Source organism: Acinetobacter sp. YH12138, assembly GCF_015218525.1.
Taxonomy (GTDB): Bacteria; Pseudomonadota; Gammaproteobacteria; order Pseudomonadales; family Moraxellaceae; genus Acinetobacter; species Acinetobacter amyesii.
In genome coordinates, this window is sequence record NZ_CP048670.1 from 634,386 (window position 1) to 749,728 (window position 115,343).

Below are 115,343 nucleotides of genomic sequence, written 5' to 3' on the forward strand. Positions count from 1 at the left end.
TGCACAAAGCCGTTTGCTCAATAAATCTTTAGACGCAGTGGAATATGGTGAATTTGCTCAATCCCATTGGTACTTCTTAGGGGTGGCGGGTGCGAGTTATCAAGATGTCTTTAAACTGGAAATTGAACGGATTAAAGAACAGTTTGATACACGTTTTGGCACCTATGGGCGTTCGGTTGAACTTATCAATAACCCTGCAACACGCACTGAAATTCCGCTGGCATCTAAAACCAGTATGGAGTTGGCGCTGCGTCGTATCGGTCAGCAGATGAACCGAGAAAGTGATGTCTTATTTTTATATATGACCTCACATGGTTTACCAAATGTCTTTGAAATGGAAAATGCACCTTTGGATTTGGCGCAAGTCGATCCTAAATGGTTAAAAGAAGCCTTGGATGCGTCCGGAATTCGTTGGCGTGTGATCGTGATTTCTTCATGTTATTCAGGCAGTTTTATTCCAGCATTGCAAAATGATAATACTTTAATCATTACTGCATCGGCAGCTGATCGACAGTCTTTTGGCTGTTCGAATGAAGCTGAATACACCTATTTTGGCCGAGCGTTCTTTGATCAGGCGATGCGTGAGCAGACCAGTATTCAAGCGGCATTTAATGAAACCAAAGCGACTGTTGCGAAATGGGAAGCAGCGCAAGGTTTCGAACCTTCTGAACCGCAGTGGTCGATGGGGAAAAACATGGCATTAATGTTGCCTCAATTAGAACAACGATTGTTCCCGCCGACAACTACTGCACCGGCTACGACGGTTACGCCTTAAAAGATTAAAAAAGTTTAGGATAAAGATCATGGAATTAGTACAACGAAATACTTGTTTTGCTGGTGAGCAGCGCATTTATCAATTGGATTCTTCAAGTCTAAAGACCGCGACAAAGTTTGGTATTTTTCTGCCAGAAGTAGCCTTACAAGGCCAAGCGTGTCCTGCATTGTTTTATTTGGCGGGATTAACCTGTACTGAAGAAACCTTTGCCATTAAAGCGCATGCTCAGCGTTTAGCTGCGCAGCTTGGCCTGATTTTAATCAGCCCTGATACTTCTCCACGTGGGGAACAGGTAGCACAAGGTGATCATTGGGATATTGGGCAAGGCGCAGGCTTTTATATTAATGCAACGGAACAACCGTGGGCCGAGCATTATCAAATGGAACGTTTTCTTACTGAAGAATTGTATTCGCTGGTACAGGCTGAATTTCCGGTACAAAAAGGTGCGATTGGCATATTCGGACATAGTATGGGCGGTCATGGGGCATTAACTTTAGCGTTGAAGCATCCTGACCTGTTTAAATCGGTTTCTGCTTTTGCACCGATTTGTGCGCCAAGTCAGTGTCCATGGGGCGAAAAAGCCTTTAATCAATATCTAGGTTCAGACCGACAGCAGTGGCTTCAGCACGATGCTACAGCTTTAGTGAAATCTAAAGGGGCTTTGTTTAAAGCCATTTTGATTGACCAAGGTATTGATGATCAATTTTATAGCCAGTTAAATCCGATGTTGTTTAAGCAAGCGTGTGAGCAAGTTGGGCAGCCACTCGAAGTGCGTGAACATGCAGGCTATGATCATGGTTATTATTTTATTCAAAGTTTTATGGATGATCATTTGCAATTTCACGCTGTCCAATTGCAAACAGCGGTTCATTAATTCTAAAGCCAGTGTTTAAAAAATATTGAGGCACAGCTTGCTTTGATATACGTATAAATAAGGCATGGTGATGAGCATTGTCATGCAAATGAATAAATTCGACATACCAAAAAAAATAATTTAGGGTACTTATGCAAAATTCACAATTGGAAACGCCGCTTCCGCCAGAGCTGCCCGTGATGAATCCACCGAGTCTATTTGGTGAGACAGAACAGGCTGATGTTTTGGGGCGAAATTATCATTTTAGGTTTAAAGGTAATGCGTCTGAATATTTCGGTATTTGGATTGTGAATATCTTACTGACGATTGTCACGCTTGGACTTTATGCGCCTTGGGCAAAGGTCCGCCGTTTACGTTATTTTTACGGTAATACTTGGGTATTTCAGCGTCGTTTTGACTTTACCGGTTTGCCTACAAAAATTTTAGTTGGACGAATCATTGCGTTAGTGGTCTATGGTGGTTTCTCTTTTGCTATAAAGTATTCTTGGGAAGCTTTCTTAGCGGGCTTTGTCCTGATCTTCTTTGCGGTTCCTTGGCTCATTCGATCTACGATTCGTTTCCGTGCTCGCAACAGTAAGTTTAGTAATAGCCGATTCTTTTTTTCAGGGACAAATAAAAGCGCATATTGGTGCTTTGTTAAATGTCTTGCGGTGGTTGTCTTTACCCTTGGATTGTTTACACCAGTTGCGGTCTGGCTATATAAACGTGAATGTCTGAATCATTTGTATCTGGGGCAGTTGAAATTTAATCTGAATAATACGTGGGGCGATTATATGCGCGCCATGTATGTGCCTTTATTTCTGTTTATGGGCTTTGGTGCATTGCTGGCAGTAATCTTTGCAATACTGTTTGGTAGTTCAGATGGTTTAAATGACGCATCTTATGTCTTCATTATTTTTGGTATGTATTTGATTGGCTATATGTTTATTTGGCCACTCACAGCTGCACGTATTTTTATTACCACTTGGAATAACACCACGTTGAGCCGCAGTCAGTTTCATACGGACTGTAATCAATGGCGCTATGCATGGATTGTCTTGAGTAATTGGTTGGCTAAAGTGATTAGCCTCGGTTTACTGACACCATGGGCAGTTGTGCGACTATATAAATATCAGACGGAATCTTTGCATTTAATGTTGGTCGATGATCCAGACCAATTACAAAATCAAATGCAGCAAGATCACAATGCAATTGCTGAAGAATTATCCGATATTTTTGACCTAGATATTTCCTTATAACACAGGTGAATTACATGAAAACATCAGTAGTGAATGCAACCTATTATGATGGGAAAGTGTCAAAACCCTTTGTTGCTCAAATCAGCGCAGATGGGGAACATGCCGTGATTGTGCGTTATGGTCAAGACCTAGAACAAACGCAGCATTACACCTATCAAGATATGACGCTGATTGGAGCGTTAGGTGATATTCAGCCAGTGATCGAGTTAAAGGACGATGCTCGTTTAGAGTTTCATCAACCCTTGCCGGAGTGGTTTAATCTCGATGTGAAGTCGCGTTGGCATTCGATTTGGAAATTAGAGCGTTCACCTTCTCTAATCATTTTTAGTGTGATTTTTGTGGTGGCTTTTGCTTTTGTCTTGATTAAATGGGGCATACCTGCGGCGTCACATGTGGTGGCCAATCAACTGCCTGAGACCGCTTTAACGAGTTGGGGCGATCAGGCGGAAAAATATATTATCGATATGACTGAACCCACAAAATTGCCACAAGCACGGCAAGACAAACTGAAACAAGAATATCAACAATTGGTGGCTGAAAATCGTCCTGCGAAGTTGTTATTCCGTGGTGGTGGTAGCATCGGTGCAAATGCATTGGCGATACCCAATAACACCATTATCGTGACAGATGAGTTGGTTAAACTAGCGAAAAATGATTATGAGCTCATAGGTGTGCTTGCACATGAGCAGGGGCATTTAGTTCAACGCCATAGTTTGCAGCAAAGTTTGTCAGGTTTAGGCATCAGTATTATTTTGTTGATGATTACAGGAGATGGCTCTGACATTCTTACCAGTTTGCCAGTGGCTGCGGTAGGTGCAAGTTACTCACGAGACTTTGAATCTGAAGCCGATTTATATGCTTTAAAACAACTTTCAAAACATCAAATTCCAACGGCACATTTTGCAAACTTCTTACAACGTATGGAAGATGAAGCTGATGGTGAAACAGCAAAAGAGAAAGGTGCAAAGGATGAAACTGCCAAAGATCAGAGATCTTGGACAGACTTCTTTGAGTCACATCCAGCGACGAAAGCCCGTATTGATGCAGTCAGAAATTACCAATCACATCAGCATTGAGTGAAAGGCTTTGACAATATGGCGACGTAGACTATGGTTCACGTTGCCATGTTGCACTGAGTTCTTCTTGTCCCATGCGGATCAAATGATCTAATACCACATGTTCCAATTGATCTAGATTTGTGCTTGGATCTTGGGCTGAAATCACCACGTCTAAAAACGCAGCCTGTGGTAGAAGGCTAACCTCTGCAGACGGTAGTTGAATCTTGAATGCAGTATTTTCTCCAATGAGCTGTTCATTGACTTCAAATTTATGTTTCCAATGATTGACTAAGCGCTTAGCAACACGTGCTGCTTGAGCGGTGGTGATGTGTGTTGAACTTTTCATAGTTGCAATTTTATTGTTAAGTTGTCAGTCCTTTAACTTAGCAAAGTACATAGATGCCCGTTAAGTCTAAAAATGCAACGCTGTGTTTCTATTACTAAAATTTTTATCCATATTTATCCATAAACTTCTCCATCCCGGCTATCTCAATCATTGGCATCGAAAAAACGACTAAGGGTATGGGCAGCGAATAGGGGGACATTTTGCTATAATGCGTCAATCACTCCCTTTTCAAAGCTAGGTTTTTCATGTCCAAGCCATTCTTAATCGCACCTTCAATTTTGTCAGCAGACTTTGCGCGCTTAGGTGAAGAAGTTGAAAATGTTCTAGAAGCAGGTGCAGATGTTGTTCATTTTGATGTCATGGATAATCATTATGTGCCGAACTTAACTTTTGGTGCGGGCGTTTGTAAGGCATTGAAAAAATACGGCATTAAGGCGCCAATTGATGTGCATCTAATGGTTTCACCGGTAGACCGTATGATTGGTGATTTCTTGGAAGCTGGCGCAGATATCATCACTTTCCACCCAGAAGCGACTGACCACATTGACCGCTCTTTACAGTTAATCAAATCTGGCGGTGCGCAAGCGGGCTTGGTGTTTAACCCTGCGACACCTTTGCATTATTTAGACTATGTTTTAGATAAAGTTGACCAAGTCTTGTTGATGAGTGTGAACCCTGGTTTTGGCGGTCAAAAGTTCATTCCAATGACTTTGGAAAAGCTGCGTCAAGCACGAAAAATTATTGATGCTTCAGGCCGTGATATTCGCTTAGAAGTGGATGGTGGTGTTACTCCAGCCAATATCCGTGACATTGCTGAAGCTGGTGCAGATATGTTCGTTGCAGGTTCAGCGATTTTTGGTAAGCCTGATTATAAAGCTGTGATTGATGACATGCGTTCTGAGTTGGCAAAAGTGCATGCTCAAGAGGCTTAAGCCTTTGGGTATAAGTTACTCCTTGATTGTGGATAACTATATGGATAACCGTATGGATATCTGTGTAGATAACTATATGGATAACTTGGATAAATTATAAACGATTGTGCATCAATGGTTTAATAATTAGACGTATTAAGTATAAAAAGGACTCAATTGAGTCCTTTTTTTATGGGGAAAAGTGTTTGAAATACTGTATGTTTATTAATCTATGGTAAATAATTAATCAGTTTAAAAAATAACTTTTATGTTTTAACTGGACGATATGCACTGTTTTTTATGACAGCGCAATAAATTTAAAACTGTTGTGAATAACTGCACAATTAATTATGCTGTTAGCAACTATTGAGATACGCTGTGACTGGCAAAACACATCATAGATCGCACTAGATAGTGCTTTTAGATATTTCTGAATGTATCGTTCATGATGGATAAATCGGTCGAGTTGCATGTCATGTTGATACAAATGTCATGTGATTGCATTTGAATCGTAAATAATATCATCATGGTGTTTCATGCGGATTTCGGCTGAGCTGATCGCGTGATGTTTCTAAAGATGTGTTAATAGGGATATGATGTGTTAATAGGGATATGTTGTCACAGTGCATCATTGGGTTGAATTAGGATACTAAATTGTTCAATTTTTTGCGTAAGCATCTTGGCTTTGCTTGGCTCATGGCGTTTGTCATGGGGTGGAGCAGCGTGGTCAGTGCACAGCAAAATTTTCAACATCAACAAATGATGAACGCAAATGCCCATCAGGCATCAGTTCATGCAGCACATGCTGATCCTTCGCATTTAAATATGACAAATTGCCATCAAAATCAGCGGCAAGCTGCTCCTGAGCATGCAGTACATCATGGCAAGCAAGCAACACCTGAAGTCATTTTAACGATGGATTGTCATCAATCTTCAGATGCGACATCTGCACTGCAAGATGGTCAGGCGCATCATTCAACGACACAAAGTACAGACTGTCAGGACTGTACACTCGCACATTGCCAAATCAGTACTTCTTATGTCGATAGCGCCTTAGTCGCATTGCAGACCGTCCATGTGCATCACTATACAGAACCTCCTCGTTTCATTTTTGCTGGACAGCATTTAAAAGGCTTTTGGCAAGAAATTCTAAGACCTCCGCAAGCTTAACCTGAGTTTTAAATACGTTTTTTCGTTATTTTATAAAGGTTAAGTCATGTCTAATTTATCTAAATCATGCCTCGTGCTCGGGGTGTGTCTGCTGTCACCAACGTGGGCGTTTGCAGCCATTAAAGAATATCATCTGAATATTGATGAAAAGACCATCAATTTGACAGGTAAAGCGGTCAAAAAAATCAGTGTCAATGGTCAGTTTCCAGCACCTTTACTGGAGTTTGAAGAAGGCGATGATGCGGTCATCCATGTGCATAATCAGCTCAAAAAACAAAATACCTCGGTGCATTGGCATGGTCTATTGCTGCCCGGTTTAATGGATGGTGTACCCGGCTTTAATGGTTTCAATGAAATTCAGCCTGACGGTAGCTTTACTTACAAATTTAAAGTCCGTCAAAGCGGAACCTATTGGTATCACGCGCATTCCAAAGGTCAAGAACAAGACGGATTGTATGGCGCTTTGGTAATTTATCCGAAAGGTAAACAAGCACTTGCCGCACATGAACAATCGCAACGTGATTATGTGGTCATGCTGTCGGATTTTCATGAATCATCTAGCGCTGAGATTATGGCAAATCTGAAAAAGTCTGCCGAATACTATCAAAATCAGCGTGAAACAGTTTCAGATGTATGGGCGCAAATTCAACGAACAGGTTTAAAAAACACTTGGAAAGATCGTTCGATGTGGAATCAGATGCGAATGCTGAAAACGGATTTGTCTGATGTCACGGGTTATACGTTTTTAGTGAATGGCAAAACACCACAGCAGAACTGGACGGGGATGTTTAAGCCCAATGAAAAAGTCAGACTTCGTTTTGTAAATGCTGCGGCTATGTCGTTTTTTGATGTGCGTATTCCTCAGCTCAAAATGACGGTGGTCAGTGCAGACGGTCAAGCGGTCAAGCCGGTCGCTGTGGATGAATTTCGCATTGGTGCTGCGGAAACCTACGATGTGATCGTAGAGCCTAAATCTGCGCACTATCAGATAGAGGCTGAGTCGCTTGATCGGACTGGATTTGCGATTGGCACTTTACATGATGAAACGCAGCCTCAGCACTCAGGCATTCATATACCAAAAGCACGGCCACGCGCTTTGCTGACCATGGAAGATATGGGTCATGGTTCAATGTCAGGTATGGACCATAGCAACATGGGACATACTGCTACAGGTTCAACCCAAACTTCAGCAAGCCGACAAGCGAATGCTCATGAGCACAGCGCGCATACTGTCAATCCATCAAATATTCAGCCGAAACAAGTTCATGATCATGCAGCTATGGGACATGACATGGACCATTCTCCAGTGACTGCACATACTACTATGCAACATCCAGAGATGCATAAACAGAACATGTCTGATTCAGCGCATGCCAATATGGATCATAGCGTGATGGATCATTCATCGATGAACCACTCCTCAATAGATTCATCTATGAAACATGATATGCATACAGCGATGGAGCATGCACAGTCTAAAGAGGAGATGCGGGCAGTTGAAAATTCAGCAACGGTTATGGGTTGGGCCAATGCTTCAACACCTGTTGGTGATAAGGCACTGCAATATAGTGATCTAAAAGCGTTAACGCCACAGCCTGATACACGTGAAGCGACGCAAGACTTGGTCATTCATTTGGGTGGAACGATGGAACGCTATATGTGGACCATGAATGGCAAAAAATTCAGTGAAGCTGAACCACTACAAGTGAAATATGGTGAGCGAATTCGACTGAAATTTGTCAATGACAGCATGATGGCGCATCCGATGCATTTACATGGCATGTTCATGCAATTGGAAAATGGGCAAGTGTCTTCTGAAATGCCAAATAAACATACGGTGATTGTGCCGCCGGGGAAAACAGTCTCGGCTCTGTTAACGGCCAATGAATTAGGGGAATGGGCGATTCATTGTCACTTGCTGTATCACATGTCTGCAGGAATGATGAATAAACTCGTGGTCGCAAATGTCGCGGAGAATACTAAAACGGCATCTGTGCCGCAAAAGGAGTTGTCTCATGCGCATCATTAAACCATGCACGTATACGGTACTGAGTTTAGCTTTGGCATCGGTCACTCAAATGACCATGGCGCAAGATGCACATCACAGCACGCCGATGTCAGCTCAACATGAATCGCATTCCTCACATGATTCGTCTCATCAAGAAATGAAAACAGCGATTGAATCGAGCCAGATGGAGCATACTGCAGAACATGCAAATGCATCATCTATTGCGTCACGTGCTGCTTCTGCGCAGCATCCTGTTGATCATAAGCGTGAACATGGTGGACAGATTTATCAAGCGACCAAGATAGACAATCGATGGCTCAATAATGCCGATGGCCGTGGAAGTTTAAAGACCGAAATTGAGAGTCGAATCGGGACCGATGAAAATAAGCTCTTCATCAAATTACATGCGGATAAAGCAGAATCTCAAGATGCAGATTATGCGGCTCAATTGATGTATAGCCGTATGATCTCCGACTTTTGGGATGCGCAAATTGGCGCACGTTATCGTGTCGATGAACATCAAGTGACGGACAAAGAACAGTTAGATGCTGCGGTGGGTCTGCATGGTCTGGCACCGTATTTCTTTGAAACCGATGCTTATCTATATTTTGGTGTAGATAAACAGGTCAGTTTTTCTTTAGAAACCGAACGTGATTTGCTGCTGACGCAAAAACTGATTTTAAAACCGTATCTAAACCTAGATGTAGTGCTGAGTGATGACTCTGCCTATGCACAAAAAACAGGACTCAGTTCTGTATGGCTAGGGCTAGAAACACGCTATGAAATCAATAAAAAGTTAATGCCCTTTATCGATGTTGCTTACAGCTATGAAAAAGGAAATCAGCATTCGGCATGGCAAGCTGAAACTGGAAGTGAAAAGCAATGGTGGTATGGCGCAGGACTTCGTCTGAAGTTCTAATCGGCGAATAGACCAAATAAAGAGGGCATCATCAACAGGTTTTGTGATGCCTTTTTTTTATGTCTGAATCTATCCTTTGAACAGACATGCCATGTTTTGGCGCAATTCATCGGCACAAGTTTTTTCCTTAACTGAATAACGCCCTAGATTTGGTCAAAAAATGTAAAGACTGCACTAAAATTCAGCATATTTGCTATACTGAGACCATATTCGGAGGAACGACCTCCCTTACATCTTTGATCAAAGCCAGTAAGAAAAATCGTCAGGACGACCTGACTCTACTAATATGGAGGAAGGCATCATGGCCTGGGTTGTTCTGGTATTCGCTGGTATTTTTGAAATCGTTTGGGCCTATTCGATGAAGCTCTCAGAAGGCTTTACAAAACTTGGCCCAAGTCTAGTCACTTTATTTTTTATGATCCTGAGCTTTGGTTTATTGGCCTATGCCATGAAAACGTTACCTCTGGGAACGGCTTATACTATTTGGACAGGAATCGGCGCGATTGGTTCATTTCTCGTGGGTATTTTTATACTCGGTGAGCCTGCAACTGCCATGCGGATGTTAGCCGCAGTACTGATCATTTCGGGTCTAATCTTGATGAAATTATCTTCAAGTTAATATGTTCTAAAGCACAGAGGTAAAAGCCTTTTGTGCTTTTTTTATGGGTAAAAATATGGCTTGGGTTTTATTAATTGTAGCGGGATTGCTTGAGGTGGTCTGGGCATATTGTATGAAAGTCTCTGAAGGCTTTAGCAAACTGACGCCAAGTATTTTGACCATTGTTTTCATGATCGCAAGTTTCGCTTTGTTGTCTTATGCAATGAAATCCTTACCGCTGGGTACAGCCTATACAGTATGGACAGGCATTGGTGCAGTGGGTTCATTTATCCTCGGCATCGTTGTATTGGGTGAGCCTGCCAATGCCATGCGTATGCTAGCTGCGGTCCTGATTATTTCAGGACTAGTCTTGATGAAATTATCGTCCTCCTGAATAATGAAGTGCTGCGATTTTGAGCTTGGAGTATGTCATGCAACTTTCTTATCAGTTTTTAGATTCACCCGTTGGACAATTAAAACTTGTTGCACATGAAACCGCATTGGTGGCTGTTCTTTGGGAAAATGAAAACCCTAATCGTGTGCGATTGGCGGCTTTGGTTGAAGATCTGCAACACCCGATTTTGCTCAAAACCGCACAGCAATTAAATGAATATTTTGCAGGTAAAAGACAGCAATTTGACTTGCCGCTAGACTTTGAAGGCACCGCATTTCAGCAACAAGTTTGGCAAGCTTTACTGACAATTCCTTTTGGAGAAACTCGCAGCTATAAACAAATTGCAGAGCAGATCGGCAATGTCAAAGCCGTACGTGCTGTGGGTGCAGCCAACGGAAAAAATCCAATTTCAATTATTGCACCTTGTCATCGTGTCGTGGGCGCAAATGGAAAATTAGTGGGTTTTGCGGGTGGTCTAGAAAATAAAGAAATATTGTTAAAAATTGAGAAATTACAATAAAATAGAAAATATACTTATTTAAAATAATGAATCAAATTAATGAATATTTCTCAAATCTTTGCACCCTTCATTTCGACGTTGTGGTGGCTAATTCCATTGTTACTGATTGTGGGGGCAATCAAAGCATTTAAACCTTATTTAAAGGGGAAAATGGGGGAGTTTGCTGTCGCCGTTCATGTCAAACTTTATTTGAAAGACCATTATATATTGTTAAATGATTTGACCTTACCAGATGGCGAAGGAGCTACGACTCAGATTGATCATCTTCTTTTAAGCCCATTTGGTGTGTTTGTGATTGAAACTAAAAACTATAAGGGCTGGATTTTTGGGAGCGAGAGACAAAAACAATGGACGCAAAAGATTTATAAAAAAAGTTTTAAATTTCAAAATCCAATTCACCAAAATTATAAACATATGAAAGTGTTAGAACAGGTGTTGAGCGATATTGTGGATAAAGACAATATGCATTCTGTGATTGTTTTTATGCCTGAAGCAGTGTTTAAAACAGAGATGCCGTCGAATGTATTTCGGGGTACAGCTTGGGTGGACTATGTTCAAACCTTTCAGCAACCCGTGGTCTCTGAAATGAAACTTAAACGAATACAGTTGCGTTTAGAAAAAGAAATTTTAGAAAAATCGTGGAAAACAAATCGACAGCACGTTGAAGATTTAAATCAACGGCATAATTCATAAACTTCCTGTATGCTGTGGATTGTGAACAGTATCTGACTGATAAAAATAGACGGACAATAACAATGAACGACACGCTTCAACATCTTTATGAATCGACTTTAGATCATCCTGAGCAATACCAAGACTTTTATCAGCAACTTTTAGCCAGCCAAGTATATTGTTTGGGTGAGCGTGATACAGAGCAGCATTTACATTTTCAATTGATGGAAACGGAGCAAGGCGAGCAAGCCATTCCATTTTTTCTGAGTCTTGCGATGCTTCAACAGGATGTTGGTGCAGATGCAGAGTTTGTCATGATCAGTGCTGAAAAATTATTTGCGATTACCAAAGGCGCAAGCTTGGTGATGAACCCGACTTCGGAACATCCTAAAGAGTTCTTGGCAGATGAGATCGACGCAATTTTAGAGTTTGCCAAACAACAAAGCCTTTGAACACTGTAGGTATAATCAAAGGCTCTGCGGCTACGCTTAGATAGGTGTTTTCACACTTTTTCGTTTTAACATTGGGCGATGTGTTTTAAAACTTACATACCTGCTTTGAGTTTTTCCACGATTTCATCAAGTGGTTTGACACGTTTTACTTCATCCCAAAGGACTTTGGCTTCTGGGTAATGTTTCGACATCATACCGAGCCATTGTTTATAACGACCGACCATATTCATTTCTTTTTTATACGAGCCATTTAAGAAACGAATTTGTAATCCAAGTAGTTCATGCCATGTAATCAGCGGTTCATCGGTATTACGACGGATACACTGTGTAATGTCAGGAGTGGTCACCGCAGCACGACCAATCATTAGGTCTTCACAACCAGATTCGAGTTGGCACTGTTTGGCATCGGCATTGTTCCAAATTTCACCGTTGGCAATCACATTGATTTTCAATGCTTCACGAATGGGTTGCAACTGATCCCAAAAGGCAGGCGGGGTATAACCATCGGCTTTGGTTCGCGCATGGACTGTAACCCATGCAGCTCCGGCATCTTCGATGGCATGCGCATTTTCCATAGTGAAGTTACGGTCCATATAACCCAAACGCATTTTTGCTGATACAGGAATATGACTCGGAACAGCATCACGCACAGCTTTGACTAACTCATACACCACTTCAGGCTCATCTAGCAGAACTGAACCACCACGGTGGCGGTTGACGGTTTTTGCAGGGCAACCAAAGTTCATATCAATCGCAGGGGCACCAAGTTCTACCGCGCGTACAGCATTTGCCGCGAGCATAGTGGGATTGTTACCTAAGAACTGCACATGAACCGGTGTTCCTGCTGCAGTTTTGCCTTCATTGTTTAGTTCAGGACAATAGCTATGATAAATATGATCGGGCAGGACAGAGTCCGTGACACGGATAAACTCGGTTACACACCAGTCAAAACTCCCCACATGCGTCAACACATCTCGCATAATTGGGTCGGTTAAGCCTTCCATCGGCGCAAGAACAAGTTTCACGGTCATACAGCCAAAAATTGAAAAACGGAGTTATACGTGGTTTTGAAAGGGATGTCTAGGTTTTGTGCTTAAGGTGACGCGGAATACGAAATGACAAGATTTTATGTAACTATTTGGTGAAATTAGGACCAAAGTCTTAAAGTATTGACTGACATAAAACTTTAACAATAAAATGAGTAAATACATATGGATAGTAATAATAAGAAGATGGCTTGTACTGTTGTTTTTTAATGGAATCAACAACATATACTGTGCTTGAATCTTTTAAGATTTCATGTATGATGGCTGCAACTAGAAAAAAAGTATTGTTTCGTAAATTTTCTTTAAGTATCGCAGTGTTAGTCATAATCCTTCGTTTTTTACAGAAATGAAGTTCAATTCTTTATTATTTTCCAAGTTATAGTCAGTCATCATCCAATGGCTAAATCAACAAATTAATAGGTATTATTATGTCTAATACAGTTACTGGTACAGTTAAATGGTTCAACGAAACTAAAGGTTTCGGTTTTATTGCACAAGACAACGGTCCTGACGTTTTTGCTCACTTCAGCGAAATCACTGGTTCTGGCTTCAAAACTTTGCAAGAAGGCCAAAAGGTTTCTTTCAGCATCGCTCAAGGTCAAAAAGGCCCGAATGCTGTAAACATCGTTGCTCTATAATTTAGACGTAATGAAAAAAAGCGCTGTATAGCGCTTTTTTTATGCCTGTTATTTCTGTGTGAATAATCAAGCTATAAAAAAGAGAGCCGTAGCTCCCTTCGTAATAAAACTTACTTCTTTATAAAACTTAAAATCGTTTCATCGTCGACTTAGCGGCCTAAAACCATTTCTAAAATAAACTTAGATCCAATAAAGCCAACTGCCAATAGACAGAAACCAATAATGGTAAAGCGAATGGCTTTTTGACCACGCCAGCCGAATCGATAATGCCCAATGAGCAAGGCACCATAGACGAACCATGAAATGATACTAAATGCAGTTTTATGCGCCAAATGCTGTGCAAAGAAGTTATCGATGGTGAAGAAACCAAACCCAAGCGCCACGGTTAGTAGTGCAAATCCAGCAATCAATAAATCAAATAGTAAAGATTCCATGGCTTGGAAGGATGGAAGTAGGCTCACCCATACACGTTTTTTCTGTTTGTTTTTCAGTTCACGGTCTTGTAAACGCAAAATAACCGCTTGAATAGTTGCCATCAGCAGGACTGCATACGCGGAAAGTGACAAAATAATATGGATGTCTAAACCCAGTGAATGTTGTTCTATAAATTGATTTTGTCGACTAAATGCAAAGCCCAAAATCAACCCCGTCGCTGCCACAGGAATGCCCAGCAGATTCATCGCAAGCACAGGTCGATAGGTACTAAATAACACACTGAGCAATAGCATGAGACCTGAAGTAAATGACATCAGGTTGAACACGTCATAGTTGACACCCATAGGTGTCAACATATCGTTATATAAAACACCTGCATGCAATAACATGCCTAAACCAAGTACAACACCAATAAACCAATGGTTCGGCGCACGTTTAGACATTAAATGGCTGAATAAATACCAAAAAGACGTGGTATAAGCGATTAATGCTAGGATCGTGTAAACCAAGGGGAGACTGATCATGTCAAACCTTTTTCAGGATGTTGAATATTCATTTATATAAATTCTGCAAGAACTAAAGTATCCTATAGCATTCTATGCATAAATTTTCTATTTTAAGAAACAATTTTTTGCTCATGGCTATTTTAAGCGGATTTTGCAATGTTTGATACCTTAACAGAACGACTCACGCAGAGTTTAAGAAATGTTACTGGCTCAGGGCAGCTAACCGAAGACAATATTAAAGATACGTTACGCGAAGTACGTATGGCACTTCTTGAAGCCGATGTTGCGTTACCTGTAACTCGTGAATTCATCGCGAAAGTTAAGGAAGAAGCATTGGGCCAAGAAGTGATGACTCAGTTATCACCGGGGCAGGCTTTCGTCAAAATCGTTCATGACGAATTGACCAAAATGATGGGTGAGGCGAATGAAAGCCTAGACCTAGCGGCAAAACCACCAGTTGTTGTGCTTCTTGCAGGTTTGCAAGGTGCGGGTAAAACTACTACTGCGGCAAAACTTGCACGTTTCTTACAAGAACGTCAAAAGAAAAAAGTAGCAATGGTGTCTGCCGACGTTTATCGTCCAGCAGCGATTAAACAGCTACAAACAGTTGCAGGTGAAGTTGGCGCGATTTTCTTTGAATCAAGCGCAGACGAAAAACCGATTACCATCGCAAATCGTGCGATTGAGCAAGCAAAAATTCAATTTGCTGATGTCTTGATTGTCGATACAGCAGGTCGTTTACATGTAGACGACGAAATGATGGATGAAATTAAAGAGCTACATGCAGCAATTAAGCCAACTGAAACATTGTTCGTGGTTGATGCCATGACGGGTCAGGATGCGGCGAATACTGCAAAAGCCTTTAACGATGCTTTGCCTTTGACGGGTGTGATCCTGACAAAAACAGATGGCGATGCACGTGGTGGTGCGGCACTTTCTGTTCGTGCTATTACTGGCAAGCCAATTAAATTCTTGGGTATGGGTGAAAAACTCGATGCCCTAGAGCCATTCCATCCTGAACGTATCGCACAGCGTATTTTGGGTATGGGTGACGTACTTTCTTTGGTCGAAGAAGTTGAACGTAAAATCGACAAAGAAAAAGCCGAAAAAATGGCGAAAAAATTGCAAAAAGGCGGTAGCTTCAACTTTGAAGATATGCTGATGCAGTTTGAACAAATGAACAAAATGGGCGGCATGATGGGCTTCTTGGATAAACTTCCAGGCATGAGCAACTCAGGGATTCAAGATGCAATTGCACAAGCAAATCCTGAAAAGCAAGTGAAGAAAATGGAAGCGATTATTCAATCGATGACCATTAAAGAACGTCGTAACCCAGACTTGATGAATCCAAGCCGTAAAAAACGTATTGCAGCAGGCTGTGGTATGGATGTTGCGGAAGTGAACAAACTCATCAAACAACATGCGCAAATGGCGAAAATGATGAAGAAATTTGCCAACCCAACGGGTATGGCAAAAATGATGAAATCATTGGGCAATATGCAAAAACAATTTGGCGGCGGTGGCATGGGTCCATTGTTCGGCAGTAAAGATCCGAAGTAATTTGGACTTAAAAAAGGCGCATTTAGCGCCTTTTTTTATGGCTGCAATTTGACGAGACTGTGCGCTTAAGCAAAGTGATTGAGTGCATTTGATAGCAAGTGATGAAATAAAGGATTTGTTGACCACTACAAAAAAAGCTCCTACTCTATTTTAGTAAAGGGCTACATATAAAACACTTAGGTAGTTAGATGGAAAGTTATGATTGCTGGATTACAGTATATTCTTGTATTTATTCAATTTTAATAATTTCTTTAAGCTTGAATTCTATCTTTTTTATTAAGGATAAGATTAATAAAGTTTTGGCTTTTTTTGCCTTTACTGGTCTTTACTCTTTTATTCTAAGTTACTTTTTTAGTTATGCTTATATTGGGTATATAGAGCAAGAGCCAATGGCCAGATTTATTTATGAAGGTTTTAGATCATATCTATTCTTTGGAAACATATATATAGTTTTTAGTGTCTTCATTTTTATTACATTGTTGATCAGACTTTTTATAAATAAAATAAAAAATCCCCTATATAAGTAGGGGCTTTGGTTCATTCGTAGTGATAGCGACAAGCAATTATCGTTATCTCTGCGTCTGTTACTGCATAAACTAGCCTATGCTGTTCATCTATCCTTCTGCTCCAGAATCCCGATAAATCACCGAGTAAAGCTTCGGGTTTTCCAATACCTTCAAAGGGTGTACGTTGACATTCCTTTATAAGGTTATTGATTCGCTTGAGAGTCTTTTTATCTTGGCTTTGCCAATATACATAATCATCCCAAGCTGAAGGGGTAAAGCTAGTCTTCCTTTTCATCTAAAAGTTCTCTTTCGATTGCTTTAGATGCACGGAACTCTGCAATTGAGTTTGCAAGGTGTGCTGCATTCTTTGGAGAAGACATTAAGTGCAATGTCTCCATTACACTGTTGTAATAGTCTTGACCCATCACAACGGCATGTTGACCCTCTTTGCGAGTAATAATAGCTACATCTGCATCTTCAATTACAGTATCTAAAACGGATTTTAAATTCTGGCGTGCATCAGTGTATGTAAATACTTGCATGTCTTGCATTTCCTAATTAAATATTTAGCCTTAAACAATATATGGTCACTTCATTGATCTAGCATTAGTTGGTTGGCACATTGGCTCATAGATTTGCTATAGATACTTTATATGGACACTTAAATTTCAAATTGGCTGTTTTGGGTGATGTCTGCAAAAAAAACATGATTTTGTACAATATTTTGTACAACTTAAATGTACAGGATACTGTACATTATGTAAAGTAGAAATAAAAAAACGGCCATTTTTACGTTCTATAGAATAAGAATTCCTTTAATTTTTAGGTTCATACCTATGAAAAATATAGCCAAAACAAACTGAACAACAATTTTTAGAATTGGAGATTTATTTCTTAAAGACATTAATATCTTGTTACTTGTTAGAAGTTCAAATTTCACATATATACAAAATTACTAATTTAAGCGCCGATCAATGGTTTGATTTTGCAGAATCTCCTACTTAAATCTTAAGAGAAATTTTACATTTAGATCCTTTTATTTTGAGGGGGAGTATCTTGTCGAGCTAAATTACGTTCAGTTACACCAGCCGATATATACCGAACTGAGCTAAATCATTATAAAAACATGCCAAATTGACATTGAGACCGTGTAGATGACAGGTCTAAAACAGAGGTGAAAGTTTGCCGAACTGCAAATTGAAAGCTTTACCCAAAATAAGCATCAAATAATGAATACACCTCATACGCCAGAGAGCCAAAACATCTATCTGATTCATGCTCATCAGGCTTCCCTTAATGAGTATTAGTTTCCTTATTGAGACAAAAGCAGCAAGGGGTAGGACATTATTCTTGGCGCATTGATATGGCAAATGCAGTACAACCAGATTTTGACCATTGTTAGAAGTTTATTTCCCTGCAAATGCCTAAGCTTGATGAAAATAAAATTATTATTGCGCACAGTTTGGGTTGTCTGACAGCGCTGTATTGTTTGACAGCGCATTTCAGCCAGCGGTAAGGCAAGATTTAAGCGGGCATTTTTATTTCTGGATTTGTGTATTCCTTTAATTTTTTTCTGAATTAGGCAGCTTTATTTTAAAATGCTAATTGAACCGTCATATGCTGCATCAGCATTTGCCGTTGGCCGTGCGCATGCTGTCCAGCAATGATCCTTTTGTTCCGCCACCGTTCACGCTGAAGTTATCAATTGTGATCCAAGGGTGGAACACTGAAGGGAAAATACAGGACTTTTACGGCTTCATAATGTTTCCAGAATTGCTGGATATTTTGAATCAGCTCATGAAAGTGTTCTAGCAAATAGTCAAGTTTTGCAAAAATTCACAATTGTTTACCCTCAATCTCTAATTTTTATTTCAGACTGAATTCAAAAAGAGGAATGGAGCATGAAATGGCGCAAGTAATTGTGGTGCATGGCTATACCGCGAGCCCTGAAGAGAATTGGTTTCCGTGGATCGCGCAAAAGGCAAAAAAAGCGGGCGTCAGCCTCAAGGTGCTTCGGCTTGATCCATCCGAAACACCCGTCTTAAATGTGTGGATGAAGCAAATGGATGCGCAGATTGACGCATTAAATGAAAACTCTATATTAATTGCCCATAGTTTGGGATGTATCGCTGCACTGCATTATCTGTCGCAAAAACTGCAGCATCAGAACATAAAAGCTCTTGTGCTTGCGGCCGGTTTTAATGGCCGCTTGGGACGTCTAGAGCAGGTGAATCCTTTTATTGATGCGGCTAAAATAGATTTTGACTTGCTAAAACAGCAGGTTGAGCATCGGGTAGTGATCTATTCAAAAGGCGATGAGCGAGTGCAACCCGAATTCAGCTTGGCTCAGGCAAAAAGCCTAGATGCACAGGTGATTGAAGCGCGTCATCAGGGGCATTTTATTGACTCTGAAGGCTGTACCGAATTGCCCGAAGTCTGGGATGCTGTGGAGCCGTATTTGATCCGCGCTTAATCTACGGTTGTTGGCCAATATAGCTTTGCAGGCCTTTTAAAAGCAGATCATTATGGACTTCAGGCGTAAAGCGCTGTAGGTATTTGGCAAATAGCGCAGCATCGCCCCCAGTTAAAATTAAGCGACTGGGATATTTATCAAGCACCTTTTCAATGGTGCTGACCAAACTGAGCAATATGCCATGATGAACAGCGTCGATGGTATTTTTACCAGGAGACAGCTCGTCAAAGATGGCATCTGGAATTTTAATGCCTTTGGTGTTTTGGATGAGCGAATCACGTTGCAAATATAAATTTGGCAAAATATAGCCACCTAAATGTTGTAATCCATCCGTTAAGTCAATGGTGAGTGCTGTTCCACAGCTAATCACACAGTATTTTTGTTTAGGGTCTGTAACTACAGCAAGCATTTGCAGCCAACGGTCGATCCCGAACTTTGTGGTGTCTTCGTAAGCACAGCGCAAGCCCGCATATTCGGCATGAACTTTGGCAATGGTGACAGGAACAGCTAAAAATTTAAGAATTTTTTGAATCCGATCATTATTTTTTTTGTCGAGTACCGAGGAAATCCCGACCTGATCTAAGTCCAAACTTTTAAAGTGCTGGATTAAACCAAGTAGGAGTTCGGCAGGCGACTGTAAATGCAGTTCCGCAGCATGTTCTATGATTTGATCGTCTTCAGTAATCCAGTATTTCAGCCGAGTATTACCGACATCGAGCCATAATTTTTTCATCAGTAGGCCTTTGCAATCCTGTTTATGATTGATCTGCTAAACGTAAGCGACCTTGGAAATGATTTTCTAAGCGCTGCGAAGTTTGGATGTTGATCGAACCATCATTTTCAATACCGAGAAAGAGACCTTGGCTTTTGCCTTGCAGGTGTTCAAGCTCAACGGGCTGTTGCATAAATGCAGCATAATGGTTGAATCGTGCAGCGAGGTTGTAGCAGTTATGATTGAACCATTCACCTGCAAGTTGAATCGCGGCATAGAGTTCAGCGATTAACTGTAAACGGTTTGGCGAGGGAAGTCCGAGTTCAGATAACGACGTTGCACGTTGCTCAATTCCTGTGGATGGAATCGGAAATAAGTTCATCCCAACGCCGACAATTGCTTGATGTGACGAAATTGGTTCAATCAAAATCCCGCCCCATTTGCCTTGTGGGCTATATAGGTCGTTGGGCCATTTCACTTGTAATGCGAGATTCTGCAAACTAGGCATTTGCAAGATATTTAAGGCAATTTCAAGTGCAAGCCGTCCATCTATCGCTGTCTGTAAATTCAGCAATGTGCTTAAATAGATATTACCAACGGGTGAGACCCATTGATGATCGCGTTGCCCACGGCCTTGAGTTTGCTCTTCACTGCATACCAAAACATGTTGAATGCCTTTTTTGGCAATCTCACGGACATCGTCATTGGTCGATGTAGTAATGGGCTTCAGTAATAAAACTTCAGGCGGTTGAGGTACTGTGCTCAGCAATTGCTGTAAGTGTCTAGTCTCTAAATCCATTTGAATCTGAGAGTTGTGGAATAATATTGATGGAGTTAATCATATATTTACTGATTGGTGCAATCGCTGGTTTTGCTGCGGGGCTATTTGGTGTTGGCGGTGGCCTGATTATTGTGCCGATTTTATTCATCGTCTTTACCCAACTTCAGTATGACCCCAGTGTGATTATGCACATGGCGGTGGGCACCTCTTTGGCCACGATTATTGTGACCTCACTCAGTTCGGTTTCGGCTCATCATAAAAAAGGTGCAGTACTGTGGAATGTCTTTCGGAATTTGGCACCGGGTTTGGTGATTGGTTCATTTCTCGGTGCAGGCATTGCAGATTATTTATCAGGGCAGGGTTTGCAACTGTTAATTGGCTTTTTTGCGGTCTGGGTGGCCTTTAAAATGTTTCGCGGTGCAGCGACACCAGTCGATCCGAATAAACATTTACCCTCACAAGCCATGCAAATGGCAGCAGGCGGTGGTATTGGGATTGCTTCTGCGATCTTCGGTATTGGTGGAGGTAGCTTAACCGTCCCGTATTTGAATAAAAACGGCGTCATTATGCAAAAAGCGGTCGCGACATCTGCTGCATGTGGTTTACCGATTGCGATTGCAGGGGCCCTTGGCTTTATGTGGTTTGGTCATCATGCCGATATCGAGGTTCCCAATACCATTGGTTATATCCATATTTATGCATTTATCGGGATTAGTGTAATGAGCTTCATCACTGCGAAATTGGGTGCGAAAGTGGCTCATATGTTGTCGCCATTTATGCTAAAGCGTTGTTTTGCATGTTTATTAACAACAGTCGGCTGCTATTTTATTTACCAAGGTGTGCAAGCCTTTGGCGCTTGATTGTCCGTTTTGACTGACAAAATTGGCTTTATTGACACAAGATTGTCAGACAATGTCATGTTCAATTAGGTTGCTTATCGTTTCTAATGCAAATAGATTGAGTGTAAATCTGAACATTGCATCTTATAAAAAAAAGATAGGAACAGTATGCAACAACAAGAAGCGGACAGTTTGTCAGAACAAATTGCCAAACACATCGGTGAACAAATCATTCGCGGTGAGTTGGTCGAAGGCGAGCGTATTCAGGAACTTAGAATTGCGGCCGAATTGGATGTGAGCCGTGGCTCTGTTCGTGAAGCTTTATTGATTTTAGAACGGACCCAGCTCATTGAAATCTACCCGCGACGTGGCGCCTTAGTCTCTGAAATGTCGGCTTTACAAGTGCGCTCATTATTTGATATTGCAGCATTATTGTTGGGCCAAATTGTGCATCGTATGGCGGAAACGTGGCGCAGCCATGAAGCTGAGCGTATTCAGTTATTACTTGAACAATTAGACGTGGAAACTCGCCAAGGCAATACCGAAAAGTTTTATGATCTGATTTTTCAGGGCATGGCTCGTCAGCATGAAATGGTGGGAAATACCTACCTGATGCGTTATTACCAAGAATTGTTGCCATCACTCAGACGCAGTTATTTTCTGACACTGAATATTTCACGACGTGAACTCCAAGAATCTTTTGATTTGTTTAAATTGGTGACTGATGCAGTTTTAATCAGAAAATCACATCAAGCCACTTTATTTATGGAAGATTTTTGTCGACACTTACGCAACCTTGTGTTGGAATCACTAACACGGATGAAACAAATCGAATTAGCGTGGGCGAGACGTTCACGCCGCTGATCAGGACATTATGCGTTTAAGCAGTTTAAAACTTTCCGGCTTCAAATCTTTTGCCGATAGCACAACTCTAAAATTTGAAGGCAACCGTAGTGCGGTTGTTGGACCGAACGGCTGTGGTAAATCCAATGTGATTGATGCCATTCGCTGGGTTATGGGGGAGTCCAGTGCCCGTCAATTGCGTGGTGGCACCATGCAAGATGTTATTTTTACCGGAACGGCAAAGCGTAAACCAGTCGGGATGGCGAGTGTTGAACTGCGTTTTGATAATACCTATGGCAAGCTAGGTGGCGCTTATAATGCCTATACTGAGCTTGCAGTTCGTCGTCAGGTCAATCGTGATGGTAAATCCGAATATTTCCTCAATGGCACTAAATGCCGCCGTCGTGATATTACCGATATTTTCTTAGGCACCGGTTTAGGTCCACGTTCGTATGCGATTATTGAACAGGGCATGATCAACCGTTTGGTCGATGCCAAACCTGAAGAAATGCGTGTGTATATTGAAGAAGCCGCAGGGGTTTCTCGCTATCAAGCTCGTCGTCGTGAAACTTTACAGCATCTAGAACACACCACTCAAAATTTAGAACGTCTCGAAGACATTGCATCAGAACTGAAGTCTCAGCTGAAAACCTTAAAACGTCAGTCTGAAACGGCGGTGCAATACAAAGAATTAGAAACCCAAATTCGTACTTTTAAGATCGAAGTGTTGTCTTTCCAATGTGAGCAAAGTACGCGTTTACAGCAAGAATACACGCTTCAGATGAATGAGCTCGGGGAAACCTTCAAACTGGTGCGTTCTGAGCTAAATACTCTAGAGCATGACTTATCTTCCACTAATGCTTTATTTCAACGGCTTATTCAGCAGTCCACGCCATTACAAAGTGAATGGCAACAGGCGGAAAAGAAACTGTCTGAGTTGAAAATGACGCTGGAGCAAAAGCAGGGTTTATTTGCACAAAATTCGGCAAGTTTGGTGGAGCTTGAAAAGCAAAAAGCTCAAACCAAAGAACGTTTACAGCTATTAGAGTTACAACTGGAAACGCTGCAAGAACAGCAAGATGGATTTGTTGAGCAATTACAGCGCCAAGAAAGCAGTAGTCAAGATCAGACTCAACAATTAGCTGATTTGAAAGCTCAGCATCAACAAGCGGTTCAACAATTTGAACAATGCCGTGGGCAAGTCGAAAAGCAGCAACAGCAAAAGCTACAGATGTTGGCGCAGAGTGAACAATTGACCAAAAATATTGGTCGAATTGAGCAACAACGTGAGACCCTGCAACAGCAAAGAGGTCAAATTCAGCATCAGGCGCAGCAAGATGAGTTGGAGCAGTATCAGCAAGATAAGCAACAGCTCGAACAACAAATTACGCAACAAGAGCAGGTGATTGCCGAAACTCAAGCACAGCTTACAGCTGCACAAGAACAGCAGGCACAGCACAAAAATACGGTGTTGCAGCTAAAGTCAGAAATACAGGTGCTGTTGTCAGAGCAGAAAAACCTAAATCAATTAATGATTAAAGCTAGTCCAAAGCAGCAAAGCCAGCGTCAACATTTAATGCAGCGGTTGCAGTTGAACACACAAGGTAAACAGCATGCACAACTGGTCGAGAAATTTTTGTCTAAATGGCTGAGTGCCCAAGTCTTGGGACACAGTGATAATTTTCAAGACAGTGTTGCACGTCAGGTCAAAGGCAGTCACCACACCGCAGCACAAATCGTTGGATTAGATGCTTTGGCGACGTGGATTGAAGCACCACAGCTTTCAATCTGGCAGCAGGTCGCAATTGCCGAAACATTGCCGATGGCATTGAGCCATCAGGCTAAACTGGCTGCTGGTCAGTCGATACTCACGCTCGATGGTTATCATGTCGGTGCAGATTGGGTGATTGGTCTAGATTATGATGAGGACAGCCAAGCAGGGCAAGGTGCATTGAGTCACCGTATTCGCTTAGATGAATTGACTGAATTACTTGCAGAGCAGCAGCCAAAGCTAACGCAACTAGAAGGCCAATTGCCTGAGTTGCAAAATGCCGTACAAGCTTTACAGCAAAATCTGCAACAGCAACATAGCCAATTAAAAAATTGGCAAAAAGACATTCAAAATGCTGATGTTGCCATTGCGAAGGTACAAAGTTCCAATCAGGCTTTTGCATTACAAAAGCAGCAGTTAGAAGATCAATTACAGCAACTTGAAGCACAGCTTGAAGAAGATGCCATGCAAAAAGACGATTTGGAAATAGATCTGCATGCGCTGACGATGAAGCTTGAGCAAGCTTTGCCCAATTATAAGACCTTGCAATTCCAAGTTGAGGAATTGAGTCTAGCGCTGGAAAGTGCTCAGCAAGTGGCATTACACAGTCAGCAAGAATTGGAAATCGTGCGTCGTCAGTCTGTACAGACGAAACAACAGATTGAATTATTAGAAAAAGACACGGTCTTTTTAAAAGCGCAAACTCAGCAAATTATTGGACAGATGGAACAGGCGAAGAAATTTGTCGATCCAGTACAGTTAGAATTGCCTGCGCTTGAGTCACAGTATTCTGAACAGGCCCAAGTCACTGAACGTTTACAAAAAACCTGGAATGACTGGCAGCTTGAACTGAATAACGTACAGAGCAAACAACAGACATTGACGGAACAACGCCATTCACATCAACAGCAAGATGAAAAATTGCGTACGCAATTGGAAGAAAAGCGTCTGGCTTGGCAATCCGCGCAGTCTGATTTACAGCATTATTCTGAACAGCTGAAAGAAATGAACAGCGAAATGCTGACAGGTTTAAGCATTGATGTGGTATCCCATCAGCAAAAACTAGAAAAAGCACAGCAGCAGTTTGATAAATTGGGTGCAGTCAACTTGGCTGCGGCAGAAGAATATACTGAAGTTTCTAAACGCTTTGATGATTTAAGCCACCAAATTGATGACTTGCAAAAGACCGTTGAACAACTGCAAGCTGCGATGAAAAGCATTGATCAGGAAACGCGAAAGCTGTTTATGACCACTTTTGATAAGGTCAATGCAGAACTTCAAGCGTTGTTTCCGAAAGTATTTAATGGTGGTGAAGCAAGTTTAAGCCTTGAAGATGGTTGGCAATCAGGTGTAAAACTGATGGCACGACCACCGGGTAAACGAAATAGCTCTTTGGCATTATTGTCAGGTGGTGAAAAGGCACTGACCGCATTGGCTTTGGTTTTTGCGATTTTCCGCCTAAATCCTGCACCATTTTGCGTTTTAGACGAAGTCGATGCACCTTTAGACGATGCAAATGTAGGAAGATTTTGTAATCTTGTAAAAGAGCTTTCAGAACAAGTGCAATTTATCTACATTACACACAATAAACTGGCTATGACAATGGCAACTGACTTACTTGGTGTGACCATGCCAGAACCAGGAACTTCAAAATTAGTGACTGTGAATATAGAGCAAGCCAAAGAATACGGTTTAGCTGCGGAGGCATAACATGGAAATCACCACTATAGCTGGGATTGTAATCGCTGTAATTATCATGGTTGTGGGCATTCGAATGATGTTTCGTAAACCTGCAGATGCAGCGCCATCACTTGACACCGAATTACATATTAATCCTGATAGTCAGCAACCTGTTATTCCGCGCCATGTACGCAATCAGTTAAATACACCTGAAACCACGCAACGTGTAGAGCCGACTTTGGCTGAGGAAAAAGTCACAGCGGTTGAAACGACTGAAGCTGTTCAAGCAAATGTAACGCCAGAAGCAACGGCAACGGAACAAGCAGAGCAGAGCGTTGAGGCTACGGCAAAGACTGAGACGACAACGACGGATCCTGTTTCAGTTGAAAACGCTCAAACTGCAACAGAAGACAGTACATTGTCTACAGAAGCAACTGAATCTACAACTGTTGCATCTGTAGCCGCCGATGCCAATCACGCAGCGACTGCTGCGACACACGTTCAGGCTGACGCTGTTCCTGCGGAAAAAGCGCCAGAATTTAGTGTAAATAGCGCAATTGAAAAAGCTGAAATCAGCGATTTTGATGAAGAAAGCAGTATTTTGGATGCTCATTTACATGAACAAAAAATTGTTGATGAAGAAAGTGCTTTAGCAACTGCGGAAACTTATATCGCCTTAAATGTGTTCCCGGATAGCCGTGCCTTGTCGGGGGAAAAAGCATTAAAAGTTTTACTCAAATACGGCCTGCGTTTTGGCGAAATGGCCTGTTTCCATCGCTATGATGAAGAAGGTACAAAGTTATTATTCTCTGTATTGCAAATGAATAATGATGGCGCTGCGCAAGGTTTTGATCTTGAAACTTTATCGACTGAAGAAGTAAAAGGTTTGGCTTTCTTCTTAGCGCTGCCACACAGCGATGTACAAAATGCCTTTGATACCATGGATAGCATTTCACGTCTAATTGCCCGTGAAATTGACGGTACTGTGTATGATCAAAATAACCAAGAATTTACACCGCAGATGCGTGAACATTGGCGTCATCAAGCGATTGATTATCGTCAAGGTCAAGCTATCGAAGTCTAAGCGTCTTTGATTGAAACTCACCGAGTGGGTTTCTATAATAGCAACAGATAATGAAATTTGAGGGCGGAGTATGAACCGCCCTTTTTTATGGTGAATGTATGACACAACAATCCACTGTCGTTGCACAGATGCGACAACTGATTCAACTCTTGGCGAAGCATAACCATGCCTACTATGTCATGGACACGCCAGAAATTGAGGACAGTGAATATGATCAACTTTTTCACCAATTAAAAGCATTAGAAGAGCAATACCCTGATTTAGTACAACCTGATACACCAACTACAAAAGTGGGTGGAAAGGCCTTATCTAAGTTTGAATCTGTAACCCATGCAGTGCCTATGTTGTCATTAGGTAATGTGTTTAATGCAGAAGATTTATTTGCCTTTGCCCGCCGCGTAGAAGAGCGCTTACCGAATCAAAAAATTGAATATGATGTCGAATTAAAATTTGATGGACTGGCGATTTCTCTCTGGTATGAAAATGGCATTTTAGTCCGTGGTGTGACACGGGGTGATGGTGAAACTGGGGAAGACATTACCCAAAATGTAAAAACCATTCGTAATTTACCTAAAGTACTGACTTCTACACAGACTGAAATTCCAAGTCTGCTTGAAGTCCGTGGTGAAGTCCTGATGCCAAAGTCAGGCTTTGAAAAGCTTAATGCTGAAAATGAAGCCAAAGGTGAAAAAACCTTTGCCAATCCACGAAATGCAGCAGCAGGAAGCTTACGTCAACTCGATCCTGCAATTGCGGCTTCGCGTCCTTTGGCTTTTTATGCCTATGGCATTGCACAGTGTGAACCACATCATGGGCAAACCACCATGTCTGCAAGTCTTGAGTGGCTGACACAGTTTGGTTTTGCTGTCGGTGAACGTCACTTTATATGTGACAGCATTCAGGACGTACAAGCTGCATATGAGCAAATGATCATTGATCGACCAAGCCTGAGTGTTGAAATTGATGGCATGGTGATTAAAGTGAATAGTTTGAAACAGCAGCAAACTTTAGGTTTTTTAAGCCGTGAACCGCGCTGGGCAACGGCATATAAATTCCCTGCAGTTGCAGCGCTGACGACGATTGAAAATATTGATTGGCAAGTGGGGCGTACAGGGACTTTAACTCCAGTCGCACGTTTAAATCCTGTTGCAGTCGGTGGCGTAACGGTTTCCAATGTCACTCTACATAATATTGGTGAAATTCACCGTTTAGATGTCCGTGTGGGTGATACAGTCAGTGTCTACCGTAGTGGCGATGTGATTCCAAAAGTGGAAAAAGTATGGCCTGAATTCCGTCCTGTAGATACGGTAGAAGTTCAGTTACCTGCATATTGCCCAGTCTGCTCATCTCCAGTGGTGATGCCCGAAGGTGAAGCCTTGGCACGTTGTTCAGGTGGTTTGTACTGTGCTGCACAGCGTATTGAGGCGATTCGTCACTTTGTATCGCGTAAAGCTATGGACATTGAGGGCTTAGGCGACCGTTGGGCGGAATCACTTTTACATTTGGATCTGCTCAAAGATGTTGCTGATATTTATAGCTTGCATGCGCATCGTGAAAAATTACTGACTATTGAAAAAATGGGCGAGAAGTCGGTTCAAAACCTCATCGATTCTATTGAAAATAGTAAGAAAACGACACTAGGTGCATTTATTTATGCACTCGGCATTCGAGGCGTGGGTGAAACCACGGCACGCATGCTCGCCAATACCTTCCAAACCTTTGATGCGATTCGTCATGCAGATCTCGAATCCTTGAAAAAAACGCCAGACGTTGGTGATATTACCGCTGAATGGATTGTCGATTTTTTCCAAGCGCCGCATAACCTCGAAGTGGTTGATCGTTTGTTGGCAGCTGGGATTCATTGGGATGCACCCGTTGCACCAAGTCGTCAGCCGCTGAATGGCGAGAGTTGGGTGATTACAGGGACATTGAATACCATGGGGCGTGATGAAGCGACGCAAATGCTTCAAGCCTTAGGCGCACGTGTCAGTGGTAGTGTTTCGGGTAAAACCAAATGTGTAGTTGCAGGTGAAAAGGCAGGTTCTAAATTAGAAAAGGCTGAAAAGTTAGGTGTACCTGTGATGAGTGAAGAGGAGTTTATTTCCTTTGTACAACAGCAAAATGCTTCTTAAGTATTGAAAAATTTAACCTGAAAACATAGTTACTTTTGAACAAACGCCTGATGCATTGCATTGGGCGTTTTTATTTTGCTGCTTAACATGATTGCGTCAGCCTATCAGTTGTTGATGATAGATCAGACATCATTTCTCAACATCACTCACGAAATATTTTGTTAAAGCGTGAATGTATTGAGATACAATCTTAGCCATAAAAAAGCAGCCCTTAGGCTGCTTATTTTTATTCAGTGATCACATTATTCTTGATCAACTTTCATTGGTTTTACATCCATTTCTTGATATGAAACCAACTTAGTTTTGTGTTTCCACTTATAACCGAACCAAATGGCAAGGAATAAGAAAATACCAATATAGGTAGAAACAACGGCTAACCACTCACCATCTAAAACGGCTTGATAGTTCTGACCAAGGACCACGATGGCACACAAAATAAAGGCAAACCAAGGTGCAAATGGGAAGAATTTTGCACGGTAAGCAAGATCTTCCAATTTATTGCCTTGAGCCAAGTAGCCTTTACGGAAGCGATAATGTGAAACTGCAATACCGAGCCACACAATAAAGCCACACATACCTGACATGTTCAGTAACCAATTAAAGACCGCTTGTTCACCGATAAAAGTGGTTAAGAAGCACAGTGCCGCAATCGCCGTTGTTGCATAAAGCGCATTCATCGGTACGCCACGTGCATCTAAGCGACCAAAGACTTTCGGCGCACTGCCTTTACGTGCCATATCAAAGAGCATACGAGTAGAGGAGTACATACCAGAGTTACCTGCTGATAAAATCGCAGTCAAGATCACTGCATTCATCACCGATGCAGCAAAAGCAAAACCTGCTTTTTCATACAGTAAGGTAAATGGTGATAGTGCAATATTTTCAGTAGATGCCGCTTGTAATAAACGTGGGTCATCATAGGCAATGAGAGTGCCGATAATGAAAATACACACGATATAAAACAACAAGATACGCCAGAAAATTTGCTTGATGGCAATAGGAATGGTCTTTTCAGGATCTTTCGATTCACCTGCAGCCACACCAACCATTTCAGTCCCTTGGAAAGAGAAACCGGCAATCATGGCCACACCAATCAAGGCAGATAAACCGCCGACAAATGGGGCTTCACCCTTGGTCCAATTGGCAAATGTTTCTACGCCCGGTGTCAGCATGATTTTGCCAATCATAAACAGGCCGATAATGATAAAGGCAACAATTGCGAGCACTTTAACAAGCGAGAAGAAGAATTCGGATTCACCGAAGCCTTTTACGGTCAGTGCATTAATGGCAAAGACGATTGCGAGGAAAATCGCACTCCAGTAGAAGCCCGGAATATCTGGAAACCAGAATTTCATAATGAATTGGACTGCAACCAATTCAAATGCAACGGTAATTGCCCAGTTATACCAATAGTTCCAACCCAAAGCGAAGCCGAAACCACCCTCGACATACTTTGTGCCGTAGGTAAAGAATGCACCCGAAGTTGGGTTATGTGTTGCAAGCTCACCTAAACTGGTCATCAAGAAGTAAATCATGATACCAATTAAGCAGTATGCGAGCAGGGCGCCACCCGGGCCTGCATTGGCAATGGTTGCACCAGAGGCAAGGAATAAACCTGTACCAATTGATCCACCAATTGCAATCATGTTGAGATGGCGAGCACCCAACTTACGCTGAAGCTGAGCTGGTTTTTGAATTTCGCTCATCATTGTTCCTTAAGATTTTTTTGCGTGCTCGCAAACAAGACTTTAAACCCTTGTTGGTCGGCTTTGATTGTACATTGACCATAATGTTGCTCAATTAAAGTCGGATAATTGAGGAATCGGTTGGCAACAATCCAAAGCTCACCCCCAGACTTCAAATGTCTGCGCGAAGTTTTGCATAGATTTTCACTGGCATTGTAGTCGGTTTGAATCCCTTGATGGAAGGGTGGATTGCTGACTATGGCATGTAAAAATAAGGGAGCATCCTCGATTCCTGTGACCGCTTTAATCTCAAGTTGTTCAGGTTCAAGCAAATTTTGTTCAAATGTCATTTGTGTAGACGCTAGTGCAAAGGCATCTACATCCATGGCAAAGATACGATTTTTAGGATTCAGTTTGGCTAAATAAGCACTGATGACACCCGCACCACAGCCAAAATCAGCAATTTTGCCCGAAGTGACTTGTGATAAATAAGGCAATAAGGTAGCCGTACCCACATCTAAACGGTTCTGGCTAAATACGCCAGGCAGTGCGCAAATCGTAAGCTCACCATTTGGGGTCTCAACTGGATATTTTTGCACCCAATCTTGCAGTGGCTTCAGTGTGACAGTTTTTTCCAATAGGGTTTGCCACATTTGACAGTGACGCGCGCTATCAATTTTTAGGGTTTTACCAAAGGGCTGTAATTGTTTTGCAGCGCGTTCAACACCGCCTTTTTTCTCACCCACGAGGAAAATAGACGCACCTTGAGCAAGATGACTTGCGACATTGTGTAATAAATAATTTAGCAGTTCTTTTGATTTCGGAACAAAAATAACCGCTTGATCAAACTGACCTTCAGGAAAATCGACACCAAAATGGACGTTTGACTGTTGATTTTGAAAGTACTGAAAATCATTAAAATTCCAGCACCAAATTGATGGCTTAATATTGTCATTCAATTGACTGAGTAAGTCATCTGTCGGTGCATTTACGAAAAGCACGCGATCTTGTAATAAATCGATCTGTCGTATAACGACTTCACTTGTGAGATCCATAGATTTCTCCATCATAAAAAACACTGCCTAGGGCGGAACCTAGGCAGTGTTCTTTGACAAATGAACTTACTTCTTCACTTCAGGAAGAACAATATTCAAAATAAGGGCAGCGATACCACCAGTGGCAACGCCTGAACTGAAGATATTACGGAACAATTCAGGAAGATGTTCAAGGATTTGTGGTACTTGTGCAACACCTAGACCCAATGCCAATGAAATCGCAATGATTAATAGTGCGCGGCGGTCTAAATGAATGCCTGACAAGATATTAATACCCGAGGCAGCAACAGCACCAAACATGACCATTACAGCACCACCAAGCACGGCTTGTGGAACTGCCTGAATGACACCTGCTACAGCAGGAAGTAAGCCTAAAATAACCAATAGGGCAGCAATCCAAATGCCTACATAGCGGCTTGCAACACCTGTTAACTGAATAACACCGTTGTTTTGCGCAAATACAGAACTTGGGAATGTGTTAAAGATACCGGCAAGGAATGAGTTTGCACCATTCACCAATACACCACCTTTGATACGCTTCATCCATTCAGGACCATCTACAGCTTGATTTGAAAGTTTAGAAGTCGCGGTAATATCGCCAATCGCTTCTAAAGATGTCACAAGGTAGATAAATGCCATTGGAATAAACAAGCTCCACGAGAAGCTTAAGCCAAAGTGCATCGGTGTTGGAATTTGAACCAGTGGCGCATCTTTTAAACCATCAAAGTTTAAATGACCCATAAAGCCTGCAAGGATGTAACCCACGACTAAGGCAATTAGGATGGCAGAACTTTTTACCCATGTAATACGCACACGGTTCAATAAAATGATCAGTGCCAAAACGGTACATGACATGATGAGGTTGTCTGCATTGGCAAAGGTTTTATCGCCCATCGCCTGATAACCACCACCCATTGAAATTAAACCTTCTTTGATTAAGGTTAAGCCAATAAGTAGTACCACAATACCTGTAACCAGTGGTGTAATCAGTTTTTTCACCCACGGTAAGATTCGTGATACACCCATTTCAATGAATGAACCCGCGATCACCACACCAAAGATAGATGCCATAACTGCTTCTACAGGTGTGCCTGCCGCAACCATTGCAGAACCAATACCGATAATAGGACCAATAAAGTTAAAGCTGGTTCCTTGTACAATCAGGAGACCTGCACCAAATGGACCGACTTTTTTACATTGTAAAAAGGTTGCGATACCAGAGATCACCAATGACATCGACAGAATCATATTGGTGTCTTCTTTTGACACACCAAGTGCCAAACAGATCAGCAGACCCGGCGTCACAATTGGGACAATAATGGCCAATAAATGTTGGAACGCAGCGAGAAAAGCAATAAAAGGTTTTGGTCGATCATTCAATCCATAGACTAAATCGAGTTGATCTTTTGCTTCGGGAGATTGGTTTAAATCAGACATGCGGCACTGAAAATTAAGGCTAGGTGGCGCTATTCTAATCTGTTTACACAGCTTTACAAAACCAAAAGCGTACCAGTCGTCAAAAAAAATGCGATTGTCAATAAACTGTCACTACTAAAATCTATATTTTTTCTGTATAATTTGCCCTCAAACTTTAGGCGTATCGAATTCACATGTCAGATATTAAAACTCTCCGTAACATTGCCATCATCGCGCACGTCGACCATGGTAAAACTACTCTTGTAGACAAACTTTTACAGCAATCAGGTGCTCTTGGCGATCGCGCAGGCGAGATCGAACGTGTAATGGATTCTGGCGCTATTGAAAGTGAACGTGGTATTACCATTCTTGCAAAAAACACTGCAATCAAATGGTTAGACAAGCGTACTAACACTGAATACCGTATCAATATCGTGGATACCCCGGGACACGCCGACTTCGGTGGTGAAGTAGAACGTGTAATGTCAATGGTTGACTGCGTACTTCTTCTTGTTGATTCTCAAGAAGGCCCAATGCCACAAACTCGTTTCGTAACGCAAAAAGCGTTCGCACGTGGTTTGAAACCAATCGTAATTATTAACAAAGTCGACAAGCCAAACGCTCGTCCAGACTGGGTAATTGACCAAGTATTCGATTTGTTCGACAACCTTGGTGGTTCTGACGAACAGTTAGACTTCCCAGTTGTATATGCTTCAGGCCTTCGTGGTGTGGCTGGTCCATCTCCAGAAGAACTTGCTGAAGACATGACTCCATTGTTCGAAACAATTGTAGACATCGTTGAACCACCAGCGGTTGACGTTGACGGTCCATTCCAAATGCAAGTGTCTTCACTTGACTATAACAGCTTCGTAGGTGTTATCGGTGTTGGTCGTATTCAACGTGGTTCAGTGAAATTAAACACTCCTGTAACTGTAATCGACAAAGACGGTAAAACACGTAACGGTCGTATCTTAAAAATCATGGGTTACCATGGTTTAGAGCGTATCGATGTTGAATCAGCTTCTGCTGGTGACATCGTTTGTGTAACGGGTATTGATGAACTTCATATCTCTGACACAATCTGTGATCCAAAAGCAGTTGAAGCTTTACCTGCACTTTCTGTAGACGAACCTACAGTATCGATGACTTTCCAAGTAAACAACTCACCGTTTGCTGGTAAAGAAGGTAAATTCGTAACTTCACGTAATATCCGTGAACGTCTAGATCGCGAATTGATTCACAACGTAGCATTACGTGTTGAAGATACTGACAGTCCTGACCGTTTCAAAGTATCTGGTCGTGGTGAGCTTCACCTTTCAGTTCTTATTGAAAACATGCGTCGTGAAGGCTTCGAAATGGGCGTATCACGTCCACAAGTAATCATCAAAGAAATTGATGGTGAAAAACAAGAGCCATACGAAAACGTAACGTTTGACGTTGAAGAGCAGCACCAAGGCGCTGTAATGGAACAAATGGGTCACCGTAAAGGTGAAATGACCAATATGGAAGTTGACGGTAAAGGTCGTATCCGTATTGAAGCAACTGTTCCTTCACGTGGTTTGATTGGTTTCCGTTCTGAATTCTTAACAATGACTTCAGGTACAGGTATCATGACTTCAAGCTTCTCGCACTACGGTCCAATGAAACAAGGTACTGTTGCGAAACGTCAAAACGGTGTGTTGATTTCTATGGTTCAAGGTACTTGCTTGGGCTATGCATTGTTCAGCTTACAAGACCGTGGCCGTCTATTTGCTAAACCTCAGTTAGAAGTTTATGAAGGTATGATCGTTGGTATTAACTCACGTTCAGACGACATGACTGTTAACCCAACTAAAGCGAAACAGCTAACTAACGTACGTGCTTCTGGTACTGATGATGCGTTGACTCTTGTTCCGCACATTGAATTTACGCTTGAACAAGCGCTTGAATTCATTGAAGACGACGAATTAGTTGAAGTAACACCTAAGTCAATCCGTATCCGTAAACGCTGGTTGACTGAAAACGAACGTAAACGTAACCGTAACGGTTAATTTTACAGTTTAAAAAAAACCGCTGACTTAGGTTAGCGGTTTTTTTATGCATGGGTGTTTTTGAATAAAAATGCAAAAATTGAATGACTTTATTCATTTAATTCGACATGCATAATTTTGATAAATCCTTTTTAATAGAATGTATTACCAAAATCAAAAATGTTTTGTGTGAATTTTTATACATGGTATTTAGAATCTAATATAAACCAAGTAAATTAGGTGGAAATAGTTATACAGATATAATGTATACTTCGTCACAAAATTAAAGCTGAAAAAATTTCTGGAGATCACATGAGTATTATTCAAGAATTTAGAGAATTTGCCGTAAAAGGCAACGTGATGGACTTGGCTGTCGGTGTCATCATTGGTGGTGCTTTCGGTAAAATCATCGATTCCATGGTAAAAGACATTATCATGCCTTTTATTTCTTGGATCCTTGGTGGTGACGTTGATTATTCAAATTGGTTCTTAGTATTGGGCGATAACCCAAACAATTTAACCACGCTAAAAGCAGCACAGGATGCAGGCCTTAATGTTTTGGCTTACGGTAACTTCTTAACTATCTTAATCAACTTCTTGCTTTTGGCATGGGTCGTATTCTGGTTAGTGAAATTGATGAACAAATTGCGCCGTCAAAAAGTTGAAGAGCCAGCTCCAGAGGCGACTCCAGAAGATATCGAATTACTTCGTGAAATTCGTGATGAATTAAAACGTAAAGGTTAATCCTTTAGCATTCAAAACGGCACTTTGAAGTGCCGTTTTTTATTGAATCCCTTCCGCCCTTCCTTTTAAAAAGGGAGGGGAATTCCTTCTTTTCAAAGGAGGGATTTAGGAGATTAAAAATCCATCCGAAACTTAATTTCTAACAAATGCCAGCCAAACTGGCTTTTGATCGGGCCATGCAGTTCACGTTCGGGTAGGGTAAATACTGCTTTATCAATTGGGCCAACCAACTGGCCTTTTTTAATGTCGCCAAGCTCGCCGCCTTTTTTACCCGAAGGGCATGTCGAATGCTGCTTTGCAATTCTGGCAAAGTCCGCACCGCCTTTGATTTTCTTTTTTAGTTGCTCACATAGTTCTTTATCTTTGACTAAGATGTGGCGAACAATCGCAGACTTCATGCTTTATTTCCTTTTAGGGTTTTCTTAGTCAGCATTTTAACCTTTTTTAAAGGTTGGCACTCAGGGCAAAACACCGAAGCACGCTGTCCCAGTTTGATATTTTGCAATGTGGTTTCACAGTTGATGCACATTTCACCTGCGCGTCCGTAGGCGAGTAGGGTTTGTTGGAAATAACCATTTTCGCCCATCGCATTGCTGTAATCGCGTAAAGTTGAACCGCCTAAATCAATCGCCTGTTTTAAAATGCGTTTGATTTCGATGACCATTTTCTCAACTTGTTCAAAACTCAAACTTGATGCTGGCTGTGCAGGGTGTATGCCGAGGTTAAATAGGCTTTCCGTTGCATAAATATTGCCGACACCGACCACGATATGATTGTCCATGATCGACACTTTGATACCGGTCTGCTTATTTTTAAATTTTTGGAATAAGTATTCAGCATTAAACGCATCACTCAGCGGTTCAGGGCCAAGCGTGTCAATCAGTTTGCTTTGAGACCATGCATCTAACCACAAAATACAGCCAAAACGCCGTGGATCATGATAGCGTAATTGCATATCTTCAAAATGAATCACCAGATGATCATGCTTTCGTAATGCTTCATGACCTTCACAAATCCGAAAACTGCCAGACATGCCTAAATGCCATAGCATGCTGTCTTGTTCAAATTCAGCCAAAATGTATTTTGATCGACGGCTGAGCTGAAGCAGCTTTTGTCCGACGAGTTTTTGAATGTCGTCAGGAATAGGCCAACGCAGGCTCGACTGAAAAACCTCAACTTTGAGAACCTTTTCATTCAATAATGGCAATAAACTGGTTTTAGTGGTTTCTACTTCTGGTAATTCAGGCATAAAGGTCGAAGCAATGGGTCATTCAAGTTATGCATACTATTGGGTCTAGCCCAACAGAATGCAAGTTTCATCGCGGTCTGAGGGGATGTTTGAACAGGCTATTGATTATTAATTGTGAGAATAGTAAACCAATAAGTCACGATGGTGAGTTTGAATAAGCGATCAGAATTTTAAAATTTAATTTTCAAAAATATAAGATATTGAAAAATAATAACTAAAAATATTGCATAACAATAGATTTATTTAAAATCATTTATTGATAAATTAAAGTTTTGTGAATGATAAAAATAATGCTGAGATAGAACGTGAAAAATTATGTAATTTTTGTGACATTAGATTTCAAGCCTTGTGGCTTGTCTAGAGACTCTCTCCAGATTTAGGTTTTACCATGAAAAAATACAGTCTAGCTCTTCTACCTGCATTTGTTGCAGCAGCCATGACACATGTTCACGCCGCAGAAGCATTCGACACTAAAGGTCAGTACATGCTCGGGGATTGGGATGGTAAACGTACCGAACTTGCACAACAAGGTGTGAAGTTTGAGGCCAATATTGCTGCTGATGCTGCCTATCTTGCCGATGGCGGTCGTAATCCGGGACATTCAGCAACGGTAGCCAGCCAATTGTGGTTAGGTACACAGCTTGATATGGAAAAACTCGCAGGTTGGGATGGCGTGACTGTGCGTGCTGTAATGACTGCACGTCAAGGTCAAAGTACCTCAGTTCGTGATTTGCAAGGAGATGTTCCTCAATTGGCAAATGCACAAGCCAATTTTGGTCGTGGTAATCAGGACAGTCGCTTAACTGAATTATCGATTGAAAAGAATTTTAAAGAACAAGGTATTAGTGTTAAAGCCGGTCGTCTTGGTGTCGGTATGGACTTTAACGTGATGGCGTGTGATTTTGCCAGCAATGCCTTTTGTGCTGCACAAATGGGTAAATGGCAAGGTTCTATGTGGATGAATACCCCAGTTTCACAATGGGGTGGACGTGTGAAATACCAAGCGACACCAGAACTTGCGGCACAAGTCGGTGTTTATGAATTTAACCCTGACAATGGTAATGCCAAAGCAGAAGGTCAAGGTTGGAGTCTAGATACAGATCATGCTGATGGCGTAACCATTCCCGTAGAATTGGTTTGGACACCAAAATCATTGGTCAATGGCTTACCGGGCAGCTACCGCTTTGGTGCGATGTACAACACTGCAGATAATGTAAAAAATCAAAAAGACATTATTTCGGGTGAAGCTGAAGATCGTACCTTTGGTGGTTGGGTAGCGATTGAGCAACAGTTAACGTCTACAGGTGAAGGCAAACGTGGTTTGCATAGCTTTGCCAATTTTACTTGGCATGATCGTGTCACCACAAAAGTTGATAACTCACAGCAGTTGGGTTTGAAATACATTGGATTGGCCGATCGTTTACCTAACGATATGGTCGGCTTGGGCGTGAACCGTGTGCATGTCAATGATCGACTTTCTGCTGAGAAATTTGATGCAAGTGCAGAATATAATGTCGAGTTGAACTATAGCCATAACCCGACGAAATGGTTGATGATTCGCCCTAGTTTACAATATGTGATTAACCCAGGCTCAACAAATCGAGTTGATGATGCTTTCCTAATTGGTTTAAGCTCTAAGGTAATCTTCTAATGTCAAAATAGGTGCTCTATGCAAAGTAAATTTAACGTCACATCATTTAAGACACATTTACTTTGCCTGACGGCATGTATTAGCCAACAGCTGTATGCAGAAACAGGTTCTACGGAACCTGTTTTACTTCCTGAGATTACCATTGAAGCACCACGAACCAATACCACGTGGTTAAAAACACCTGCATCGGTATACCGTGTACAGCAGGCTGAAAATAATAACAATACGGGCGTCAATCTGTCTGAAACCTTAAAAGGTGTGCCCGGACTACAACTGAATAACCGTGAAAACTATGCACAAGACTTGCAACTGTCTATGCGAGGCTTTGGCGCACGTTCAACATTTGGTGTGCGTGGTATCCGTTTATATGTTGATGGAATCCCTGCGACTATGCCGGATGGGCAAGGACAGACGTCAAACATCGATATGAGTAGCTTAAATCATATCGAGGTATTGGGCGGGCCATTTTCTTCTTTATATGGCAACTCTTCGGGTGGGGCAATCTTAACAACAACCAAGCAAGGTACTGGAAAAGACTCGATCGAACTCGGCTATTCGGGCGGCAGTCATAATAAAAGCCGTGCTGATATTGTGCTGCAAGGTGGCTCAGAACAGGCCAATGAACCTAGCTATGTTGTCAGTTCTTCTTATTTTGAAACCGATGGGTACCGTGATCATAGTGCCGCAAATAAGGTACTTAGCAATGCAAAACTGACTTGGGATCTGGATGATGGTTCCAAGGTCAATTGGATTGTGAATCATGTGGATATCAATGCCGATGATCCACAAGGGTTGACTCGGGAGAAATTGCGTCAAAATCCGAAACAGCAAGTAGCATTTTTAAAGCAGTTTGATGTACGTAAAGAAATTAACCAAACTCAAACGGGCTTAACATGGAAAAAACCATTGAATGATCAGCATGAACTTAATGCAATGGTATATATGGGGCAACGTGATGTAACCCAGTATCAATCGATTCCTAAAGGTGAGTATTCAATCAATTTAGGCTTAGATGAAGATGGAAATCCAATATCATCAACAAGTCAAAGAAACCCTCGCCATGCAGGCGGTGTGATTGATTTTAGCCGTGACTATTATGGAGCAGATATTCGCTGGACAGGCAAAGACCTCTTGCCGAATACGCGTTTTACTGCAGGCCTAGCCTTTGACTATATGGATGAAGACCGTAAGGGTTATGAAAATTTTGATGCCAATGACAATTATGGCGTGAAAGGTGATCTACGCCGTGATGAAAATAATAGCTTGTGGAATTTAGATCCCTATGTACAAGCCTCATGGAATTTATTACCCAATTGGACTTTAGATACAGGGCTACGATATAGCAATGTACACTATGAGTCTAAAGATCATTATCAGCAGCAAGCAGTATATGCAGCAGATAAAGACAATGGTGACGACAGCGGTAAAACTGACTATGACAAAGTTTTACCTTCAGCAGCGTTAAGCTGGAATATTGCACCTCAACTGAATGCCTATGTCAGTTATGCCAAAGGTTTTGAAACACCGACCTTTACAGAAATGGCCTATTCTAAAGATGACGGCATGAATTTTGATTTAAAACCGGCCAGTAGCGATAACTACGAGCTTGGGCTTAAATCACAAAATGCATGGGGGAATTTCACTGCAGCAGTGTTCCAAAGTAAAACCCAAGATGACATCGTCTCTGCAGGAAGTATCAATGGTCGTGCAACCTATAAAAATGCCGATAAAACCTTACGTGAAGGTGTTGAGCTTTCGTGGAATAAACAGCTATGGCGAGATTTAAGCGCGCAAGCAAGCTACAGTTATATCGATGCCACTTTTGATGCCGCAATTCCTGACAGTGATGTCGTCAAAGGCACTTATATACCGGGTATCGCCAAAAACCAAGCGTTTGCCGCACTGAATTGGCAGCCAGATATTGGCTTTAATGCCGGCCTAGATGTTCGCTATATGGATAAAGTCTATGTCGATGATGCCAACAGTGATGCCGCGTCGAGCTATACCGTGGTTTCTGCCAACGCAGGTTATGTGTGGAAACAAGCAGATTGGAAAGTCAAAACCTATGTACGTGCAGATAATTTGTTTGATGAGAACTATGTCGGTTCAGTGATCGTCAATGATGGAAACGGACGCTTCTTTGAACCCGCAGATGGTTTGAATTGGAGTGCAGGATTAAGTGTGACCAAAGCCTTCTAAAAGGAGAGTAATGTGGCGTTGTTATTTCAACCAATTCAGTTTGGAACATTGGGGCTGACTAATCGAATCGTGATTGCACCCATGTGTCAATATTCTGCCAATGAGCAAGGGGAGTTAAGCTATTGGCATGAGCAACAATGGGCGAATTATGCCTTGTCAGGTGCCGGACTATGTATCATCGAGGCAACGGCCGTACAGGCAGAGGGGCGCATTAGCTATGCAGACCTCGGCCTTTGGAATGATATGCAACGTGCACAGATGAAGGCACTATTGGCCAAGGTGAAATCACTTTCACCTATGCCATTTGCTATCCAACTGGCACATGCGGGTCGTAAGGCATCGACAGATAAACCTTGGGCAGGACGTGGACAATTACCCCCAGATCACCCTCAAGGATGGCAAACTGTTTCAGCCAGTGAGTTGCCCTTTAATGTCACAGATCATGCACCCCATGCTTTAAGTCGAGATGAAATCCAGCAGATCATTCAAGACTTTGCCGATTCAGCAAAACGAGCGGTAGATGCAGGCTTTGACTTAATTGAACTACATGCCGCACATGGTTATTTGCTGCATCAATTTATGTCGCCATTGTCCAATCAGCGTAGCGATGAATATGGCGGCAGTCTGGAAAATCGCATTCGGCTGACGCTTGAAGTGTTCCAAGCCATGAAAAATGCCGTTCCTGAAGATTATCCAATTGGGGTACGTATTTCCGCAACCGACTGGATGGAATATACTGAAGCACCGAGTTGGGATCTAGACTCGGCTGTTGGCTTGTCAAAAGCGCTTGCACAACTAGGAACAGCCTATATTCATGTTTCTAGTGGCGGCTTAGATGTTGCGCAAAAAATTCAATTACAAGCCAGTTATCAAGTGCCTTTTGCTGAAGCCATTAAGCAAGCCGTTCAGGTTCCCGTAATTGCTGTGGGTTTAATTACCGAAGCAATGCAAGCCGAAGGCATCTTACAATATGGCATGGCAGATGCAATTGGTCTTGCTCGTGCAATTCAATATGACCCGCGTTGGCCATGGCATGCCGCTGCTGAACTCGGTGAAAACCTTAAAATTTCTCCGCAGTACTTACGCTGTCAGCCGCATGCACAAAGAAGTCAATTTACGGCTTTCTAATTTTCAAAATTTATAGAGGTCCGATCTACACTCTCAGGTTGAGGGTGTGGATGGAAGAGTCTATTACACAGGATATTTCGTATGGTCTTTGAGGTGATTGGTCCAATCTTTTTTCTTTTGGCCTTGGGATATCTGTCTGTAAAATGCAGTTTATTGAGCAAAGAACAAGTTGGAACCATTGGTGCATTTGTGATTAAGATTGCACTGCCGGCTTTGTTTTTTCAGTCATTAGCTTCTAAAGATTTGCATCAAATTTGGTATCCCGGCTATTTCTTTGTTTATACCGGAGTCACATTTTTATTGTATGGCATGGCCTATTGGCTATTGTCGACACATTTTAAAAATAATATGTCGCAAACAGCGGTACTGTCACTAGGCGCTGGCATGTCAAATACAGGCTTAATTGGCACTGCAGTGCTAAGCTTGTTGGTCGGTCAAAATGCGATGACCTATACCTCACTAATCGTCATTATTGAAAGTGTGCTACTGATTCCAACGGTGCTGATCCTTGCACAATTAGGAAGTTCACAGCAAAAAGCCAATATTGGCGACATCATCAAAAATACCTTAATGACCCTGTTAAAAAATCCACTCTTTGCAGGGGTAATGTTAGGAATTGGGTTTGCAATTTTCCAAATTCGTTTACCTCATCAAATCAATGATGTACTGGCGATGTTAGGTCAAACGGCTTCACCACTGGCGCTGTTTGCAATTGGTGGAGGGATTGTCGGTATGAGCTTAAAGTATGTGAATGCTCAGAGCTTCTATTTGGTGATTTCAAGCAACTTGGTGATGCCTTTACTGACTTATTTAGGCTTACGCTATTTGACTGATGTCAGCCAAGAGATGTTATATGCAGGGACGATTATTGCCGCATTACCGATGCCGACGATTTTTGCCATTCTTGGGCAAGTTTATGGCTTAAATGAAAAGACCTTAACGCCTTTGTTGATGAGTACCATCTTGGGCTTTGTCGTAACAGGTGTATTAATCAGTCTGTGGTGGGCGTGATTTTGATCAGCTCAAGATTTGCTTAAACCCATGAAAAAGCCCTGCATGTGCAGGGCTTTTTTTAATGCTTAATTAACTCTTTTTCGCATTGGCTTTAGGTGCTTTGGCTTGTTCAGCAATCATTTTATCCACGGTTGCCAAAGATTCTTTGGCTTGGGGAATATTTTCTTTGGCTAATGCGCTAAATATTTTTTTAGCTTCAGGCAAATTTTGCGGGATGATATTGCCATTTACAAACATATTGCCCACCGCCATCAATGCAGGGACATAGCCTTTTTTTGCTAATTCTTGAATGCTATTTAGACCTTGCTGAATAGGCTTTTCATTTTTAGCTTTAAAGCCTGCACTGATGTCATAAAGTGCTTTGGCATGAATCGCAGGGTAGTTGCCTTTTTTAATCAGCGGATCAAGTTTGCTGAGTGCCAATTTATCTGACTCAGGTTTATTTTCTGCAAAAAGTAAAATGGCATAGTCGATGGAGGCATCGTCAAACCCTGCCGAAGATGCGCGTTCTAAATATTGTTTGGCCTTGTTGGTGTCTTGTTTTAAGCCCAGTGTGCCCGTTGCATAATTTTTACCTAAAACATAGTTTGCAACAGGGTAGCCTTTGGCTGCAGCCTGTTCATAGAGTTGGATGGCTTTTTTCTCATCCTTCGCTACGCCTTGACCTGTTTGAGTAAGATAGCCCAAATTATAAATGGCCTGAGCATTACCTTTTGCTGCAAGCTTGCTTAGTGTTTGGTAGGCGCCATTCATATCTTTGGCCTTGACCATAGCTTCCACTTTAGCAAATTCAGGATCGACGGCATCTGTTTTGGTTTCAGCAAAAGCCAATTGAGTGCTCATTGCTAAAATGCTTGCGAGTAGGATTTTTTTCATCTTGAAACCTTTTGTAAATCATACACATAATTCCGTTTATGTGTTTTGGTGGTTATTTTTGTCGGTTTTTACATCATAGGTAGATTTACGTAAATGTAAAGTGAGGAATTGTGATTTAAAGCGTTTTTATAAAATAATGTTGATTGCCCTTAGCGCTTTAAATGCCATGACTTTATTGCATCAAAAGCCTTTGCAAAAAAGCAGGACTCTGATTTAATCGCGCATTGTTATTTTCTCAGAGGCAGCGCGATGTTTATTAAAGGCATTAAACGCAATTACGATAAAATTAATGCAGATGAATCGATTGCAGATGAAGATAAAATTGATGCGCTTTTGATGAAACTGGGCGCAGAGTTTTTAGTCAGTAAAGAGGATCGTGTTTATATTTTCAAAAAAGGCGATTTAGAAGCTAAATTTGATGCCAAACATGCGCGCGCCTATCATTTTAAAGAATATGTATGCAAAGACATGAATAAGTTGTTTCATGGATTTTGATTAAAATCATGATTTAAAAACGAAAACATGAGGGGGAATAAAGTTCCTCCTTATTTTTGTTTGTTGTGTACTGCACCAGCGTATGTGATTTAAAAAACCTTAATTTTCAAAAGTATAATATTTTCTAAAAATATAAATTGAATAAAATAGATACAAGGCATCTATGATGAATACAGATATACATGATTCATTGAGATGTATTTAAATATGATAAAAATAAGTGCCATCTTGATCCTTAGTTTCGTCTGTTCAATAACCAGTTGGGCTCAACAACCCAAGCTTGTTCCGCATCCAATCCATTTAAAAAATGGCAAGCAGTTTTCTTTAAATTTGCCTGCAAATTTCGAGATCATTCCTGCTGCTGAAGGTCTCAAACGGGTACGCTTTTTTGCGCAAGCGCCTGATCGCAGAATGTTTGTCACGGATATGTATGATCTAACAGATAATAAAAAAGGTGCTGTGTATATATTGGATGATTGGAATGCTGACACCGGTAAATTTGGCAAAATCATTCCTTATCTGACCGGTTTGAGAAATCCAAATTCAGTTCAGTTTTATACCGATGCTCAAGGACAGGATTGGCTCTATTTTGCGGAAACGCATCAACTGACACGGCAAAAATTTAGTAGAGGAGAAACTCAGCCTTCGAGTAAGGCTGAAGTTTTAGCGACATTTCCAGATTATGGTTTGAGTTATAAATACGGCGGTTGGCACCTGACACGGACGATTGCTATCGGTGGGAATGGAAAAGTTTATGTGTCGGTTGGTTCGAGTTGTAACGCCTGTGTAGAAAAAGAAAAAGTGCGAGCATCCGTCATCGAGATGAATCCTGATGGTTCAGAGCAACGGATTTATGCGACAGGTTTGCGTAATGCTGTTGGGCTAAAATCGATCGGCAGATTTCTATTTGCAACTAATCAAGGTTCTGATCATTTGGGAAGTAAAAAGCCAGATGAAACTTTTTATGCGTTAAAATGGGATGTCGATTATGGCTGGCCCGCATGTTATTCATGGCAGGGCAAAGTATTAGCGGATCCTAAATTTAAACGTGCATCTGGCTGTAAAAATGTTCCATCGCCCTATGCCTATTTCCCTTCGCATTCCTCAGCACTGGGTTTTGATTATTTTGATGACCCTCATACCGATTCCACCATTAAAAATGCTTTTTTAGTGGCTTTGCATGGCTCTACCGACGAGGCGATTGGCCATGGCTATCAAATTGCAATGATGCGTAAAGGACAAAAACTTGAAACCTTTATGGATGGCTTTTTAGTCGGTAAAACGGTACATGGGCGACCTGCTGATATTTATAAGATCGATGAAAAATCTTTTTATTTTTCAGATGATCGGGCAGGGGTGATTTATTATGTGAGGGAAAAAATGAGTGATTAAAAAGCCAAAGTTTTTAGGCTTTGGCTTTGAGTGCTTAGGGATGGTCAGAAGATTTAGATGGTCAGACCTGATGTCAGAATTCTAGTTTATATACGGTCAAAAATGGCTAATCATAGCGTTTCAGTTCTAAGTCTTCATTCTTGAAATGGGCAATCGAAATATGATTATTTGCTGCAATATTCTTAAAGCGTAACCATAGAAAAAATTCAATAAGATTGATTCCAATTCCCCAAAAAGATGTATTTAAGAGGGTGAGTTGGGTGTCGTAGGCAACATGAAACTCGAAGCCTGTGCTACTGAAGCCAAATGAGCTTTGCATAAAGAGAAAAAAGCCAGTTGTTACTTTTGGATAGTAAATGACTAAGGGTGTGATAATAATCGGGACAAGGCTTAAGCTGATCCAAAACAGTATTTTCAAGCCTAGAACATCTCTTTTCCAATATTTGATAGCGCCCATTAGCATGAAAAAGAGTTGGGCATACAGTACAAGAATAATAATCAAAACAAGTAGAGATAGCTGAATTGAAAGCAATTGATTGCCGAGTATGACCATGCCTAGAAGGGCAAAAATTCCGTAATAAAGGGCAATGATCTTGTGCTTTGGGTCTTGAAATTGTGTCTGATGCATCGTTATATAGTTTATTGTTAAAATTCGGAGTGCATTTTAGTTTAAAAATAGTCAAATTAATATGATGAATTTTAAAATTTAAAACTTAGATTTATTATAAAAGAAGATAGCTAAATGTAGCTATCTTCTGAATTTATTTAAGCTGACTGCGGACGTGCCACATCACCATTCAATGCTTCAGGCAAGGCTAAAACTGTCACATCTAACTCTTCTAAAGCTTCTGGACGAGCAACCACTAAAGCCACATAACCATTATCTACAGCCGCGCTATTGACGACTTGTACGCCTTTATTCAGCTGTTCGCCTTGTGCAGGAGCAGCGCCTGTACCTGAAATCGCATGCAGCCAAGCTTTCGGTTTGGCTTTAAACCATAAGCGTGCAATCACTTCCTGACCCAAATAACAGCCTTTGTCATAGTGGACACCTTCACGCTGATGTAGACGTAACTCTTGCGGTTGGAACACATGTTCAATAGCTTGGTCGATATAGGCCTGACCCGCTTGAATCGCTTGAATTTCCCATGCAACAACATCCGTCGGTTCCGAAGTAAATGTCGTTTCATCACCGACTAAACTTGGAAAAACTGCACCAGTTTCTTCAAGTTTCATCTTAGAAAATGCACCATATTTTTTAATATGTTTGGCAAATTCTTCGGCTTGATCTGCTGTAGTGACAATAGAAAAACTTTCAGCACTGTGTTTGGTGAGCCATAAACCAAAATGAATACGGCCTTTGAGGTCGCAGATTGCAGTATAACGCGTTACATTTTCTTCAAGGCGTTCAACATGCAAAGTCACTTGCCCTTGTAGAAATTTTTGTGCATCGACACCGTTGAGAGAAAAAGATGTGAATGCCATAGACGTTGTCATGACCAGCCTCAGTATAAATTTTAGATATCATTAATCATGTTATTTTGCAGCAAGCCGCAGTGTTAGGCAAACAAAAAGCCCATATTGATACGGGCTTTTGTACAGCAGAGATCTGTCTTAGTGATTGTGTGTCGGCATATCGCTTGCAGACATATCCATAGTGGAATGATGTGAAGGAGGCTCACTATTACAATCATATTGGTCGCCACAAATACGCACGGTTTCCATCATGCCTTGATCTTCATGGTCTAAAATATGGCAGTGCAGCACGAAGTCGCCTTCAAATTTTTCGTATTTACTGCGTACAAAGATTTTATAGCCCTGTTTGACGAAGAGCGTATCTTTCCAAACGCCTTTCATGCCATGATATTGCGAGTCAATATTTCCTGCACCATCTTTATCTGAGCTGCCGATCGCACTGACATCGACACCATTTTCATTCAATATTTTCACCACTTGGAATGGATTGACATGAATATGGAAAGGATGACTGGCAACATTACTGCTTAACTCCCACTCTTGAGTTTGCCCGATTGGAAGCTTGCGGACATAGCTATGGTGGGTATGGTCTTCATCATGGTAGGCATCGCCAAAGCTGATCAAGGTACCTTCTTCGGCATGACGAATACCAAATTTAAAGCTGCCATCTGTATGGAACAGAATGTCAAAGTTGGTGATTTGCTTCGCCATCGTTTTGAGCATTTCATCGACTTCAGCAGTCATTAAACTCGCATGAGAGATAAAGGCTGATAAATCACCCTGTTCGAGCTGTGCAATCACTTCTGGTGCCAGTTTTAGTTGGGTGGCCTGACTTTTTAAGAAGTTAAATGGCGTTTGCTGCGGTAGTTGAGTTGCTTGCACATTGACCCAACCGAGGAGCTGTGTATTGAGTTTTTCTTCCGGCGCACGACGAAGTAACGGACTTGATTCAGGCGCATTAATTTCATCTTCTAGATTCAGCTTGGCATCGTATACACAGTATTTATTGGTGGTCGGGAAGGAGAGCATGGCATCAAAGCGATAACCCGGCTGAAAAATTTCAACCCCTTGCTTTTGGATTTTTCCCATGGTCAAGCCGTCTTGTGCAAGGGTATATAACGGTAATGTTTTCAGCGTTTTAAACTGTGAAGACATCGACTTGCTTTGATACTTTTGACATTCGCTCAGGGTTTGCTCTGCGGTAAAGAGCGCAGAATCAGGCAGTTCTTTGATGGTCAAACCAATGGTGTCACGGATACCGCCATGAATCATGCGCCAGCGGTGGTATTGGTTTTGATCCACCTTAATTTCACCAAACATTTTGCCATTGATACTGGTAAAACGATTTTCATCCGCCCAAGAGGTCGGTATATCCAGTTTTGAATAATCTTCTAAGCTATAGATGCAGGGTGTACCATTCACTTGGCTTAAAATGCTATCGCAATCTTCATTGTATTGAATCTGCTGGAACAGCATGATTTTTTCATGGTCATACTGCTGGGTTTTTTGATTTTTCCATAAGATGTCCAAATCTCCAGTCTGTTGAATTTGCCCCTGACGAATGACAGGTTTCCGCTCTCCCTCAATAATCAAAGGGCCAGCCATGCCACTTGAGACCTGAATCGCGGTTGAACCATGCACATGCGAGTGATACCAAAATGTTCCCGCAGGATGATTCGGTTCGATCTTAAATTCGTAATGAAAATCTTGCTGAGGTTTTAAGCTCAAAAATACGTTGTCACTATTTCCTTGCGGGCTAACCCAAAGACCATGTGTATGTAAATTTGTGGTGTTAAAACAGTTCCCTTGGTTAATATTGGTCACTGGACTTGGACAGGTCTCCGTCGATTCAACAGGGAGGTGATTGACCAGATGAATTTTTAAATTGTCACCTTGTTTCGCACGAATTTGTGGGCCAACCAGTACATCAGAGACACTGCCATCGCTATTTTTCGAGTTCCAGAGTTCAGGTTTAGTCAGATAGCCTCTGACCTGTAATAGGTCATTTTCACCGGTTTCAGGGTCGTATAAGGCTTGGCGTTTATACGCTATCAGTAGTTCATGTTGACCTTGTGCATTGGCTTTCAAACGTGGTGGATTCGAGACGACAGTCGGTGAGTCTACTTCCTCTTCTTGAATCGTCGAATCCGTTGTCGATTGGTCGTTGTCGCCACAGGCAATGAAGCTGAGACAGCTTAAGAGGCAGCCAGCCCCAATGATGGTTTTAAATTTTGTCATGATCTTTCCCCAAAGCATAATGACGGTAGAACAGTAGTCGCTGATTTATTTAGCTAAGGTTTTGTAAATATTGTGATTATTTTGGCGAATACAGTGAATTACTGTGCTTGTATGTCGTGCTTTTATTATCTGAGAGTGGGGTGATTCGACGCTATCCCTGCAAATAGGGATAAATTGAGAATTAAGATAAAATAAATAATAAAACCGTGTTTTGATTCACATTATGACTTTGAGGCGCAATGAGCTAATAAAATAATTTAATGCCTTGATTATTAAATACTAAAATTGATAAGACTGATTTTTAATCAATTTGGTTGATATTTAGATTAAATATTATGCAGTGCAATTTTCCTTAGACTAAAGAATGAGGCGGATTTGCAGCTATTTTTCAAAAAAATTCACATTTAGAGCGAATATTCCAAAGTTAGTGTAACTAAATATTTCAAAAACCCCTGTTTTTATATTTAACTCTATGAAATATATGAGATTTGGGAAATGGGTTTTCGGCAGTGTAGTATGCCTATCGAACAAAGATGAATTGTCTATGAAAAAGACAACGCAAAAAAATGAAAGACCGAGGGCAGGAACGCTATGAACAACAACTACCGTAAACCGCTGCAAGGCACCCAGCTAGAATACTTCGATGTACGCCAAGCCGTAGAAGATATTCAGCCAGGCGCATACGCAAAACTCCCATATACATCTAAAGTCCTTGCAGAGCAGTTGGTTCGTAAATGCGACCCTGCAATCTTAGAACAGTCTTTAAAAGAACTGATTAACCGCAAACAAGACCACGATTTCCCTTGGTACCCTGCACGTGTGGTGTGCCATGACATCTTAGGCCAAACCGCATTGGTTGACCTTGCAGGCTTGCGTGATGCGATTGCTGACCAAGGTGGCGACCCGTCAAAAGTCAATCCTGTTGTTCCAACGCAGCTCATCGTTGACCATTCTCTTGCTGTAGAGTTTGGTGGTTTTGATCCTGATGCATTTGAGAAAAACCGCGCGATTGAAGACCGTCGTAATGAAGACCGCTTCCATTTCATTGAATGGACCAAAACAGCCTTTGAAAATGTCGATGTGATCCCTGCGGGCAACGGCATCATGCATCAAATTAACTTGGAGAAAATGTCTCCAGTGATTCAAAACCGTGATGGTTTAGCATTCCCTGATACCTGTGTGGGTACAGACTCACATACACCGCATACTGATGCATTGGGTGTGATTTCTGTCGGTGTCGGCGGTCTAGAAGCTGAAAACGTGATGCTCGGCCGTGCATCTTGGATGCGTCTGCCCGACATCATTGGTGTAGAACTTATCGGTCAGCGTCAAGCAGGCATTACCGCAACTGACATCGTGTTAGCGCTTACAGAATTCTTGCGTAAAGAACGTGTGGTTGGTGCTTATTTAGAGTTCTTCGGTGAAGGTGCAGACAGTATGTCTGTAGGCGACCGTGCAACGATCTCGAACATGACCCCTGAATATGGCGCAACGGCTGCGATGTTCTACATTGACCAAAACACCATTGATTACCTGACATTAACAGGCCGTGAAGCGGATCAAGTGAAATTGGTTGAAACCTATGCCAAAGAAATTGGTCTTTGGGCGTCGGATATGACAGCGGCAGAATACCCGCGTGTACTACGTTTTGATTTATCACAAGTCACTCGTAATATTGCAGGTCCATCGAATCCACATGCACGTGTATCAACCGCTGATTTAAAAGCGAAAGGCATTGCAGGTAACTTAGAAGCGGCTAAAGCTCAGGAAGCTGAAGGTTTAATGCCTGATGGCGCAATCATCATTGCAGCAATCACCTCATGTACAAACACTTCTAACCCACGTAATACCGTGGCAGCAGGCTTACTTGCACGTAAAGCTAATGAGTTAGGACTTGTGCGTAAACCTTGGGTGAAATCATCATTTGCACCAGGTTCTAAAGCAGCAGCTTTATACCTCGAAGAAGCTGGTGTACTCGGTGATTTAGAAAAGCTCGGCTTTGGTATCGTGGCATATGCATGTACCACGTGTAATGGTATGTCAGGTGCTTTAGATCCAAAAATTCAACAAGAAATTATTGATCGTGATTTGTACGCAACTGCGGTACTTTCAGGTAACCGTAACTTTGACGGCCGTATCCATCCTTATGCAAAACAAGCGTTCTTGGCTTCGCCTCCACTCGTTGTGGCGTATGCCATTGCAGGGACGATTCGTTTTGATATCGAAACCGATTCACTGGGTAATGACAAAGACGGTAATCCAATTTACTTAAAAGACATTTGGCCGTCTGATGCTGAAATTGATGCATTGGTGAAAGAAGCGGTTAAACCTGAACAGTTTAAGAAAGTGTATATCCCAATGTTTGACTTGGGTGAGCGTGAAAAAGCGGCAAGCCCACTATACGACTGGCGTCCGCAAAGTACTTATATTCGCCGTCCGCCGTATTGGGAAGGGGCTTTGGCTGCACCGCGTACACTTGCGAATATGCGTCCGCTTGCGATTCTGCCTGACAACATCACCACAGACCATTTATCGCCTTCAAATGCGATCATGATGGATTCGGCTGCGGGTGAGTACCTGCATAAAATGGGCGTGCCTGAAGAAGACTTTAACTCATACGCAACCCACCGTGGTGACCATTTGACGGCACAGCGTGCAACATTTGCCAACCCGAAATTGTTCAATGAAATGGTGGTGCGCTCTGACGGTACGATCAAGCAAGGTTCAAAAGCGCGTGTAGAGCCTGAAGGCGAAGTGATGCGTATGTGGGAAGCGATTGAAACTTATATGAATCGTAAGCAGCCGCTGATCATCATTGCAGGTAAGGACTACGGTCAAGGTTCGAGCCGTGACTGGGCTGCCAAAGGTGTGCGCCTTGCGGGTGTAGAAGTAATTGTGGCAGAAGGTTTTGAGCGTATTCACCGTACTAACTTGGTGGGTATGGGTGTGTTACCGCTTGAGTTTAAAGCAGGGACTGACCGTAAAACTTTGAAGTTGGATGGTACAGAGCTGTATAGCGTGATTGGTAATATTGCGCCTCGTTCTGACTTAACTTTGGTGGTTGAGCGTTCTACAGCTGACGGCAAAAATGAAATCATTAAAGTGCCTGTGACTTGCCGTTTGGATACGGAAGAAGAAGTGCATGTGTATGAAGCGGGTGGTGTATTACAGCGCTTTGCACAGGATTTCTTAGAAGGGAATGTGGCTTGATGATTTAAGCTAAAAGTAATTGATATTGTTGTAAAAAGACCCTACATTTATGTGGGGTTTTTTATTTGAGAATATAAATGATAGATGAAACATTGAGTACTTTAGTCTCTGAATTAATAAGACAGTTTACTTTACCAGTGTATTCTGGAATAAAAAATCTTAAGACAGATGCAAGTAACAAGATTCGCGTTACTTTAGGTTCTTGTTTTACGGATTACTTACTAAGAAATTATGAAAGGTATTCTAAAACGAAAACTCTTTTATATAGAGAAATGCCTGTAAAATTAAAAGATTTTTATGTTAGAACTGATTTGAGAATTAACTCACAAATTATAGATGAAAATAAATTTATTGATGAAATAGAAAAAAATAAAAGAATAGTTGTATTAGGTAGCGCAGGTTGTGGTAAGTCTACTTTTTGTAAGAGTATATTTGTTGAACTAGTCGAAAGGTCGAAAGGAATTTTCCCAATATTTATTGAATTACGGCATTTGAATAGTTTGTCAGATAAATCTTTATATAGTTATATATTGAACTCTATGATTTCGATAAATTCATCTTTTAATAAGGAACAATTAGATTACGCATTAAAGCTAGGGAAGATATTGCTGATTCTTGATGGTTTTGATGAGGTAAATATTGAATATAGAGATAAATTAGAACAAGAAATATTATATTTATCTAATAATTATCACGAAATAAGAATATTGATTTCAAGCAGAAATAATGAAAGATTTTCCTCTTGGGATGAATTTTTTCAATATAAAATTGAACCACTAGATAAAAATAAAGCTTTATCTCTTATTAATAAACTTGATTATGATAGAGTAGTAAAAAATGCATTTATAGATATATTAGATAAAAAATTATATCAGTCACATCATAGTTTTTCTTCAAATCCACTATTACTAACTATGATGTTGCTGACTTATGATCAAATAGCTGAAATTCCAAATAAATTACATTTATTTTACGAGCAGGCTTTTCTAACATTGTTTAATAAGCATGATTCATTAAAAAGTATGTATAAGAGAAAATCATTCACAGGTCTTGCATTAGATGATTTTAAAAAATGCTTAGAAGCATTCTCTATACTTACTTATTGTGATCGAGCGTATTACATTGAGGAAGCAAAAATAAACTTTTATATAAGTAATGCTATTAAAATATCAAATATAGATGCCTCCTGTGATGAATTTTTAAAAGACTTACTAGAGTCAGTATGTATATTGCAAAGAGATGGTCTAGGTTATTCTTTTACCCATCGCTCATTTCAAGAATATTTTACAGCACAATTTTTAGTAAACAGAAGTATAGATAAAAAATACGAATTATTTGATAAATTATATAAAGTTAATGGTGGTGATAATATTCTTTTAATGGTTTATGATATTAATAGTGATTTAATTGAGAAAGAGTGGGTGATTCCGAAAATTAAAAAAATTAATCTTAATTTTAATGAGCTAAATCAACAAGGAGATTATTTGGGTATTTTAGAAAGGGTGTATTCTGGAATAAGTATATATGATGAAGAAGATGGCTATGGGGTTGGTTATGCAATGGGGAGTGTATCAAATAAGTATTGTCATTTTTTTCATTTTCTAAATAATTTGTATGCTAATGACTTCTTTAATTTTTATCTTTTAAAAAAGGAATTAATTTCTGAACTTAAGGATTCTTATTTTGAAGAGCAATTATTGGAATATATTCGACTGAATGGTGATATTGATCTAGAAGAAACTTATAAAATAGATAGTTTTGCTAGAGAATTAATTAGAAGAAGTAAGTTGGCAGAATTATTGATGGCACATATTAGCTTTCTTAATCAGCAAGCTATAACTCTAGAAAAAAAATGTCTTAGAAAAGAAACAAATATTTTTTCTTTGCTATTAAATTAACTATTTGAACTTCACCCAATAACCAAAATATCTTCACAAAAAGTCGACCTAAGTCACTAGATCAATATAGTTTCCTCTATTAAAAAAGCCCATAATTTGTAGGGCTTTTTTTAGATGCAAAACTTTTATCGAAAGTTATAGACTAAAACTAATGGAATTACCTTATGAGCACATCAAAAGTTTTTATGACAGGTCGCAGTCAAACTATTCATTTACCCAAAGAATTTCGCTTTAAAGGAAAAGAAGTCGAAATCTTCCGCAGGGGCGATGAGGTCATACTGCGTGAAAAACCTGTCACAGCAGATCAGTTATTTAAGGTTTTGGCGCAAATGCCTGGCGACTTTTATGCAGAAACAAGAGTAGACGAACCACCGCAAGAACGAAAAGCAAAGTAAATTAGAGATAAAAAGAATTTCTGCGTGTAGACGAATTGCAAGTTGAGAACTGGCTCAGCAAATCTCTGTAAACCCACCAAAATTTCCATTCGAAATTATGCTTTGCCTAAATGCCATTATCAATTGTCGAAATGACCAATAGACATTCATCACAAGAGGGTTATACTGAATCTACCATTTCTAAAAACACATGGAGAACAAAAATGGTTACTGCTGGTCAAAAACCCGGAACAGGCTTCTATTTTTGTGTTCAATGCGGACACCGCGTTTACTTAGAAATTGGTACTGATCGTTTACCACCGTGTACCAAATGCCAAGGCAATCAATTTAACAATAAGAATGCCTAAGCTGCAAAACACTAACAGTTATCCGCTGTTTAGAAAGAAAAGCCCTATCACTCGATAGGGCTTTTTGCTAACGTATAACACTGCATATATAAAAACAAATTGCACATTTAACTGTTCGGAGAAGCACATGGAAACAATATTAGGACTGTGTATTGGTATTGGCTTAAGTGCTGCCTGTGGCTTCCGTGTCTTTGTACCTTTATTGGTGATGAGTGTTGCTTCCATTTTAGGACTATTCGAACCGATGAAAGGATTCGAATGGTTGTCTATGCCTGCGGTTTGTATTGGCTTAGCAATTGCGACGGTTTGTGAAATTGCCGCGTACTATATTCCTTGGGTAGATAATGCGCTCGACACCATTTCAACACCTGCAGCCATGATTGCAGGGACGATTGCCACAATGGCAGTAAGCTCAGGTGAAATGTCACAGTTTGCCAGTTGGGCGGCAGCAATTATTGTCGGTGGTGGTACAGCAACAGCAGTGCAAATGAGTACTGTCGCTGCGCGTGGTGTATCTACCGCAACCACAGGTGGCGTTGCAAACCCCATCTTATCTACTGGAGAGTGGATTGGTGCTGCAGTCTTGTCAGTATTGGCCTTTTTAGTTCCATTTTTTGTTGTGATCTTAGTGATTGCAATCGTGATCTGGCTGGTTCGCCGCATTCGTCAGAAACGAACTGTACAGGTCGACACCCCTTTATAAACCAATCAACATTTCACTCTAAAATGAATCCATCTTTTAGAGTGAGTGATCTGCGTGTTTGCTTAATAAATATAGAAATAAAAATCCGAAACCGAGTTTTTCAGCGTTTGATAAAGATTATTAAAATTATAAGAAGTGATACAAAAAATGAACAATCAGAGGAATTTAAAAGGTTTGGGCGGGTGGCTTATTGTGTTGGGGATAAAAATTGTCCTATCACTACTATTGCTTTCATTTGATATTTATAGCCTATATCAACTTTTTCAAAATGAGGCGTTAAGTCAAATAAGTGATCAAAAATCGGAACTTTATTATCCAACTCTGATGTATTTACTCTATATAGAAAGCATCTTAAATATTGTATTTTTCTTACTTTCAGTTTGTGCTGTCTACTTATTTTTTAGTAAGCATCTTTACTTTCCAACATTCTATATTGCGTTTATGGCAAGTTTTTTATTGGTACAGTTATGTGATAGTGCCATTTTGAGTGTGCTATTCACCGATAAAAATGCATTTGATACAGAGACCATCATGCAGTTAGCGACGAGTACTATGGGTTGTCTGATTTGGACGCCGTATTTGTTGATGTCAGTTCGAGTGAAAAATACCTTTACTCAACATTCCAAGCACTCGGCTTAAGCGAAAAAAATACTATCGAGCAATTTCACTATCTGTCCTAAAAGAGCACATCATTCTGCGTTTAAGTTATCCACGAGACGGCTAAAAAAATCTTTAAATACCGATTGATTTTTGAACAATAAAGGCATAATTTTAGTATGTGATTATAAATCACATAATTTTTATATGGATTTATTAATCTTTGAATTTTATAAAAAATAATGAGGGGAATGGTAGATGATTAAATTTATAGTCGATGAAAATGCCTTAATGAATGGCTCACATTTAATTCACAATGGTACGCAAGGATGTGTAGACATGCCGCAGTTTGAGCAGCAAATATTGATTGGTTATTTTGCCAATTTCGAACTCGCTTATAAGCGTGCACGTATGAGTTGGCCAACAGAAAAAGTGGTCGGTTGCGATAAATGCTGTAGTCAAAGCTAGAAATTCAACATGCATTAACCTTGAAATAAAGCTGTATACCCAAGAAAAATGGCGCAGAAATTGCTAACTAAAACAGGTAATCGCGTTATGAATAGGATATACGGCATGACCACAGAAACCATCCGTTCTACAAAATATCCAGCAGAGGCGCATGCCTATGCAGCATGGCCTTTGATCCTGATTATCATTGGTGGTGCGATTGGACTGGTATATGCAGTGATTGCTTATCTGATCAATCTCAAAATATATACATCAGACCTCAGCCGAATGAATAAAATTTTGGCCAATTTACTCTGTGGTATGGCGGCATGTAGTGGTTGGTGGTTTAGCGCACAGTGGGTACAAAGCTATTTAGTTCATTGACCAACACCACGTTGAAAAGATCAACCCTAATATCTGCAGAACATGGATAGGCTTAGATCTCTACTCAAAGGGCGGAGTTTTGTATGAAGTTAAGGGATGAATGTTCAGCGGCGATATATTTTTAAATTTGACGCTGTGTTTGGACGTTTTGTCTGTTGTAAAAGAAAATTTTCTTATAATTGGGCAAATCTGCAGATAAAAAACGCTGAAATGAGCTGAAAAGATAAAATATCCTGCTAAACCTAAAATGGCTGAAAAAATTTGCTGAATTTGCAGAAAATTAGAAAAACTTAGGAAATTAATCCCGATCCTCTTTGGTTAAAGTATATCTCAAGGGTGTGATAGAGATTGAAAAGAGTAGCATGCTGTCAGTGGTGCAAAACACGTGTACAGTACTCACCCAAAAGGTCTCGATTCAGCTTAGGACGCTATAAACCAGAAGTTTATAGGCTATAAGATCATGACTTACAAAGTGATGATAGTTGAAGTAAACAATATTGTTTTCTCTTATACCACCCCAAAAATTTAAGCCAAAATAAAAAAGAATAATGAATCATTACTCCTTTAATCCGCATAAAACAAACCACACCAGTTTAATCACCATAAGCTTAAAGATCATCAGGCATCTCCCGTAAAAATAGTCCTAAGCCAAGTGTTAAATCTGAACGAATTTCATTTTCATCGCATTGAATAGCTTCTGTGCTTTTTGCTACTTTTTTCAAGCACACCTCAATTTTCAAATCTCGCTGTGGTATGCATTATTGACTCTTAATCCAGTTGGAGAACTCATTTCAATACAAGTTCTCATTGGTTAAAAGTCCTGTCTAGAATTCAAATGATCCCGATGGTTTGAGTGATAAACTATGGCGAAAATTCTCGGGAAAAGTCATTTATCAGATGGAAAAAATGCTAAAACATGATACAAGAAGAAAATATTTTCAATATATCTTTAAATGTGAAAAATATTTTTAAAATAAGTCAAAAATAGTAATTTTCAGGGAAACAATCCCTCATCGATACCACTACTATATATCTCAAGGGTGTGATAGAGATTGAAAAGAGTAGCATGCTGTCAGTGGTGCAAAACACGTGTACAGTACTCACCCAAAAGGTCTCGATTCAGCTTAGGACGCTATAAACCAGAAGTTTATAGGCTATAAGATCATGACTTACAAAGTGATGATAGTTGAAGTAAACAATACTGTTTTCTCTTACACCCTAAAAAATTTTTAAGAATTAAATCGAATAATAAATCCTTCCATCTTTTTCAAAATTCCAAACTTCGCATTCATTCCCAACAAATTTTGATCACTGCTGATGTAATGAATATCACGCAGAACAACTCAAACTTAATCTAAGCTTCGGATTGTCCTTTTTCACAAAGTTGTTATGCTTAACTATCTAAATTTTAAATAATTTTGATATGGGTTATCTGAATCAATTGATACAGGATTGTCTGCAGGCACAGCAGACTAAAGCTGAGCGTATATTTGAGTTTTCAAGTTTTGATGATCTTGCTCTACACGCACATTATATTTATGTGATAGAGCAGGTTGGTGGCGATATACAGCAGACATATCAGGACTATGCTGCATTTAAGGCATTGAAAACCCATGCCTGTGCCAAGTTAAATCAACCCAATCACATTCTGTATGTTGGATCATCACGGACAGGTATAAAGAATCGTTTAAAACAACATTTAGGTTTTGGGCCTAAACGAACCTATGCCTTGCATTTATCGCAGTGGTTTCAGGGCAAATATCGCATCACACTACATCAGTATCCTTTAACCACGAGTGCAAGCATCTTACAGTTACTGGAGGATGATTTGTCTCATTCATTAGCACCAGCCTTTGGTAAATTGGGGACCAATAATCGTTAGGGTTAGACCTGATCGGTTAAAGTCGATTGACAGCGAATTAGTCAGTTGTTATTTTGCCGACATTCTCCCAGTACACAGTCTGTCCATGCCTTTAGATCCCAACTTTGTCTATGCGCCGCCTCAAGGTCCTCTACGTATTTTGTATGAAGATGCAGACTTGGTTGTCATCGAAAAACCAGCGGAATTGCTGTCGGTTCCGGGACGTTTGCCTGAGCATCATGACAGTGCCTATCTTCGAGTTTTGCAACAGTATCCAGCAGCAAAGATTACCCATCGTTTAGACATGGCAACATCAGGCATTTTGATGTTTGCGAAACACCGCGATGCAGAAGTGGCGGTGAGTAAAATGTTCCAAGCGCGAACGGTTCAGAAGCAATATGTAGCTTTGGTTCAGGGTAAGCTAGAAGGTGAGGGCAGTGTTGAAGTGCCCCTCATTACGGACTGGGAAAATCGCCCACGTCAGATGGTGCATTTTGAATTAGGCAAACATTCAAAAACCTTGTATCAAGCCATTAGCTATGACGCAAGCAAAGACATTAGCCGAGTATTATTAACACCAGTGACAGGGCGTTCACATCAGTTACGTGTACACATGATGCATATTGGGCACCCCATTACAGGGGATCAACTGTATCACCCGAATGCAAAGCAAAGCTCACTCGGACGGATGGCGTTACATGCTTGCGATCTGGCATTTACCCAGCCCTTAACCCAACAAGCTGTTCATATTCATTGCGCAGCAGAATTTTAAAGCATATTCATGTGAATGCTCATTGTTCATAAAATCTGCTATGTTGCATTGAAAATTTTGTGCAGCTTAGCAAGCTAAGAATAATTACAGCCTTAAATAGATTTTTCTGCTTAAAAATGAATAATGATGTACAACATATCCCTAATTCTGGGGATATATAAATAATTTAAATATCTCTATAAAGTGTGTGAAATATTTACAAAGATTAATATTAAGTTTCTTTGTATCTTTTAGTAAATAAATACCATTTCTAAAGTTTTATTATATTTTCTAAAGAATATTGATTGATTATTTTTTAATATGAAAATTTTTTATTAAATTGATTTAAAACAGTATTTTAGTTGAATTGTGTGCAAGTGTGTATTTGGTCAGATAAATACGGTTTTTTGCATTTGTTCTGCTAATATGAAATGAATTATAGATTTTAACTTTTGTAACTTAGGTTTGTTTTGGGGAATAAACTTAAATTATTGAAGCTTATTTTGAGGATTGGCAAATGATCAATATTGCTTTAATCGTCCTTATCATCCTATTAATTGTGGCTCTCCTTTTTGTTTATAACCGCAAATTGAAAAATGATAAAACCCTACGTTCACTGCAGGAAAACTTCGATCGTGCGCGGTTAAAACTGGCTGAAACAGAGTCCCAGCAAGATGAACTGAATTATGCAATCAGTCAATTACGCATTCAAAACAGTGGCTTAAAAATCCAAGTCGATAAAGTAGCGAAATATCAACATATTGTGGATATTGAACAATATGTTGAGTATCGAACTTTACAGGCTGATGGTTTGGTGGAAGTCACCAAAGCCAATGCCGATATCATGTTGAATGATATTCGCGCACAGATCGAACAAGTGCGTCAGTATTTGAGCAAATATCAAGAAAGAGCTAAATCACAAATACAGGAACAAGCCCGTGCCGAGTTAAAGGGTTTGTATAGCCAAGCGCTGGATCAGCAGCATGTGGAAAACATCAACCGTGCTTTGGACAACAAAATACGGGGCTATCAGTCAACATTCTTTTTACCCTTACAGAGTATTTTAGATCAGCTGATGGATGGCATAAATGAACCTGCGGCAAAGCAAAATTTGACTGCGATACGTTGTAAAATGATTGATGCGATGGAGCAGCAATCGACTGCAAACTGTAATTATGTTGATGAAGAACGTCGTTTGGCTGCGATGCAATTATTTACATTGGTGTTTAATAGTCGTGCTGATTTGTATTTAGCCCAATTAAATACCAAAAACTTAGGTGAGTTATTGCAGGCTTTGGAGGATGATTTCACCTTGCTCAATGCGCATGGTGTACATTTTAGTCAGGCACGGGTACTCGACAGTTATCTACAATTACGCTTAGAAGAATTGAAAATGGCAGCTTTGGTTTTACATCTTAAAGAAACTCAGGCCCACATGGATGTTGTGGTTTAATTTGAATTGTTATAAGAAAGATCACTTCGGCGTTCTATTTCTGATTAAAGAGATTTAGCTAATGCAAATTGCAACAATTATCCGTTAATCTAAGTCAACAGAATAAAATTCATAAACGATAAGGGAAAGTACAATGACTCGTGATTTTAAACAATTTCCAGATGATGATAATGGCAATGTGCTGTGGCAGATGCAGCAAGATGGTGATGATTTATCTGTGCCGCACGAAATCGAATATTCAATTGCCTTTTCCAACGAAGCGCAGGCTGAACAGTGTGCATTGTATTTATTGAAAGAAGAGCAAAAAATTTCGTTGTTCCAAGATGAAGAATCAGATCGCGTGGAATGGATTATCACGGTCTATGTTTATATGGAACCTGATTATGAAGATATTGTCGATTTAGAGCAGTGGTTTATTAAAATTGCAGAACAACATTCGGGCGAATATGATGGCTGGGGTTGTATGGCTTATATCTATGAAGATGATGATCTGGATGAAGATGAAGCACAATTGAGCTAAGTCTCACTATTGCATCTTTAGCAACAAGAACCCAGAGATTCAACTGGGTTTTTTATTATTTAAATTTTAGAAAAATTGGATTAAGTTTTGATTTTTTTAGAATTTTCTATCCAATTCGATATGAATGCAGCTCACAAAACATAACACGGCATTGCGTTAAAGTGATGGGATCAATCTGTAGGATTCGCTATAGTATTGAACAGCAATAACCTTTCTCGCACGTCTCAAAGCTGTCTCATTTAGAACGTTTCAGTGTGATAAAAATTGACGATAAAGCGAGGGTGAATGCATGTGGATGATTCAGTGAAAACAATGACAAAAGGACATCATCATGAGCAATACTGTTCGATTACATCGTGTTTTTAGTGCGCCTGTAGAGCGCGTTTATCGTGCCTTTGTGGAGCCAGATGCTTTGGTTAAATGGATGGCACCGCATGGATTTACTGCCCATGTGGAGCATTCTGATGTGCGTGTAGGTGGCTCGTACCGCATGTCGTTTCAAAATTTTTCAACGGGAACCACACACGCTTTTCATGGTGATTATCATGAAGTCGTGCCGAATCATTTACTGCGCTATACAGACCAATTTGATATGCCAGAGTTAGCCGGTGAAATCGAAGTTACTGTTGAGTTTAAAGCGGTCTCAGTAGGAACCGAAGTGACGATTGTACAGGCAGGATTGCCGAGCGTTATTCCACCTGATGCCTGTTATTTGGGTTGGCAGGAGTCTTTACAGTTGCTGGCTTTTTTAGTGAATCCAGCGATCCCCGATGAATAATCTGAAGAATGATCGAAAAACTGCAAATAGATGAGGGAGGGCTTAATGACCGTACACATTAAACGTATTTATGATGAGATAAGCCCAGATGACGGTAAACGCATATTGGTCGATCGCTTGTGGCCGCGTGGTATCAGTAAAGTGAGCGCAGAGCTAGATTTGTGGCCGAAGGCATTGACGCCATCTACAGATTTACGTCGTTGGTATCATCAAGATGAGGCAATGGCTTCTCGATGGGACGAGTTTAAACAGCGCTATTTGCAAGAAATACAGCCCCATCAAGCCGAGTTGGAACAACTGCGGGCATGGGAAAAAGAGGAGCCACTAACCTTACTCACAGCGGCTAAACATATGGATAAAAATCATGCGCATATCTTAAAAGCGTTGATATTAAACACCTCATTAGAGATCTAAAATTTAAACCGATTAGTACTGTGGCGTTGTGTTATTTACATCGTCATAACTTCACTAAACCATACGATATTTATGGTTTTTAAGTTTATGAAATACATAAAAATGTTATATTAAGTTTTTATGGATTTTTGCGTCCATCTTTTTTTGAGGTCTTGTATGTCTTTACCCAATTGTCCCCAATGTAATTCTGAATATACCTATAATGATGGTGATTTACTGATTTGTCCCGAATGTTCACATGAATGGCGTGAAGGCGAAAGCGCTGCAGATGAACAGGTAGTGATTAAAGATGCCAATGGCAATGTATTGACCGATGGTGACACGGTTACTGTGGTGAAAGACCTTAAAATTAAAGGCTCATCCTCAGTGGTGAAAGTGGGCACCAAAGTTAAAAATATCCGTCTTTTAGCCGATGCAACAGATGGTCATGACATTGATTGTAAAATTGATGGTATTGGGGCTATGAAACTCAAATCTGAATACGTGAAAAAAGTTTAAGTTTCGTTATTGTTCGCTTTAAAGCAATCTTCAATCATCCTAAGCCAAGGCCACACTTGGCTTGGGATGTCTACTTAAACATGAAATAGATAACTAATCCGCTATAGATTTTATTTTTCAGCCTGCATAATAGACGCATTACGGGTTTGAAATGTCTTTACTATGCCGCATATTCATTTGGAATATTCCAATAACCTTGAGCTTGAGGCTCGTCCTTTACTTAAAGCGCTAAACACTGCCTTATTTGAATCGGGTCATGTTAGTGCCATCAATGATATTAAAAGCCGTGCTGTCGCTCAGCAAGATTTTGTTGTGGGTTTGGATGAACACGCTCAACATGCGTATATGCATGCCAAAGTTTCATTATTGACGGGTAGAACGGTTGAAGTTCAAAAGCAAATTTCATTGTTACTATTGGACGTGTTGAAACAACATGTCACAGCTTCAGCAGTAGAGGTGCAACTTTGTGTAGAAATTTTAGAAATGAATAAAGCGACGTATTCAAAGCAGATCCTCAGTCCTTAAGGCCTTTATTCAATACGTTGAGTAAAGCGCATCTATTCACAAATACATCATGATGAAAGAATGATGAAATCCGACTTCGGTCGGTTTTTTTTGATTGGAATTATTTATTAAAAATCTTTTTTCTAATGATTAAATTACAACCTTTTACCCTGATCAAAAAAGACATTGAAAAATGTGACTGGGTTCATTTATATTCTGTAGATCAGGTTCAATTTCCAATAATAAATCCTGATCGAATAATACTTAAAAAATGAAAATGACGGGGTAACATATGTCGGGATGGTACGAGATCACTCAGTCTAATGATCAGCAGTTTCGTTTTCTATTAAAAGCATGGAACGGTGAAATCATTTTAACGAGTGAATTATATAAAGTGTAAGCATCATCACAAAATGGGATTGAGTCTGTACAAAACAACAGTGCAGATGATAGTCGCTTTGAACGACGGAATGTTAATAATGGTAAACCATATTTCAATCTGAAAGCGGCAAACCATCATATTATTGGGATCAGCCAATTTTATGCCAGTGAGCAATCGCGCGATAAAGGCATTTAGTCAGTTAAAACCCATGGTGCGAATACCCAAATTAGAGAATTAACAGCTTAAATTTGAAACAACCTGATTAAGACAGCCAAAGCGAGATGAACAAACCTGAAGGCTCGTCAAAATCACAAGATCAAAAGCTATATGGTTCTCAGATAAGCGCTGTTATGTTGGATGCTATTCAATCTAGAGCAGGCTTATTTAACGGTACAAGGAAAGTACCACAACTTCACTGGCTAGAGTGGTGAACGATGAATAAGCAGAATCATATTTTGTATTATGGGCTCATTGCGATCTTGATCATCGTCTTGGGTTGGATGATTGCGTCTCCGTATTGGGTGCTGTACCAAATACGTCAAGCCTATGAGCACAATCAACCTGAAAAAATTGCTCAATATATCGATTTTGCGGCAGTCAAATCGAGTCTAAAACCACAAGTTAAAGACCTCATTCAACAGAAAACTGGGCTACAGCATTTACCCGAATTCGCTCAGTCGTGGGGTGGGCAGCTCAGCACAGTCCTCAGTGCAACGCTGGTCGACAGTCTGGTCAATCCAAACAGTATCATGCTGCTTTTACAAGGCAAAGCATTAAAAGAGTCGATCCAATTACCAGAAATAACCCAACTAACCAATCCGAGCATGATTAGCTCAGAGATTGAACTATTCACTCATGCTGAAAATAAGGTCGCAGAACAACCTCATACATCAACATCATCCAAAAAGGATGCAACTCCAACTACTGTCGCTTTAAAACAAAGCCAGTCCCTTGAACCCAAAGCAAGCTATAGTGCTTGGAATCGATTTGATCTGTATGTGCCGCTCCAAGGCCTTAGCGAAGCAACATATACCGTATTTAGTATGCAACGCCGAGGTTGGAGCTGGAAGATCGTTGAAATTCAACTTCCAAACGCTTTCCAGAACAATGCTTCATAAAAAATAAAAGAAATAGGTGCCAGAGATGCAAGATAAAATCAAAATAGTCGGTGACCAACAGGCCGCTGACGAAATTCTGCAATTTTTAGCCAATTGGGATGAGGTTATCTGCCAATTGAAAATTGAGAATATTGCTGAATCCTGCGCAGCAGATGTGAACTTTTTTGATGCCAGTTGTGAAATGCGCGGCTTAATGGCATATCAAAAAATGTGGGAATTTTATCGGGAGTATTTTCGTGAAGGTTTAAAGGTGTTTAGGCGGGAACTGGTCATCCATGCAGAACCTGATATTGCCTTTCTGCACTGTTATTCCAAAATTGATGATAAGAGTGGGATACCAACGCCAGGGATCTCGTGGTGTCGTAACACCATTGGGATGAAAAAAACGCAGTCTCTATGGAAGATCGTTCATCAACATATTTCTGTTCCAGTGGATATTGTGACTCATCAAAGTAAAGTAATTATCTTTTAATTCATTTCAAAACACAGTATGAAAACAGAGCCATGTCGCTCTGTTTTTTTTCTTTGCAAATCATTACATGAAATGCGTATGCAGTTCTAAAACTTCAGCCTAAATTAAAAAATAATGACCATCGTTCAGGATAAGAAAATGGATCATAAAAATAATAAATTAGCGCAAGATTTTGAATCATCACCATCAGGTCAAAAGCAAGGCTTGCAAGACCTGAACGCCTCGAAGCAAATGCCCCCTGCAGATTTACATAAAGTGATTCGAATCACGGCAGGATTCATCATCGGCAGTTTGCTGATTGCGGCCTTATATCTTGGTAAAGATATTTTTATTCCATTGGCACTAGCAATCTTATTGGCTTTTTTAGTTGACCCTTTGGTGATGAAACTCCGAGGTTGGGGACTACCACAGATGCCATCGATATTTATTGTGGTCGGTTTGGCTTTGGCGATTTTGTCCGGCGCGGCTTCATATTTGGGGTATCAACTGGGGCAATTAAGCCAAGAGTTACCGCAATATCACGGTACGATTCAAAAGAAAATGGATTCTATTCGTCAATTTGCACGCGGTCCAAGTGTTTGGGATGGCGCAAAAACCACCATAGATACCGTTGAAAACTCGATAGATGATGTGGTACCTGAAGAGAAAAATCCTAAAGTTCAGCAAGTTAAAGTAGTGGGGCAACAACAAACCACGGCTGAAGCGGTCATGGCTTGGAGCGAGCGGGTGCTCAATCCCTTGGCAACCGCAGGTATTGTATTTTTGTTTGTGATTCTGATTTTGGTCAATCGGAAAGATTTGCATGACCGTTTCCTTAAGCTGCTGGGCGGCAATTTAAATATCGGAACAGACGCACTCGATGAAGCGGCCAATCGTATCGGTAAATATTTACGTATGCAGCTGATGGTCAATGTGACCTACGGTATTCCGATGGCCTTGGGACTTTGGTTTATTGGGGTGCCGGCAGCAATTATGTGGGGAATGGTGGCGATAGTGATGCGCTTTGTTCCCTATGTCGGCCCAATGATTTCTGCGATTTTCCCCATTGCATTGGCTTTTGCGGTAGATCCCACATGGAATATGGTGCTATGGACAGTGGGTTTAATTTTGCTCTTGGAATTGGTCAGTAATAATATTATTGAGCCTTGGTTATATGGGGAAAGTACCGGACTTTCAACCTTAGCCATTATTATTGCCGCCATGTTTTGGACGGCGGTGTGGGGGCCGATTGGTTTAATTTTATCGACGCCTTTAACCGCATGTTTATTGGTGCTTTCGAGCTATGTACCATCCTTAGGTTTTATTAAAACCCTGATCGGTAGTACGCCTGCATTGGCACCGCATGAGCGCTTCTATCAAAGATTAGTCGCTGATGATGTGCAAGATGCCATGGATGTTGCACAGACTTTTATTGCTGAAAAGTTACCGAAGGATGCGACGGATGAAATTAAGGCACGGCGGGTTAATGCGTTTTATGCCAAAGTCGCGATTCCAGCCATACGGATTTTTTCGAGAGGCCACAACACCGAGGCCAGTGCTGAACATCGACTACGTTTACATCAGGGATTAAAACTGTTTAATCATAGTTTTCAACGGGCATATCCAGTGGCACAGCAGGATCAGAAAGCAGCGGTGTTATGTATCGGCGCACGTTGGGAAATTGATGTTCAAGTATCGGCTATGTTGGCGCATAGCCTAAGCTTAAGCAGTATTCCGGCTCAGGCTTTTAGCGACGTCTTAATTCAAAATCAGCATCAAAGTATAGATGATATCCAAGAGGATATTCAGATCGTATGTATTTCGATTTTTCATACAGCACCTGAAGCTCAAATCCGTCTATTAAGCCATTTTTTTAAGGCACAGTTTCCAGATAAAAAACTGATTTTTGCACTGTGGAGCTGTGATGAAGTAAAGCAATTAGATGCGATCAAAGAAAATTTCACCGTCGATGCTGTAGTCAATAATATGAATGATTTGATATTAACCATTGAAGCTTTTCAATTGACGCATGGTGAGTCTTGGTTGGATGAGCCTGATCCTAGCGTTGAAGCGCAGCGCTTAAAAGCATTAGAAGAACTGAATGTTTTGGATGAGCGGAATTTACCGATTTATGAACAATATATTGAAGAAGCCCGACAAGCCTTCGATGTGAAATATGCACAAATTTCTTGGGTCAAGCAAGACTGGGTCTATACTCCAGGTAGCCCTTTGGCTGAGGCTACCGAGCAACCGATGCAGGTGCGCCAGTCGAAACAAGACTCAATCTGCAGCCATTTGGTGTATCAAAATGAACGCTTGATTATTGAAGACTTACAACGTGACCCACGCTTTGCGCATTTACCTGAATTGATGCATAACCGCATTCGCTTTTATGCAGGCGTTGCACTTAGAGACCGTAATGGGGTGGCATTGGGAAGTTTCTGTGTTTTAGATCGGCAGCCGAATCAAATGACCGATGATGATATGAGTCTTTTAAAAGGCCTAGCGGCAGATTTGATGAATACGCTCAGTGATGAAAATGCGAAACGAAAAAAATGTGAAGAGATACAGCAACTGAATGATTCATCTCTATAAATTTAAATCATGTAGCAGATCCATTTAAACTGGAGTTTCAGTGAAAAGCATTCTAAGATGGCTCTAATATAATTATTCGAGCCAAAGACATGAACAAAAATAATGTCATCTGGCAACTTTTATTGGGCTACGTTGCTGCATTGGGTTGTAGTGTGAGTTTTGCTCAAATTCAAGGAAATTATTTTTCACATAAGGATTGGGAAATCGCTTGTGATAATACGGGGACTTGTCGCGTTGCAGGTTATCAAGCGGAGGGCAATCAGCCCGCTATTTCTGTGTTATTACAACGTGCTGCGGGAGCTCAAGCGCAAGTCAGCGCACGAGTAAAACTCGATCCTGAAACCTTCAATGCGGCAAATAAACCACTTCAACTTTACATTTTAGGTAAAAATCAGGGAACTGTGCAGCTTGATGCCAAAACCGCGGAGGGTCAGTTAAGTGCAGCTCAAACTCAAAAACTGATCCAAGCCTTACAAGCCAACCAACCAATTGTGTGGAAAGGCAACAACAAAACATGGTTATTGTCCGTGCAGGGCGCTAGTGCAGTTTTACTCCGTATGGATGATTTTCAAAAGCGCATAGGGACAAATTCGGCATTATTGCGTAAAGCCAATAACAGTTCGGTCAATGTACTCAAACCGAAAAGTATTCCGAAAGTGAATATTCAAAATTATAGTAAGGGCTTACAAACACGGTATGCCGTCAATGCGCCCACAGCCAAACAATTATTTGGATTGATTAAGAAAAAAACCATAGTGGAAGATTGTCCTCAACTCTTTGATGCAAATTTCTTAGAGGATGATCGAGTCGTGGTGTTTCCAATCAATGGAAAAAATGCCTTGGTCGAAGTGCCATGTTGGCGTGGGGCATATAACAGTGGCAATGGCTATTGGCTGATGGATCGAAATTTAAAGCAAATCAAACAATCCGTGACCTTTTCTGGAAGTGGGTTTAGTGAAGGACAAATTTTCTCCAACCAACGTGGAAGAGGGATTGGCGATTGTCAAAGTAAAGGGGAATGGTCGTGGAACGGTCAGCGCTTTATCCAAACTTATATGGCAAAAACCACACAGTGCAAAGGATTTGCTGGCGGTGCATGGGAAATTCCAACCTTAGTATATTGGGTTCAACTCGACTCTTGATCTGAAAAAGCCCTGATATACAGGGCTTTAAATGATATAGCGTTTTGTTCTATCGGGTTTAAATGAATAACCAACAATACTAAAAACGTTTTGGAATTTTTTGTCCGCCCACAACAGGTGATTCAGCGATTTTCAACACACCAAATAGCCATGTTTCGGCATGATGAACAGCCGTTTTGAGCTCATCACCCAAGGCTAAACGCCCAGCAATAAAACTCGCCAATGAGCAGCCAGAACCGTGATATTCCCCATCTAGTCGTGGACAACGGGTTTCAGAAACTAATTCACCCTGAATGTACAACGAGTTTTGGATATAGTCTGGCGTATTTTCATGCCCACCTTTTACTAATACCGCTTGAGCGCCCATCGCAAAAAGTTTTGCTGTAGCTTTAGATATGTCGTCTTCACCTGTGAGTGCGCGTAATTCTACGGTATTAGGTGTAAGCACTGTGGCAAGTGGAATCAATTCCGCAAAGGCTTTGACCAACGTTGCTTGATCGCCCAAAGAACCACCACTATTGGCAACTAAAACGGGGTCGAGAACATAATGATATTCGGGATGTTCACGTAAAAACTCAGCGAGAGCCGCGATATTTTCAGTCGTTCCTAACATTCCTGATTTTACACAGCGAATAGGGAGGTCACCGACGACAGCATGTGCTTGGGCCAGCAATAACTCACGAGAGGTTGCTTCAAACGAATACACTTGTTGTGAGTTTTGAACGGTTAATGCTGTACACGCAATGGCAGCATGTGCACCACTTTGACCAATGGCTTCAATGTCCGCTTGAAGTCCTGCACCACCTGAAGGGTCAAGACCTGAAAAGCACAGTACAGTAGGGCGCACAATGATGTCCTTATTACACAAAATTTGCGATAGTATAGGCAACTTTGAGCGAACACTCGATAGTATTTTTGCAGAAGTGAATGGATAAGGTAAAAGCTGTGATTAAGAATATATTGATTGATCTCGATGGAACATTAACAGATCCAAAAGTTGGCATTACTACTTCAGCACGTTATGGACTGGCGAAAATTGGACATCCCATTTCGGAAGAGACCAATATCGATTGGATCATTGGACCACCTTTGAAAGCCTCTTTGGCCAAAATCCTCAATGTCGATGTACATAATGTACTTGCAGATCAGGCTTTACTAGGTTATCGCGAGCGCTTTGCAGTGACCGGTTTATTTGAAAATAAAGTGTATCCTGCCGTTGCCGAAACTCTAGCAAATTTACAACAGCAAGGTTTTCGCTTGTATGTTGCTACAGCAAAGCCGACGGTCTATGCTCGCCAAATTTTAGAACATTTTGATTTGGTAAAATATTTTACTGTGATCTATGGCAGTGAACTAAATGGCGAGCGCACCAACAAAGGCGATTTAATTGAATACATCTTGCAGCAAGAACAGTTAGATGCAAAAGAATGTGTGATGGTGGGAGACCGTGAGTACGATATTTTAGGCGCACGCCGTAATGCAGTGGCAAGTATTGCTGTGAGCTATGGTTATGGTAGTGCAGAAGAAATTCAAACGGCTGCACCGGCTCTGGTGATTGATCGTTTTAACGATTTGATTTCGAGTATTGAGCAATTGCAGCAGCAGAAAGTATCGTAGTTTGATTTACCCTTGCGAATGAAGCTGATTATTTAAAGATAATCAGCAAAATGAGCAAGATCAGCCCACAGAAAAACCATTTGAGCAAAGGTGACTCATCATTTTTGATGGTTTCTGCTTCGAGTGCGATACCATGTTTGTCGTAAACAAATACAAAATGTGCATTTGCGCTTAGTGCCATTTCTTGAATGGCTCGTAGCTCGAGCGCGCTGACTTCTTCACATAAGCGTTCTTTTAACTGAATAAAATAACCGGCTGTCCAAACTCATACCACTTGAAGTGGATCTGTTGTATGAGTTGGTTGAAGCACTGTTCTGCAACCTGATAGTTTCGGACAAAACTTCCACGTTCTATAAAAGCCAGATGGCAGTTTTGTTCAGCTACAATTTGATGATCGTGCGTTAAAACTTGCATTTGATCATAATGGATCTGTACCCAAACTGCGTCAGGAAAAGACGCTAATTTTTCTTTTAACATCACTTTTAGATTTCATTATTTTTTTAATTACTAGCAGTATGTCATTAAAATTTAGAGAAAAATATAGCTGAGATATAAAAAAACACATCGATCTATCGAGTTTTTGTTTTAAACGCCTTTCGCAGTTTTGTCACTTTGAATTTTTACTTCCATGATTGAATATCTAACGCTTAAGTAGGTTTTTTTAAACCATTATCCTTTTTCTAGAAAACTGTTTCTCATCTGATTTATGTAATCGACCTTGTAACTATTTCAGGCTTTTGAAAAAATTCAAACAGAAAATAATAAAGCTGAATGCTATGTCCAAATCATTTTTATTCCCTAGTCAGTGGCTCAAACCTTTGCACCCACGTGATCCACATGAGCATCATCGTGTCGCGACCTCTTTAGAATTGCTTTTTGACTTGATCTTTGTTGTCGCGATCGCAACCGCAGGGCAGCAACTGCATCATGCCATTGTTGAAAATCATTTGGCTCAGGGTTTAACGCTGTATGGCATGGTGTTTTTTGCTTTGTGGTGGGCGTGGATGAACTTTAGTTGGTTTGCCTCGGCATATGATAATGATGATGCGCTCTATCGAATCTTAACTTTTGTACAGATTATTGGTTCTTTGGTCATTGCTGCAGGTATTCCAAGCGCATTTCAAAAGCAGGATTTTGACGTAATTGTGATTGGTTATGCCATTATGCGTCTAGGCTTAGTTACGCAGTGGTTTCGCGTTGCAAAGCATGATCTGTCCCGTCGGAAAACTGCATTACGTTATGCTTTTGGCATCATACTGGTACAAGTCGGGTGGCTGCTCTTTCATTTTTCGCCGCTGCATTTCACCGTTTATCTTTTCATTTTGCTCGCAATTGCTGAACTGTCTGTGCCAGTTTTTGCAGAGGCTGCAAGCCGTACACCTTGGCATGCGCATCATATTGCTGAGCGATATTCACTGCTCACCATTATCGTTTTAGGCGAATCTATTGTCGGATGCTCGATTGCCATAACCGATGCATTAACAAATCAGCGTTTTAGTACTGAACTGATCTTTTTGATGGTAGGCGGCCTGATGATGATGTTCACCATGTGGTGGTCTTATTTTGATACCAGTATTGCAGAGCGTTTAAATAGCCGAAAAATGGCATTTACTTGGGGGTATGGACATTTCTTTGTCTTTATTAGTATCGCGGCGATTGGTGCTAGTTTGGCTGCCGCAGTCGATGTGGTTTCGCATGAGGCACTGATTAGTTCTGAAAAAGAAAGCTACTTTGTGGCGATCAGCCTTGTGATTTATACGACAAGTTTATATTTACTCCATGAATTGCATCATCAAAGTGGTTTTAGAAAACTTTTATATCCTTTAACCGTGGTGATTGTTTTGTGTATTCCGTTGTTTATCACACCTGCAGGTTATGCAATATTTGCGATGGCAGTGGTATATGCATTGAGGTTGATGTTTACAAAATGCTATTTAAAATGAAGGTTTATTGTCATAGTTCCGTCTGCGATGAAGGGACTATGACCTTGGTTTGATGATGGTATCCGTCCGTAATCTGCATAACGACAGTCATTTTTAGCTTGTCTATTTTGTAGTTTGAATGTGAGGAAGGTGTGATTTGAATAAATAAGAAAAATAAATAAATCTCTTAATGGTGTACTCCCAAATGAAAAAGGAGAGAAATAAGCTAACAGGTACGTAAAGAAAATAGCTGTTTTCTAATCTCGATAGAAAAGCCAATGGAATAGTGAATAAAATTACTAAATAGAGTAAAGGCAGGTGATATTTTCGTTGCCATATTCTCCCGTGGATCAATTCATGGTCAAGACTGAATTGGTCTCTATTGGAAATTACTATAGGGATCGACTGGATAAAATTAGGTTGTTTGAGCAGCGTTTTAATTTTCTTTTGTACAAGATATCCATCAATTAAACAGTAGCTTATGAAGATAATCGAAATTGTATGATTAAAAATGATAAGGGGGTAAAAGCATATGCTGAATATGACCAAGCTATTAAATGTTAGTGCTTTAAAATAGCAGTGATGACATGTTCTTGTTGCAGCAATGAGTGTTACTGGAAGCGTAATGATGATTGTGATAATGAGTAGGTAAAAGCGTTGTATGAACAGGTAATACATGCCGAAAAGAAGCCCCATAATAATGACGCATATCCACGACCTATAAATCAGTGAATTTTCTTTTGTTGTTGTATTTATTATTATTTCCATGCTTTATTCTCAAAAAATAAACCCTCCGAAGAGGGTTTAAATCGTCATGCGACACAAGGTTTGTCATTTCGATACTCATAAATTCAATTACTTAGAAAGTATTGCGACAAATAATGACAATTTCAGCGACACAACCTATGTCATTTTTTGGATAAAACGACACAACCTGTGTCATTTTGATAAGTACAGGGTTTTAAGAATATTATTAAAAATGCCTTTAGAAACTTGATATATAGTATGAATAACGGTGAATGTAGTTAAAAATTTTAAGAAGGTTATGAAACTAGTAACTATTTAGTCAAAGTGCAAGTTTAGCTATTTGTAAATTAAGACAAACTAAATAAAATTGCTTAACGCTGCTTAAAAAGAAATCTTGGATGGGCGTGAATCAAAAAAGCCTAATTAAAAATAATCAGGCTTTTTGTTTTTTTGTGAGGTAATGATTTATATGTATAAAATTAAACTATTACGTTTAAGACTTATTTTGTGGAATTACAGGAATTGTTATTGTTCAAAAAAATCTTCAGGTAATTCAGCTTCAGGAATCACTCCAAGTTCAACTAAGGCTAAAGAGTTTTCTTGTATTTTTCTCTTCATTTCATCTGATTCATCTGCCCAATTCTCATCAAAAACAAGGATGTTACCTTTATTTAGATCATTATCTATTTCAATCTTTTTATATAAATGAGGGATAGAATCTATATCAATAGTTTTAGATATATAGCAAATTGAAGAAGTTACAAGTCTATGAGGGTATACATTTATCTCTGCAAAAAAATTATTACTTATATACATATATTTAAATTGGATATGTTCAAGTAGAACTTTCAGGATTTCTACTATCTTTTCATATGGAATTATTTTTTCAAAACTCATTCTAAAGTCAAAAGTATCAAAATTAATACTTCCGAAATTTGAGTTATCTTCGCCATTCCATAAGGAAAAACTTTGAAATGGATCCTTTTCTCTTAATGTTATTAAAAAATTATCCGCTTTTTCTGAAGGAAATGGATAATCAAGAGGAGGGTTTTTCCCAGTTGGATTATTAATATACCATGTAGAAAAAATAGGATCGATTACAACAATTTTTTTTACGATTTCTTTTAATGTGTTCAACTGCGATTGAATATCACTGCCTGATGATGGTAGCCGTTTAAAAAAACGAGTATTAAGAAAAAATTCGCTCATGTTCGATCCTATTTATAAAGACATGTATATAGAGGACACAATAAGCCCTCCATTACTATCAAAGAATGTTTTTGCTTCTCTCTCATAAAAATACCAAGTAGGTTTTATTGTTTTATATGGAGTAATTACAGTTTTTTCCCTTCTAGCTTCTAAAACTAACCCATTAAAAACATCCATTTTTAGAAATCTAGGTTTTTCAGGGTCTAAAAATTGTGAATATTGTCCTTTTGCTTCGACCAAAATACATTCTATTGGCCATAGCCCATCAAATGATGTACCAACTAAATTCCACTCTTCGATTGGAGTAGTAGCCTTTGTATTGCCATCAGCTATATATGGCGTATAGGAGTTAAATGTTAAGGGATAACTAGATAAATTTGATATTTTTATTTGATACTCTGTATTAACTTCGGCGCCCATAGAACGCTTAATCAGATGTTTATTACCTAACTGATAGGCTTCACACTTATTGCATTGCTCTTACTTGGTTCTATCTTTAGTGAGCTCTTTATAAATTAGAAAGTATGGATGGCAAACTGAGTTATAGTATGATTCCTGTGGAACCGATGGACATTACAGTATGGATGTTTAATCCTAACATTGAAGCCATTTCTGAGAACCTACAAAATCTTTATGATTATCTAAAAGATTATGCATCTTTTACGAATAAAACTGATTGGATGAATTAGTACATTAACAGTATTGCACCTATCTACCAAAAGCAGAGCCAAGTTGATTCAATGATGGGTCAAAGCTTTGATTTATTTTTTCAGAAAAAAGATGAATATTTTTTATGGACATATCCCGAATACACAAAATACAACCTTAAAATTCAAAGAAATTTCAACTAAATTGCTTTGCTTAAAAATTAATCATAGATGGGGCATGAATCAAAAAATCCCGATCAGAAATGATCGGGTTTTTTCGTTATGTCATATGAGTATGATTTAAACTAATAAATGAAAATAATTGTCTATAACACCTATTACTTTGATTTTAGGAATTGCTATTGCTCAAAAAAATCCTCAGGTAATTCAGCTTCAGGAATCACTCCTAGTTCAACTAAGGCTAAAGAGTTTTCTTGTACTTTTTTCTTCATTTCATCTGATTCATCTGCCCAATGCTCATCAAAAATTAGAATAGTTCCTTTATTTAGAGGGGTATCAACATCAACAATTTTGTAAAGGTGGGGTATTAATTTTTCATCTATTTTAATGGGGATATAGCAAATGGAAGTCGTTTCTAACCGATGTGGAAAAACATTGATATCTCCAAAAAAGTCGCTATTTAGATATACATAATCATTCTTAGGATATTCTAATACGACTTTAAAAAGTTGAATTATTTGCTCAAGAGTCAAGACTTTTTTGAAAGTCATAACTAAACCTGTTCTATCGAAACTAAAACTCGCAAAAAGCTCTGTTTCTAACGATCCATTCCAGAGCCCAAAAATTTCAAAACTGTCTTCTTTTCTATGATTAAACAAATATTTTTTCGATTTTTCTGAAGGGAAAGGATAGTCTAAAGGTGGTTTTGAGCTAGTTGCATTATTGATATACCAAGTCTTAAAAATAGGATCAATTTTTGACAGTTCAGATATAATCTGCTCAACTTTTTCTATTTGTTCAATTATTTCATTATCATTATTACCAAGAATTTTTGGTATTCGTGTACTAAGAAAATACTCTCTCATACTGAAATCCTATTTTATAAAGGCATAAAAATTGTTGGCACTATGTTGCGACTGAAACGATCAAAATACACTTTAGTTTCTTCTTCATAAAAATACCAATTCAACTTTGATGTTTTAAAACGACTAACAACACTTCTTTGGCTAGTTGCCTCATTACGCATTTTTAGAAAAATATTATTTTTCATAAAATCAGGTTTACCTTCTAAAAATTGAGCATAACGCCCTTTCGCTTCGACAAGTATACATTGCATTGGCCATAGCCCATCAAATGAGACTCCAGATAATACCCACTCTTGTATTTCTGTTGTTTGTTTTGTATTTCCTGAAACAAGATATGGATCTGAAGCTTGGAATGTTAGAGGGTAACTTGATAAGTTGGCTATTTTAATTTGATATTCAGTATTGATTTCATTACCCATTGGGCGTTTTATTTGATGCTTATTACCTAATTGATAAGGTTCACATTTATTACAACGCTGTTGTTTAGTTATATCTTTACTGACCTCTGTTGAAGGTCTTGTGTTACAAGTAGTGGCATGTGTCGCAAAAGAAAAGCAAGATGCAAAATAATATTTTTCACTGACAACTTATGTGTCGCGTGACGATATCATCAGGCATTGTTTTATTCTCCATTTTATTTTAAAAAAAATTAAAAAAAAGGAGGCTGTTAAGCCTCCCTTTTGAATATCAATTACCAGCTTAACGCACCACCAGTTTGGTAATCCGTTACGCGAGTTTCAAAGAAGTTCTTCTCTTTACGTAAGTCCATCATTTCTGACATCCACTGGAATGGGTTATTCACACCAGCAAATTGTTCAGGCAAGCCCAATTGGCTCAAACGACGGTTACAGATGAACTTCAAGTATTCTTCCATCATGCCTGCATTCATACCCAATACACCGCGTGGCATAGTGTCACGTGCATATTCGATTTCAAGCATCGTACCTTCAAGAATCATTTGAATGATTTCTTCTTGGAACTCAGCAGTCCATAGGTGAGGGTTCTCGATCTTGATTTGGTTGATCATGTCGATACCAAAGTTCAAGTGCATAGATTCATCACGTAAGATGTATTGGAATTGCTCAGCAACACCATTCATCTTGTTACGACGACCCATAGACAAGATTTGGCTGAAACCACAGTAGAAGAAGATACCTTCAAGTACGCAGTAGAACGCGATCAAGTTGCGAAGTAAGATTTGGTCGTTTTCAGGTGTACCTGTTTTGAACGTAGGATCACTTAGAGATTGTGTATATTTTAGACCCCAAGCTGCTTTACGAGCCACTGAAGGAATTTCACGGTACATGTTGAAGACTTCGCCTTCGTCCATGCCTAAAGATTCGATACAGTATTGGTAAGCGTGCGTGTGAATCGCTTCTTCAAATGATTGACGTAAGATGTACTGACGGCATTCAGGGTTGGTAATGTGACGGTAGATTGCAAGAACCAAGTTGTTTGCAACCAAAGAATCCGCAGTCGAGAAGAAACCTAAAGAACGCATAACAATGGTACGTTCATCTTCGGTTAAGCCATTTTCAGACTTCCAAAGTGCGATGTCATGGTTCATGTTCACTTCTTGCGGCATCCAGTGGTTTGCACAACCGTCTAGATATTTCTGCCAAGCCCATTCGTATTTGAACGGTACAAGTTGGTTTAAGTCAGCGCGGCAGTTGATCATCGCTTTATCGTCAACTTGAACACGCTGAGCACCCATTTCTAGCTCTTCTAAGCCAGGTGCAACGTCTAGATTTTCTAGAGCGTTAGATGCTCTTGCCAACGGATCGGTTGGATCTGTTGGTCGATTTGTACTGGTTCGAGCGGGTTGTGCAGCTGCCAAATTCGGCGATGAGTGCTGTGCATTAGATACCACTTGCGAATCAGTCGTTTTTTGCGGTTCGACGGGCGCAGGCTGGTGAGCTTGTGCAGCTTGTTTCGGTTCATCATCTTCGAAATCGTCCCAACTTAGGATAGACATAACAGTTCTCTCTTCGTTGCTTTATATCTTTTATAGACATCCAGCGTCGCTGAGATGTCCTACTATACGCTCAATTTGTGTAAGCAAAATTAAGTTTTGTCGATCACTGCTCTAAAAGTGTTCGGTAGAGCAAATATCCCCACTACTTATTTTGATTACGCGATTTATATGCCTTGAACCAGAAATAGGCGATCGGGACATAAAAAGTCAAAATAAAGGAAACCACCAAGGCGATAAGCCCTAACTGATAGTTATGCGTCATATGTGGCATGGGGTAGTTTCCTTAAAGTCTTTAATAAGAGGCCTATAGGCCTCTCATGTTTACCACAAGCTTAGCTGAGCGTGGTTTGGAAAACTCCGGCAGTGTGAACGAACATATTCAGTTCGATTGAATCGAACTCGAGTATAGTCGCAAACACTAACAGGTTTATCCAATGAGCACATTACTCTCATCAGCAACTCCTTTTTGTAAAAGATGCTTTCAGAGGAGTGACTCATACCCTAAACTTTGCTAAAGTATCTTTCGTTAGATCGCCAAATTTAACATTCAATAACTTTAGCATGTCAGGGAAGTATTTCCTCTGAAAGCTTGGGTTTTGAAACTAATGGTCTGTCACTTGTGATAGGCCATTTTTTATTGCTTAAACTTTATAAATCTCTACATCCGCACCTCCTATTTTATTTTTATTCAGTTTGGAATCCCCCTAAATCCCCCTTTTGCAAAGGGGGACTTGCATCCCGCCATTTGCTTCGAGGAATCTCCCTCCTTTATTAAAGGAGGGTTGGGGAGGATTTAAAACCTGTCAGATTACTGACAAGCTTCACAATCAGGGTTGTCAATTGAACATGCCATTGGCACTGGAGCTGCTTGACCAAAACCTTCTTCTTCAGCAGCAACTTCAGCTTTAGGTTCTTCTTTCGCAACAGCTGTTACAGGTGCTGCAACAGTAGCAGGCTTAACTGCGTTCAATGCGCCAGTGTTAATGGTTGATTTCTCAGCAGAAGTCGCACCCAATGCACGTAGGTAATAAGTAGTTTTTAGACCACGTAACCATGCCATTTTGTACGTCATATCAAGTTTCTTACCGTTTGCACCAGAGATGTAAAGGTTAAGAGACTGAGCTTGGTCGATCCATTTTTGACGACGTGATGCAGCATCAACAATCCAACGTGGCTCAACTTCGAACGCAGTCGCGAAGATTGCTTTAAGCTCTTCAGGAATACGTGCAATTTTTTGAACCGAACCTTCGAAGTGTTTCAGGTCGTTCACCATTACAGAATCCCAAAGACCGCGATCTTTTAACGCACGTACTAGGTACGGGTTGATCACTGTGAATTCACCAGAAAGGTTAGATTTCACATACAAGTTTTGGAAAGTTGGTTCGATTGACTGTGATACGCCACAAATGTTCGAAATGGTTGCAGTCGGTGCAATTGCCATCACGTTTGAGTTGCGCATACCGTCTTTTTGAACTTTAGTACGTAAAGTATCCCAGTCCAAACGTGTTGTACGGTCAACTTCGAACATACGGTCAGGACGCGCTTTTTGTACGATATCTAAAGAGTCAATTGGCAAGATACCTTGATCCCAAAGTGAACCTTTAAATGTCTCGTAAGTACCACGTTCAAGTGCCAAATCGCTAGATGTTTGAATCGCGTAGTAAGAAATCACTTCCATCGATTCGTCAGCGAACTCAACCGCAGCATCAGAACCATAAGCCAATTTCATTTCGTATAAAGCATCTTGGAAGCCCATGATACCCATACCTACTGGACGGTGTTTCAAGTTCGAGTTACGCGCTTGAGGAACAGCGTAGTAGTTGATGTCAATTACGTTATCGAGCATTCGAACAGCAGTTTTAACTGTACGAGCAAGCTTTTCACGATCTAACACACCGCCTTGAACGTGTTGTACAAGGTTAATTGAACCTAAGTTACATACTGCGATTTCATCTTCGTTAGTGTTCAGCGTAATTTCTGTACACAAGTTAGAAGAGTGAACTACACCAACGTGTTGTTGTGGTGAACGTAAGTTACATACGTCTTTGAATGTGATCCAAGGGTGACCAGTTTCAAACAACATAGACAACATTTTGCGCCATAAGTCTTTCGCACGGACTTTCTTATGTAGCATGTTGGTTTCTTTCGCAATGCCTTCATAGTAAGCATAGCGTTCAGCAAATTCTGCACCTGTTAGGTCATGCAAATCAGGTGTTTCAGATGGTGTGAACAGAGTCCATTCAGCATCTTCGAATACACGTTGCATAAATAAATCAGGAACCCAGTTTGCTGTGTTCATGTCATGGGTACGACGACGGTCATCACCTGTGTTCTTACGAAGTTCTAGGAATTCTTCGATGTCCAAGTGCCAAGTTTCAAGGTATGCACATACTGCACCTTTACGTTTACCACCTTGGTTGACTGCAACAGCAGTATCGTTGGCAACTTTAAGGAACGGTACAACACCTTGTGACTTACCATTTGTACCTTTGATGTACGAGTTAAGCGCACGAACTGGCGTCCAGTCATTACCTAAACCACCCGCCCATTTAGACAACATTGCGTTATCACGCATTGCGCCATAAATGTTGTAAAGGTCATCTGAAATCGTTGTTAAGTAACAGCTAGATAACTGTGGACGTAAAGTACCAGAGTTAAATAGAGTAGGCGTAGATGCCATGTAATCGAAGCTAGACAATAAGTTATAGAATTCGATTGCACGTTCTTCACGGTTTTCTTCGTTCAATGAAAGACCCATTGAAACACGCATGAAGAATAATTGTGGTAATTCGAAACGTACACCATCTGAGTGGATGAAGTAACGGTCAAATAAAGTTTGTAGACCTAAATAAGTAAATTGGTTTGAGCGTTCTGGTTGAATCGCAGCAGCCAATTTTGCAAGGTCAAAGTTAAGTAGTTCTGGAGAAAGAAGATCAAGCTCGATACCTTTCTTCAAGAAAGTTTCTAAAGCGTCGCCTTCATTCGTGTCACTATCTAAACCTAAGAACTCTAACCCTGTAGCAACAAGGTCGTTACGCAATAAACGCGCAGTCACATATGTATAGTTTGGTTCTTGTTCGATACGTGTACGAGTAGCCATCATCATGGTCGTTGAGATGTCTGACTCTTTTACGCCGTTATAAAGGTTTTTTACAGTCTCATCGATAATCGCTCGAACATCGATGCCTTCTAAACCTTCAGCTGCTTTAACAATATTTGCCTCAAGTGCGCCAAGATCAAGCGGTTTAAGCTGACCGTTTGAACCTGTCACTTGTAAAGTAGGGTGGTGGTGAGCACCAGTTTGTTTACGAGCTTCAGCACGTTGCTCGCGGTAAATCACGTAAGAGCGAGCAACTTTTTGCTCACCTGTACGCATAAGCGCAAGTTCAACCTGATCCTGAATTTCTTCAATATGAATGGTACCGCCAGAAGGTAAACGACGGTTAAAGGTATTCAATACCATCTCAGTTAATTGAGAGATACGGTCATGAATACGGCTGGAGTCAGCGCTTTGCTGGCCTTCAACGGCCAAGAACGCTTTACCAATCGCCACAGAGATTTTTTCTGCATCAAAAGGTGCAACGTCACCGGTGCGTTTAATCACCTGAATTTGACCAGGGGTTGAATTCGTTACGCTCATGCTAGCATAGCTCCATTTGTCATCTATTTTTATGTTAGGACCGTTTGAACTGGGCAATTTTTATGCCACAGTGTTTGAGGTTTAAACACAAGACCTAGTGGTTTAAAAATTTATTGAACACAAGATACGGGAAAATTCAGGGTATATCAATATTGACATTTTACTAAATGCTTTGAACTTTTCTGGCAGAAATCTATCTCAAAAAATCCCTATTTTTTATCTTTGTTATATATGCCTTATCCGACAAGGGCATAGCATAGCAAAGTCGAAAAAGAGTGCTTATAGATAACATTGTGGATAACTTCAGAAAGCCTAAAAAGTTGTGAATTAATCAGTCAGTTTTTATTCGATGAAAATGTATCCAAATTTATAATTGTTGGTATTGTGAGCAATAGGGCATGGAAATGATTGGTAAATACGGCTGCAAAAATGTAGCAGGTTAAATTTTATTACAAAATACGATATTGATGTATCAGTTTGGTGAATGCCATCTTGTTTACAATGTAAACGTGTGTATATTGCAAACTATGTTTAAGCGTATCTATCGGATTTCAAATAGGATACGCCCAATCAAATAAGGGGCAATCAATGAGCCAAGAAGAAAAGTTACCTAAAATTTTAATTGTTGAAGACGATGAGCGTCTTGCTCGTTTAACTCAAGAATACTTAATCCGTAACGGACTTGAAGTTGGGGTAGAACCAGACGGTAATCGTGCGATTCGCCGTATTATCGCTGAACAACCAGATATGGTATTACTCGACGTGATGCTTCCGGGTGCAGATGGTTTAACCATTTGTCGTGAAGTTCGTCCACACTACCATCAACCAATTTTAATGTTGACTGCACGTACCGAAGACATGGACCAAGTGTTGGGTCTAGAAATGGGTGCAGATGATTATGTTGCAAAACCTGTTCAACCTCGCGTTTTACTTGCGCGTATCCGTGCATTATTACGTCGTACAGACAAAGCACCAGAAGATGAGGTTGCACAGCGCATCGAATTTGATGATCTTGTAATTGATAATGGTGGTCGTTCTGTCACACTCAATAATGAGTTGGTTGACTTTACCAGTGCAGAATATGACCTTTTATGGTTGTTGGCATCTAATGCGGGTCGCATTCTTTCTCGTGAAGATATTTTTGAGCGTCTGCGTGGTATTGAATACGATGGTCAAGACCGTTCAATTGACGTGCGTATCTCGCGTATTCGTCCAAAAATTGGCGATGATCCAGAAAATCCGAAACGTATTAAGACCGTACGTAGTAAAGGTTATTTATTCGTAAAAGAAACCAACGGCATTTAATGTAAAATACCGTCCCTTAGTTTGGCAAAGTAGGACACTTTTACGTGTTTAAACACAGTATATTTTTGCGCGTTTATGCGGGGCTACTGATTTTAGTCTTTTTAGTCGCTACATTTGGCTATTTGCTGGTGCAAATCATTAACTACCAGCGCGCGCAAGAATATCGTGAATCGCTTACTGACGGTTTGGCTTTCATTATAAGTGAAGGTATTGCACGTCAGCCAAATGAACAACAAAAGTCAGATTGGGTGTCAGATGCATCTGATCTACTTGAGTTGCCTATTTATTATGTAAAAGCTAATCAGGTTGATTTAACCCGAGCGGAAACAAAACGTATAGAAGAGCGTAAAGCTGTAGTGCGTTGGGATGCACAAACTACGGCAGCCTATATTATTATTGGCTTAAAAGATGACCCTGCGCATCTGCTGTATATCAAAGCCGATAATATTTCAGAACGCCAAATGAAGGCGTTGCCTGTCTTTATACTGGATTATTTGGTTTATTACCCAGGTCAAGAAAAACAATATCTTGAAAAAATTCAGCATCATTTTTCATATCCAATTTCAATTCAAAATGTTCAGAGTTTACCTTTAGATTCTGAGCAAATCGGCCGATTACGCTTAGATCACAGCATTATTTTGTATCGTGACAGTGCGACGGAGCGCGGCACGACCATTTCGATTGTATCGCCAATTCCAAGTTCAACTTCAGAAGTCTTGGTCATGGGGCCGGTACCATTATTTAATTGGATGCCTTTCCAGTTGGCAGCCGGTATTACGCTACTAAGCTTATTTGTCTTGAGCTTGGGTGTTTATGGTCTATTGGTGCCGATGCAACGTAAGTTACGTGCTGTAAATTATGCGTTAAATAAAATGAAGGGCGGGGACTTATCTGTACGTCTGCCTGTCGAAAGTACCGATGAATTTGGTACTTTAGCATCGAGTTATAACTCGATGTCAGATCATATTGAGCGTTTAATTGAAGCACAGCGTGAGTTGATGCGCGCGGTATCGCATGAGCTGCGAACACCTGTGGCGCGGATTCGCTTTGGTGTAGAAATGATGGCGGATGAAGATGATTATGATTACCGGCAGCAACAAGTTGAACAAATCGACAAAGATATCGAAGCGCTCAACACCTTGATTGATGAAATCATGACTTATGCTAAGCTCGAACAGGGTATGCCATCTTTGGAGTTTGAAGATGTCAGCTTGTTTGAAGTTTTAGATCAGGTCCTGATTGAAACTGAAGCCTTAAAGACTGGGAAAACCTTGGAATTGCAAGCACCACCAATTGGAGTGGTTGTGGAAACCGAGCGTCGCTATTTACACCGTGTTGTACAAAACTTGGTGGGGAATGCAGTGCGATATTGTGATGATAAAGTGCTGATTAGTGGTGGTGTAAATGATGAAGGTATGGCTTATATCTGTGTTGAAGATGATGGCCCCGGTATTCCAGAAGAAGATCGTAAACGTATCTTTGATGCTTTTGCACGTTTAGATGATAGTCGCACACGTGCCTCAGGGGGCTATGGTTTAGGTTTATCGATTGTTAGTCGCATTGCATATTGGTTTGGCGGGACTATTGATATTGATGAAAGTCCAATATTAGGCGGGGCGCGTTTCACCATGACATGGCCTGCAACTCGTTTTAAGAAAAATAAACCGAAGTTAGATGTTAAAGAACCGAGTACCAATGAAAATTAAGTAAGCTTAGATATGTAGCTAAGCTGATTTTAGTGAATGATAAGTATAAAAAGCCATTCAATTTGAATGGCTTTTTGATATCAGTTTTCTACTTATTCCGTAATTGTTGCATCGGGTTCAATAATAGGTTTGCCATTTTTTAATGCGGCAAGAGCATCTGCATTAAAATCGATGAGTAAGGAATTGTTTTTAGCATCGATAGAATAATTGCTAATAAGTTTTTGATCACCGTTTAAAGTTTCAAGTTTATATTCATCTGCAATATTCATAATCCCGTTAAGGTTGGTTGTTGCAGAAGCTAAATCTTGTCGTAACAACTCATAGATATCACGTAAATCAAAAATGGCATTTTGAGCATCAGGATGCTTATCTAAGTAGCTTTTAATATGGTGAATCACCAATTGCGCAGATAGAAAATAATCAGGTTTATGCGTAAATTCTAAAGTCATTATTGTCTCTCCGTTGTGATTGCTTTTTGTGTTTTAACTACAAATATCACACTCTTTGTGGGTCGTGTCAAAGAATTGCAAAAAAGTCACAAGAAGCTAAAAAAAGACTTTTTTCTTTGTGCTAATTCAACTTGTTTTTCATTTTAGGGGTAAGATCAAAGCTAATAGATGGAATCAAACAGGCAACCAATTTGAAACAAGATGGAATTTATTTAATAAATGATACGACCATGAAAATTTAATACATGAGCTAAAAGTTGAAGGATTTGTTCATGAAACTGAACAGTCATAATTTTCTGTTAAAATCGCATAAATGTAATAATTAATAAAAAAATAAGATCTAATCTAATTAAACGATTAATCCTAAATTTAAGGGAGTAAACCCAATTTAAATGCTGAAATGATTAAAAAATCATCCTAAAGACGAATATCGATAAGCTAGCAAGAAGCCTCCTCAATCAGGTACAATTGGCGGGATTAATTTTGTGTTTGGTGTATTTGAAGGCCAATACATACATTCTTTGTTAATAAATAGGCCTGCCAGGAGTTATCCCCGCATGAGTGCCATTACTCCATACGATTGGGCAATTATTGCCTTCGTGATCGGCGTTACATTCCTTTGCGTCTTTATGCTGACCGTCCCTTTACTCCTTGGGGGTAAATCATGGGGTCGTGCTAAGCAAGAGCAGTTTGAGTCAGGTGTAGTAGGTGCTGGTGGTGCACGTATTCGCTTGTCTGCGAAATTCTATTTAGTTGCGATCTTCTTCGTGGTGTTCGATATCGAAGCACTTTACCTTTATGCATGGGCATCTTCTGTTCGTGAAACAGGGTGGGTTGGTTTTGCAGCTGCAGCAGTCTTTATTTTAGTTTTACTTGCTGGTTTGGTTTATGAATTGTCTTCTGGTGGTTTGAATTGGTCACCTTCTGACAAGCGTAAAGCGGCGGGAATTAAACCTAAAATTGGTTCGCCAAATATGGATATCGCAGAAATCACACGCTTTAACTCTATTGAAGAGTTGGTTATGGACCCTACAGGTCAAATTCCAGCGCAATCATCTGGTCGTGTGAAATCTAAGTCACCGACTGCATCATCTGACAAGGAGTAAGACGGGATGAAATATACATTAACCCGTGCGAATCCGGATGCTGATCAATATCCACTTCAAGAGCGTCAAATCGTCACCGATCCGCTTGAAGAAGAAGTGAATAAAAATGTGTTCATGACTCGTTTAGAGGATGTTGCACATACAGCAGTAAACTGGGGTCGTAAAAACTCAGTTTGGCCGTTCAACTTTGGTACATCTTGCTGCTACGTAGAGTATGCAACGACTTTAACAGGCGTGCATGACTTGTCACGTTTCGGTGCCGAGGTTATTCGTGCTTCACCACGTCAGGCTGACTTGATGATTGTTGCAGGTACATGCTTCATGAAAATGGCGCCTGTAATTCAACGTTTGTACGAGCAAATGCTTGAGCCTAAATGGGTAATCTCAATGGGCGCATGTGCAAACTCTGGTGGTATGTACGACATTTATTCAGTTGTACAAGGTGTGGATAAAATCATCCCTGTCGATGTGTATATCCCGGGTTGCCCACCACGTCCTGAAGCTTTAATTCAGGCATTGATGTTATTGCAAGACCAGATTCAACTTGAGCGCCGTCCTTTATCGGCCGTGATTGGTGATGATCTTAAGCCAGTGTATAAGCCAAAGATGATGCCAGAACGTGACCGTAAGAACGCACAGCGTATTGCAGTGAAAAACTTACGCTCAATGGATGAAATTAAATAATCACTGCGACGAAATATTGATACACCCGGACTGGGTGTAATTGTCGTTTTGATTGACTGAATTTGTATTAAATAGGAAGCCAAGCCAATGGCTGAAACTGACATTGCTATGCCAGAATCAACTCCAGTTGATTCCCGCCCTGCATTTGCAATTGTAGAAGAGCTCAAAACCAAATTTGGTGAGAACTTCTACGTGCAAACGACTTTTGAAGACTTTCCAACAGTCTGGGTTGAGCGCGCACGTGTACAAGACGTTTTAATGTTCTTGCGTACGGTGTCACGTCCATACGTGATGCTGTTTGACTTGTCTGCGGTTGATGAGCGTTTACGTACACACCGCGATGGTCTGCCTGCATCTGACTTCACTGTGTTCTATCATCTGTTATCGCTTGAGCGTAACAGTGATATTCGTATTAAAGTTGCATTGAATGAGTCAGATTTGAACATTCCAACGGCAACCAACATTTGGCCAAATGCCAACTGGTACGAACGTGAAGCTTACGACATGTTTGGTATCAACTTCGAAGGGCATCCAATGCTCCGTCGTATCTTGTTGCCAACATATTGGGAAGGTCACCCGTTACGTAAAGAATATTCTGCACGTGCGACTGAATACACGCCTTATCGCCAAAACCAAGCGAAACAGGATTACGAACAAGAACATCTTCGTTTCGTACCTGAAGATTGGGGTATGAAGCGTGGGAACGATGATGAAGACTTCATGTTCCTAAACTTGGGTCCTAACCATCCATCTGCGCACGGTGCCTTCCGTGTGATCTTGCAGTTGGACGGTGAAGAAGTGAAAGACTGTGTTCCTGACATCGGCTATCACCACCGTGGTGTGGAAAAAATGGCTGAGCGTCAAACATGGCACTCATTCATTCCGTATACAGACCGTGTTGACTACTTAGGTGGTTGTGCGCAAAACATGCCTTACGTTCTTGGCGTAGAGCAAATGGCAGGGATTACCGTTCCTGATCGTGCACAATGTATCCGTGTCATGATGTCTGAATTGTTCCGTATCAATAACCACTTATTGTTCATTGGTACTGCGATTCAGGATGCCGGCGGTATGACCCCAGTATTCTATATGTTCGCTGACCGTCAAAAAATCTATGACGCGATCGAAGCGATCACGGGTTACCGTATGCACCCAGCATGGTTCCGTATCGGTGGTACAGCGCACGACTTGCCAAACAACTGGCAGCACCTCATTCGCGAAATCCTAGATTGGATGCCGAAGCGTATGAACGAGTATTACACTGCAGCACTTAAAAACTCAGTATTTATCGGTCGTACCCGTAATGTTGCTCAGTATGATGCTAAATCTGCATTGGCTTGGGGTGTAACGGGTACTGGTCTACGTGCTACAGGTATTGATTTCGATGTTCGTAAATACCGTCCTTATAGCGGCTACGAAAACTACGACTTCGATGTGCCTTTAGAGTACGAAGGCGATGCTTATGCACGTGTTCTTGTTCACTTCCGTGAAATTGAAGAATCGCTGAAAATCATCAAGCAATGTTTAGACAACATGCCTTCTGGTGCATACAAAGCAGACCATCCACTGGCTGTTCCACCACCAAAAGATAAAACTTTACAAGACATCGAAACATTGATTACGCACTTCTTGAGCGTGTCATGGGGTCCTGTAATGCCAGCAGGCGAAAGCTCTGTAATGGCGGAAGTGGTAAAAGGTGCGTCGAACTACTACTTGACTTCAGACAAGTCAACGATGAGTTATCGTACACGTATCCGTACACCAACCTTCACGCACTTACAGCAAATGCCTTCTGTGATTAACGGCAGCTTAATGTCTGACTTAATCATTTATTTAGCGACAATTGACGTCGTAATGGCTGACGTGGATCGCTAAGGGGTAATCGCATTATGATGATTTTGACTGACAAAAAACCACGTGTGAATGTTGAAGGGATTTTAACTGCGGAAGAAATCCACGATATCGAACATCACATTGGTCACTATCCGTACCCACGCGCAGCATGTCTTGATGCTTTGAAGTGTGTACAACGCCGTAATGGCTGGGTAGATGATGCACAGATGAATGCTATTGCGCAATTGCTTAGCATGAGCCTTGCAGACCTAGAAGGTGTTGCAACTTTCTATAACCGTATTTACCGTCAACCAGTTGGTCGCCACGTAATTTTATTATGTGACTCGATTGCTTGTTTCTTGATGGGTGCGGAAACACTTGCTGAAGCATTCCAGCGTGAATTAGGCATTTCATTTGGTCAAACGACTGCAGATGGTCGCTTTACTTTATTGCCAATTTGCTGCCTAGGTAACTGTGACAAAGGTCCGACGTTAATGATTGACGAAGACACTCACGGTCTAGTTGAAGTGACTTCAATTAAACAGTTATTGGAGAAGTATGTATGAATACTGAACCAAAACCAATTTATGGCGACGGTAACCCAGAAACTCACCCATTAACTTGGCGTTTGAGCAAACAGGAACACGTTCGCAGTGCAGATGATTACGAAGCACTTGAAGGTTATGCAGGTTTTAAGAAAGCTGTTGGCATGCAACCGAAAGAAGTGCTTGAAGTGATCAAAGCTGCGACTGTAAAAGGTCGTGGTGGTGCGGGCTTCCCTGCAGGGATCAAATGGTCGCTTATGGCGCCAAATGATAACTCAGGCCCTCGTTACCTCATCTGTAATGCCGATGAAATGGAACCAGGTACCTTTAAAGACCGTCTGTTGATGGAAAAACTTCCTCATCAGTTGATCGAAGGTATGTTGATTGCTGCTTATACATTAGAAGCAACACAGGGTTATATCTTCATCCGTGGTGAATACATCGAAGCGGCTCAATACTTAAATGAAGCATTGGACCAAATTCGTGCCAAAGGTTACTTGGGTGAAAACATCTTAGGTACAGGTTGGAACTTCGAGTTACACGTGCATACTGGTGCGGGTCGTTATATCTGTGGTGAAGAAACTGCATTGATTAACTCGCTTGAAGGTCGCCGTGCGAACCCTCGTACTAAACCGCCATTCCCACAAGTTGCAGGTGCTTGGGGTCGTCCTACGATTGTTAACAACGTAGAGACTTACAACAACTTACCCGCAATTATGCTTCGTGGTCCTGAATGGTATATCGGTTTATCTGAAGGTAAGTCGAAAGATCCAGGTACTAAAATTTATGGCGCTTCAGGCAAAGTAAAATTCCCAGGTCTTTGGGAACTTCCATTTGGTACAACTGCGCGTGAAGTGATTGAAGATCATGCGGGTGGTATGCGTGATGGTTTAAAACTCAAAGCATGGTTACCGGGTGGGGCTTCTACAGACTTTCTTGCTGCTGAACATATTGACCTTCCTATGGATGCTGAAAGCATCATGAAAGCAGGTTCACGTTTAGGTACGTGTTTGCTCATGGTAGTAGATGAAACTCAATGTATGGTTTCAGCAACCCGTAACTTAGAAGAATTCTTTGCGCGTGAATCTTGCGGTTGGTGTACACCATGCCGTGATGGCTTACCTTGGGCGGTTAAAGCGCTTAAAGCCTTGGAAGATGGCACAGGTAAGAAAGAAGATATCGATCACTTACAAGAACTTACTCGTAAGCTTTGGATTGGTAAAACTTTCTGTGCGCATGCTCCAGGTGCGATGGAACCGTTAATGGGCGCACTCAAACATTTCCGTGGCGAGTTTGAAGCTAAAGTCGTAAATGCGGCAGCTCAAACTAGCAACGTAGAACAAGCTTAAGGAATTCGACTATGGCTACAATTCATGTCGATGGAAAATCGTATGAAGTCAACGGCTCAGAGAACTTGCTACAAGCATGTCTTAGCCTTGGCATCGACATCCCATACTTTTGTTGGCATCCATCCTTAGGTTCTGTCGGTTCTTGCCGTCAATGTGCTGTGACTCAATACGCGAATCCTGAAGATACTCGCGGTCGTTTAGTTATGTCATGTATGACGCCTGCATCTGACAATACCTACATCTCGATTGAAGATGACGAAGCAAAAAATTTCCGTGCTTCTGTTGTTGAATTCTTGATGACCAACCACCCACACGACTGTCCAGTCTGTGAAGAGGGTGGTCACTGTCATTTACAAGATATGACTGTAATGACTCAGCATGACCGTCGTCGTTACCGCTTCACAAAACGTACGCATTACAACCAAGAGCTAGGCTCTTTCATTTCTCATGAAATGAACCGTTGTATCGCGTGCTACCGTTGTGTGCGTTACTACAAAGATTATGCAGGTGGTACGGACTTTGGTGTGTATGCAAACGCTTCGCGTGTTTACTTTGGTCGTCCAGAATCAGGTACTTTAGAATCTGAATTCTCTGGTAACTTGACTGAAGTGTGCCCAACAGGTGTATTCACAGATAAAACTCACTCTGAACGCTATAACCGTAAATGGGACATGCAGTATGCGCCAAGCGTATGCCAAGGCTGTTCTTCAGGTTGTAACATCTCTCCGGGTGAACGTTATGGCGAACTACGTCGTGTAGAAAACCGCTTTAACGGTGACGTGAACCAATACTTCCTTTGCGATAAAGGTCGTTTCGGTACAGGTTATGTGAACCGTGAAGATCGTCCACGTCAACCACAATTCCGCTCTGGTGCAAATGTGACTACAGTTTCTGTAGACCAAGCATTGGATACCGTAATTGAAAATATCCAAGGCAAAAAAGTATTGGGTATCGGTTCACCACGTGCGTCACTTGAATCAAACTTCGCGCTTCGCGAACTTGTAGGTCAAGACAACTTCTCAACAGGTATGTCTCAAAAAGAGCAAAAACTTGTTGAGCTTGCAGCTTCTATCATGCAAACCGAAGGTGTTTATAACCCAGGTATGCGTGAAATCGAAAGCTACGATGCTGTGTTGATTTTGGGTGAAGACTTAACTCAAACTGCACCACGTATGGCTCTATCTGTTCGCCAAGCTGCGAAAAATAAAGCCAAAGAAATGGCTGCAGAGCGCCGTACGCAAGAGTGGTTGGCTGAGCCTGTACAACGTATTGCTCAAGATGCGAAATCTCCGATTTACATCCTTGCTGCAACTCAAACACGTTTAGCTGATGTTGCAACAGGTGAAGTTGTTGCATCACCTAACGACATTGCACGTTTAGGTTTTGCGGTCGCAGCTGCTGTCAAAGGTGAAGTGATCTTAGGTTTGGATGACGATGCAAAAGCATTTGCACAAACCATTGCTGACACTTTAAAAGCTGCGAAAAAACCATTAATCATCTCTGGTACAAGCTTGCAAGACGCATCAATCATGGAAGCTGCTGCACAAGTTGCACAGAACCTTGGTAATGCGGGCTTAACATTGACTGTTCCTGAAGTGAACTCAATGGGCTTAGCGATCTTTGGTGGTCAAAGTTTAGAACAAGCATTTGCACAAGATTACGATACCGTGATCGTGGTGGAAAATGACCTTTATCGTCGTTTACCAGCCGCGCAGGTGAATGCTGCACTTTCTGGTAAAGAAGTGATCGTACTTGATCATTCTGAAACTGAAACTGTGAAAAAAGCCAACATCGTACTTTCTGCTGCTTCATTTGCTGAAGGTGATGGTACTGTTGTCTCTCAGGAAGGCCGTGCACAACGTTTCTACCAAGTGTATGACCCAAGCTACTACAAACCAGAACTTGCGATCAAAGAATCTTGGCGCTGGTTACATGCCATTGAAACTGGCGTGAAAGGCAAAGCGATTTCTTGGACAGTTCTTGATGACGTGATTGAGTCAGTAGCGAAAAACGTTCCTGCACTTGAAGCAATTCAAGATGTAGCACCAGATGCTGGCTTCCGTGTACATGGTCTGAAAGTGGCACGTGAACCACGTCGTTACTCAGGTCGTACTGCGATGCGCGCACCACTTTCTATTCATGAACCAAAACAACCAGTCGATAAAGACTCTGCGTTGACGTTCTCTATGGAAGGTTATGTAGGTAACCAAACTCCAGCTTCACTTGTACCATTTGCTTGGTCTGCAGGTTGGAACTCACCACAAGCTTGGAACAAATTCCAAGACAACGTGGGTGGTCACTTAAAAGGTGGTGATGCAGGCGTTCGTTTATTTGATCGTTTAGCGAAACGTCCAGCACGTACATTCGTTGCACCTGCACCTGTTGCGGTTAATGGTGAAAGCTTCCGTCTTGTACCGATGCATCACATCTTCGCTTCTGGTGAATTTACAGTGAAAACACCTGCGATGGAATCACGTATTCCTGAAGCAATGTTTGCTGTGGGTGAACAAGATGCAGCACGCTTAAATGTTCAAGATGGTCAACGTATCGCTGTGAAAGCAGGGGATGTTGAAATCGTCCTTCCAGTTCAAGTGATTGAATACTTACCTACAGGTTATATCGGTTACCCAGTGGGTCTAGCACCTACAGTATCGCTTGCAGAACCTGTTTCAGTCGCGGTAGGAGTGTAATTCATGGAACAAGAATTAATCCGTCAAACGCCGCTGTGGGCTGAAAACTGGCCAATCGCCTATTCAGTTCTTCAAGCAATTGTGATCTTACTGGTTGTGGTATTGATCGCTGCGTTGATGTCTTTTATTGAACGTCGTTTACTCGGCTTGTGGCAAGACCGTTACGGTCCGAACCGTGTAGGTCCGGGCGGTATGTTCCAGATTGTTGCCGACATGCTGAAAATCATGTTCAAAGAAGACTGGACACCAAAATTTGCTGACAAATTGACTTTCCGTATGGCTCCAGCAGTTGCGATGGCAACTGCGGTGCTATCGTTCATGGTTATTCCTGTTTCACCTTATCTAGGTGTTTCAGACATGAGCATCGGTCTATTGTTCTTTATGGCAATGGCTGGTATTGCGGTATACGCAGTATTGTTCGGTGGTTGGTCATCAAATAACAAATACGCATTACTTGGTGGTTTACGTTCTGCTGCTCAAACCATTTCTTATGAAGTGTTCTTGGGTATTTCACTGATGGGTGTGGTTGCGATTGCAGGCTCATTCAACATGCGTGAAATTGTTGAAGCTCAACGTGATGTTTGGTTTGTTATTCCTCAGTTCTTAGGTTTCTTAATCTTCGTGGTTGCGGGTGTTGCGGTAACTCACCGTCATCCATTTGACCAACCAGAAGCAGAACAAGAATTGGCGGAAGGTTACCATGTCGAATACGGCGGTATGAAATGGGGTATGTTCTTCGTTGCGGAATACGTCAACGTCGTACTGATCTCTGCATTAATCGTGACTTTATTCTTCGGTGGTTGGTTAGCGCCTTTCAACCTAGATATTCCATTCATTCCAGCTGCGTTCTGGTTCATTATTAAAACAGCATTCTTTGTAATGATGTTTGTCTTGGCTCGTGGTTCTTTAATGCGTCCACGTTATGACCAAGTCATGAACTTTGGTTGGAAAATTTGCTTGCCATTGGCGTTGGTTAACCTTCTGGTAACTGGTGCTGTGATTCTGATGAATCAGGCCTAAGACAGCAGGGAGAATAAAATGTTTAAATTTCTAGCTGGATTTGGGTCAATTGTACGTTCGTTGTGGATGGTATTCTCACACGCGACACGTAAACGTGACACCATTTTATATCCAGAGGTTAAAGCGGAAGACATCGTACCACCACGTTTCCGTGGTCGTATCGTGTTAACGCGTGACCCTGATGGTGAAGAGCGCTGCGTTGCATGTAACCTTTGTGCGGTTGCATGTCCAGTCGGCTGTATTTCACTACAAAAAGCTGAAAAAGAAGATGGTCGTTGGTATCCGGAATTTTTCCGTATCAACTTCTCACGTTGTATTTTCTGCGGTATGTGTGAAGAAGCATGTCCTACGACTGCGATTCAAATGACACCTGACTTTGAGTTAGGTGAGTATGTTCGTCAGGACTTAGTATATGAGAAAGAAAACCTTCTTATCTCAGGTCCTGGTAAATACCCAGACTATAACTTCTACCGCGTAACAGGTATGGCTGTTGCTGGTAAAGATAAAGGTCAGGCTCAACGCGAAAGCACACCAGTTGATGTACGGAGTCTATTACCATGATGTGGCCATTTTATTTGATGGCGCTTGTGGCCATCGTCTCTACCGTTCGTGTTGTAACTAACACGAACCCAGTACACGCTTTATTAAGCTTGATTATCTCTTTACTTGCAGTTGCAGGTATCTTCATGATCGTGGGTGCGCCGTTTGCCGGTGCCCTCGAAATTATCGTTTACGCTGGCGCAATCATGGTGCTATTCGTATTCGTCGTGATGATGCTGAATCTTGGTCAAAATACTGTTGAACAAGAAAGCAAATGGCTGACTTCTTCAGCGTGGGCATATCCTGCGTTGATGAGCTTCCTGATGGGTCTAATCCTTGTTTGGATGTTGAAGTCAGGCTACACAACTGCTGGCACTGTCATGGGTGCTCAAGTTGTCGGTCCGAAAGAAGTGGGTACTTCACTCTTTACTCAGTACTTATTGCTGGTTGAAGTTGCTGCGATGTTATTGCTTGGCGCACTTGTCGCTGCATTCCATCTTGGCAAACGTGAGCCAGGTGCAGAAGAGGACAAAGAATAATGGGCAACATCCCTTTAGAACATGGTTTGATCGTTGCAACCATTCTTTTTGCACTGGGTTTTTACGGTGTGATGGTTCGACGCAACCTACTATTTATTTTAATGAGCCTTGAAATCATGATGAACGCTGCTGCTTTAGCGTTCGTATTGGCAGGAAGCGCATGGGCACAGCCAGATGGTCAAGTGATGTTTATCTTGATCTTAACGCTTGCTGCAGCAGAGGCTTGTATCGGTCTTGCGATCGTCCTTCAGTTCTATCATCGCTTCCATCATCTGGATGTGGATGCTGCTAGTGAGATGCGCGGATGAGTTATTTATATTTAACAGTACTTTTCCCGCTAATTGGTTTTATCCTGTTGGCGGCAGGTCGTAAAAATCTTCCTGAATCAGTTGCTGCAATTATTGGTGCAGGTTCAGTTGGTCTTTCAGCTTTATTTGCTTTAATTGCCGGTATCGACTTTGTTAATAATGGTTCAGTTGCAACAACTCAGCATCTTTGGACTTGGTTCAGTGCAGGTAACTTAGCACCGGGCTTCACGCTTCATTTAGATGGCTTATCATTATTGATGATGGGCATGATTACAGGTGTGGGTTTCTTAATTCACATCTTTGCAACATGGTACATGCGTGGCGAAGAAGACTTTGCACGTTTCTTCTCATACTTCAACCTATTCGTAGCAAGCATGCTGCTTTTAGTGTTGGGTGACAACTTAGCATTGTTATTCCTCGGTTGGGAAGGTGTAGGTCTATGTTCATACCTATTGATTGGTTACTACTACCAAACACCTGCAAACGGTTTTGCTGCAATTAAAGCATTCACTGTGACACGTGTGGGTGACGTATTCTTACTGATCGCATTGTTCTTGATCTACCAACAATTCGGCACTTTAAACATTGCAGAAGTTGTAGCTGCTGCGCCAACAGTTTTGGCTCAGAGTTCTTCAATTGCGATTTGGACTGCATTGATGTTGTTCTTGGGTGCTGCAGGTAAATCTGCTCAGATCCCATTACAAACATGGTTGGCAGATGCGATGGCTGGTCCTACACCAGTATCTGCATTGATCCACGCAGCAACAATGGTAACGGCGGGTGTTTACCTATGTAGCCGTATGTTCAGCGTGTTTGAACAAGCGCCAGAAGTGATGATGTTCATCTCAATCACAGGTGCGGTGACATTGTTAGTTGCAGGCTTTGCTGCATTGGTACAAACAGACATCAAACGTATTCTTGCTTACTCAACTATGAGTCAGTTGGGTTATATGTTTATGGCTGTAGGTGCTGAAGCTTACCAAGCTGGTCTATTCCACATGCTGACTCACGCATTCTTCAAGGCATTATTATTCTTGTCTTCTGGTGCAGTGATTTTGGCTTACCATCACGAGCAAAACATCTTCAAGATGGGTGGTCTATTCCACAAAAACAAATTCTTGTTTGCTTGTTTCGCGATTGGTGGTGGTGCGTTGGCAGCGATTCCATTCATCACGATCGGCTTCTTCTCGAAAGATGCGATTCTTGGTGCGGTATGGGTGAAAGGTCAAGCGATTGCAGTTTATGACTGCTTGTACTGGACTGGTGTAGCAGGTGCGTTCTTAACTTCAATTTATACATTCCGTCTTATTTGGGTTGTATTCTTTGGTAAAGAAAACACGCCTTACCACGAAATCAAAGGTGTTACTTACTGGGGGCCATTGGCGATTCTTGCAGTGCTTTCAACTGGTTTAGCTTATGTATTAAAAGCACCAGTAACGAATATTTTAAATGCTGCACAAATCCCAGCGTTTAATATTCCAGAAGCGCTAGAACATGGTATGCATAGCGCTGAATACACAGCTGTTGGTATTGCACTTGCAGGTCTTGTAGTCGGTGTTGTTTTATTTGCATTTGCTTATGGTGCAGTGAAATCGTTCGCGAAAACTTCACTGGGCGCGGGTCTTGCAAATATCTGTCGTAATGCACTTGGTTTCGATGCTTTGTACAACATTGTTTTCGTTAAGCCTTATTTGCTACTGGCTAAAATCTTTGGTCGTGATCCAATTGACGGCTTATGGCTTGTATTGCCTGCACTTGTTAAAGGCGGTAATAGCTTTACAAGTTCACGTCAAACAGGTTCATTGCGTGAATACGCATCTAGTATGGCATTCGGTACGTTTGCATTACTATTGATCCTGGTCGTGATTCAGGTCGTGGGGAAATAAAATGGAAACTCCAAACAATTTAATTCTACCCGCTCTGATCCTTATTCCGTTCATTGCAGGTTTTGTATGCTGGCTTGTCGATAAACTCGACAAGCACTTACCACGCTATATTGCCTTAATTGGTATGCTATTAACGTTGGTGTTAACCGTCGTTTTATGGCAAAGCGGTACTTATAACTACGAGTTGGGTACACAAGCTCCACAGTGGGCTGCTCAATTTAACCTACCGTGGATTACCACTTTAGGGATTAATATTCACCTTGCGGTGGATGGTCTTTCACTGCTTATGGTAGGTTTAACTGCATTACTGGGTGTACTTGCGGTCGGCTGTTCATGGGGTGAGATTCAAAAGAACGTTGGTTTCTTCCACTTAAACCTACTGTGGTCTTTAGGTGGTGTGATCGGTGTATTCTTAGCGATTGACATGTTCCTATTCTTCTTCTTCTGGGAGATGATGCTGGTACCAATCTACTTCTTGATCGCACTTTGGGGTCATAAAGGGGCAGAAGGTAAGTCACGCGTTTACGCTGCAACTAAATTCTTTATCTATACTCAGGTTGCGGGTCTGATCATGTTGATCGGTATCTTGGGTCTAGTGGTTGTTGGCTTCCAACTTCACGGTCAAATCAGCTTTAACTATGACTTCTTGATGAGTGTTGCACACACTGTTGAGGCGAAAGCTCCAGCACTTGCGTATGCATTCATGATCTGTATGTTCATTGGTTTTGCGGTAAAACTTCCAGTTTTCCCATTACACGGCTGGTTACCAGATGCACATGCACAAGCACCTACAGCGGGTTCTGTCGACCTTGCAGGTATCTTGATTAAAACTGCGGCTTATGGTCTTTTACGTTTCGTTATTCCATTCTTCCCAGTAGCATCTGCTCAGTTTGCTGACATCGCGATCATTCTTGGTCTAATCGGTATTTTCTACGGTGCATGGTGTGCATTCCAACAAACAGACATGAAACGTCTGCTTGCGTACACATCTATTTCGCACATGGGCTTCGTACTTCTTGCTTTGTATGCAGGTAACATCCTGACATTCCAAGGCTTGATGATTATGATGCTGGCTCACGGTCTATCTTCTGCTGCATTGTTCATTATGTGTGGTCAGGTTTACGAACGTCTGCATACACGTGACATGCGTTTGATGGGCGGTATTCGTGGTCAGTTCCAATACCTTTCATTCTTCTTAATGTTCTTTGTTGCGGCACTTGTAGGTATTCCGGGTCTAGGTAACTTCATCGGTGAATTCCTGATCTTGATGGGTTCTTATGACAAGTTCCCTGTGTATACAATCCTTGCTGCAGTAAGCTTAGTATTTGCCGGTCTTTACGGTTTAATCCTGATCCACAAAGCGTTGTTTGGTACACCAAACGAAGAACAAAAACAGCATTACGCAAATCCGTTGAAAGACTTAAATGCGCGTGAAGTTGTGATTCTTTTAATCTGTGCTCTTGGTCTAGTATGGCTTGGTCTATTCCCACAAAGCTTCCTTGATATTTCAAATTCAAGCATGGCGTGGATTGCAAATAGCTATATCCCAGTTCAAGAAGTCGTTGATGTTGTGCAGCAGATTGCTGTACAACCTGAAAATGTGGAGATGCAATAAGCCATGGACTTCACAATGTCATTTTCTGAGCTTATGCCATTAGCTCCTGTGATGATCGTGGCTTTAACTGCGATCGTCGTGATGTTGCTAATTGCAATCAAGCGTAACCACAATTTAGTTGCAACGACTTCAGTTATCGGTCTGAACCTTGCAGCCTTTTATATTATTTTTGTTTTCGTTGCAGGGCAGTATGCACCTGCAAACGTAATGAATTTGTTCATCGTAGATCCATTTACGATGTTGTACCAATTCGTGATTTTGATTGCAGCACTTGCTTGCTGCACATTGTCACATGCGTATATCGAAACCTATAAAGATAACCGTGAAGAACTTTATATCTTGATGCTGTGCTCTGTAACAGGTGCATTGTTAATGGTTGCAAGTTCGCACTATGCGTCTTTCTTTATTAGTCTTGAGTTAATGTCGATTCCTGTATACGGCCTATTGGCTTATACACACCAACGTTCACAGTCGCTTGAAGCGGGTGTGAAATATTTGGTACTTTCAGCAACTGCTTCTGCGATGTTGTTGATGGGTATGGCTTATGTATATGCGTACACAGGTACAATGGCATTCGTTGCTGAACCAGGCAAAATGTTCACAACTTTCAGCCAACCGGGCGTAGTCCTTGGTCTTGCACTAATTGTCTTTGCTGTTGCATTTAAATTGTCTCTTGCGCCATTCCACAAATGGACACCAGACGTGTATGCAGGTGCGCCAGCGCCAATCGCGACATTCTTAGCGACTGTGGCTAAAGTGGCAATGATCGGTCTATTCGTTCGTTACTTCTTGGCTTCTGGTTTAATCCTTTCTGACAGCTTCATCACGATCGTGACCATCATTGCAGTATTGTCTATCCTTGCGGGTAACTTACTAGCAGTACGTCAAGTGAACTTGAAACGTATCCTTGCATACTCTTCAATCGCTCACTTTGGTTACTTACTTGTTGCGATTGTAAGTGCACGTAATACTGACTTTGTTCAAGTACAAGGCTTTGCAACATTTAGCAGCGTCAACGTTTATGTGATTACTTATGTATTAACAACGATTGGTGCGTTCGGTGTTGTGACACTGATGTCTAGCCCTTACAACAACAAAGACGAAGCAGGTAGTCTTGCTGAGTACCGTGGTTTGTTCTGGCGTCGTCCAGTGTTGACTGCAACACTAACTGTCATGATGTTATCTCTTGCAGGTATCCCATTAACAGCGGGCTTTATTGGTAAGTTCCTTGTGATCAAAACAGCAGTTGCTGGTGGTTCATGGTTCTTAGCTGCGATGGTGATCCTTGGTTCAGGTATCGGTTTGTACTACTACCTACGTGTGATGGTTGTGATGTACATGACTCCACCAGATAACCCACGTATCGACGCTGTCGATCATTGGGGTCAAAAAGTGGGTGGTATTATGGTGCTTGGCGCAGCTGCTCTTGTGTTGTTGATCGGTGTATATCCAGATCCAATCATTGCAGTTTCTCAAGTGGCATACTTTGCAATCTCACCTGAATTACAACAGTTCATTTTTAGCTTAATTCAAAGTGGTTTTAACTAATGAATTAAGCAATTAATTTGCTTATTACAAAAAAGCCTCCTGTAAAGGGGGCTTTTTTATTTTTATCATTTGTTAAATAGCTTTATAATGGTTGAAATTTTATCTTAACCTTTTAGGTGTTCTCCCGTGGCTATCCATGAAATCCGTCATCCGCTTATTCGACATAAACTCGGCTTACTTCGTCGTGCAGATATTAGTACTAAAAACTTCCGTGAGCTTGCTCAAGAAGTGACTATGCTTCTGACTTATGAAGCAACGAAAGATTTACCAATGGTCGATCATGAAATTGATGGTTGGAATGGTAAAGTAACTGTAGATCGTATTGCCGGTAAAAAAATAACAGTCGTACCGATTTTACGTGCAGGTATTGGTATGTTGGATGGTTTCTTAAACCTGATTCCAAGTGCGAAAGTATCTGTATTGGGTTTAGAGCGTGATGAAGAAACTTTAGAAGCGCGTACTTACTACAAAAAATTAGTACCAGACGTACAAAACCGTTTAGCGATGATTATTGACCCAATGCTTGCAACGGGTTCATCGCTCGTTGCTGCTATTGACGTTCTAAAAGCCAGTGGTTGTAAAGATATTCGTGTCATGGTGCTTGTTGCAGCTCCAGAAGGCATTAAACGTGTAAATGAAGCTCACCCAGATGTGATCATTTATACAGCATCTGTAGACCAAGGTTTAAATGAAAACGGTTATATCGTTCCTGGTCTTGGCGATGCAGGCGATAAAATTTTCGGTTCAGTTCAAAAAGACTAATTTTTGAATCATGAACAGAAAAGGGGCTTTTATAGCCTCTTTTTTATATACTAAAGACATTGGAATAAATGGAATAGGGTACTTTATGAAGTCCGAACAATATAAAGGTAAAGTGAAGCAGTACAATCCTGAAAAGGGCTTTGGCTTTCTTTCATGTGAAGAAGGTGATGTATTTTTCCATATCTCTGACTTTCCCGCAGATGGGGTCGAGCCAAAACGTAATGATCGTGTGAAATTTAATGTGGTGAAAAATGGTGATCGTTATAAAGCCATAAACATTGAGCGTGAAGAAGACAAATCTGCAAAAGCTAAAAAATCTAAAGTAGTGGCAAATAACCAGTCAATTACTTCAGCTTTGCTTTCGAATTTGCGTAAATAATGTGATTGTAAGATTTCATGGAAATCTTTGAAATTGAAAAAGAGGTCTATAGGGCCTCTTTTTTTATTATCATAAGAGTATTAAAAGAAAAGATGAGAGACAATTTTTATGTTTAAAGAGGGGAAAATCAAAAGCTATAACGTTGAGCGCGGCTTTGGATTTATACAACAAGATCAAGCACAGGATTTATTTTTTCATATTAGTGATTTTCCTAGCCGACACATCGAACCACGTGTTGGAGAAAATCTCAAATACAGGATTGAAGCAGATCGAGGTAAATTTAAAGCGGTAAATATCATCCGTTTAGATTTGAAAAAAGAGCAGTCCACTCATGAACAGATAAATCCGTCATTTGAATCAAGGTCGGATCGAGTGAATGACCAAGCTACTCCTCACGATACAGCCAAAGGCACAGTTTGGGGCAGTAAAATCTTCAGCATGATTGGACTCATTGTAATTTTAGTATTAGCTGTGGCTGTTTATGGGAAATATCAGCAGTACCAAGAACAGAAGCAGCTACATTTACAACAGCTCATGCAAGAAAATGAAAACATTGTAAAAGAACAACGTAAAGCTCAGGGGGATTTACCCGATCGGGTGCTGACTGAGCAAGGTGAAAAAAATCTATACGGCACAGCTTCAACGCAAGCTCAGTCTGTTGTTCAATACACTGCGCAGGCACCTTCTTCAAGTGATACGCCAAGGGCAGTAGAGAAAGCACAGTTTAGTTGTGATGGGCGTACGCATTGTAGTCAGATGAAATCTTATGAAGAAGCGGTGTATTTTCTACAACATTGTCCAGGTACGAAAATGGACGGAAACAACGACGGAATACCTTTCGAACGACAATTTAATAAATAAAAAAAGCGCCATTAGGCGCTTTTTAGTTTAAACAGATTTTTCACAAAATTGCATAAAGGCTTTGAGACCCGGTCCTTGGTATTTCTGACGATGTACCAACATAAATAATGGACGGGCAAGTTGCCAGAACGGCGTATCTAAAACCACCAATTGACCTTTTTCACGTAAAGGCTCAATCGCAAGTTTAGAAATACATGACATACCAAGACCACCTGCCACGATTTTTAGAATGGCTTCGTTATGACCCAAGGTTAAACGTATATTGGCATCTGGCAGGTCTTTTAAAATTGCGTTGTCAAATACTTCACGTGTGCCTGAACCTTCTTCACGTAAGATCCATTCCACATTCTCAAAGTCAGCTGCAGTGAGTGCACGATCCAACTTCGCTAAAGGGTGCTCTGGTGAACAGCACACGGCAAGTTCATCGTCACGCCAGTGAATACATTGCAACTGTGGCAGATGGCATGAACCTTCAATTAAGGCCAAATCCAACTGAAATTGGTTTACCGCTTCAATCATTTGGCGGGTATTGCCGACTTGAAGTTGTAAATGTGCTTGAGGCTGAATTTGTAAGAAATCTGCCATGAGGTCTGGCATCAAGTAGTCACTGATAGTTAGGGTCGCACCTAAACGCAGATCAATACTTTGTAGTTCGCCTTTTGCTGCTTGTTCAAAAGCTTCGCAGCGCCCTAAAATTTCCAAAGCTTGTGGCAATAAAAAACGACCCAAGTCATTCAATTGCAAGCGTTTACCTAGTCGGTCAAACAGTGGAGCACCGAGACCATCTTCGAGGTCTGCCAATGCCATACTTGCTGCACTTTGAGTAAGTTTGACAGCATCACTGGCTTTGGTAACGGTACCTTCTTGAGCGACTGCTACAAAAACAGCCAACTGGCGTAAAGTCATGCGCATGAATCAGGCCTTAACATTTAAAAAATATTAATAAATTATGCTGTCATGCTAACATGAGCACAGTCTGTCACGCCACGTTCAAATCATGTCAATTGAAAAATTTAGCTTAGAAAAGGTTTTATCTGTACACCGTTGGACCAATACTTTGTTCAGTTTTACCATGACACGCCCTGCACATTTTAAATTCACTGCTGGTCAGTTCGCTCGAATTGGTTTGAAAGTGGGCGATGAATTGGTGGTTCGTGCCTATTCTGTGGTGTCGTCACCCTTTGATGAAACTTTAGAATTTTTCTCTATCGTCGTTCCAGATGGTGCGTTTACTTCAAATTTGCAGCATCTACAAGTGGGCGATGAGCTGTATTTAGAAAAAGTGCCTTATGGCTTCCTCACTTTGGCACGTTATCAGTTGCCATTGCCGAAGGACTTATGGCTGTTGGGGACAGGAACGGGTCTTGCACCGTTTTTATCAATGTTACAAGACTTTGAAACGTGGTCTAAATACGAAAAAATTAATCTAGTCTACAGTGTGCGCACCGTATCAGAACTGGCTTATGTCGAGCGGATAAAAGAAATCGCCGAGAACTTTGGTGAAGGGCATACGGGCTTCAAATTTATTCCTATTGTGACACGTGATCCAAATGCACCGTTGCATGACCGTTTACCAGTTTTAATTGAAAATGGCGAGTTAGAACAGGCGGCAGGCTTAGCGTTTAATGTTGATACGACGCATGTCATGCTGTGTGGTAATCCACAAATGGTTGATGACACCAAGGCGGCCTTAAAAGCGCGTGGTTTGACCATGAACCGTCGTGGTGAAGGCAATATTGCTGTAGAAAATTATTGGTAATCTGCCATGAAAAAAGCTCATCGAAGGATGAGCTTTTTTATTTTCGGAAATTAAATACGTTTTGATTTTAATGCAGAATTTTATTTAAGAACTGCTGCGCTCGTTCACCACGAGGGGCATTAAAGAAATCATCTTTACTGCAGTCTTCCACAATTTTTCCTTGATCCATAAAGATCACACGGTCCGCAACCTGACGTGCGAAGCCCATCTCATGGGTTACACACATCATGGTCATACCTTCTTTGGCAAGACCCACCATCACATCAAGCACTTCGTTAATCATCTCTGGATCAAGTGCCGAAGTCGGTTCATCAAACAGCATGGCAATCGGGTCCATACTGAGCGCACGTGCAATCGCAACACGTTGTTGTTGTCCACCTGATAACTGTGCAGGGAATTTAGCGGCATGCGCACTTAAACCCACACGGTCTAAATAAGCCAAACCTTTTTTCTTGGCTTCGGCTTCTGATCGACCCAAGACTTTAACCTGCGCAATGGTCAGGTTTTCGGTAATGGATAAATGTGGAAACAATTCAAAGTGCTGGAACACCATACCGATACGACTACGCAATTTATTTAAATCGGTTTTTGGGTCATTAATGGAAATACCGTCGACTAAAATCGTACCGGCCTGAAAAGGCTCAAGTCCATTAACGGTTTTAATGAGCGTTGATTTACCTGAACCCGAAGGTCCACACACCACAACCACTTCACCTTGTTTAATTTGAGTCGTGCAATCGGTAAGCACTTGAAAATCTTTATACCATTTACTGACATTTTGGAGGTCAATCATCGTTTTTTGATCGGTCATACACTTAACCTCCGTTGTAATTTTTTAACTGCATAGGTAGCGATCATACTAATAGTGAAATACACCAAACCAGCAAACAGAATGTATTGAGTTAACAATGACATAAGGTCACCTCGAACATAGTTGGTGCGGAAAAAGTCTAACAGTCCGATGGCATAAACCATGGTTGAATCTTGGAACAGAATGATGGTTTGCTGTAAAAGCAGTGGCGTCATTTTGCGAAAAGATTGCGGCAAAATAATTAAGCGCATCGCTTGGCTATAGCTCATACCGAGAGCATAAGCTGCAGAAGTTTGACCTTTAGGAATTGATTGAATCCCGGCACGGACAATCTCTGAAAAGTAAGCCGCTTCAAATAGCATGAAGGCCACGATACTCGACACAAGGGCAGTATCAATCGTTAGATAGTTACCGGTGATTCCTGTGTAGATAAAGGGTACTGCAAAGTAGAACCACATCAGCACCAAGAGCAAAGGAATAGAACGGAAGAGGTTCACATAGCCTTTAGCAAAAATATTAAAAGCCTTAATCGAGGACAGGCGCATCAACGCCAATAAAGTCCCAATAAAGACACCACCAATGGTTGCCGTGATCACCACTTTGAGTGTGATACTGAAACCATGCCATAGCGCAGGGCCAGACGCTTGGAGGTCTTGAATAAAAGAACTGAGCCATTCCATTATTTATCTCCTGCAATTAAGCCAGGAACGCGTAGGCGTTTTTCCAGAAAATTCATGAAACCAATTAAACAGATATTGATCACGATGAAAATAATGGTGACGTAGGTATAAATTTCGATGGTGTTTTGCGTGTATTCACTGATGGTTTTCATCTGCGAAATGATTTCTGCAACACCGACCAAAGACGCGACTGAGGTGTTTTTGACACAGTTGGTCAACTCAGAGCTGAGAGGTGGCAAAATCGTGCGGAATGACTGCGGTAAGATCACATAGCGGTATAGTTGAGCCGTACTAAATCCCATGGCATAACCTGCATTGGTTTGCCCCAAAGGAAGCGCTTCAATACCTGTCCTGACTTGCTCACAGACTCGTGCAGCTGTAAAAAGACCCAAGCCGACACTTGCAGAAATTAAGGCGGTCGTATTTGCCCCAAGGTCATTCATCCACCAGCTTTTAATCGCATCGGGGAGGAAGTTGGGTACAACATAGAACCATATAAACAGTTGAATCAATAAGGGTACATTTCGGAAAATAGTCACGTAGGCCGTACCAATACCTCGTGCTACAGGACTCGGTAGGGTACGCATAATACCCAAGATGCTGCCAAGCACCATCGCAATGCTCCATGCCACCAAAGCGATGACAAACAGCCAGCCGATCCCAATTAAAATCCAATTCAGGTAGGTTGAATCACCTACACCTGTAGATTGGAACAGCACACCCCAATTCCAGCTATAATTCATAGGAACTCCCTATAATGAGCTTAAGCCAAAATCCGTTTGGCTTAAGCATCTTTAGAATGTTTAGGGAAAGTTATTCGTCACGGTCATGTGGATTACTAATCAATGCTTTTAATTGATCAGACATCGGGAAATTCAAATTGATATTTTTTGGTGGAATTGGCGTTTGGAACCATTTTTTATACATGTCATTGATTTCACCAGAGCTATAGGTCGCTTTGATTGCATCATCAACCACTTGTTTAAAGCCAGTATCGCCTTTACGCATCATACAACCATAGATTTCATGAATCGGTGCTGTACCCACGATTTCCCATTTATTTGGATCTTTGGCTTTTGATTTTTCACCCGCCAGCAAAATATCATCCATCATAAATGCTGCTGCACGACCATTTTGTAGCATGAGGAAAGACTCAGCATGGTCTTTGGCAGAAATGACTTCACCAATACCTAACTCTTTTTCATGTTGACGAATATAACGCTCAGATGTCGTTCCTGCCGTGGTCACTAACTTTTTGCCTTTTAGGTCAGCAAAGTCTTTAACCCCAGAGTCTTTTGCAGTAAGTAAGCGTGAACCCACTTCAAAGAAACCTGTTGAGAAATCAACTTGTTGTTGGCGTTCTTTATTGTTGGTGGTAGAACCACACTCTAAGTCGACGGTGCCATTAGAAACCAATGGAATACGGTTTTGGCTAGTCACTAAGTTATAACGGACTTTTAATTCGGGAAGATTTAATTGCTTTTTAACCGCCTCAACGACTTTTAATTGAAGATCGTGTGCATAACCTACAGGTTGGTTTGGATTATCTGCGATATATGAAAATGGAATCGATGAATCGCGATAGCCTAATACAATTGTGCCGGATTTTTTGATCTTATCTAAAGTCCCTGAGTCAGAAACAGCAGCTTCACTTCCTGCAGCTTTATCCGTTGTAGGTGCTTTATTGTCACTACATGCGCTAAGCCCTAAAGTGAGCGCACTTGCACAGAACAAAGTTGCTAAATGTTTTTTTGACGTCATCGTTAAAACTCCTTTTACCCTGATTTAATATCCACTTTTTATGATCTTGTTTCTCGTTAGATTTTATTGCTTTGTTTTTAAGAATGTTTCAACAATAAAAAAGAGATCATTTTCTACATCTTAGGTGATAAATCGAGCAAGGCTCAAGCAAAATTTATTGCCGAATTGTTACTAAGAAATGGGATAAGTTATGAACATTTTTTATAAGAAGGTTTGCTATAAGTTATTAAATATAAAATAATTTAATTTTATTGTGAAATAAATAATTAAAATAAAAGGGCATAAAAAAACCTCCAAATGGAGGTTTTCGGGATTAAACTTTAGTTTAATCTCTGTATTAATGCACAAACATATCCATAAATTCACGAATTTCTTGAATCGCTGTGTCTACGTCAGCAGTCAACCAAGTCGGTTCAAAAAAGCCAGCATAATGCTCCAGTCGATCTTGGGGAACAACTAAGCGAATCGGACATTCTTCTTCGAGCAAGCGCCAAGGAATAATAGGCACTTCATTATCTAAAAAAGCCGCAATATTTCGAATATCAATCACCATCGCATTGATGCATTCAGGGAATGGCATCACTGAAAACTCTTCAGTACGTCGGCGAAAATATTCCAAATCACCCCATTTCAATACATAACTTGGCTTACTAAATTCAATAATGCCAATAAGATGTTGATCGCGAGTGTAATGAAGGGAACATTGATGAGTGACGTCAGTGTCAAGATCAAGCGTTACACCTTGTTGATGGTACGCCATAGATTTGATAACAGGTGAAAAATAAGGTGCATGATTATAGCTCATTTCATCCATCAAAAGCAGAGAATTCCATCTAGCTCAAAAAAGCAGTTATTTTCGAAAAACTTATCACTCTGAAAATGAATACGATTGAAATGTAGTATTCAGTTCATTGTCCGATATTTATACCTTAGCGATTGATTTTAAATCTAAAATTAAGGGAATTATCTAAACAGAAAAACGGATATAAATTGAATTGATCTTTCAAGTTACACGTTTTCACTGATTGTAATTGTTCTTCACACAATACAGGATGTTGTATTGCTAGTATAAAAATTCAACTATGAACAACAAAATAGCGAGGGGAATATGACACACGATTTTAATAAACCACCCCATACCACCAGTACGGAAGAAACAACACAAAAAAAACGTATCCCTGTGTACATACTGATCTTAGTGGGTATCTTTTTAATCGCATTATTATTTTATATGTTTGCAGATATGAAACCTTCTGCTTCGGATGCACCGCCTGATCATCCTGCACCCAATGCACAAACTGCAACAGCCAATGATACGACTAGCGGTACACCGGGGGATGAAGCTGTTGCTAATGATTCAAATACTGCAACTGCGACAGATCGTTGATAATAATTGATGATAAACATGAGTCAGAGTTACATGAGTGCAAGATCTGAACCTTAAGAGTCTCTTCAGAGTGACATAAATAAAGCCTTGTTTATCCCAAGGCTTTTTTACATTCAATTGTGAGCTTTTGTTGGAGTTATGCATACTTTGGTTGATTAAAAAATACGCAAAAACTAAGGTGGAAAAGAAAGCTTAAGTTCAAAGTACTAATGCTGTGTGATACGCGGCATACGTAAAAATGCACATAACAACAGATCATGTATAACAATGAGGGCGAACGTATGAATGATTATCTGGGTGGTCCGCGTGGCCGTTTTGATGCTATGTATTATTGGGAACAGTTTCACCCCATTTTAAGTGCAGTAGCAATTCTCCTGATAGGTTGGGTCATTGCTTTATTGGTTGCTGCTGGCGTCAAAAAAATTCTGCAAAAATTAGGCACAAATCAAAAACTTTCAAATGCAACTGGGCACCGTTCCAATGTTGAAAATATAGTCTCCAGAGTTGTGTTCTGGATTATTTTGATCATTGCCGTCATTGGTGCACTCAATGTGCTGAATTTGACCAGTGTCAGCGGCCCATTCAGTAATATGATTCAGCAGTTCTTGTTATTTATTCCACAGCTTTTGGCTGCGGTAGCTGTAGGTTTTATTGGTTGGATCGTGGCGAGTTTGGTCAAAGTCGGTTCAAAGAAACTGCTGGATAAAACCCAACTCGATGAAAAACTCAGTTCTGAGGTTGGCGTCAGCCCAATCAGTCAAAATATCAGTGAAATTGTTTATTGGCTAATCTTGTTACTTTTCCTACCGATTGTTTTATCGATCTTGGGTTTGAACGGCCTCTTGTTCCCAATCCAAAATATGGTCACTGAAGTTGTTTCTTATCTTCCCAATATCTTTATTGCCGGTGTCATCGTCTTTGTGGGTTATATTTTGGCGAAGATTGTACGAGGCATCGTGGAAGGCTTGGTAAACAGTTTGAGTTTGCAGCAGCAAGTCGAAAAAGTGGGCATGTTCAAAAACGCAAAACTTGCTCAAGTATTGGGTAATTTCGTCTTTGCTATAGTTATTATCACTGCTTTAATTGTGGCTTTCGAAGCACTTGGTATCGAGACGATTTCTCAGCCTGCAACAGCCATGTTGCATGAGATCATGTATGCGATACCGAACATCATTGCCGCAGGTTTAATCTTAATCTTGGCTTATGTGGTATCACGTTTTGTGGCACGTCTAGTGGTAGATGTGATCTCGGGTACTGGTGTCGATGCTGTACCAGAAAAATTAGACATTCAACGCTTTTTGGGCAATACCAAAGTGTCGGATGTGGTCGGTTGCCTGATCGTATTTTTCACCATGCTGTTTGCGGTATCTGAAGCCGCTAACCGTTTAGGCTTTGAACAAATCAGTGCCTTAATTGCGATGTTTATCCAGTTCGGTGCAAGTATTTTACTTGGTGCCGTGATCTTGGTGGTGGGCTTCTGGCTTGCCAATATTGTGGCAAATGTGGTGCAACGTGGGGAATACAACAGTTCACGTTGGTTAGGTAATTTGGTTCGTGTGCTGATTATGGGCTTGGTTGTAGCCATGGGCTTACGTGCCATGGGTATTGCTGACTCGATCGTGAATTTGGCCTTTGGTTTAACCCTCGGTGCGGTTGCAGTTGCTTTCGCTTTGGCCTTTGGTTTAGGTGGTCGCAATCCGGCGGAACGATTGTTATCAGATCTTATCGATAAAGCGAAACGCGAAGCCAATGAACCGAATCCAGTACAGGAACAGGCGAAGGCAAAAACCACATTTAATACGACTACATCGTCTGCAGCGAGTCCAACGCCATCAACATCTGTGATGACTTCTGAAGTGAAAACCGATGATGGCTATCCAAACATTCAACAGGCTGCTCCCGGCGTCAGTGAAAAAGAAACTGCGACGCCAGATCAGTTGGATGTAAACCCAAGTGATCAACCACAAAATAATCCATTTGGTTCAACTGGTGAGGCTGAAAAAGAGGTCGATGCACCTTCGGCACCTGTAACTCCGCCAAAACCAGATGACCCTAAATAACCTGTTCCATCTTTACAAAATCGGCCACGCTTAGGTGGTCGATTTTAATGCTCTATAAGGAATACTGTATGGCAAAAGCACCGAATAAATTTTTAGCCCCAGTGATTATTGCAGGGATCACGGTGGGTTTTTTGGCGAGCGCACGACGCTTTATTTTTGCAAAACCAAAACGCACTGATTTGGAGCAGACAGAACAATCACCGCTAAACAGTGAAAAAAATTATACCAATCAGTCCAAAAATAATGGTTGAAATTTACCCGAAAATTGGTATTTTAAGTAATAGTGATATATGGAATATTACTTAAAATATAAAAACTTAGGATTCATATTGCTGTCATGAATGACACTTATGATCCGTGCAAAGGAATGGCAAAATGGGGGTAATTTCAATGCTCAATACTTTAGTATCGACACTCAAACAAACCGCAAGCGTGCAACCACAACATATTTCAGTTGCCGTTGAAAAAATGGATCTGACAATTCAACGAACTTCGACGTCGTCAGTATCATTATTTAAAACCGACTATCTTGAATAAGTTAGATCGGGCATAAAAAAGGGCTGAATGAATCAGCCCTTTTTTATGCAGAGATCATCTGCAGGTTATGTTTAATTAATTCTTGTCGAGATCAGACGTATTCGGAAGCTGCATGCGCAGAAGCCCATGCCCATTGGAAGTTGTATCCACCTAAATGACCTGTTACATCGAGCACTTCGCCAATAAAGTACAAACCTTTCTGCTTTTTACTTTCCATGGTTTTTGATGAGACTTCAGTGGTATCGACACCACCGAGTGTAACCTCAGCAGTACGGTAACCTTCTGTGCCTGATGGTTTCACTTCAAAGTTTTCTAAACGGCTTGCAATGAGTTCTAGTTTTTCATCGCTGATATTGCCAATGGCTAATTCAGCTTGTTCAGGCCAAATCAGATTTTGTAATTCCACAACCACACTTTTCGGTAAGTGTTCATTGAACAGTGTACGCAGTAACACTTTGGGTTGACTAGATTTCTTAGATTTGAGGAAATCTAAAACATCTAAAGTTGGCAGGAAATTGATGTTAAAGCGTTGACCGACATCCCAATAGTTTGAAAGCTGCAATGAGCTTGGGCCACTTAAACCACGGTGAGTAAAGAGTAAAGCCTCAGTAAAATTGTTTAACTCATTCGATAACGTGGCTTCAACAGCATTGCCACTCAAGCGTGTGGTGACTTCTTTAAAACTATCGGAGAAGGTAAAGGGGACTAAGCCTGCACGAGTGGGGTAGACAGAATGTCCAAATTGTTTAGCAATCTCATAGCCAATTCCTGAACCACCTAACGTCGGAATGGACAGACCACCACTGGCAATAACCACCGATTCTGCTTCAAAATAGCCTAGATTGGTTGCCACTTGAAAGCCTTGTTCTGGCATGGCATTGACTGCTTTTACTTCGCAGTTGGTTTTAATATCCACCAAGCCTGTTTTGTCACATTCTGCCAATAGCATGGCGAGAATTTCTTTTGCACCATTTTGGGTAAATAACTGTCCATGTTTGCGCTCTTCATACTCAATGCCATATTCGCAGACCATACCAATGAAGTCCCAGTTGGTATAGCGAGTTAATGCCGAAATAACAAAGTGCGGATTATGTGAAATATAATTTTCTGGTTCGACATACAAATTGGTGAAATTGCATTTACCGCCGCCAGACATTAGGATCTTTTTGCCAACTTTATTGGCTTTTTCAACCACCAAAACTTTGCGTCCACGCTGCGCCGCTTTATATGCCGTCATTAAGCCTGATGCACCAGCACCTAAAACAAGGACATCATATTGATTTTGCGACATGGTAAGTTTCCGCGTGGAAGAAAGGACGCAGGATTATACGCTTTTTAGCGCTTCGGTTGAACCTTTCAAGCGACCTTGTAGGCCACCAGTATGGATCACTAAAACACGCTGATGGTTTGTAATCTGACCCCGCTCAATCATGCTGAAAATACCTCGCAACATTTTAGCCGTATAAACCTGTTCTAATGGGATCGCATAGCGATGTTCAAAGTCATGCATAAACTGTAAAAGTTCCGGCGTTGTTTTGGCATAGCCACCACAGCAAAATTCATCGCTGATGCTCCAATTGGTTTTCTGCGTCAACTGAGCAACATCGTCGCAAAGAAAACTGCCTTTGAGCGCAGAAAAACCAAGAACATGTTGATGTTCCGCACTGGCTTCGATCAAGCCCGTTATGGTTCCACCTGTACCGACGGCACAGCAGATGAGATCAAAATTTTGTTGATTTTCATGGCTTAAGATTTCCGTACAGCCACGGATAGCCAATGCATTGGTTCCACCTTCAGGAATGACATAGTATTCGGGATATTGCTGTCGTAATTGCGCTAAAGCGTCTGCTTGTTTCTGTTCTCGATACTGTTGGCGTGTGACAAAACTGAACTGCATACCAAACTGTTCGGCGGTGGCTAAAGTAGGATTTCGGGCTTGATGTTGTAATTCTTCCCCACGGATGATGCCTAGACTGCCTAAACCAAATAAATGTGCAGCATATGCAGTGGCTGCAATGTGATTTGAATAAGCGCCGCCAAAGCTAAGCACCTGTTTAAAGCCTAATTTCTGCGCCTCAATAAAATTATATTTAAGTTTATAAAATTTATTGCCTGATATTTGTGGGTGTACCAAGTCCAAACGCTTTATACACAAATCAATCCCTTGATATTGAATAGTCTGCTCAGGAATGGCGTGGGCGATAGATTCAAACATGTTGGTAAACGTTATCTTGGTGGTTGGAGGGCGAGGTAGGCATTGTAAAACGGGAGGTGCAGAAGATGAAATCCTTTGCATCTTGTTCTATTCATCTTTACTTATAGCACTTCACTACCAGCATCCGCTAACTAGCAACATCAACTAACTAGCAACATCAACCGAGGTCACGACAGAAATACCGGGTCT

At 40.9% G+C, this 115,343-nt stretch carries 110 protein-coding genes and 1 pseudogene (2 of these 111 cut by a window edge); 76 read left to right on the plus strand and 35 right to left on the minus strand.

Annotated features, from left to right (window positions below; all coding sequences use genetic code 11):
- The 4 genes from G0029_RS02985 to G0029_RS03000 form a co-directional block, all read left to right on the plus strand.
- A protein-coding gene (locus tag G0029_RS02985) for a C13 family peptidase (protein WP_180021433.1) crosses the window boundary here: on the plus strand, positions 1–775 show its 3' portion. Its footprint begins 617 nt before the window's first position; only the last 775 of its 1,392 coding nucleotides appear in the window; its start codon lies off the left edge, out of view; it ends in the stop codon at positions 773–775.
- Between the two features lie 28 nt (positions 776–803).
- Positions 804–1,649 (plus strand): S-formylglutathione hydrolase, encoded by an 846-nt coding sequence (gene fghA, locus G0029_RS02990; protein WP_180064976.1) that lies wholly within the window; start codon positions 804–806, stop codon positions 1,647–1,649.
- A gap of 131 nt (positions 1,650–1,780) precedes the next feature.
- Positions 1,781–2,887 (plus strand): YjgN family protein, encoded by a 1,107-nt coding sequence (locus G0029_RS02995; protein ID WP_168378510.1) that lies wholly within the window; start codon positions 1,781–1,783, stop codon positions 2,885–2,887.
- A 14-nt stretch (positions 2,888–2,901) separates the two neighbouring features.
- Entirely contained in the window at positions 2,902–3,963 is a 1,062-nt protein-coding gene (locus G0029_RS03000) for a M48 family metallopeptidase (RefSeq protein WP_180107254.1), read from the plus strand.
- 31 nt (positions 3,964–3,994) lie between these two features.
- On the opposite strand, the gene G0029_RS03005 is transcribed toward G0029_RS03000, so the two are convergent.
- On the minus strand, positions 3,995–4,291 hold the full coding sequence (locus tag G0029_RS03005) for a DUF2218 domain-containing protein (RefSeq protein ID WP_180085898.1): 297 nt from the start codon (positions 4,289–4,291) through the stop codon (positions 3,995–3,997).
- Between the two features lie 245 nt (positions 4,292–4,536).
- On the opposite strand from G0029_RS03005, the gene rpe reads away from it, so the two are divergent.
- The 9 genes from rpe to G0029_RS03050 all read left to right on the plus strand — a co-directional run bounded on the left by rpe (position 4,537) and on the right by G0029_RS03050 (position 11,935).
- Complete coding sequence (gene rpe, locus G0029_RS03010; protein WP_078192356.1) at positions 4,537–5,223, plus strand: ribulose-phosphate 3-epimerase; 687 nt, start codon at positions 4,537–4,539, stop codon at positions 5,221–5,223.
- 633 nt (positions 5,224–5,856) lie between these two features.
- Positions 5,857–6,372: a hypothetical protein gene (locus tag G0029_RS03015; RefSeq protein ID WP_180005005.1), complete on the plus strand. Its 516-nt coding sequence runs from the start codon at positions 5,857–5,859 to the stop codon at positions 6,370–6,372.
- 46 nt (positions 6,373–6,418) lie between these two features.
- On the plus strand, positions 6,419–8,401 hold the full coding sequence (locus G0029_RS03020) for a multicopper oxidase domain-containing protein (protein ID WP_180107257.1): 1,983 nt from the start codon (positions 6,419–6,421) through the stop codon (positions 8,399–8,401).
- Positions 8,388–9,299, plus strand: a complete 912-nt coding sequence (locus G0029_RS03025) for a copper resistance protein B (protein WP_180107259.1) — start codon at positions 8,388–8,390, stop codon at positions 9,297–9,299. The genes G0029_RS03020 and G0029_RS03025 overlap by 14 nt, the downstream gene beginning before the upstream one ends.
- A gap of 301 nt (positions 9,300–9,600) precedes the next feature.
- Positions 9,601–9,918 carry a DMT family transporter gene (locus tag G0029_RS03030; RefSeq protein ID WP_078191168.1) on the plus strand — a complete coding sequence of 106 codons (318 nt, stop codon included), beginning with the start codon at positions 9,601–9,603 and terminating at the stop codon, positions 9,916–9,918.
- Between the two features lie 55 nt (positions 9,919–9,973).
- The gene (sugE, locus tag G0029_RS03035) at positions 9,974–10,291 is read left to right on the plus strand and encodes a quaternary ammonium compound efflux SMR transporter SugE (RefSeq protein WP_078191206.1); all 318 of its coding nucleotides are present in this window, start codon (positions 9,974–9,976) and stop codon (positions 10,289–10,291) included.
- A gap of 37 nt (positions 10,292–10,328) precedes the next feature.
- Entirely contained in the window at positions 10,329–10,811 is a 483-nt protein-coding gene (locus tag G0029_RS03040) for a methylated-DNA--[protein]-cysteine S-methyltransferase (protein WP_168378519.1), read from the plus strand.
- Positions 10,812–10,850: 39 nt separating this feature from the next.
- Positions 10,851–11,504, plus strand: a complete 654-nt coding sequence (locus tag G0029_RS03045; protein ID WP_180048993.1) for a nuclease-related domain-containing protein — start codon at positions 10,851–10,853, stop codon at positions 11,502–11,504.
- A gap of 62 nt (positions 11,505–11,566) precedes the next feature.
- A complete protein-coding gene (locus G0029_RS03050; protein WP_180023108.1) occupies positions 11,567–11,935 on the plus strand; it encodes an SseB family protein in 369 nt (122 codons plus the stop codon).
- Between the two features lie 92 nt (positions 11,936–12,027).
- Here G0029_RS03050 and G0029_RS03055 read toward each other — a convergent pair whose 3' ends face one another.
- Entirely contained in the window at positions 12,028–12,960 is a 933-nt protein-coding gene (locus tag G0029_RS03055; protein WP_180005012.1) for a tRNA dihydrouridine synthase, read from the minus strand.
- 449 nt (positions 12,961–13,409) lie between these two features.
- On the opposite strand from G0029_RS03055, the gene G0029_RS03060 reads away from it, so the two are divergent.
- Positions 13,410–13,619: a cold-shock protein gene (locus G0029_RS03060; RefSeq protein ID WP_067761877.1), complete on the plus strand. Its 210-nt coding sequence runs from the start codon at positions 13,410–13,412 to the stop codon at positions 13,617–13,619.
- Positions 13,620–13,768: 149 nt separating this feature from the next.
- Here the strand turns inward: G0029_RS03060 and G0029_RS03065 are convergent, their stop codons facing one another.
- The gene (locus tag G0029_RS03065) at positions 13,769–14,578 is read right to left on the minus strand and encodes an inner membrane protein YpjD (RefSeq protein ID WP_078191164.1); all 810 of its coding nucleotides are present in this window, start codon (positions 14,576–14,578) and stop codon (positions 13,769–13,771) included.
- Between the two features lie 138 nt (positions 14,579–14,716).
- Here G0029_RS03065 and ffh point away from each other — a divergent pair, with 138 nt between their 5' ends.
- Positions 14,717–16,120 (plus strand): signal recognition particle protein, encoded by a 1,404-nt coding sequence (ffh, locus tag G0029_RS03070; RefSeq protein ID WP_078191163.1) that lies wholly within the window; start codon positions 14,717–14,719, stop codon positions 16,118–16,120.
- 537 nt (positions 16,121–16,657) lie between these two features.
- Here ffh and G0029_RS03075 read toward each other — a convergent pair.
- Together G0029_RS03075 and G0029_RS03080 are read right to left on the minus strand one after the other, a co-directional pair.
- The gene (locus G0029_RS03075) at positions 16,658–16,921 is read right to left on the minus strand and encodes a Txe/YoeB family addiction module toxin (protein WP_180107261.1); all 264 of its coding nucleotides are present in this window, start codon (positions 16,919–16,921) and stop codon (positions 16,658–16,660) included.
- Entirely contained in the window at positions 16,905–17,168 is a 264-nt protein-coding gene (locus G0029_RS03080) for a type II toxin-antitoxin system Phd/YefM family antitoxin (RefSeq protein WP_180107263.1), read from the minus strand. The genes G0029_RS03075 and G0029_RS03080 overlap by 17 nt, the downstream gene beginning before the upstream one ends.
- A 1,075-nt stretch (positions 17,169–18,243) precedes the next feature.
- Here G0029_RS03080 and G0029_RS03085 point away from each other — a divergent pair.
- Positions 18,244–18,438 (plus strand): hypothetical protein, encoded by a 195-nt coding sequence (locus tag G0029_RS03085; RefSeq protein WP_180107265.1) that lies wholly within the window; start codon positions 18,244–18,246, stop codon positions 18,436–18,438.
- Positions 18,439–18,532: 94 nt separating this feature from the next.
- Positions 18,533–19,099: an RBBP9/YdeN family alpha/beta hydrolase gene (locus G0029_RS03090; protein ID WP_111884791.1), complete on the plus strand. Its 567-nt coding sequence runs from the start codon at positions 18,533–18,535 to the stop codon at positions 19,097–19,099.
- Position 19,100: 1 nt separating this feature from the next.
- Here the strand turns inward: G0029_RS03090 and G0029_RS03095 are convergent, their stop codons facing one another.
- Together G0029_RS03095 and G0029_RS03100 are read right to left on the minus strand one after the other, a co-directional pair.
- Positions 19,101–19,832 carry a type III pantothenate kinase gene (locus G0029_RS03095; RefSeq protein ID WP_180107268.1) on the minus strand — a complete coding sequence of 244 codons (732 nt, stop codon included), beginning with the start codon at positions 19,830–19,832 and terminating at the stop codon, positions 19,101–19,103.
- Positions 19,833–19,854: 22 nt separating this feature from the next.
- Positions 19,855–20,610, minus strand: coding sequence for a biotin--[acetyl-CoA-carboxylase] ligase (locus G0029_RS03100; protein WP_180107270.1), 756 nt, complete (start codon positions 20,608–20,610; stop codon positions 19,855–19,857).
- 29 nt (positions 20,611–20,639) lie between these two features.
- On the opposite strand from G0029_RS03100, the gene G0029_RS03105 reads away from it, so the two are divergent.
- The 5 genes from G0029_RS03105 to ligA all read left to right on the plus strand — a co-directional run bounded on the left by G0029_RS03105 (position 20,640) and on the right by ligA (position 28,941).
- Positions 20,640–21,452, plus strand: coding sequence for a sulfite exporter TauE/SafE family protein (locus G0029_RS03105; RefSeq protein WP_180078265.1), 813 nt, complete (start codon positions 20,640–20,642; stop codon positions 21,450–21,452).
- A gap of 147 nt (positions 21,453–21,599) precedes the next feature.
- On the plus strand, positions 21,600–22,295 hold the full coding sequence (locus tag G0029_RS03110) for a GntR family transcriptional regulator (protein ID WP_078191157.1): 696 nt from the start codon (positions 21,600–21,602) through the stop codon (positions 22,293–22,295).
- Positions 22,296–22,305: 10 nt separating this feature from the next.
- Positions 22,306–25,755: a chromosome segregation protein SMC gene (gene smc / locus G0029_RS03115; protein WP_180107272.1), complete on the plus strand. Its 3,450-nt coding sequence runs from the start codon at positions 22,306–22,308 to the stop codon at positions 25,753–25,755.
- Position 25,756: 1 nt separating this feature from the next.
- Positions 25,757–26,809, plus strand: coding sequence for a cell division protein ZipA C-terminal FtsZ-binding domain-containing protein (locus tag G0029_RS03120; RefSeq protein ID WP_180107274.1), 1,053 nt, complete (start codon positions 25,757–25,759; stop codon positions 26,807–26,809).
- 98 nt (positions 26,810–26,907) lie between these two features.
- Positions 26,908–28,941 (plus strand): NAD-dependent DNA ligase LigA, encoded by a 2,034-nt coding sequence (gene ligA, locus G0029_RS03125; protein WP_180107276.1) that lies wholly within the window; start codon positions 26,908–26,910, stop codon positions 28,939–28,941.
- A 242-nt stretch (positions 28,942–29,183) separates the two neighbouring features.
- Here ligA and G0029_RS03130 read toward each other — a convergent pair whose 3' ends face one another.
- The 3 genes from G0029_RS03130 to G0029_RS03140 all read right to left on the minus strand — a co-directional run bounded on the left by G0029_RS03130 (position 29,184) and on the right by G0029_RS03140 (position 33,118).
- Positions 29,184–30,647 (minus strand): amino acid permease, encoded by a 1,464-nt coding sequence (locus G0029_RS03130; protein ID WP_180107278.1) that lies wholly within the window; start codon positions 30,645–30,647, stop codon positions 29,184–29,186.
- Positions 30,647–31,681: a methyltransferase gene (locus G0029_RS03135; protein WP_078192341.1), complete on the minus strand. Its 1,035-nt coding sequence runs from the start codon at positions 31,679–31,681 to the stop codon at positions 30,647–30,649. Before G0029_RS03135 ends, G0029_RS03130 begins: the two co-directional genes overlap by 1 nt.
- Before the next feature lie 66 nt (positions 31,682–31,747).
- On the minus strand, positions 31,748–33,118 hold the full coding sequence (locus G0029_RS03140) for a uracil-xanthine permease family protein (protein WP_078191151.1): 1,371 nt from the start codon (positions 33,116–33,118) through the stop codon (positions 31,748–31,750).
- Between the two features lie 173 nt (positions 33,119–33,291).
- Between G0029_RS03140 and typA the strand changes: the two genes are divergently transcribed.
- Both typA and mscL read left to right on the plus strand, forming a co-directional pair.
- A complete protein-coding gene (typA, locus tag G0029_RS03145) occupies positions 33,292–35,127 on the plus strand; it encodes a translational GTPase TypA (protein ID WP_111884800.1) in 1,836 nt (611 codons plus the stop codon).
- A gap of 291 nt (positions 35,128–35,418) precedes the next feature.
- Entirely contained in the window at positions 35,419–35,850 is a 432-nt protein-coding gene (gene mscL, locus G0029_RS03150; RefSeq protein WP_078192339.1) for a large conductance mechanosensitive channel protein MscL, read from the plus strand.
- A gap of 113 nt (positions 35,851–35,963) precedes the next feature.
- Here the strand turns inward: mscL and G0029_RS03155 are convergent, their stop codons facing one another.
- Together G0029_RS03155 and mutM are read right to left on the minus strand one after the other, a co-directional pair.
- Complete coding sequence (locus G0029_RS03155) at positions 35,964–36,248, minus strand: peptidylprolyl isomerase (protein WP_180109751.1); 285 nt, start codon at positions 36,246–36,248, stop codon at positions 35,964–35,966.
- Positions 36,245–37,099, minus strand: coding sequence for a bifunctional DNA-formamidopyrimidine glycosylase/DNA-(apurinic or apyrimidinic site) lyase (gene mutM, locus G0029_RS03160; protein ID WP_180109752.1), 855 nt, complete (start codon positions 37,097–37,099; stop codon positions 36,245–36,247). Before mutM ends, G0029_RS03155 begins: the two co-directional genes overlap by 4 nt.
- Before the next feature lie 388 nt (positions 37,100–37,487).
- On the opposite strand from mutM, the gene G0029_RS03165 reads away from it, so the two are divergent.
- The 4 genes from G0029_RS03165 (at position 37,488) to G0029_RS03180 (ending at position 43,088) form a co-directional block, all read left to right on the plus strand.
- Complete coding sequence (locus tag G0029_RS03165; RefSeq protein WP_180109753.1) at positions 37,488–38,750, plus strand: carbohydrate porin; 1,263 nt, start codon at positions 37,488–37,490, stop codon at positions 38,748–38,750.
- An 18-nt stretch (positions 38,751–38,768) separates the two neighbouring features.
- Positions 38,769–40,949 (plus strand): TonB-dependent receptor, encoded by a 2,181-nt coding sequence (locus tag G0029_RS03170; protein WP_180109754.1) that lies wholly within the window; start codon positions 38,769–38,771, stop codon positions 40,947–40,949.
- Between the two features lie 12 nt (positions 40,950–40,961).
- Positions 40,962–42,077 carry an NADH:flavin oxidoreductase/NADH oxidase gene (locus G0029_RS03175; protein WP_180089180.1) on the plus strand — a complete coding sequence of 372 codons (1,116 nt, stop codon included), beginning with the start codon at positions 40,962–40,964 and terminating at the stop codon, positions 42,075–42,077.
- Positions 42,078–42,158: 81 nt separating this feature from the next.
- Positions 42,159–43,088 carry an AEC family transporter gene (locus G0029_RS03180; protein WP_180109755.1) on the plus strand — a complete coding sequence of 310 codons (930 nt, stop codon included), beginning with the start codon at positions 42,159–42,161 and terminating at the stop codon, positions 43,086–43,088.
- A 72-nt stretch (positions 43,089–43,160) separates the two neighbouring features.
- Here the strand turns inward: G0029_RS03180 and G0029_RS03185 are convergent, their stop codons facing one another.
- Entirely contained in the window at positions 43,161–43,967 is an 807-nt protein-coding gene (locus G0029_RS03185; protein WP_111884806.1) for a tetratricopeptide repeat protein, read from the minus strand.
- Positions 43,968–44,216: 249 nt separating this feature from the next.
- Between G0029_RS03185 and G0029_RS03190 the strand changes: the two genes are divergently transcribed.
- A complete protein-coding gene (locus G0029_RS03190) occupies positions 44,217–44,462 on the plus strand; it encodes a hypothetical protein (protein WP_078191141.1) in 246 nt (81 codons plus the stop codon).
- A 207-nt stretch (positions 44,463–44,669) separates the two neighbouring features.
- On the plus strand, positions 44,670–45,854 hold the full coding sequence (locus G0029_RS03195) for a PQQ-dependent sugar dehydrogenase (RefSeq protein ID WP_180109756.1): 1,185 nt from the start codon (positions 44,670–44,672) through the stop codon (positions 45,852–45,854).
- Positions 45,855–45,960: 106 nt separating this feature from the next.
- Here the strand turns inward: G0029_RS03195 and G0029_RS03200 are convergent, their stop codons facing one another.
- From G0029_RS03200 to G0029_RS03210, 3 genes are all read right to left on the minus strand, one after another.
- A complete protein-coding gene (locus G0029_RS03200) occupies positions 45,961–46,482 on the minus strand; it encodes a hypothetical protein (RefSeq protein WP_078191139.1) in 522 nt (173 codons plus the stop codon).
- A gap of 137 nt (positions 46,483–46,619) precedes the next feature.
- Positions 46,620–47,351, minus strand: a complete 732-nt coding sequence (locus G0029_RS03205) for a YgfZ/GcvT domain-containing protein (RefSeq protein WP_180109757.1) — start codon at positions 47,349–47,351, stop codon at positions 46,620–46,622.
- A gap of 117 nt (positions 47,352–47,468) precedes the next feature.
- A complete protein-coding gene (locus G0029_RS03210) occupies positions 47,469–49,568 on the minus strand; it encodes a multicopper oxidase family protein (protein WP_180109758.1) in 2,100 nt (699 codons plus the stop codon).
- A 591-nt stretch (positions 49,569–50,159) separates the two neighbouring features.
- Here G0029_RS03210 and acnD point away from each other — a divergent pair.
- The 21 genes and pseudogenes from acnD (at position 50,160) to G0029_RS03315 (ending at position 70,016) form a co-directional block, all read left to right on the plus strand.
- On the plus strand, positions 50,160–52,778 hold the full coding sequence (acnD, locus tag G0029_RS03215; RefSeq protein WP_180109759.1) for a Fe/S-dependent 2-methylisocitrate dehydratase AcnD: 2,619 nt from the start codon (positions 50,160–50,162) through the stop codon (positions 52,776–52,778).
- 77 nt (positions 52,779–52,855) lie between these two features.
- A complete protein-coding gene (locus tag G0029_RS03220) occupies positions 52,856–54,676 on the plus strand; it encodes an NACHT domain-containing protein (RefSeq protein WP_180107292.1) in 1,821 nt (606 codons plus the stop codon).
- Between the two features lie 164 nt (positions 54,677–54,840).
- Positions 54,841–55,071 carry an antitoxin gene (locus G0029_RS03225; RefSeq protein ID WP_180107294.1) on the plus strand — a complete coding sequence of 77 codons (231 nt, stop codon included), beginning with the start codon at positions 54,841–54,843 and terminating at the stop codon, positions 55,069–55,071.
- Positions 55,072–55,274: 203 nt separating this feature from the next.
- Positions 55,275–55,418: a zinc ribbon-containing protein gene (locus G0029_RS03230; RefSeq protein WP_078191132.1), complete on the plus strand. Its 144-nt coding sequence runs from the start codon at positions 55,275–55,277 to the stop codon at positions 55,416–55,418.
- Between the two features lie 127 nt (positions 55,419–55,545).
- Complete coding sequence (locus tag G0029_RS03235; protein ID WP_111884815.1) at positions 55,546–56,121, plus strand: DUF4126 domain-containing protein; 576 nt, start codon at positions 55,546–55,548, stop codon at positions 56,119–56,121.
- 147 nt (positions 56,122–56,268) lie between these two features.
- Positions 56,269–56,760: a DUF2569 domain-containing protein gene (locus G0029_RS03240; RefSeq protein WP_078192325.1), complete on the plus strand. Its 492-nt coding sequence runs from the start codon at positions 56,269–56,271 to the stop codon at positions 56,758–56,760.
- Positions 56,761–56,976: 216 nt separating this feature from the next.
- A complete protein-coding gene (locus tag G0029_RS03245; RefSeq protein WP_180107296.1) occupies positions 56,977–57,186 on the plus strand; it encodes a hypothetical protein in 210 nt (69 codons plus the stop codon).
- A gap of 105 nt (positions 57,187–57,291) precedes the next feature.
- The gene (locus G0029_RS03250; RefSeq protein ID WP_180021364.1) at positions 57,292–57,549 is read left to right on the plus strand and encodes a hypothetical protein; all 258 of its coding nucleotides are present in this window, start codon (positions 57,292–57,294) and stop codon (positions 57,547–57,549) included.
- Between the two features lie 1,423 nt (positions 57,550–58,972).
- Positions 58,973–59,431, plus strand: a complete 459-nt coding sequence (locus G0029_RS03255; protein WP_180034547.1) for a GIY-YIG nuclease family protein — start codon at positions 58,973–58,975, stop codon at positions 59,429–59,431.
- Positions 59,432–59,516: 85 nt separating this feature from the next.
- Entirely contained in the window at positions 59,517–60,182 is a 666-nt protein-coding gene (locus tag G0029_RS03260; RefSeq protein ID WP_180101843.1) for a pseudouridine synthase, read from the plus strand.
- 496 nt (positions 60,183–60,678) lie between these two features.
- Positions 60,679–61,614: a DUF4041 domain-containing protein gene (locus tag G0029_RS03265; protein ID WP_180107298.1), complete on the plus strand. Its 936-nt coding sequence runs from the start codon at positions 60,679–60,681 to the stop codon at positions 61,612–61,614.
- A 133-nt stretch (positions 61,615–61,747) separates the two neighbouring features.
- Positions 61,748–62,134, plus strand: coding sequence for a ribonuclease E inhibitor RraB (locus G0029_RS03270; RefSeq protein ID WP_111884820.1), 387 nt, complete (start codon positions 61,748–61,750; stop codon positions 62,132–62,134).
- Positions 62,135–62,465: 331 nt separating this feature from the next.
- Positions 62,466–62,912 (plus strand): SRPBCC family protein, encoded by a 447-nt coding sequence (locus tag G0029_RS03275; protein ID WP_078191122.1) that lies wholly within the window; start codon positions 62,466–62,468, stop codon positions 62,910–62,912.
- A gap of 45 nt (positions 62,913–62,957) precedes the next feature.
- Positions 62,958–63,326, plus strand: a complete 369-nt coding sequence (locus G0029_RS03280; protein WP_180004732.1) for a DUF488 domain-containing protein — start codon at positions 62,958–62,960, stop codon at positions 63,324–63,326.
- Positions 63,327–63,482: 156 nt separating this feature from the next.
- Positions 63,483–63,824, plus strand: a complete 342-nt coding sequence (locus G0029_RS03285; protein WP_180034545.1) for a zinc ribbon domain-containing protein YjdM — start codon at positions 63,483–63,485, stop codon at positions 63,822–63,824.
- A 162-nt stretch (positions 63,825–63,986) separates the two neighbouring features.
- Positions 63,987–64,349, plus strand: coding sequence for a 5-carboxymethyl-2-hydroxymuconate Delta-isomerase (locus G0029_RS03290; protein WP_180107300.1), 363 nt, complete (start codon positions 63,987–63,989; stop codon positions 64,347–64,349).
- Between the two features lie 271 nt (positions 64,350–64,620).
- Positions 64,621–64,905: pseudogene (locus G0029_RS03295) on the plus strand (YegP family protein).
- A 239-nt stretch (positions 64,906–65,144) separates the two neighbouring features.
- Positions 65,145–65,828: a DUF2939 domain-containing protein gene (locus G0029_RS03300; protein ID WP_180107302.1), complete on the plus strand. Its 684-nt coding sequence runs from the start codon at positions 65,145–65,147 to the stop codon at positions 65,826–65,828.
- Between the two features lie 25 nt (positions 65,829–65,853).
- Positions 65,854–66,300, plus strand: a complete 447-nt coding sequence (locus G0029_RS03305; protein ID WP_218948040.1) for a YybH family protein — start codon at positions 65,854–65,856, stop codon at positions 66,298–66,300.
- Between the two features lie 138 nt (positions 66,301–66,438).
- Positions 66,439–68,874 (plus strand): AI-2E family transporter, encoded by a 2,436-nt coding sequence (locus G0029_RS03310; protein ID WP_227591859.1) that lies wholly within the window; start codon positions 66,439–66,441, stop codon positions 68,872–68,874.
- 89 nt (positions 68,875–68,963) lie between these two features.
- Positions 68,964–70,016, plus strand: a complete 1,053-nt coding sequence (locus G0029_RS03315; RefSeq protein WP_180107304.1) for a DUF1176 domain-containing protein — start codon at positions 68,964–68,966, stop codon at positions 70,014–70,016.
- Between the two features lie 79 nt (positions 70,017–70,095).
- Here G0029_RS03315 and G0029_RS03320 read toward each other — a convergent pair whose 3' ends face one another.
- A complete protein-coding gene (locus G0029_RS03320) occupies positions 70,096–70,863 on the minus strand; it encodes a hydroxymethylpyrimidine/phosphomethylpyrimidine kinase (RefSeq protein ID WP_180009867.1) in 768 nt (255 codons plus the stop codon).
- A gap of 98 nt (positions 70,864–70,961) precedes the next feature.
- Here G0029_RS03320 and G0029_RS03325 point away from each other — a divergent pair, with 98 nt between their 5' ends.
- Entirely contained in the window at positions 70,962–71,633 is a 672-nt protein-coding gene (locus tag G0029_RS03325; protein WP_180107400.1) for an HAD-IA family hydrolase, read from the plus strand.
- Positions 71,634–71,661: 28 nt separating this feature from the next.
- Here the strand turns inward: G0029_RS03325 and G0029_RS03330 are convergent, their stop codons facing one another.
- Together G0029_RS03330 and G0029_RS03335 are read right to left on the minus strand one after the other, a co-directional pair.
- Positions 71,662–71,814 (minus strand): hypothetical protein, encoded by a 153-nt coding sequence (locus G0029_RS03330; RefSeq protein WP_180107306.1) that lies wholly within the window; start codon positions 71,812–71,814, stop codon positions 71,662–71,664.
- A gap of 53 nt (positions 71,815–71,867) precedes the next feature.
- The gene (locus G0029_RS03335) at positions 71,868–72,110 is read right to left on the minus strand and encodes a hypothetical protein (protein WP_227591860.1); all 243 of its coding nucleotides are present in this window, start codon (positions 72,108–72,110) and stop codon (positions 71,868–71,870) included.
- 299 nt (positions 72,111–72,409) lie between these two features.
- Between G0029_RS03335 and G0029_RS03340 the strand changes: the two genes are divergently transcribed.
- Positions 72,410–73,576: a low temperature requirement protein A gene (locus G0029_RS03340; RefSeq protein ID WP_180107310.1), complete on the plus strand. Its 1,167-nt coding sequence runs from the start codon at positions 72,410–72,412 to the stop codon at positions 73,574–73,576.
- 1,251 nt (positions 73,577–74,827) lie between these two features.
- Here the strand turns inward: G0029_RS03340 and G0029_RS03345 are convergent.
- The 6 genes from G0029_RS03345 to G0029_RS03370 form a co-directional block, all read right to left on the minus strand.
- Positions 74,828–75,511: a hypothetical protein gene (locus tag G0029_RS03345; RefSeq protein ID WP_180107312.1), complete on the minus strand. Its 684-nt coding sequence runs from the start codon at positions 75,509–75,511 to the stop codon at positions 74,828–74,830.
- A 12-nt stretch (positions 75,512–75,523) separates the two neighbouring features.
- The gene (locus G0029_RS03350) at positions 75,524–75,931 is read right to left on the minus strand and encodes a Tox-REase-5 domain-containing protein (RefSeq protein ID WP_180107314.1); all 408 of its coding nucleotides are present in this window, start codon (positions 75,929–75,931) and stop codon (positions 75,524–75,526) included.
- A 586-nt stretch (positions 75,932–76,517) separates the two neighbouring features.
- Positions 76,518–77,204: an immunity 52 family protein gene (locus G0029_RS03355; RefSeq protein WP_180034536.1), complete on the minus strand. Its 687-nt coding sequence runs from the start codon at positions 77,202–77,204 to the stop codon at positions 76,518–76,520.
- Between the two features lie 14 nt (positions 77,205–77,218).
- Complete coding sequence (locus G0029_RS03360; RefSeq protein WP_180107315.1) at positions 77,219–77,623, minus strand: Tox-REase-5 domain-containing protein; 405 nt, start codon at positions 77,621–77,623, stop codon at positions 77,219–77,221.
- Positions 77,624–77,895: 272 nt separating this feature from the next.
- Entirely contained in the window at positions 77,896–79,179 is a 1,284-nt protein-coding gene (locus tag G0029_RS03365) for a ribonucleotide-diphosphate reductase subunit beta (protein WP_078191110.1), read from the minus strand.
- 808 nt (positions 79,180–79,987) lie between these two features.
- Positions 79,988–82,819 carry a ribonucleoside-diphosphate reductase subunit alpha gene (locus G0029_RS03370; RefSeq protein WP_180009864.1) on the minus strand — a complete coding sequence of 944 codons (2,832 nt, stop codon included), beginning with the start codon at positions 82,817–82,819 and terminating at the stop codon, positions 79,988–79,990.
- A gap of 588 nt (positions 82,820–83,407) precedes the next feature.
- Between G0029_RS03370 and bfmR the strand changes: the two genes are divergently transcribed.
- Together bfmR and bfmS are read left to right on the plus strand one after the other, a co-directional pair.
- Positions 83,408–84,124, plus strand: coding sequence for a response regulator transcription factor BfmR (gene bfmR / locus G0029_RS03375; protein ID WP_067764711.1), 717 nt, complete (start codon positions 83,408–83,410; stop codon positions 84,122–84,124).
- A gap of 44 nt (positions 84,125–84,168) precedes the next feature.
- Positions 84,169–85,830, plus strand: a complete 1,662-nt coding sequence (gene bfmS / locus G0029_RS03380) for a sensor histidine kinase BfmS (RefSeq protein ID WP_180034533.1) — start codon at positions 84,169–84,171, stop codon at positions 85,828–85,830.
- 92 nt (positions 85,831–85,922) lie between these two features.
- Here bfmS and G0029_RS03385 read toward each other — a convergent pair whose 3' ends face one another.
- Positions 85,923–86,279, minus strand: a complete 357-nt coding sequence (locus G0029_RS03385) for a hypothetical protein (protein ID WP_078192296.1) — start codon at positions 86,277–86,279, stop codon at positions 85,923–85,925.
- Between the two features lie 557 nt (positions 86,280–86,836).
- On the opposite strand from G0029_RS03385, the gene ndhC reads away from it, so the two are divergent.
- The 16 genes from ndhC to G0029_RS03465 all read left to right on the plus strand — a co-directional run bounded on the left by ndhC (position 86,837) and on the right by G0029_RS03465 (position 103,944).
- A complete protein-coding gene (gene ndhC, locus G0029_RS03390) occupies positions 86,837–87,385 on the plus strand; it encodes an NADH-quinone oxidoreductase subunit A (RefSeq protein ID WP_078192295.1) in 549 nt (182 codons plus the stop codon).
- Between the two features lie 6 nt (positions 87,386–87,391).
- A complete protein-coding gene (locus G0029_RS03395; RefSeq protein ID WP_078191105.1) occupies positions 87,392–88,069 on the plus strand; it encodes a NuoB/complex I 20 kDa subunit family protein in 678 nt (225 codons plus the stop codon).
- Between the two features lie 87 nt (positions 88,070–88,156).
- On the plus strand, positions 88,157–89,944 hold the full coding sequence (gene nuoC / locus G0029_RS03400) for an NADH-quinone oxidoreductase subunit C/D (RefSeq protein ID WP_180023140.1): 1,788 nt from the start codon (positions 88,157–88,159) through the stop codon (positions 89,942–89,944).
- A gap of 14 nt (positions 89,945–89,958) precedes the next feature.
- Positions 89,959–90,468: an NADH-quinone oxidoreductase subunit NuoE gene (nuoE, locus tag G0029_RS03405; RefSeq protein WP_078191103.1), complete on the plus strand. Its 510-nt coding sequence runs from the start codon at positions 89,959–89,961 to the stop codon at positions 90,466–90,468.
- Positions 90,465–91,796 carry an NADH-quinone oxidoreductase subunit NuoF gene (gene nuoF, locus G0029_RS03410; protein WP_111884890.1) on the plus strand — a complete coding sequence of 444 codons (1,332 nt, stop codon included), beginning with the start codon at positions 90,465–90,467 and terminating at the stop codon, positions 91,794–91,796. Before nuoE ends, nuoF begins: the two co-directional genes overlap by 4 nt.
- A gap of 11 nt (positions 91,797–91,807) precedes the next feature.
- Entirely contained in the window at positions 91,808–94,486 is a 2,679-nt protein-coding gene (gene nuoG, locus G0029_RS03415) for an NADH-quinone oxidoreductase subunit NuoG (protein WP_078192292.1), read from the plus strand.
- 3 nt (positions 94,487–94,489) lie between these two features.
- Positions 94,490–95,506 carry an NADH-quinone oxidoreductase subunit NuoH gene (gene nuoH / locus G0029_RS03420; protein WP_078191100.1) on the plus strand — a complete coding sequence of 339 codons (1,017 nt, stop codon included), beginning with the start codon at positions 94,490–94,492 and terminating at the stop codon, positions 95,504–95,506.
- An 18-nt stretch (positions 95,507–95,524) separates the two neighbouring features.
- Complete coding sequence (nuoI, locus tag G0029_RS03425; protein ID WP_078191099.1) at positions 95,525–96,067, plus strand: NADH-quinone oxidoreductase subunit NuoI; 543 nt, start codon at positions 95,525–95,527, stop codon at positions 96,065–96,067.
- Entirely contained in the window at positions 96,067–96,585 is a 519-nt protein-coding gene (nuoJ, locus tag G0029_RS03430; protein WP_180109772.1) for an NADH-quinone oxidoreductase subunit J, read from the plus strand. The genes nuoI and nuoJ overlap by 1 nt, the downstream gene beginning before the upstream one ends.
- On the plus strand, positions 96,585–96,893 hold the full coding sequence (gene nuoK / locus G0029_RS03435) for an NADH-quinone oxidoreductase subunit NuoK (RefSeq protein ID WP_067665227.1): 309 nt from the start codon (positions 96,585–96,587) through the stop codon (positions 96,891–96,893). Before nuoJ ends, nuoK begins: the two co-directional genes overlap by 1 nt.
- On the plus strand, positions 96,890–98,779 hold the full coding sequence (nuoL, locus tag G0029_RS03440) for an NADH-quinone oxidoreductase subunit L (RefSeq protein WP_180059312.1): 1,890 nt from the start codon (positions 96,890–96,892) through the stop codon (positions 98,777–98,779). Before nuoK ends, nuoL begins: the two co-directional genes overlap by 4 nt.
- Position 98,780: 1 nt before the next feature.
- Entirely contained in the window at positions 98,781–100,394 is a 1,614-nt protein-coding gene (nuoM, locus tag G0029_RS03445) for an NADH-quinone oxidoreductase subunit M (RefSeq protein WP_078192291.1), read from the plus strand.
- A gap of 3 nt (positions 100,395–100,397) precedes the next feature.
- Positions 100,398–101,942: an NADH-quinone oxidoreductase subunit NuoN gene (gene nuoN / locus G0029_RS03450; protein ID WP_180023143.1), complete on the plus strand. Its 1,545-nt coding sequence runs from the start codon at positions 100,398–100,400 to the stop codon at positions 101,940–101,942.
- A gap of 126 nt (positions 101,943–102,068) precedes the next feature.
- Entirely contained in the window at positions 102,069–102,704 is a 636-nt protein-coding gene (upp, locus tag G0029_RS03455) for a uracil phosphoribosyltransferase (protein WP_078192289.1), read from the plus strand.
- Between the two features lie 85 nt (positions 102,705–102,789).
- On the plus strand, positions 102,790–103,083 hold the full coding sequence (locus G0029_RS03460; protein ID WP_078192288.1) for a cold shock domain-containing protein: 294 nt from the start codon (positions 102,790–102,792) through the stop codon (positions 103,081–103,083).
- Between the two features lie 108 nt (positions 103,084–103,191).
- Positions 103,192–103,944, plus strand: a complete 753-nt coding sequence (locus G0029_RS03465; protein WP_180109760.1) for a cold shock domain-containing protein — start codon at positions 103,192–103,194, stop codon at positions 103,942–103,944.
- A 27-nt stretch (positions 103,945–103,971) separates the two neighbouring features.
- Here the strand turns inward: G0029_RS03465 and gigC are convergent, their stop codons facing one another.
- Positions 103,972–104,856 carry a LysR family transcriptional regulator GigC gene (gene gigC, locus G0029_RS03470; protein WP_078192286.1) on the minus strand — a complete coding sequence of 295 codons (885 nt, stop codon included), beginning with the start codon at positions 104,854–104,856 and terminating at the stop codon, positions 103,972–103,974.
- An 85-nt stretch (positions 104,857–104,941) separates the two neighbouring features.
- Between gigC and G0029_RS03475 the strand changes: the two genes are divergently transcribed.
- Positions 104,942–105,703, plus strand: coding sequence for a ferredoxin--NADP reductase (locus G0029_RS03475; RefSeq protein WP_180109761.1), 762 nt, complete (start codon positions 104,942–104,944; stop codon positions 105,701–105,703).
- Positions 105,704–105,770: 67 nt separating this feature from the next.
- On the opposite strand, the gene G0029_RS03480 is transcribed toward G0029_RS03475, so the two are convergent.
- From G0029_RS03480 to G0029_RS03500, 5 genes are all read right to left on the minus strand, one after another.
- Positions 105,771–106,514, minus strand: coding sequence for an amino acid ABC transporter ATP-binding protein (locus G0029_RS03480; protein WP_373685908.1), 744 nt, complete (start codon positions 106,512–106,514; stop codon positions 105,771–105,773).
- Positions 106,511–107,194, minus strand: coding sequence for an ABC transporter permease subunit (locus G0029_RS03485; RefSeq protein ID WP_078191088.1), 684 nt, complete (start codon positions 107,192–107,194; stop codon positions 106,511–106,513). The genes G0029_RS03480 and G0029_RS03485 overlap by 4 nt, the downstream gene beginning before the upstream one ends.
- Positions 107,194–107,937 (minus strand): amino acid ABC transporter permease, encoded by a 744-nt coding sequence (locus G0029_RS03490; RefSeq protein WP_180007506.1) that lies wholly within the window; start codon positions 107,935–107,937, stop codon positions 107,194–107,196. The genes G0029_RS03485 and G0029_RS03490 overlap by 1 nt, the downstream gene beginning before the upstream one ends.
- Before the next feature lie 70 nt (positions 107,938–108,007).
- Positions 108,008–108,955 carry a transporter substrate-binding domain-containing protein gene (locus G0029_RS03495; protein ID WP_180023147.1) on the minus strand — a complete coding sequence of 316 codons (948 nt, stop codon included), beginning with the start codon at positions 108,953–108,955 and terminating at the stop codon, positions 108,008–108,010.
- Between the two features lie 337 nt (positions 108,956–109,292).
- A complete protein-coding gene (locus G0029_RS03500) occupies positions 109,293–109,715 on the minus strand; it encodes a hypothetical protein (RefSeq protein WP_078192409.1) in 423 nt (140 codons plus the stop codon).
- Between the two features lie 348 nt (positions 109,716–110,063).
- On the opposite strand from G0029_RS03500, the gene G0029_RS03505 reads away from it, so the two are divergent.
- From G0029_RS03505 to G0029_RS03520, 4 genes are all read left to right on the plus strand, one after another.
- Positions 110,064–110,342, plus strand: coding sequence for a hypothetical protein (locus G0029_RS03505; RefSeq protein ID WP_078192282.1), 279 nt, complete (start codon positions 110,064–110,066; stop codon positions 110,340–110,342).
- A 281-nt stretch (positions 110,343–110,623) separates the two neighbouring features.
- Complete coding sequence (locus G0029_RS03510; RefSeq protein ID WP_180107324.1) at positions 110,624–112,402, plus strand: mechanosensitive ion channel; 1,779 nt, start codon at positions 110,624–110,626, stop codon at positions 112,400–112,402.
- A gap of 68 nt (positions 112,403–112,470) precedes the next feature.
- On the plus strand, positions 112,471–112,653 hold the full coding sequence (locus G0029_RS03515) for a hypothetical protein (protein ID WP_111884901.1): 183 nt from the start codon (positions 112,471–112,473) through the stop codon (positions 112,651–112,653).
- 124 nt (positions 112,654–112,777) lie between these two features.
- Positions 112,778–112,939: a hypothetical protein gene (locus G0029_RS03520; protein ID WP_162689753.1), complete on the plus strand. Its 162-nt coding sequence runs from the start codon at positions 112,778–112,780 to the stop codon at positions 112,937–112,939.
- Positions 112,940–113,030: 91 nt separating this feature from the next.
- On the opposite strand, the gene G0029_RS03525 is transcribed toward G0029_RS03520, so the two are convergent.
- The 3 genes from G0029_RS03525 to G0029_RS03535 all read right to left on the minus strand — a co-directional run.
- A complete protein-coding gene (locus tag G0029_RS03525) occupies positions 113,031–114,230 on the minus strand; it encodes an NAD(P)/FAD-dependent oxidoreductase (RefSeq protein ID WP_180107325.1) in 1,200 nt (399 codons plus the stop codon).
- 33 nt (positions 114,231–114,263) lie between these two features.
- Entirely contained in the window at positions 114,264–115,154 is an 891-nt protein-coding gene (locus tag G0029_RS03530) for a 1-aminocyclopropane-1-carboxylate deaminase/D-cysteine desulfhydrase (protein ID WP_180107402.1), read from the minus strand.
- A gap of 144 nt (positions 115,155–115,298) precedes the next feature.
- On the minus strand, positions 115,299–115,343 hold the end of the coding sequence (locus G0029_RS03535; RefSeq protein ID WP_180107326.1) for an HlyD family secretion protein. Its footprint extends 1,077 nt past the window's final position; only the last 45 of its 1,122 coding nucleotides appear in the window; its start codon lies off the right edge, out of view — the gene reads right to left on this strand; it ends in the stop codon at positions 115,299–115,301.

Bases quoted from the DNA above. Each gene is read 5' to 3' on its own strand.
- fghA (WP_180064976.1), top strand. From the start codon at position 804: ATGGAATTAGTACAACGAAATACTTGTTTTGCTGGTGAGCAGCGCATT.
- G0029_RS02995 (WP_168378510.1), top strand. From the start codon at position 1,781: ATGCAAAATTCACAATTGGAAACGCCGCTTCCGCCAGAGCTGCCCGTG.
- G0029_RS03000 (WP_180107254.1), top strand. From the start codon at position 2,902: ATGAAAACATCAGTAGTGAATGCAACCTATTATGATGGGAAAGTGTCA.
- G0029_RS03005 (WP_180085898.1), bottom strand. From the start codon at position 4,291: ATGAAAAGTTCAACACACATCACCACCGCTCAAGCAGCACGTGTTGCT.
- rpe (WP_078192356.1), top strand. From the start codon at position 4,537: ATGTCCAAGCCATTCTTAATCGCACCTTCAATTTTGTCAGCAGACTTT.
- G0029_RS03020 (WP_180107257.1), top strand. From the start codon at position 6,419: ATGTCTAATTTATCTAAATCATGCCTCGTGCTCGGGGTGTGTCTGCTG.
- G0029_RS03025 (WP_180107259.1), top strand. From the start codon at position 8,388: ATGCGCATCATTAAACCATGCACGTATACGGTACTGAGTTTAGCTTTG.
- G0029_RS03030 (WP_078191168.1), top strand. From the start codon at position 9,601: ATGGCCTGGGTTGTTCTGGTATTCGCTGGTATTTTTGAAATCGTTTGG.
- sugE (WP_078191206.1), top strand. From the start codon at position 9,974: ATGGCTTGGGTTTTATTAATTGTAGCGGGATTGCTTGAGGTGGTCTGG.
- G0029_RS03040 (WP_168378519.1), top strand. From the start codon at position 10,329: ATGCAACTTTCTTATCAGTTTTTAGATTCACCCGTTGGACAATTAAAA.
- G0029_RS03045 (WP_180048993.1), top strand. From the start codon at position 10,851: ATGAATATTTCTCAAATCTTTGCACCCTTCATTTCGACGTTGTGGTGG.
- G0029_RS03050 (WP_180023108.1), top strand. From the start codon at position 11,567: ATGAACGACACGCTTCAACATCTTTATGAATCGACTTTAGATCATCCT.
- G0029_RS03060 (WP_067761877.1), top strand. From the start codon at position 13,410: ATGTCTAATACAGTTACTGGTACAGTTAAATGGTTCAACGAAACTAAA.
- G0029_RS03065 (WP_078191164.1), bottom strand. From the start codon at position 14,578: ATGATCAGTCTCCCCTTGGTTTACACGATCCTAGCATTAATCGCTTAT.
- ffh (WP_078191163.1), top strand. From the start codon at position 14,717: ATGTTTGATACCTTAACAGAACGACTCACGCAGAGTTTAAGAAATGTT.
- G0029_RS03075 (WP_180107261.1), bottom strand. From the start codon at position 16,921: ATGAAAAGGAAGACTAGCTTTACCCCTTCAGCTTGGGATGATTATGTA.
- G0029_RS03080 (WP_180107263.1), bottom strand. From the start codon at position 17,168: ATGCAAGTATTTACATACACTGATGCACGCCAGAATTTAAAATCCGTT.
- G0029_RS03085 (WP_180107265.1), top strand. From the start codon at position 18,244: ATGCTGCATCAGCATTTGCCGTTGGCCGTGCGCATGCTGTCCAGCAAT.
- G0029_RS03090 (WP_111884791.1), top strand. From the start codon at position 18,533: ATGGCGCAAGTAATTGTGGTGCATGGCTATACCGCGAGCCCTGAAGAG.
- G0029_RS03095 (WP_180107268.1), bottom strand. From the start codon at position 19,832: ATGAAAAAATTATGGCTCGATGTCGGTAATACTCGGCTGAAATACTGG.
- G0029_RS03100 (WP_180107270.1), bottom strand. From the start codon at position 20,610: ATGGATTTAGAGACTAGACACTTACAGCAATTGCTGAGCACAGTACCT.
- G0029_RS03105 (WP_180078265.1), top strand. From the start codon at position 20,640: ATGGAGTTAATCATATATTTACTGATTGGTGCAATCGCTGGTTTTGCT.
- G0029_RS03110 (WP_078191157.1), top strand. From the start codon at position 21,600: ATGCAACAACAAGAAGCGGACAGTTTGTCAGAACAAATTGCCAAACAC.
- smc (WP_180107272.1), top strand. From the start codon at position 22,306: ATGCGTTTAAGCAGTTTAAAACTTTCCGGCTTCAAATCTTTTGCCGAT.
- G0029_RS03120 (WP_180107274.1), top strand. From the start codon at position 25,757: ATGGAAATCACCACTATAGCTGGGATTGTAATCGCTGTAATTATCATG.
- ligA (WP_180107276.1), top strand. From the start codon at position 26,908: ATGACACAACAATCCACTGTCGTTGCACAGATGCGACAACTGATTCAA.
- G0029_RS03130 (WP_180107278.1), bottom strand. From the start codon at position 30,647: ATGAGCGAAATTCAAAAACCAGCTCAGCTTCAGCGTAAGTTGGGTGCT.
- G0029_RS03135 (WP_078192341.1), bottom strand. From the start codon at position 31,681: ATGGATCTCACAAGTGAAGTCGTTATACGACAGATCGATTTATTACAA.
- G0029_RS03140 (WP_078191151.1), bottom strand. From the start codon at position 33,118: ATGTCTGATTTAAACCAATCTCCCGAAGCAAAAGATCAACTCGATTTA.
- typA (WP_111884800.1), top strand. From the start codon at position 33,292: ATGTCAGATATTAAAACTCTCCGTAACATTGCCATCATCGCGCACGTC.
- mscL (WP_078192339.1), top strand. From the start codon at position 35,419: ATGAGTATTATTCAAGAATTTAGAGAATTTGCCGTAAAAGGCAACGTG.
- G0029_RS03155 (WP_180109751.1), bottom strand. From the start codon at position 36,248: ATGAAGTCTGCGATTGTTCGCCACATCTTAGTCAAAGATAAAGAACTA.
- mutM (WP_180109752.1), bottom strand. From the start codon at position 37,099: ATGCCTGAATTACCAGAAGTAGAAACCACTAAAACCAGTTTATTGCCA.
- G0029_RS03165 (WP_180109753.1), top strand. From the start codon at position 37,488: ATGAAAAAATACAGTCTAGCTCTTCTACCTGCATTTGTTGCAGCAGCC.
- G0029_RS03170 (WP_180109754.1), top strand. From the start codon at position 38,769: ATGCAAAGTAAATTTAACGTCACATCATTTAAGACACATTTACTTTGC.
- G0029_RS03180 (WP_180109755.1), top strand. From the start codon at position 42,159: ATGGTCTTTGAGGTGATTGGTCCAATCTTTTTTCTTTTGGCCTTGGGA.
- G0029_RS03185 (WP_111884806.1), bottom strand. From the start codon at position 43,967: ATGAAAAAAATCCTACTCGCAAGCATTTTAGCAATGAGCACTCAATTG.
- G0029_RS03190 (WP_078191141.1), top strand. From the start codon at position 44,217: ATGTTTATTAAAGGCATTAAACGCAATTACGATAAAATTAATGCAGAT.
- G0029_RS03195 (WP_180109756.1), top strand. From the start codon at position 44,670: ATGATAAAAATAAGTGCCATCTTGATCCTTAGTTTCGTCTGTTCAATA.
- G0029_RS03200 (WP_078191139.1), bottom strand. From the start codon at position 46,482: ATGCATCAGACACAATTTCAAGACCCAAAGCACAAGATCATTGCCCTT.
- G0029_RS03205 (WP_180109757.1), bottom strand. From the start codon at position 47,351: ATGACAACGTCTATGGCATTCACATCTTTTTCTCTCAACGGTGTCGAT.
- G0029_RS03210 (WP_180109758.1), bottom strand. From the start codon at position 49,568: ATGACAAAATTTAAAACCATCATTGGGGCTGGCTGCCTCTTAAGCTGT.
- acnD (WP_180109759.1), top strand. From the start codon at position 50,160: ATGAACAACAACTACCGTAAACCGCTGCAAGGCACCCAGCTAGAATAC.
- G0029_RS03220 (WP_180107292.1), top strand. From the start codon at position 52,856: ATGATAGATGAAACATTGAGTACTTTAGTCTCTGAATTAATAAGACAG.
- G0029_RS03225 (WP_180107294.1), top strand. From the start codon at position 54,841: ATGAGCACATCAAAAGTTTTTATGACAGGTCGCAGTCAAACTATTCAT.
- G0029_RS03230 (WP_078191132.1), top strand. From the start codon at position 55,275: ATGGTTACTGCTGGTCAAAAACCCGGAACAGGCTTCTATTTTTGTGTT.
- G0029_RS03235 (WP_111884815.1), top strand. From the start codon at position 55,546: ATGGAAACAATATTAGGACTGTGTATTGGTATTGGCTTAAGTGCTGCC.
- G0029_RS03240 (WP_078192325.1), top strand. From the start codon at position 56,269: ATGAACAATCAGAGGAATTTAAAAGGTTTGGGCGGGTGGCTTATTGTG.
- G0029_RS03245 (WP_180107296.1), top strand. From the start codon at position 56,977: ATGATTAAATTTATAGTCGATGAAAATGCCTTAATGAATGGCTCACAT.
- G0029_RS03250 (WP_180021364.1), top strand. From the start codon at position 57,292: ATGACCACAGAAACCATCCGTTCTACAAAATATCCAGCAGAGGCGCAT.
- G0029_RS03255 (WP_180034547.1), top strand. From the start codon at position 58,973: ATGGGTTATCTGAATCAATTGATACAGGATTGTCTGCAGGCACAGCAG.
- G0029_RS03260 (WP_180101843.1), top strand. From the start codon at position 59,517: ATGCCTTTAGATCCCAACTTTGTCTATGCGCCGCCTCAAGGTCCTCTA.
- G0029_RS03265 (WP_180107298.1), top strand. From the start codon at position 60,679: ATGATCAATATTGCTTTAATCGTCCTTATCATCCTATTAATTGTGGCT.
- G0029_RS03270 (WP_111884820.1), top strand. From the start codon at position 61,748: ATGACTCGTGATTTTAAACAATTTCCAGATGATGATAATGGCAATGTG.
- G0029_RS03275 (WP_078191122.1), top strand. From the start codon at position 62,466: ATGAGCAATACTGTTCGATTACATCGTGTTTTTAGTGCGCCTGTAGAG.
- G0029_RS03280 (WP_180004732.1), top strand. From the start codon at position 62,958: ATGACCGTACACATTAAACGTATTTATGATGAGATAAGCCCAGATGAC.
- G0029_RS03285 (WP_180034545.1), top strand. From the start codon at position 63,483: ATGTCTTTACCCAATTGTCCCCAATGTAATTCTGAATATACCTATAAT.
- G0029_RS03290 (WP_180107300.1), top strand. From the start codon at position 63,987: ATGCCGCATATTCATTTGGAATATTCCAATAACCTTGAGCTTGAGGCT.
- G0029_RS03300 (WP_180107302.1), top strand. From the start codon at position 65,145: ATGAATAAGCAGAATCATATTTTGTATTATGGGCTCATTGCGATCTTG.
- G0029_RS03305 (WP_218948040.1), top strand. From the start codon at position 65,854: ATGCAAGATAAAATCAAAATAGTCGGTGACCAACAGGCCGCTGACGAA.
- G0029_RS03310 (WP_227591859.1), top strand. From the start codon at position 66,439: ATGGATCATAAAAATAATAAATTAGCGCAAGATTTTGAATCATCACCA.
- G0029_RS03315 (WP_180107304.1), top strand. From the start codon at position 68,964: ATGAACAAAAATAATGTCATCTGGCAACTTTTATTGGGCTACGTTGCT.
- G0029_RS03330 (WP_180107306.1), bottom strand. From the start codon at position 71,814: ATGGCACTAAGCGCAAATGCACATTTTGTATTTGTTTACGACAAACAT.
- G0029_RS03335 (WP_227591860.1), bottom strand. From the start codon at position 72,110: ATGTTAAAAGAAAAATTAGCGTCTTTTCCTGACGCAGTTTGGGTACAG.
- G0029_RS03340 (WP_180107310.1), top strand. From the start codon at position 72,410: ATGTCCAAATCATTTTTATTCCCTAGTCAGTGGCTCAAACCTTTGCAC.
- G0029_RS03345 (WP_180107312.1), bottom strand. From the start codon at position 75,511: ATGAGCGAATTTTTTCTTAATACTCGTTTTTTTAAACGGCTACCATCA.
- G0029_RS03350 (WP_180107314.1), bottom strand. From the start codon at position 75,931: ATGGGCGCCGAAGTTAATACAGAGTATCAAATAAAAATATCAAATTTA.
- G0029_RS03355 (WP_180034536.1), bottom strand. From the start codon at position 77,204: ATGAGAGAGTATTTTCTTAGTACACGAATACCAAAAATTCTTGGTAAT.
- G0029_RS03360 (WP_180107315.1), bottom strand. From the start codon at position 77,623: ATGGGTAATGAAATCAATACTGAATATCAAATTAAAATAGCCAACTTA.
- G0029_RS03365 (WP_078191110.1), bottom strand. From the start codon at position 79,179: ATGTCTATCCTAAGTTGGGACGATTTCGAAGATGATGAACCGAAACAA.
- G0029_RS03370 (WP_180009864.1), bottom strand. From the start codon at position 82,819: ATGAGCGTAACGAATTCAACCCCTGGTCAAATTCAGGTGATTAAACGC.
- bfmR (WP_067764711.1), top strand. From the start codon at position 83,408: ATGAGCCAAGAAGAAAAGTTACCTAAAATTTTAATTGTTGAAGACGAT.
- G0029_RS03385 (WP_078192296.1), bottom strand. From the start codon at position 86,279: ATGACTTTAGAATTTACGCATAAACCTGATTATTTTCTATCTGCGCAA.
- ndhC (WP_078192295.1), top strand. From the start codon at position 86,837: ATGAGTGCCATTACTCCATACGATTGGGCAATTATTGCCTTCGTGATC.
- G0029_RS03395 (WP_078191105.1), top strand. From the start codon at position 87,392: ATGAAATATACATTAACCCGTGCGAATCCGGATGCTGATCAATATCCA.
- nuoC (WP_180023140.1), top strand. From the start codon at position 88,157: ATGGCTGAAACTGACATTGCTATGCCAGAATCAACTCCAGTTGATTCC.
- nuoE (WP_078191103.1), top strand. From the start codon at position 89,959: ATGATGATTTTGACTGACAAAAAACCACGTGTGAATGTTGAAGGGATT.
- nuoF (WP_111884890.1), top strand. From the start codon at position 90,465: ATGAATACTGAACCAAAACCAATTTATGGCGACGGTAACCCAGAAACT.
- nuoG (WP_078192292.1), top strand. From the start codon at position 91,808: ATGGCTACAATTCATGTCGATGGAAAATCGTATGAAGTCAACGGCTCA.
- nuoH (WP_078191100.1), top strand. From the start codon at position 94,490: ATGGAACAAGAATTAATCCGTCAAACGCCGCTGTGGGCTGAAAACTGG.
- nuoI (WP_078191099.1), top strand. From the start codon at position 95,525: ATGTTTAAATTTCTAGCTGGATTTGGGTCAATTGTACGTTCGTTGTGG.
- nuoJ (WP_180109772.1), top strand. From the start codon at position 96,067: ATGTGGCCATTTTATTTGATGGCGCTTGTGGCCATCGTCTCTACCGTT.
- nuoK (WP_067665227.1), top strand. From the start codon at position 96,585: ATGGGCAACATCCCTTTAGAACATGGTTTGATCGTTGCAACCATTCTT.
- nuoL (WP_180059312.1), top strand. From the start codon at position 96,890: ATGAGTTATTTATATTTAACAGTACTTTTCCCGCTAATTGGTTTTATC.
- nuoM (WP_078192291.1), top strand. From the start codon at position 98,781: ATGGAAACTCCAAACAATTTAATTCTACCCGCTCTGATCCTTATTCCG.
- nuoN (WP_180023143.1), top strand. From the start codon at position 100,398: ATGGACTTCACAATGTCATTTTCTGAGCTTATGCCATTAGCTCCTGTG.
- G0029_RS03460 (WP_078192288.1), top strand. From the start codon at position 102,790: ATGAAGTCCGAACAATATAAAGGTAAAGTGAAGCAGTACAATCCTGAA.
- G0029_RS03465 (WP_180109760.1), top strand. From the start codon at position 103,192: ATGTTTAAAGAGGGGAAAATCAAAAGCTATAACGTTGAGCGCGGCTTT.
- gigC (WP_078192286.1), bottom strand. From the start codon at position 104,856: ATGCGCATGACTTTACGCCAGTTGGCTGTTTTTGTAGCAGTCGCTCAA.
- G0029_RS03475 (WP_180109761.1), top strand. From the start codon at position 104,942: ATGTCAATTGAAAAATTTAGCTTAGAAAAGGTTTTATCTGTACACCGT.
- G0029_RS03480 (WP_373685908.1), bottom strand. From the start codon at position 106,514: ATGACCGATCAAAAAACGATGATTGACCTCCAAAATGTCAGTAAATGG.
- G0029_RS03485 (WP_078191088.1), bottom strand. From the start codon at position 107,194: ATGGAATGGCTCAGTTCTTTTATTCAAGACCTCCAAGCGTCTGGCCCT.
- G0029_RS03490 (WP_180007506.1), bottom strand. From the start codon at position 107,937: ATGAATTATAGCTGGAATTGGGGTGTGCTGTTCCAATCTACAGGTGTA.
- G0029_RS03495 (WP_180023147.1), bottom strand. From the start codon at position 108,955: ATGACGTCAAAAAAACATTTAGCAACTTTGTTCTGTGCAAGTGCGCTC.
- G0029_RS03500 (WP_078192409.1), bottom strand. From the start codon at position 109,715: ATGGCGTACCATCAACAAGGTGTAACGCTTGATCTTGACACTGACGTC.
- G0029_RS03505 (WP_078192282.1), top strand. From the start codon at position 110,064: ATGACACACGATTTTAATAAACCACCCCATACCACCAGTACGGAAGAA.
- G0029_RS03510 (WP_180107324.1), top strand. From the start codon at position 110,624: ATGAATGATTATCTGGGTGGTCCGCGTGGCCGTTTTGATGCTATGTAT.
- G0029_RS03515 (WP_111884901.1), top strand. From the start codon at position 112,471: ATGGCAAAAGCACCGAATAAATTTTTAGCCCCAGTGATTATTGCAGGG.
- G0029_RS03520 (WP_162689753.1), top strand. From the start codon at position 112,778: ATGGGGGTAATTTCAATGCTCAATACTTTAGTATCGACACTCAAACAA.
- G0029_RS03525 (WP_180107325.1), bottom strand. From the start codon at position 114,230: ATGTCGCAAAATCAATATGATGTCCTTGTTTTAGGTGCTGGTGCATCA.
- G0029_RS03530 (WP_180107402.1), bottom strand. From the start codon at position 115,154: ATGTTTGAATCTATCGCCCACGCCATTCCTGAGCAGACTATTCAATAT.